At 70.3% G+C, this 112,587-nt stretch carries 106 protein-coding genes, 1 tRNA gene and 1 pseudogene (1 of these 108 only partly in view); 40 read left to right on the top strand and 68 right to left on the bottom strand.

The window, feature by feature from the left end; genetic code table 11:
• The 12 genes from VNR19_RS14080 to VNR19_RS14025 all read right to left on the bottom strand — a co-directional run.
• Nucleotides 1-723: the 5' portion of an MFS transporter gene (locus VNR19_RS14080; RefSeq protein ID WP_325727791.1), read on the bottom strand. Its footprint begins 555 nt before the window's first position; the window shows 723 of its 1,278 coding nt (coding positions 1-723); the start codon lies at nt 721-723; its stop codon lies beyond the left edge, outside the window.
• Nucleotides 720-1,988 (bottom strand): 2-hydroxyacyl-CoA dehydratase family protein, encoded by a 1,269-nt coding sequence (locus VNR19_RS14075; protein WP_325727789.1) that lies wholly within the window; start codon nt 1,986-1,988, stop codon nt 720-722. Before VNR19_RS14075 ends, VNR19_RS14080 begins: the two co-directional genes overlap by 4 nt.
• Nucleotides 1,985-3,022 (bottom strand): 2-hydroxyacyl-CoA dehydratase family protein, encoded by a 1,038-nt coding sequence (locus tag VNR19_RS14070; RefSeq protein WP_325727787.1) that lies wholly within the window; start codon nt 3,020-3,022, stop codon nt 1,985-1,987. Before VNR19_RS14070 ends, VNR19_RS14075 begins: the two co-directional genes overlap by 4 nt.
• Nucleotides 3,019-4,275 (bottom strand): CaiB/BaiF CoA transferase family protein, encoded by a 1,257-nt coding sequence (locus tag VNR19_RS14065; RefSeq protein WP_325727785.1) that lies wholly within the window; start codon nt 4,273-4,275, stop codon nt 3,019-3,021. Before VNR19_RS14065 ends, VNR19_RS14070 begins: the two co-directional genes overlap by 4 nt.
• Nucleotides 4,272-5,399, bottom strand: coding sequence for a CapA family protein (locus tag VNR19_RS14060; RefSeq protein WP_325727783.1), 1,128 nt, complete (start codon nt 5,397-5,399; stop codon nt 4,272-4,274). The genes VNR19_RS14065 and VNR19_RS14060 overlap by 4 nt, the downstream gene beginning before the upstream one ends.
• On the bottom strand, nt 5,396-6,238 hold the full coding sequence (locus VNR19_RS14055; protein WP_325727781.1) for an amino acid ABC transporter ATP-binding protein: 843 nt from the start codon (nt 6,236-6,238) through the stop codon (nt 5,396-5,398). The genes VNR19_RS14060 and VNR19_RS14055 overlap by 4 nt, the downstream gene beginning before the upstream one ends.
• Nucleotides 6,235-7,158: an amino acid ABC transporter permease gene (locus VNR19_RS14050; RefSeq protein ID WP_325727780.1), complete on the bottom strand. Its 924-nt coding sequence runs from the start codon at nt 7,156-7,158 to the stop codon at nt 6,235-6,237. Before VNR19_RS14050 ends, VNR19_RS14055 begins: the two co-directional genes overlap by 4 nt.
• Nucleotides 7,159-7,165: 7 nt before the next feature.
• A complete protein-coding gene (locus tag VNR19_RS14045; protein ID WP_325727778.1) occupies nt 7,166-8,068 on the bottom strand; it encodes a transporter substrate-binding domain-containing protein in 903 nt (300 codons plus the stop codon).
• A 187-nt stretch (nt 8,069-8,255) separates the two neighbouring features.
• Nucleotides 8,256-10,874 carry an alpha/beta fold hydrolase gene (locus VNR19_RS14040; RefSeq protein ID WP_325727776.1) on the bottom strand — a complete coding sequence of 873 codons (2,619 nt, stop codon included), beginning with the start codon at nt 10,872-10,874 and terminating at the stop codon, nt 8,256-8,258.
• A gap of 144 nt (nt 10,875-11,018) precedes the next feature.
• Nucleotides 11,019-11,960 (bottom strand): serine hydrolase, encoded by a 942-nt coding sequence (locus tag VNR19_RS14035; protein ID WP_325727829.1) that lies wholly within the window; start codon nt 11,958-11,960, stop codon nt 11,019-11,021.
• A gap of 228 nt (nt 11,961-12,188) precedes the next feature.
• Nucleotides 12,189-14,165: a M13 family metallopeptidase gene (locus VNR19_RS14030; protein ID WP_325727775.1), complete on the bottom strand. Its 1,977-nt coding sequence runs from the start codon at nt 14,163-14,165 to the stop codon at nt 12,189-12,191.
• A 43-nt stretch (nt 14,166-14,208) separates the two neighbouring features.
• A complete protein-coding gene (locus tag VNR19_RS14025) occupies nt 14,209-16,011 on the bottom strand; it encodes a lipase family protein (RefSeq protein ID WP_325727774.1) in 1,803 nt (600 codons plus the stop codon).
• Nucleotides 16,012-16,137: 126 nt separating this feature from the next.
• On the opposite strand from VNR19_RS14025, the gene VNR19_RS14020 reads away from it, so the two are divergent.
• Nucleotides 16,138-17,463 carry an MATE family efflux transporter gene (locus VNR19_RS14020; RefSeq protein WP_325727772.1) on the top strand — a complete coding sequence of 442 codons (1,326 nt, stop codon included), beginning with the start codon at nt 16,138-16,140 and terminating at the stop codon, nt 17,461-17,463.
• Between the two features lie 21 nt (nt 17,464-17,484).
• On the opposite strand, the gene VNR19_RS14015 is transcribed toward VNR19_RS14020, so the two are convergent.
• Nucleotides 17,485-18,162, bottom strand: coding sequence for a TrmH family RNA methyltransferase (locus VNR19_RS14015; RefSeq protein ID WP_325727770.1), 678 nt, complete (start codon nt 18,160-18,162; stop codon nt 17,485-17,487).
• Nucleotides 18,163-18,306: 144 nt separating this feature from the next.
• On the opposite strand from VNR19_RS14015, the gene VNR19_RS14010 reads away from it, so the two are divergent.
• Entirely contained in the window at nt 18,307-19,683 is a 1,377-nt protein-coding gene (locus VNR19_RS14010; protein ID WP_325727768.1) for an Nramp family divalent metal transporter, read from the top strand.
• 33 nt (nt 19,684-19,716) lie between these two features.
• Complete coding sequence (locus VNR19_RS14005) at nt 19,717-20,352, top strand: metal-dependent transcriptional regulator (RefSeq protein ID WP_325727766.1); 636 nt, start codon at nt 19,717-19,719, stop codon at nt 20,350-20,352.
• Nucleotides 20,353-20,383: 31 nt separating this feature from the next.
• Here VNR19_RS14005 and VNR19_RS14000 read toward each other — a convergent pair whose 3' ends face one another.
• A complete protein-coding gene (locus tag VNR19_RS14000; RefSeq protein ID WP_325727764.1) occupies nt 20,384-21,349 on the bottom strand; it encodes an SDR family NAD(P)-dependent oxidoreductase in 966 nt (321 codons plus the stop codon).
• A gap of 73 nt (nt 21,350-21,422) precedes the next feature.
• On the opposite strand from VNR19_RS14000, the gene VNR19_RS13995 reads away from it, so the two are divergent.
• Genes VNR19_RS13995 through VNR19_RS13985 form a run of 3 tightly spaced genes read left to right on the top strand, consistent with a single transcriptional unit; the run spans nt 21,423 to nt 22,980 of the window.
• The gene (locus tag VNR19_RS13995; RefSeq protein ID WP_325727762.1) at nt 21,423-22,232 is read left to right on the top strand and encodes an HAD-IIA family hydrolase; all 810 of its coding nucleotides are present in this window, start codon (nt 21,423-21,425) and stop codon (nt 22,230-22,232) included.
• Between the two features lie 38 nt (nt 22,233-22,270).
• Nucleotides 22,271-22,843, top strand: coding sequence for a YdeI/OmpD-associated family protein (locus VNR19_RS13990; protein ID WP_325727760.1), 573 nt, complete (start codon nt 22,271-22,273; stop codon nt 22,841-22,843).
• Nucleotides 22,840-22,980 (top strand): hypothetical protein, encoded by a 141-nt coding sequence (locus tag VNR19_RS13985; RefSeq protein ID WP_325727758.1) that lies wholly within the window; start codon nt 22,840-22,842, stop codon nt 22,978-22,980. Before VNR19_RS13990 ends, VNR19_RS13985 begins: the two co-directional genes overlap by 4 nt.
• 81 nt (nt 22,981-23,061) lie before the next feature.
• On the opposite strand, the gene VNR19_RS13980 is transcribed toward VNR19_RS13985, so the two are convergent.
• The 6 genes from VNR19_RS13980 to VNR19_RS13955 all read right to left on the bottom strand — a co-directional run bounded on the left by VNR19_RS13980 (nt 23,062) and on the right by VNR19_RS13955 (nt 31,366).
• Nucleotides 23,062-23,943 carry an ABC transporter ATP-binding protein gene (locus tag VNR19_RS13980; protein ID WP_325727756.1) on the bottom strand — a complete coding sequence of 294 codons (882 nt, stop codon included), beginning with the start codon at nt 23,941-23,943 and terminating at the stop codon, nt 23,062-23,064.
• Nucleotides 23,940-25,736, bottom strand: a complete 1,797-nt coding sequence (locus VNR19_RS13975) for a dipeptide/oligopeptide/nickel ABC transporter permease/ATP-binding protein (protein WP_325727754.1) — start codon at nt 25,734-25,736, stop codon at nt 23,940-23,942. The genes VNR19_RS13980 and VNR19_RS13975 overlap by 4 nt, the downstream gene beginning before the upstream one ends.
• Nucleotides 25,733-26,677: an ABC transporter permease gene (locus tag VNR19_RS13970; RefSeq protein ID WP_325727752.1), complete on the bottom strand. Its 945-nt coding sequence runs from the start codon at nt 26,675-26,677 to the stop codon at nt 25,733-25,735. The genes VNR19_RS13975 and VNR19_RS13970 overlap by 4 nt, the downstream gene beginning before the upstream one ends.
• Complete coding sequence (locus VNR19_RS13965; protein ID WP_325727750.1) at nt 26,674-28,221, bottom strand: ABC transporter substrate-binding protein; 1,548 nt, start codon at nt 28,219-28,221, stop codon at nt 26,674-26,676. Before VNR19_RS13965 ends, VNR19_RS13970 begins: the two co-directional genes overlap by 4 nt.
• Nucleotides 28,222-28,358: 137 nt before the next feature.
• Complete coding sequence (locus tag VNR19_RS13960) at nt 28,359-30,326, bottom strand: nuclear transport factor 2 family protein (RefSeq protein ID WP_325727748.1); 1,968 nt, start codon at nt 30,324-30,326, stop codon at nt 28,359-28,361.
• Nucleotides 30,327-30,334: 8 nt separating this feature from the next.
• Complete coding sequence (locus tag VNR19_RS13955) at nt 30,335-31,366, bottom strand: cyclase family protein (protein WP_325727746.1); 1,032 nt, start codon at nt 31,364-31,366, stop codon at nt 30,335-30,337.
• A 139-nt stretch (nt 31,367-31,505) separates the two neighbouring features.
• Here VNR19_RS13955 and VNR19_RS13950 point away from each other — a divergent pair, with 139 nt between their 5' ends.
• From VNR19_RS13950 to VNR19_RS13940, 3 genes are all read left to right on the top strand, one after another.
• Nucleotides 31,506-32,273 carry an SDR family NAD(P)-dependent oxidoreductase gene (locus tag VNR19_RS13950; RefSeq protein ID WP_325727744.1) on the top strand — a complete coding sequence of 256 codons (768 nt, stop codon included), beginning with the start codon at nt 31,506-31,508 and terminating at the stop codon, nt 32,271-32,273.
• 71 nt (nt 32,274-32,344) lie between these two features.
• Nucleotides 32,345-33,124: an IclR family transcriptional regulator gene (locus tag VNR19_RS13945; RefSeq protein ID WP_325727742.1), complete on the top strand. Its 780-nt coding sequence runs from the start codon at nt 32,345-32,347 to the stop codon at nt 33,122-33,124.
• A gap of 1 nt (nt 33,125) precedes the next feature.
• A complete protein-coding gene (locus VNR19_RS13940) occupies nt 33,126-35,009 on the top strand; it encodes a nuclear transport factor 2 family protein (protein ID WP_325727740.1) in 1,884 nt (627 codons plus the stop codon).
• Nucleotides 35,010-35,025: 16 nt separating this feature from the next.
• Here VNR19_RS13940 and VNR19_RS13935 read toward each other — a convergent pair whose 3' ends face one another.
• The 12 genes from VNR19_RS13935 to VNR19_RS13880 all read right to left on the bottom strand — a co-directional run bounded on the left by VNR19_RS13935 (nt 35,026) and on the right by VNR19_RS13880 (nt 48,881).
• Nucleotides 35,026-35,799, bottom strand: coding sequence for an SDR family oxidoreductase (locus VNR19_RS13935; protein ID WP_325727738.1), 774 nt, complete (start codon nt 35,797-35,799; stop codon nt 35,026-35,028).
• The gene (locus VNR19_RS13930; RefSeq protein ID WP_325727736.1) at nt 35,796-37,694 is read right to left on the bottom strand and encodes a nuclear transport factor 2 family protein; all 1,899 of its coding nucleotides are present in this window, start codon (nt 37,692-37,694) and stop codon (nt 35,796-35,798) included. The genes VNR19_RS13935 and VNR19_RS13930 overlap by 4 nt, the downstream gene beginning before the upstream one ends.
• A complete protein-coding gene (locus VNR19_RS13925) occupies nt 37,691-38,854 on the bottom strand; it encodes a sialidase family protein (RefSeq protein WP_325727734.1) in 1,164 nt (387 codons plus the stop codon). The genes VNR19_RS13930 and VNR19_RS13925 overlap by 4 nt, the downstream gene beginning before the upstream one ends.
• A 4-nt stretch (nt 38,855-38,858) precedes the next feature.
• Nucleotides 38,859-40,448, bottom strand: a complete 1,590-nt coding sequence (locus VNR19_RS13920; protein ID WP_325727732.1) for an ABC transporter substrate-binding protein — start codon at nt 40,446-40,448, stop codon at nt 38,859-38,861.
• 59 nt (nt 40,449-40,507) lie between these two features.
• Nucleotides 40,508-41,653, bottom strand: coding sequence for a sialidase family protein (locus tag VNR19_RS13915; RefSeq protein ID WP_325727730.1), 1,146 nt, complete (start codon nt 41,651-41,653; stop codon nt 40,508-40,510).
• A 7-nt stretch (nt 41,654-41,660) separates the two neighbouring features.
• Entirely contained in the window at nt 41,661-42,584 is a 924-nt protein-coding gene (locus VNR19_RS13910) for an amidohydrolase family protein (RefSeq protein ID WP_325727728.1), read from the bottom strand.
• A gap of 42 nt (nt 42,585-42,626) precedes the next feature.
• Entirely contained in the window at nt 42,627-44,216 is a 1,590-nt protein-coding gene (locus tag VNR19_RS13905; protein ID WP_325727726.1) for an ABC transporter substrate-binding protein, read from the bottom strand.
• A gap of 56 nt (nt 44,217-44,272) precedes the next feature.
• On the bottom strand, nt 44,273-45,043 hold the full coding sequence (locus tag VNR19_RS13900) for an ABC transporter ATP-binding protein (protein WP_325727724.1): 771 nt from the start codon (nt 45,041-45,043) through the stop codon (nt 44,273-44,275).
• A complete protein-coding gene (locus VNR19_RS13895; protein ID WP_325727722.1) occupies nt 45,036-45,911 on the bottom strand; it encodes an ABC transporter ATP-binding protein in 876 nt (291 codons plus the stop codon). Before VNR19_RS13895 ends, VNR19_RS13900 begins: the two co-directional genes overlap by 8 nt.
• Nucleotides 45,908-46,834 (bottom strand): ABC transporter permease, encoded by a 927-nt coding sequence (locus VNR19_RS13890; protein WP_325727720.1) that lies wholly within the window; start codon nt 46,832-46,834, stop codon nt 45,908-45,910. Before VNR19_RS13890 ends, VNR19_RS13895 begins: the two co-directional genes overlap by 4 nt.
• A complete protein-coding gene (locus VNR19_RS13885; protein WP_325727718.1) occupies nt 46,831-47,817 on the bottom strand; it encodes an ABC transporter permease in 987 nt (328 codons plus the stop codon). The genes VNR19_RS13890 and VNR19_RS13885 overlap by 4 nt, the downstream gene beginning before the upstream one ends.
• Nucleotides 47,818-48,113: 296 nt before the next feature.
• Nucleotides 48,114-48,881, bottom strand: a complete 768-nt coding sequence (locus VNR19_RS13880) for an IclR family transcriptional regulator (protein ID WP_325727716.1) — start codon at nt 48,879-48,881, stop codon at nt 48,114-48,116.
• A gap of 129 nt (nt 48,882-49,010) precedes the next feature.
• Between VNR19_RS13880 and VNR19_RS13875 the strand changes: the two genes are divergently transcribed.
• The 6 genes from VNR19_RS13875 to VNR19_RS13850 are packed head-to-tail and all read left to right on the top strand — an operon-like array spanning nt 49,011 to nt 55,194.
• A complete protein-coding gene (locus VNR19_RS13875) occupies nt 49,011-49,934 on the top strand; it encodes a DUF6282 family protein (RefSeq protein ID WP_325727714.1) in 924 nt (307 codons plus the stop codon).
• On the top strand, nt 49,934-50,872 hold the full coding sequence (gene kce, locus VNR19_RS13870; RefSeq protein WP_325727712.1) for a 3,5-dioxohexanoate:acetyl-CoA acetone transferase: 939 nt from the start codon (nt 49,934-49,936) through the stop codon (nt 50,870-50,872). The genes VNR19_RS13875 and kce overlap by 1 nt, the downstream gene beginning before the upstream one ends.
• Nucleotides 50,869-51,780, top strand: a complete 912-nt coding sequence (locus VNR19_RS13865; protein WP_325727710.1) for a cupin domain-containing protein — start codon at nt 50,869-50,871, stop codon at nt 51,778-51,780. The genes kce and VNR19_RS13865 overlap by 4 nt, the downstream gene beginning before the upstream one ends.
• Nucleotides 51,777-52,553, top strand: coding sequence for an HpcH/HpaI aldolase family protein (locus tag VNR19_RS13860; RefSeq protein WP_325727708.1), 777 nt, complete (start codon nt 51,777-51,779; stop codon nt 52,551-52,553). Before VNR19_RS13865 ends, VNR19_RS13860 begins: the two co-directional genes overlap by 4 nt.
• A complete protein-coding gene (locus VNR19_RS13855) occupies nt 52,550-53,770 on the top strand; it encodes an iron-containing alcohol dehydrogenase (protein WP_325727706.1) in 1,221 nt (406 codons plus the stop codon). The genes VNR19_RS13860 and VNR19_RS13855 overlap by 4 nt, the downstream gene beginning before the upstream one ends.
• Nucleotides 53,767-55,194 carry an NAD-dependent succinate-semialdehyde dehydrogenase gene (locus VNR19_RS13850; protein ID WP_325727704.1) on the top strand — a complete coding sequence of 476 codons (1,428 nt, stop codon included), beginning with the start codon at nt 53,767-53,769 and terminating at the stop codon, nt 55,192-55,194. The genes VNR19_RS13855 and VNR19_RS13850 overlap by 4 nt, the downstream gene beginning before the upstream one ends.
• A 66-nt stretch (nt 55,195-55,260) precedes the next feature.
• Here the strand turns inward: VNR19_RS13850 and VNR19_RS13845 are convergent, their stop codons facing one another.
• Genes VNR19_RS13845 through pyrE form a run of 3 tightly spaced genes read right to left on the bottom strand, consistent with a single transcriptional unit; the run spans nt 55,261 to nt 57,406 of the window.
• A complete protein-coding gene (locus tag VNR19_RS13845) occupies nt 55,261-56,148 on the bottom strand; it encodes an RNA polymerase sigma-70 factor (protein WP_325727702.1) in 888 nt (295 codons plus the stop codon).
• Nucleotides 56,149-56,158: 10 nt separating this feature from the next.
• Nucleotides 56,159-56,770, bottom strand: a complete 612-nt coding sequence (locus VNR19_RS13840) for a carboxymuconolactone decarboxylase family protein (protein ID WP_325727700.1) — start codon at nt 56,768-56,770, stop codon at nt 56,159-56,161.
• A gap of 57 nt (nt 56,771-56,827) precedes the next feature.
• Nucleotides 56,828-57,406: an orotate phosphoribosyltransferase gene (gene pyrE, locus VNR19_RS13835; protein WP_325727698.1), complete on the bottom strand. Its 579-nt coding sequence runs from the start codon at nt 57,404-57,406 to the stop codon at nt 56,828-56,830.
• Between the two features lie 102 nt (nt 57,407-57,508).
• Here pyrE and VNR19_RS13830 point away from each other — a divergent pair, with 102 nt between their 5' ends.
• The gene (locus VNR19_RS13830) at nt 57,509-58,348 is read left to right on the top strand and encodes an exodeoxyribonuclease III (RefSeq protein WP_325727697.1); all 840 of its coding nucleotides are present in this window, start codon (nt 57,509-57,511) and stop codon (nt 58,346-58,348) included.
• Nucleotides 58,349-58,387: 39 nt separating this feature from the next.
• Here the strand turns inward: VNR19_RS13830 and VNR19_RS13825 are convergent, their stop codons facing one another.
• From VNR19_RS13825 to VNR19_RS13810, 4 genes are all read right to left on the bottom strand, one after another.
• Nucleotides 58,388-58,948: a hypothetical protein gene (locus tag VNR19_RS13825; RefSeq protein WP_325727695.1), complete on the bottom strand. Its 561-nt coding sequence runs from the start codon at nt 58,946-58,948 to the stop codon at nt 58,388-58,390.
• Nucleotides 58,949-59,028: 80 nt separating this feature from the next.
• Entirely contained in the window at nt 59,029-59,667 is a 639-nt protein-coding gene (locus tag VNR19_RS13820; protein ID WP_325727694.1) for a dihydrofolate reductase family protein, read from the bottom strand.
• 32 nt (nt 59,668-59,699) lie between these two features.
• Nucleotides 59,700-60,398, bottom strand: a complete 699-nt coding sequence (locus VNR19_RS13815; protein WP_325727692.1) for a winged helix-turn-helix transcriptional regulator — start codon at nt 60,396-60,398, stop codon at nt 59,700-59,702.
• Nucleotides 60,399-60,839, bottom strand: coding sequence for a VOC family protein (locus VNR19_RS13810; protein ID WP_325727690.1), 441 nt, complete (start codon nt 60,837-60,839; stop codon nt 60,399-60,401).
• A 281-nt stretch (nt 60,840-61,120) separates the two neighbouring features.
• Between VNR19_RS13810 and VNR19_RS13805 the strand changes: the two genes are divergently transcribed.
• On the top strand, nt 61,121-62,407 hold the full coding sequence (locus VNR19_RS13805) for a sensor histidine kinase (RefSeq protein WP_325727688.1): 1,287 nt from the start codon (nt 61,121-61,123) through the stop codon (nt 62,405-62,407).
• Nucleotides 62,404-63,144 (top strand): response regulator transcription factor, encoded by a 741-nt coding sequence (locus VNR19_RS13800; protein WP_325727686.1) that lies wholly within the window; start codon nt 62,404-62,406, stop codon nt 63,142-63,144. The genes VNR19_RS13805 and VNR19_RS13800 overlap by 4 nt, the downstream gene beginning before the upstream one ends.
• A gap of 116 nt (nt 63,145-63,260) precedes the next feature.
• Here the strand turns inward: VNR19_RS13800 and VNR19_RS13795 are convergent, their stop codons facing one another.
• Nucleotides 63,261-63,839 carry an NADPH-dependent FMN reductase gene (locus tag VNR19_RS13795; RefSeq protein ID WP_325727684.1) on the bottom strand — a complete coding sequence of 193 codons (579 nt, stop codon included), beginning with the start codon at nt 63,837-63,839 and terminating at the stop codon, nt 63,261-63,263.
• Between the two features lie 238 nt (nt 63,840-64,077).
• Here VNR19_RS13795 and VNR19_RS13790 point away from each other — a divergent pair, with 238 nt between their 5' ends.
• The gene (locus VNR19_RS13790; protein ID WP_325727682.1) at nt 64,078-64,962 is read left to right on the top strand and encodes an ABC transporter ATP-binding protein; all 885 of its coding nucleotides are present in this window, start codon (nt 64,078-64,080) and stop codon (nt 64,960-64,962) included.
• On the top strand, nt 64,959-66,065 hold the full coding sequence (locus tag VNR19_RS13785; RefSeq protein ID WP_325727680.1) for an ABC transporter permease: 1,107 nt from the start codon (nt 64,959-64,961) through the stop codon (nt 66,063-66,065). The genes VNR19_RS13790 and VNR19_RS13785 overlap by 4 nt, the downstream gene beginning before the upstream one ends.
• Nucleotides 66,066-66,122: 57 nt before the next feature.
• Here VNR19_RS13785 and VNR19_RS13780 read toward each other — a convergent pair whose 3' ends face one another.
• Both VNR19_RS13780 and VNR19_RS13775 read right to left on the bottom strand, forming a co-directional pair.
• Nucleotides 66,123-66,533, bottom strand: coding sequence for a VOC family protein (locus VNR19_RS13780; protein WP_325727678.1), 411 nt, complete (start codon nt 66,531-66,533; stop codon nt 66,123-66,125).
• Between the two features lie 76 nt (nt 66,534-66,609).
• On the bottom strand, nt 66,610-67,149 hold the full coding sequence (locus tag VNR19_RS13775; RefSeq protein ID WP_325727676.1) for a winged helix-turn-helix domain-containing protein: 540 nt from the start codon (nt 67,147-67,149) through the stop codon (nt 66,610-66,612).
• A 57-nt stretch (nt 67,150-67,206) separates the two neighbouring features.
• Between VNR19_RS13775 and VNR19_RS13770 the strand changes: the two genes are divergently transcribed.
• From VNR19_RS13770 to VNR19_RS13750, 6 genes and pseudogenes are all read left to right on the top strand, one after another.
• Nucleotides 67,207-68,664 (top strand): MFS transporter, encoded by a 1,458-nt coding sequence (locus VNR19_RS13770; protein WP_325727674.1) that lies wholly within the window; start codon nt 67,207-67,209, stop codon nt 68,662-68,664.
• A 7-nt stretch (nt 68,665-68,671) separates the two neighbouring features.
• Nucleotides 68,672-69,439: pseudogene (locus VNR19_RS17315) on the top strand (alpha/beta fold hydrolase); the annotation flags it as partial.
• Between the two features lie 31 nt (nt 69,440-69,470).
• Entirely contained in the window at nt 69,471-69,773 is a 303-nt protein-coding gene (locus VNR19_RS13765) for an alpha/beta fold hydrolase (protein WP_325727672.1), read from the top strand.
• Nucleotides 69,774-69,867: 94 nt separating this feature from the next.
• The gene (locus VNR19_RS13760) at nt 69,868-71,040 is read left to right on the top strand and encodes a type III polyketide synthase (RefSeq protein ID WP_325727670.1); all 1,173 of its coding nucleotides are present in this window, start codon (nt 69,868-69,870) and stop codon (nt 71,038-71,040) included.
• A complete protein-coding gene (locus VNR19_RS13755; RefSeq protein WP_325727668.1) occupies nt 71,037-71,750 on the top strand; it encodes a methyltransferase domain-containing protein in 714 nt (237 codons plus the stop codon). The genes VNR19_RS13760 and VNR19_RS13755 overlap by 4 nt, the downstream gene beginning before the upstream one ends.
• Entirely contained in the window at nt 71,743-72,885 is a 1,143-nt protein-coding gene (locus tag VNR19_RS13750) for an FAD-dependent oxidoreductase (protein ID WP_325727666.1), read from the top strand. The genes VNR19_RS13755 and VNR19_RS13750 overlap by 8 nt, the downstream gene beginning before the upstream one ends.
• A 123-nt stretch (nt 72,886-73,008) precedes the next feature.
• Here the strand turns inward: VNR19_RS13750 and VNR19_RS13745 are convergent, their stop codons facing one another.
• A complete protein-coding gene (locus VNR19_RS13745) occupies nt 73,009-73,851 on the bottom strand; it encodes a UbiA family prenyltransferase (RefSeq protein ID WP_325727664.1) in 843 nt (280 codons plus the stop codon).
• A gap of 94 nt (nt 73,852-73,945) precedes the next feature.
• Between VNR19_RS13745 and VNR19_RS13740 the strand changes: the two genes are divergently transcribed.
• Both VNR19_RS13740 and sigJ read left to right on the top strand, forming a co-directional pair.
• Nucleotides 73,946-74,530, top strand: a complete 585-nt coding sequence (locus VNR19_RS13740; protein WP_325727662.1) for a carboxymuconolactone decarboxylase family protein — start codon at nt 73,946-73,948, stop codon at nt 74,528-74,530.
• Nucleotides 74,523-75,413, top strand: coding sequence for an RNA polymerase sigma factor SigJ (gene sigJ / locus VNR19_RS13735; RefSeq protein WP_325727660.1), 891 nt, complete (start codon nt 74,523-74,525; stop codon nt 75,411-75,413). The genes VNR19_RS13740 and sigJ overlap by 8 nt, the downstream gene beginning before the upstream one ends.
• A 19-nt stretch (nt 75,414-75,432) precedes the next feature.
• Here sigJ and VNR19_RS13730 read toward each other — a convergent pair whose 3' ends face one another.
• From VNR19_RS13730 to VNR19_RS13710, 5 genes are all read right to left on the bottom strand, one after another.
• Entirely contained in the window at nt 75,433-76,572 is a 1,140-nt protein-coding gene (locus VNR19_RS13730; RefSeq protein ID WP_325727659.1) for an epoxide hydrolase family protein, read from the bottom strand.
• A 139-nt stretch (nt 76,573-76,711) separates the two neighbouring features.
• The gene (locus VNR19_RS13725) at nt 76,712-78,928 is read right to left on the bottom strand and encodes an ATP-dependent Clp protease ATP-binding subunit (protein ID WP_325727658.1); all 2,217 of its coding nucleotides are present in this window, start codon (nt 78,926-78,928) and stop codon (nt 76,712-76,714) included.
• A 183-nt stretch (nt 78,929-79,111) separates the two neighbouring features.
• Entirely contained in the window at nt 79,112-80,131 is a 1,020-nt protein-coding gene (locus VNR19_RS13720) for a GlxA family transcriptional regulator (RefSeq protein WP_325727656.1), read from the bottom strand.
• A 237-nt stretch (nt 80,132-80,368) separates the two neighbouring features.
• Entirely contained in the window at nt 80,369-81,604 is a 1,236-nt protein-coding gene (locus VNR19_RS13715) for a glycosyltransferase (protein ID WP_325727654.1), read from the bottom strand.
• 4 nt (nt 81,605-81,608) lie between these two features.
• A complete protein-coding gene (locus VNR19_RS13710) occupies nt 81,609-82,853 on the bottom strand; it encodes a glycosyltransferase (RefSeq protein ID WP_414684185.1) in 1,245 nt (414 codons plus the stop codon).
• Between the two features lie 108 nt (nt 82,854-82,961).
• Here VNR19_RS13710 and VNR19_RS13705 point away from each other — a divergent pair, with 108 nt between their 5' ends.
• The 4 genes from VNR19_RS13705 to VNR19_RS13690 all read left to right on the top strand — a co-directional run bounded on the left by VNR19_RS13705 (nt 82,962) and on the right by VNR19_RS13690 (nt 85,429).
• On the top strand, nt 82,962-83,552 hold the full coding sequence (locus VNR19_RS13705) for a hypothetical protein (RefSeq protein ID WP_325727652.1): 591 nt from the start codon (nt 82,962-82,964) through the stop codon (nt 83,550-83,552).
• A 14-nt stretch (nt 83,553-83,566) separates the two neighbouring features.
• Nucleotides 83,567-84,457, top strand: a complete 891-nt coding sequence (locus VNR19_RS13700) for an LLM class F420-dependent oxidoreductase (protein ID WP_325727650.1) — start codon at nt 83,567-83,569, stop codon at nt 84,455-84,457.
• Between the two features lie 149 nt (nt 84,458-84,606).
• A complete protein-coding gene (locus VNR19_RS13695; RefSeq protein ID WP_325727648.1) occupies nt 84,607-85,083 on the top strand; it encodes a DUF6325 family protein in 477 nt (158 codons plus the stop codon).
• 13 nt (nt 85,084-85,096) lie between these two features.
• Nucleotides 85,097-85,429, top strand: a complete 333-nt coding sequence (locus tag VNR19_RS13690) for an SHOCT domain-containing protein (RefSeq protein ID WP_325727646.1) — start codon at nt 85,097-85,099, stop codon at nt 85,427-85,429.
• Between the two features lie 28 nt (nt 85,430-85,457).
• On the opposite strand, the gene VNR19_RS13685 is transcribed toward VNR19_RS13690, so the two are convergent.
• Complete coding sequence (locus VNR19_RS13685) at nt 85,458-86,546, bottom strand: AI-2E family transporter (RefSeq protein WP_325727644.1); 1,089 nt, start codon at nt 86,544-86,546, stop codon at nt 85,458-85,460.
• A 142-nt stretch (nt 86,547-86,688) separates the two neighbouring features.
• Between VNR19_RS13685 and VNR19_RS13680 the strand changes: the two genes are divergently transcribed.
• On the top strand, nt 86,689-88,035 hold the full coding sequence (locus tag VNR19_RS13680; protein ID WP_325727642.1) for a DUF2252 domain-containing protein: 1,347 nt from the start codon (nt 86,689-86,691) through the stop codon (nt 88,033-88,035).
• A 22-nt stretch (nt 88,036-88,057) separates the two neighbouring features.
• Here the strand turns inward: VNR19_RS13680 and VNR19_RS13675 are convergent, their stop codons facing one another.
• The 6 genes from VNR19_RS13675 to dnaK form a co-directional block, all read right to left on the bottom strand.
• Entirely contained in the window at nt 88,058-88,474 is a 417-nt protein-coding gene (locus tag VNR19_RS13675) for an MmcQ/YjbR family DNA-binding protein (RefSeq protein WP_325727640.1), read from the bottom strand.
• Nucleotides 88,475-88,514: 40 nt separating this feature from the next.
• Nucleotides 88,515-89,798, bottom strand: a complete 1,284-nt coding sequence (locus tag VNR19_RS13670; RefSeq protein ID WP_325727638.1) for an ion channel protein — start codon at nt 89,796-89,798, stop codon at nt 88,515-88,517.
• Between the two features lie 183 nt (nt 89,799-89,981).
• Nucleotides 89,982-90,434, bottom strand: a complete 453-nt coding sequence (locus tag VNR19_RS13665) for a heat shock protein transcriptional repressor HspR (RefSeq protein ID WP_325727636.1) — start codon at nt 90,432-90,434, stop codon at nt 89,982-89,984.
• A 26-nt stretch (nt 90,435-90,460) separates the two neighbouring features.
• Nucleotides 90,461-91,450, bottom strand: coding sequence for a DnaJ C-terminal domain-containing protein (locus VNR19_RS13660; protein WP_325032854.1), 990 nt, complete (start codon nt 91,448-91,450; stop codon nt 90,461-90,463).
• Nucleotides 91,451-91,453: 3 nt separating this feature from the next.
• Nucleotides 91,454-92,119 carry a nucleotide exchange factor GrpE gene (locus tag VNR19_RS13655; RefSeq protein WP_325727633.1) on the bottom strand — a complete coding sequence of 222 codons (666 nt, stop codon included), beginning with the start codon at nt 92,117-92,119 and terminating at the stop codon, nt 91,454-91,456.
• Nucleotides 92,120-92,121: 2 nt separating this feature from the next.
• Nucleotides 92,122-93,993 carry a molecular chaperone DnaK gene (dnaK, locus tag VNR19_RS13650; RefSeq protein ID WP_325727631.1) on the bottom strand — a complete coding sequence of 624 codons (1,872 nt, stop codon included), beginning with the start codon at nt 93,991-93,993 and terminating at the stop codon, nt 92,122-92,124.
• 338 nt (nt 93,994-94,331) lie between these two features.
• On the opposite strand from dnaK, the gene VNR19_RS13645 reads away from it, so the two are divergent.
• Nucleotides 94,332-95,789, top strand: coding sequence for an MFS transporter (locus VNR19_RS13645; protein ID WP_325727825.1), 1,458 nt, complete (start codon nt 94,332-94,334; stop codon nt 95,787-95,789).
• Nucleotide 95,790: 1 nt separating this feature from the next.
• Here the strand turns inward: VNR19_RS13645 and VNR19_RS13640 are convergent, their stop codons facing one another.
• Nucleotides 95,791-96,213, bottom strand: a complete 423-nt coding sequence (locus VNR19_RS13640; RefSeq protein ID WP_325727629.1) for a MarR family winged helix-turn-helix transcriptional regulator — start codon at nt 96,211-96,213, stop codon at nt 95,791-95,793.
• Nucleotides 96,214-96,490: 277 nt separating this feature from the next.
• Between VNR19_RS13640 and VNR19_RS13635 the strand changes: the two genes are divergently transcribed.
• Both VNR19_RS13635 and VNR19_RS13630 read left to right on the top strand, forming a co-directional pair.
• A complete protein-coding gene (locus VNR19_RS13635) occupies nt 96,491-97,246 on the top strand; it encodes a MarR family winged helix-turn-helix transcriptional regulator (protein WP_325727627.1) in 756 nt (251 codons plus the stop codon).
• Between the two features lie 267 nt (nt 97,247-97,513).
• Nucleotides 97,514-99,403: a vWA domain-containing protein gene (locus VNR19_RS13630; protein ID WP_325727625.1), complete on the top strand. Its 1,890-nt coding sequence runs from the start codon at nt 97,514-97,516 to the stop codon at nt 99,401-99,403.
• 12 nt (nt 99,404-99,415) lie between these two features.
• Here the strand turns inward: VNR19_RS13630 and dcd are convergent, their stop codons facing one another.
• Complete coding sequence (gene dcd / locus VNR19_RS13625) at nt 99,416-100,021, bottom strand: dCTP deaminase (protein WP_325032848.1); 606 nt, start codon at nt 100,019-100,021, stop codon at nt 99,416-99,418.
• A gap of 226 nt (nt 100,022-100,247) precedes the next feature.
• Between dcd and VNR19_RS13620 the strand changes: the two genes are divergently transcribed.
• Nucleotides 100,248-100,321: transfer RNA gene (locus tag VNR19_RS13620), tRNA-Gly, on the top strand.
• A 111-nt stretch (nt 100,322-100,432) separates the two neighbouring features.
• Here VNR19_RS13620 and VNR19_RS13615 read toward each other — a convergent pair.
• The 5 genes from VNR19_RS13615 to VNR19_RS13595 all read right to left on the bottom strand — a co-directional run bounded on the left by VNR19_RS13615 (nt 100,433) and on the right by VNR19_RS13595 (nt 103,987).
• Complete coding sequence (locus tag VNR19_RS13615) at nt 100,433-100,705, bottom strand: DUF4190 domain-containing protein (RefSeq protein ID WP_325727623.1); 273 nt, start codon at nt 100,703-100,705, stop codon at nt 100,433-100,435.
• A gap of 132 nt (nt 100,706-100,837) precedes the next feature.
• The gene (locus VNR19_RS13610; protein ID WP_325727621.1) at nt 100,838-101,293 is read right to left on the bottom strand and encodes a hypothetical protein; all 456 of its coding nucleotides are present in this window, start codon (nt 101,291-101,293) and stop codon (nt 100,838-100,840) included.
• Nucleotides 101,294-101,379: 86 nt separating this feature from the next.
• A complete protein-coding gene (locus VNR19_RS13605) occupies nt 101,380-101,733 on the bottom strand; it encodes a UBP-type zinc finger domain-containing protein (protein ID WP_325727619.1) in 354 nt (117 codons plus the stop codon).
• An 86-nt stretch (nt 101,734-101,819) separates the two neighbouring features.
• Nucleotides 101,820-102,692, bottom strand: coding sequence for an EamA family transporter (locus tag VNR19_RS13600; RefSeq protein WP_325727617.1), 873 nt, complete (start codon nt 102,690-102,692; stop codon nt 101,820-101,822).
• Nucleotides 102,689-103,987: a serine hydrolase domain-containing protein gene (locus tag VNR19_RS13595; protein ID WP_325727823.1), complete on the bottom strand. Its 1,299-nt coding sequence runs from the start codon at nt 103,985-103,987 to the stop codon at nt 102,689-102,691. Before VNR19_RS13595 ends, VNR19_RS13600 begins: the two co-directional genes overlap by 4 nt.
• A gap of 77 nt (nt 103,988-104,064) precedes the next feature.
• Between VNR19_RS13595 and VNR19_RS13590 the strand changes: the two genes are divergently transcribed.
• Nucleotides 104,065-104,376: a DUF2470 domain-containing protein gene (locus VNR19_RS13590; RefSeq protein ID WP_325727615.1), complete on the top strand. Its 312-nt coding sequence runs from the start codon at nt 104,065-104,067 to the stop codon at nt 104,374-104,376.
• 66 nt (nt 104,377-104,442) lie between these two features.
• The gene (locus VNR19_RS13585) at nt 104,443-105,108 is read left to right on the top strand and encodes a biliverdin-producing heme oxygenase (protein ID WP_325727613.1); all 666 of its coding nucleotides are present in this window, start codon (nt 104,443-104,445) and stop codon (nt 105,106-105,108) included.
• Nucleotides 105,109-105,129: 21 nt separating this feature from the next.
• Here the strand turns inward: VNR19_RS13585 and VNR19_RS13580 are convergent, their stop codons facing one another.
• The gene (locus tag VNR19_RS13580) at nt 105,130-106,551 is read right to left on the bottom strand and encodes an ATP-dependent DNA helicase (RefSeq protein WP_325727611.1); all 1,422 of its coding nucleotides are present in this window, start codon (nt 106,549-106,551) and stop codon (nt 105,130-105,132) included.
• A 231-nt stretch (nt 106,552-106,782) separates the two neighbouring features.
• Here VNR19_RS13580 and VNR19_RS13575 point away from each other — a divergent pair, with 231 nt between their 5' ends.
• Entirely contained in the window at nt 106,783-107,868 is a 1,086-nt protein-coding gene (locus VNR19_RS13575) for a hypothetical protein (protein ID WP_325727609.1), read from the top strand.
• 241 nt (nt 107,869-108,109) lie between these two features.
• Here VNR19_RS13575 and VNR19_RS13570 read toward each other — a convergent pair whose 3' ends face one another.
• The 5 genes from VNR19_RS13570 to rpmG all read right to left on the bottom strand — a co-directional run bounded on the left by VNR19_RS13570 (nt 108,110) and on the right by rpmG (nt 112,577).
• Nucleotides 108,110-110,125 carry a bifunctional copper resistance protein CopD/cytochrome c oxidase assembly protein gene (locus VNR19_RS13570; protein WP_325727607.1) on the bottom strand — a complete coding sequence of 672 codons (2,016 nt, stop codon included), beginning with the start codon at nt 110,123-110,125 and terminating at the stop codon, nt 108,110-108,112.
• A 107-nt stretch (nt 110,126-110,232) separates the two neighbouring features.
• Nucleotides 110,233-110,520: an HU family DNA-binding protein gene (locus VNR19_RS13565; RefSeq protein ID WP_179487083.1), complete on the bottom strand. Its 288-nt coding sequence runs from the start codon at nt 110,518-110,520 to the stop codon at nt 110,233-110,235.
• A 254-nt stretch (nt 110,521-110,774) separates the two neighbouring features.
• On the bottom strand, nt 110,775-111,875 hold the full coding sequence (locus VNR19_RS13560; protein ID WP_325727605.1) for an alpha/beta hydrolase: 1,101 nt from the start codon (nt 111,873-111,875) through the stop codon (nt 110,775-110,777).
• A 223-nt stretch (nt 111,876-112,098) separates the two neighbouring features.
• Nucleotides 112,099-112,404, bottom strand: a complete 306-nt coding sequence (gene rpsN, locus VNR19_RS13555; RefSeq protein ID WP_325727603.1) for a 30S ribosomal protein S14 — start codon at nt 112,402-112,404, stop codon at nt 112,099-112,101.
• Nucleotides 112,405-112,406: 2 nt separating this feature from the next.
• Nucleotides 112,407-112,577 carry a 50S ribosomal protein L33 gene (rpmG, locus tag VNR19_RS13550; protein ID WP_167036468.1) on the bottom strand — a complete coding sequence of 57 codons (171 nt, stop codon included), beginning with the start codon at nt 112,575-112,577 and terminating at the stop codon, nt 112,407-112,409.
• Between the last annotated feature and the right edge of the window lie 10 nt (nt 112,578-112,587).

The following is a 112,587-nucleotide window of genomic DNA, read 5'->3' as shown; positions in this document are numbered from 1 at the left end:
CACGAGTCCCAGGTTCATCGCGAGCAGCGCGACGACGGTGTTCACCACGAAGAGCGTGACGAGCGGCCTGCTGGGGCGCCGCGGCGGCGGGGCATCGGTGCGGGCGCGGCGGACACGCGGATGCAGCCGCGAGGGGCGGATCAGCAGCACCGACACGAACACGATCAGGAACGAGGCCGCGTTGACGAGCATGCACGCCGTCGCACCCAGGCTCTGGAACGCGATGCCGGCCAGCCCGGGACCCACAGATCGCGCGGAGGCGACCGCGATCGTGCTGAGCGATGCGGCGCGGGTGAGCGCGGCGGGGCCGACGATCTCGAAGATGATCGCCTGCGCGGCGACGCGTTCGAAGGTGTTCACGCAGCCGAGGACCGCGACGAGCGCGTAGACGACACCCAGCTGCGGCGTGTCGTCGAGGGTCGCGACGGCGATCCCGCCCACGACGGCCGCCGAGAGGAGGGATGTGACGAGCAGGATCGTGCGCGGCCGGACCCGGTCCGCGATCCGCCCGGCGGGCACGCTCAGCACGAGCAGCGGCAGGAACTGCGCGATCGTCACGCCGCTGAGCGACTGCGCGCTTCCGGTCGCGTCGAGCACGACGAGCGAGAGCGCGATGTTCTGGAACCACGCCCCCGTGTTCGAGAGGGCCTGACCCGTGAAGTACAGCGAGAAGCCGCGGTTGGCGAAGGGCTCGAAGACGCGCGGCCGCGCGGTGATCGTCATCGCCCGTCGGCGCGTGCCGGCACACGGTCGCGCAGGAAACCGGCGATCCTCTCGCGCAGGTCGCCGGTCGCGCGCGGATCGGCGTTGCTGCCCCGGATCTCGAGCACGGGGATACCGCGGCGCTCGAGCTCCGCCGTGATGAGCGCGCTTCCGGGAGTGTCGTCCGCCACGAGGTGCACGACCCCGTCGACGCCGTGCTCCACAGCCTCCTTCGCGTACCACGACGACGACATCGGCGGAACGTAGAGCAGGTCGGTGATGCCGACGAACCGGGCCGCGAGCGTGCGCAGCGGGTCGTCGCCGTAGCGCACGTACCCGTCGGCCGCGATCGCGAGGTACATCGACCACACGAACACCGCACCGAACTCCTCCTGGAAGGCGCGGTACAGCTCGAGGTCGCCCCACACACCGCGTCCGATCCACATGAGTCGCCGCCGCTCGTCGGGACAGACCGCCGCACGTGCTTCGATCCGCGCGGCCACCTCGTCGTGCAGGCCGCGCGCGGCATCGACCGCCCACTGCGTGCCGCGATGCCACTGCGGCACCATGACGGCCGGGATGATGTCGGTCACCTCGACCGGAAGCGGACGAGCCGTGGCGAGCAGATCGCGCGTCCGGCGGTTCCATTCCGCCTGCTCGTTCGCGAGCGCCATGATCCGGGCCAGCTCCGCACGGTCGAGCTCGCTTCCGGTGCGCTCCTCGAGCCACGCGACGAGCTCCGCGATCTCGTCGCGCAGGAAGTCGATCCGCTCCGCGCCGAACACCTCCTCCCACCGGGTCGGCACGAGGTCCCACCACCCCTCGGGCGCCGGGACGGCCGCCGTGCGCGACAGCAGGAACGTCTCCGTCCCCTCGCGGCGGCCCCACCGTTCGAAGATCTTGTGGGTCACGTCGCCGCTGCGCTCCGCGATCGCGAACCGGGGCGCGGGCAGGCCGCCCCACGGCGCGCGCTCCGCCGGAAGCTCGAGGGCGCCGAGCGGCAGCACGTCGTACTGACGGCTGTCGTCGGGCAGGCCCGTCGCCGCGACGGCCGCGAGGCTCGCGTCGGCGGCACCCTTCGCGGCGATGATCGACGACCACCACTGGTTGACGACGTACGGGAGGCCGATCGCCCGCATGATCTCGTGCGGCGCGTCGGCGTTCGCCAGCACGTACGGCTCGCCGGCCCGCGCCCGCTCGGCGATCCCGTGGAACCACTCCTTCTGGTGGCGGGTCGCCCGCGTCGCACTCGCGAGCCGCTCGCGCACGGCCGCCGGTTTCGTCATGCGGCCACCGCCTCTCGCAGCTCCTCGGCGAGCTCGGCGGCCGCGTCGACCGCGTCGCCGCCCCTCACGCGGGATCGGACGACGAGACGGATGCCGCGTGCCGCCAGCCCCTCGGACTGGTCGGCGAGATCCCACAGGGGCGCCTCGTCGAGGTCGCGGATGAGGGCGGCCACGGCATCCGCCCCGTCTTCCTGGCTCGTGGCGACGGTCAGCGCCGCGCGGGCAGCCGCGAACTCGGTCGATGAAGCGCCTGTGCGGGCGAAGTGCGCGTCGAGGAGTCCGTCGATCACCGTGTCGAGGTCGCCCGAATCCACCGCGACGCCGAGCCATGCCCCGTCGCCCGTGTCGTGGTCTTCACCCGTGACGACGCAGCCGCGCGCCTCGAGCGCGCGGTAGATCGAGGCATCCGGGTGGTTCGATCCGGTCATGTGCACGCGCACGGCATCCTCCGCTGTCGTCGATCGCGCGGCGTCGACGACCGCGAGCGCGGCAGCGGGATCGAGGCGCGACGCCGCGAGGTATGCGGCCAGCGCGTCGGCGCCCGTGCACCGGGGCGGATCCGCGCGGCGGCGCGCGCGCAGCGCGTCCAGGGCCTGCCCCAGCCGCTGCTCGGCGGCGGCGGCCTCCCGCAGCGCGTCGGTCCCGGGCCGCCTGCCCGTCACCCCCGCGCAGAAGTCCACGAGGCTCTCGAGCTGGAACCGGCCGAACCGGCGCGCGGGGACCGAGTCCTCGCGCGGAAGGTCGAGCAGGTGCACAGGCAGGCTCGCGCCGGTCGCCCGCAGTGCGTAGAAGAGCCGCACGTGCGCCTGCGAGTCGCCGCACACGACGACCCCGGCGAAGCCGTGCGCGTCGCGACGCAGCTCGGCGAGGATGTGGGAGGCCGCAGCATCCGTCGCGCCCAGAAGCTCCTGGGCCTCAGCGTCCGGGGCGTCCCATGCCCCGGTCAACCGGTGCGGGCGCGCTCCCGCGGCGAGCACGAGCTGGCGCGGCACGTCGTTCCCGACGACCGCGATGAGGGGGATGACGGCGGTCACAGCGCTCCGGCGTTCCGAAGGGTCGAAACGCGCTCGTCGTCGTAGCCGAGCAGGTCGTGGAGCACTTGTTCGGTGTGCTCGCCGAGCGCGGGGGCGGGCTTCGACAGGTCGGCGCTGCTGCGCGAGAACACGACCGGCAGGCCGCTGCCGTAGAGCCCGTCGAGGTGGCCGAAACGCGGATGCACGAGCGGAACGACCTCGCCGCGGCTCGTCACGACGTCGTCGCGCACGGCCGTCGCGGTGTCGCGCACGGGCGCCGCCGGGACGCCGTGATGCTCGAAGGCCGACAGCACCTCGGCCGACGACCGCGTGCGCGCCCACTCCGCGATGAGCGCGTGCAGCTCGTCGGCGTGCGCGACGCGGGCGTCGCGGCTGGCGAACCGGGGGTCCTCGATGAGGTCGGAACGGCCCATCGCGGCGAGAGTGCCCTCCGCGAACGAGTCGGTCGGCGCGCAGATCGCGAACCAGCCGTCCGCAGTCTGGAACGTGCCGAACGGCGCGAGGCGGGGGACGACGCTCCCCGTCCGCAGCGGGAAGCCCACGGACTCGAGCGCGTCGAAGGGCTCGCACGCGACGAGCGAGGTGAGAGAGCCGAGCATCGAGACGTCGACGTGCTGGCCCTCGCCCGTGGCATCCGCGTGCATGACCGCCCCGAGCGTGCCGATCACCGCGAACAGCGGGGCGACCAGGTCGCCGATCGGAAGACCGAACCGCACCGGAGCGTCGCCCGGCTCGCCCGCCGTCATCATCACGCCGCTGAGCGCCTGGATGATCGTGTCCATCGCCTTGCCGTCGCCGGGCACGCCCTGCGCGCCGAATCCGCTGATCGACGTGTAGACGATGCGCGGGTTGACCTGCTGCACCGCCGCGAAGTCGATGCCGAGGCGCCGCGTCACACCCGCGCTGTAGTTCTCGACGATGATGTCGGCGTGCCGCGCGAGGTCGAAGAACACCTCACGGCTCTCCGCCTTCTTCAGGTTGAGGGTGATGCTCTCCTTGCCGCGGCCGCGGGCCATCATCGAGACCGACATGTCGTCGGGACCCGTCCGCCGCAGCTGGAGTCCCTCCGCCGTCACGTAGGGGGAGTTGTTGCGCGACGAGTCGCCGCCGCGCTCGGGGTTCTCGATCTTGATGACGCGCGCGCCGAGGCTCGCGAGCAGAAGCGTCGCATACGGACCGGCGAGCGCGGTCGTGAGGTCCAGCACGGTCTTGCCGTGGAGCGGTCCGGGCGTCGGCGAGGATGTCGGGGTCATGTCAGCTCCAGCTCGCGGACGACGAGCCGATCGCCGTCCCAAGCGAGGTCGGTGGCGAAACCGGCTTCGGTCGTGATTGTTCGGAGGTAGTCGGCGACGCCGTCACCACGCTGCCCGCGCGATACGGGAACGGGTCGCGCATCGTCGTCGATCCAGCACGGGATGAGCGCCGCCTCGACCCCGCCGTCGGAGAACTCGAGCACCGCGATCGCGGTGTTGCGGCTCTCGGGATGGAACGGGTAGTCCGGCATCGCCGGATCGGGATCGAAGCCGAACACACGGCGACGTTCGCGCGCCCACGCACGACGCTCGGGCGAGTCCTCGTCATGGCCGGCCAGCGCACGGGTGACCGTCGCGAAGTTGCCGAGGCCGTGGAAGATCGGATGCCCTCGGTACAGCTCCACGCCCTTGAAGATGTGCGCGTGGTGCGCGATCACGGCGTGCGCGCCCGCGTCGATGACGGCGTGCGCCACCTCGCGCTCGTACGCGGCGATCTCGATCGGAACGTGCACGAGCCCCTTGTGGAGCGCCACGATGACGAGGTCCGCCTCGGATGCGGCGCGCCCGACGGCATCGCACACGCGACGCAGGCTCGCAGGCTCCGCGAACGTGTGGATACGCGGCGGCCCGCCGGGGTTCGCGCCCCGCGGCTCGTAGTGCGTCACGACGTCGACGTACGCGGCGCCCGGCTTGAGCGAGGTCGCCCACGACTCGCGGGGCCCGACGCAGTTGACACTCAGCACCGCGACGGAGCGCCCGTCGACGTGCGCGATCGCCGGCGCGAGCGCGTCATCGAGCGTCTCGCCTGTGCCGGCTGTGCGCATCCCGCGCCGCTCGCAGTGCTCGCGGGTCGCGCGGATGCCCTCCGGACCGAAGTCGTACACGTGGTTGCCCGCGAGCGTCAGGATGTCGAACCCGGCCCCGGCCAGCGCGTCGAGCGCGGACGGAGGGCCGGGAATCGCCGGCACATCGGTGGACTGCACGACGCCGCCCTCGAGATGCGGGATCTCGAGGTGGCCGATCACGAGATCGGCGCCGCGCAGAACCGCCCGCGCGGGCTCGAGCAGTGCGTGCGAGTCCTCCCGTTCGAGCACGAGGTCGCCGACGGCATGGACGGTGATCATGCATCGACCCCGCTTGCGGCACGCTTCTCCACCAGCGCGCCGGCGCCGTCCTGGTGCTCGGCGGTGGTCCGCGTGAGGAATGCGCGCAGGCGGCTCGACCTCGGGTCGGCGAAGAAGTCCTTGGACGGACGATCCTCGATGACCTTGCCCTCGGCCATGAACACGCAGCGGTCGGCGACGTTCCGGGCGAACTCGAGTTCGTGCGTGACCACGACCATCGTCATTCCGGACTCCGCGAGTCCCTTCATGACCTGGAGCACCTCGTCGACCAGCTCGGGGTCGAGCGAGCTCGTGGGCTCGTCGAAGAGCACGATCCGTGGCCGGGCCGCCACGGCGCGCGCGATCGCCACGCGCTGCTGCTGCCCCCCGGAGAGCTGACGCGGATGCGCGTCCGCTTTGTCGGCGAGACCGACGCGCGTCAGCAGCTCCATCGCGCGCTCGCGCGCCTCGGCGGGTGCCATGCCGTGGACCTTGATCGGCGCCTCGGTGATGTTGCGCAGAACGGTCCAGTGCGGGAACAGGTTGAACTGCTGGAACACCATTCCCATACGGCGACGCTGGCGCTGCACCTCGCTGTCGCGCAGCGGACGGATCGAGCCGTTGTGCACCTCGTAGCCGAGCAGCTCGCCGTCGAGGTACATCGCGCCGCCCTGGATCGTCTCGAGCTGGTCGATGCATCGCACGAGCGTCGACTTGCCGGAGCCGGAGGGGCCGAGCACGGCCACGACTTCCTGGGCGTGCACCTCGAAGTCGACGCCGTCGAGGGCGACCTGGTCGCCGTAGGTCTTGCGCAGTCCGACGACCTGCAGCACCGGCGTCGTGTCGATGGGCGCGCTCATGCCGGGACCTCCGTCCGTGCCGCGACGCGACGGACGACCGCGTCGCGCGTCATTCCCTTGCTGAAGTGCCGCTCGACGCGGCGCTGCACGAGGGTGAGCGCCGTCACGACGACGAGGTACCAGATCACGGCCACGATGAGCATCGGAACGACCTCGTACGTGCGGTTGTAGATCACCTGCACCGAGTGGAGCAGGTCGCCCATCGCGATGACGCTCACGAGCGAGGTTCCCTTCAGGAGTGCGATGACCTGGGAGCCCGTCGGCGGGATGATCACGCGCATCGCCTGCGGCAGGACCACGCGCGTGAACGAATGCCACCGGCTGAAGCCCATGGCCGCCGCCGCGTCGCGCTGGCCCTGATCGACGGACAGGATGCCCGCGCGGACGATCTCGGCCATGTACGCGGCCTCGTGCAGCGAGAGGCCGATGATGGCCGCCGTGAGCGGGGTGATCAAGTCGTTCGTCGACCAGCTGAACAGCTCCGGACCGAACGGCACCCCGACCGTGATGCGCGGCAGCAGGTACGCGAGGTTGTACCAGAAGATCAGCTGCACGAGCGGCGGGACGCCGCGGAACACCCCGACGAACACGATGCACGCCCAGCGCAGCGGAGCGAAGTCGCTCAGTTGCCCCGCGGCGAGCGCGGTGCCCAGGATCGAACCCAGCACCATGCCGATCACGGTGAGCATGATCGACATGCCCAGGCCCATGAGCACGCTCGGGTTGAAGAGGTATTCCGCGACGACCGGCCAGTCGAACCGCTCGTTCGTTGCGAAGAAGACGACGATCTGAACCGTCACCAGCGCGAGCAGCACACCTGTCACCACGCGCCAGGGGTGGATCCGCCGGCGCGCGTCGGCGACGTCGATCGATCGATCGGCGTGCGGGTTGCGTACGGGCTGGGTGGTCAGGTCGGTCATCGTGGGCTCACTTGGAGGTGTCGGGGTTCAGAGCGGGAGCGTCGACGGCGGCGTTCTCGATGCCCCACTCCGACATGATCCGGTCGTATTCGCCGTTCTCGAAGATCGCCTCGAAGGCCGCGAGCATCGGCTCTGCGAGACCGTTGCCCTTCGGCATGAAGATCGCGAGCTGGTCGATGCCGGCGCCCTGCTCGTCCGACTGGGTGAGGTAGCCGTACCGTCCCGGGTCGCTCGCCTGCAGGTCGATCGCGGCCGACTGGGTCGTGCCGGCGAAATCGGCGCGGTCTGAGTTGACGGCGAGGAAGGTCGCGTTGCTGTCCTCGAGGCCGATGAACTCCGCGGGCTCGAGGCCCTCCGCCTCGCACCACTCGTTGTAGCGCGCGAGCTGGCTCTCGGTGACCGAGCCTGTGACGCCCGCCACGCGCGCACCGCACACGGCCTCGGGGTCGTCGAGCTCGTCGGCGCGCTCTTCGAGGAACACGTACGACGTGCGCGTGGTCATCCACACGACGGCGTCGAAGTCCTCCAGGCGCTCGGGGGTCACGCGCACGGGCCCGTTGAACGCGTCGAAGCGGCCGGACAGCATGCCGGTGAGCATCGCGTCGAGGCCCGACGCGGTGATGATCTCGAAGGGCACGCCGAGCTGCTCCGACAGCGCCTCCTGCAGGTCGGGGTCGATGCCGGTGATCTCACCGCCCTCTTCGATCGTGCGGTAGGGCGGGTGGGTGTCGCCGGCGATCTTGATGACGCCGGCCTCCTTGATGGCGTCGGGAAGCTGGTCGTAGAGGGGGGCGTCGGTCGCCGCATCCGTCTCTTCGGGCTCTGCTCCCGGCGCGGCCGACGAGCAGCCGGCGAGCAGGCCGAGAGCGAGGACAGCGGCGAGGGGGGTGGCGCTGGTTCGGATACGCATGAGAACTCCACATCTTCGTGCAGATCAGGCGGTGTCGGTCGAGCACCGCAATAACATCATAAAAGTTGATGTTTGAGAATTTCAACTATTTCCTCGGATGCTACGCCGACAAGTCCCGGACGACGAAAGGCGGGGTGCGTGCGAACCCGTCGCGCACACCCCGCCCCGCCGTCAGGACGACCCTCGATCAGGGCATCGGCGATGCCTCGCCGAAGGTGCGCGGGAAGTCGGGAACCTCGCCCGGCTCGACGAACGCCGCCCCGCCGAGGTCGATCGATGTCGCGGCCTGCAGCGCCGCCGCTCGCTGATTGAGCTTCCCCGGCTTCGCGATCGCGCCCCACGTCGGCCGGTCGATCCGCTCGAGCAGAGCGTCGACCGCAGCCGCATACTCACCCGCGGTGAAGGCGCAGTGCCCCGAGCGCTCGACGACGACCTGGCGCAGGCGGTCGGTGCTTCCCGCCGCCGCGACCACGTCGCGATACGCGTTCATCTCGCTGAGGGCCGCCCGGGGGTCCGATCCCGTGTACATGTCGAGCACCGGGATCGGCAGCTCGCCGCTGTAGACGCCGTTCTCGTGGGTCCAGGCGACTGCCGCAGCATCCTCCTCGACCCGCGGAGCGGTCTCGAGAGCCTCGAGGTCACTCGCGAGGTCGAGACCCGCGGCGTCGTACAGCGCGAGCACGATATCGGTCTGACCCGACTGCTCGAGCTGCGCGCGGTAGTCGACGCCGACGTTCCACGAGATGTTCCCACCCGCGGTCGCCTCGAGCACCGACCGTCGCAGCAGCATGATCGAGATGCTGTCGGCGATCGTGTCGAGCTGCGTGGCGTAGTCGTCGGCCGCGGGCCGCTCCGCACCGGCGGGCCAACCCGAGACGTGACCGATCGCGCCGGCGAGGGCGACGCGCGCGCGACCCTCGGGCGTGCTCATCGCCTCGTCGACGAGGGCCGCGAGCGCGGCATCCGCCGCCGTCTGGTCGGTGATGTCGACCAACTCGATCGGCTCGTCGCCGACCAGCACATCGAGCACCCACGTGGCATCGAGGCGGTGGTTCCACATGCCCACGAGGCCCGCTCCGCCGCCGCACATCGGGATGGCGCCGTCGAACTCCGCCCCATATGTGTCGACGGTCTCGCGCGTGACGAGTCCCCCGAGCGAACCTCCCGCGACGATCGTCGTCGTGGGCGCACGACCGACCGTCGCGACGAACGTGCCCTTCAGCTCCACGAGGTCGGATGCACCGGCGCCCACCGCCCAGTCCGTGATGTCGCGCGAGCGCGTCGCCGCGGCGTAGCCCTGCTCCATCAGCCAGCGCACGCGCGGATCGTTCGCCTGGCGCAGATCGGCGTCCATCACGAGGATGCCGCTCCAATCGCTCGGCAGGTGGATGTTGTAGGCGGTGCCGTTCGCGAGCTGCCCGACCCACGTCTCGACCGTCGGCTCGAGCGAGGCCGTGTACGGGCGGTTGAACGTGTCAGGAGAGAACGGGATGAAGCGCGCGTCGCCGAGCCCGAGCGCGCGGGCCGCGTCGTTCATGCGCTGGTGGTTCTCGCGCCCCTGCCACTTGCCGGTGTCGAGGCGATGCAGCAACAGCTCGGCGGCGGCGACGCGCTCGGCCGCCGTGAACGCGCAGTGCCCGGCCGAGTCGACGTACGTCTGCCGCAGCAGGTCGGCGTTGCCCGCCTTCTTGACGACGCGCTCGTACTCCTCCTGCTGCGCGACCGTCGAGATCTGGTCGCCGATGTTGACCAGCGTGACGACGGGCACCTCGAGATTCCCGTCGAACTCGATGCCCTTCTCGAAGCGCTCGACCGCCGCGGGATCGGCCTCGATCCTCGGCGCGGCGTCGACCTGGGCGAGGTCGTCGGCGAGCGACAGTCCTGCGTCTTTGTACAGCTTCTCGACGACGCGGCGCGCGTCGGGAGCGAGCTTTCGGAACTGGTCGGCGTACACGATTCCGGTGTTCCACGACGGGTTGCCGCCGACGAGCGCCTCGATGCTGCGGCGACTGCTCATCGCCTGCCCGATGTACGGCAGTCCGTCACCCGAGAGGGCGCCGTACCAACCCGCCTGGTACGCCTCGACGTCACGCGGCTCGGGCCGAGGCGCCGACGACGAGTACGCGGGGAGTTGACCGATCGCCGCCGCGAGCGCGATGCGTGCACGCCCTTCGGGGGTGGCCTGCGCCTCGGCGAGCCGCGCGCGCCAGGCGTCGACCGATCCGTTCACGTCGGCGGGGATGTCGACAACGGGGAGAGAGCCCTCGGGGTCGAGCAGGTTCGAGAGCACGAAGACGGTGTCGAGCTTCTGGTTCCACTGCGAGACCGAGCCCGACAGACCACCGCACATCGAGACGACGCCGTCGATCAGCGACGGGTAGCGCTGCGCGACACCGGCCGCGACGAATCCGCCCATGGACGCACCCATCGTGATCGCACGCTCGGGCGTGCCGACCTCTCCGGCGAAGCGCCGCAGCGCCTCGATCTGATTGTCGATCGCCGATGCGATGTCCCAGCCGGTGACCGAGCGGGTGGTCCCGCCGTACGCGGCGCCGTCGTCCAGGAGGTGCTGCACGTGGGGTGCGATCGGACCCGAGGGGCCGAAGTCCAGGTCGACGAAGACCGTCCCGTTCCAGTCATCCGGGACGATGAACCGGAACGGCGTCGAGTCCTGGAGCGAGCCCGTGATCACGCGTTCATCCTCTGCCGCCGCAGGCGCCGATCCCGCGAGCACCACCGCCACCGCGACCGCTGCGACGGTCGCCGTCGCGACGCCGGAGCGCCTCCTTCTGAATGGATTCGTCATACCCAAGACCTCCGCGTCTCGCTCTCCGAAACCCTGACCGTCGACGTCGACGATCAGTAATATCAATGTGATTGATATTATTGGGGGGCGAATGTAACGGAGGCAGCGGAGGCGGTCAATCCCCCGTCGGGTCGCGACGAAGCGTCAGAAGACGTATTCCATGAGCTCGGTGCCGAGGATCCGGAACGCCTCGTGCACGCGCAGCCGGTGCATGATCGACAGGTCGTCGAAGCACACGATCAGGGCGTACGAGACCCCGGCGCGCGGCCCGGCGAGTACGCCGGCCTCGACGCGGATGCCGTTGTCGCGACCGGTCTTGTTGATGAAGAGCAGGCCGTGCTCGTCATTCTCGTGCGAGAACGGATCGAGGCCCGTTGCGGACGCCACGAGCGACAGGTCGTGGTTGAGGCTCAGCCACTCCGCGACCTGCGCACTCACGCCGGGCGAGACGGCCTGCGAGTTGACGAGCGCCGCGAACACCTCGGACAGCTCGCGCGACGAGCCCAGCGCGAAGTGCGGCGCGTCGTCGGGGCCGCGCTCGTCGCGGAACCGATCGAGCAGCGCGGAGCGCGAGAGCCCCAGCAGCTCGATGCGCCGCCGCACGGCGGGAAGGCCGACGCGCGCGAGCAGCGCGTTCGCCGCGAGCGCGTCGCCCGTCGACGCGGTGAGCACCGCGAGGTCGGACAGCGGCAGCGCGGGCGCCATCAGGTGCTGCCACACTCCCCCCACGGCGACGCGCTCGACCGTCGAACGGTCGATGATCTCGAGCGGATCGAGCGTGCCCGCCTCGAAGGCGGCCGCCACCTCGATCAGCAGCGGGACGACGCCGAGCCCGGCGACGGGGAGGGTGACGAAGTCGTCGCCCGACAGTACGGCGGTGCCGCGGTCGAGATCGGTGATGCGCACCGAGATGCGCGCACCGTGTGCGGCGAGGTCATCGAGCGCCTTCAACGTCGACGCGAACGCGGGTTTGCGGGCCGCCGCGCGGCGCGGGAGCCGGCGGCTGTTGCTGCTGCTTCGTTGCGAGCTGCGCAGCGATCCGGTGTCTCTGGGCGGGTCGTCCGTGTCGAAGGGCTCAGGGGGCATGCCCATGAGCGGGGTTCCTTCCGGGGTTCTTCGGATGTCGGCTCGGCGCGCGGGGGCACGCCGAGGTACAGCGGGGCGATGTTCGGTTGCGGGGGTGTTCGGTTACGGGGCGATATTCAGTTTGAGGTCGGGCCGGATCCGGGGGGCGGATCGAGTCTCGGGTCGGGTTCGGGCGGGGGTCCAGGTCTACGCCGCGGCGTGCCGGCCCTCGGGTCGGCACGCCGTCCGTCACCAGATCGTGACGCGCTCGCTCTCGTCGAGCCACAGGGCGTCTCCGGGCTTGACGTCGAACGCCTCGTAGAAGGCATCGACGTTGCGCACGATCTGGTTGCAGCGGAACTCGTTCGGCGAGTGGGGGTCGATCGTCAGCAGCCGGATCGTCTCGGCGTCGCGGCCCTTCTGCTGCCAGATCTGGCCCCAGCTCAGAAGCAGCCGCTGGATCCCGGTGTACCCGTCGATGACGGGGCCGCCGGGGTCTTCGCCGTTCTTCGCCAGGTGCAGGCGGTACGCCTTGATCGCGATGCTCAGGCCGCCGAGGTCGCCGATGTTCTCGCCGATCGTGAGCGCGCCGTTGACCTTGTACTCGTCGGACAGACCCGCTGGCGTGAGCCCGTCGTACTGCGCGATGAGCGACTTCGTGCGCTCCTCGAAAGCGGCGCGGTCGGCATCCGTCCACCAGTCGCGCAATGAGCCGTCGCCGTCGTACCGGCTCCCCTGGTCGTCGAAGCCGTGACCGATCTCGTGGCCGATGACCGCGCCGATGCCGCCGTAGTTCGCCGCCGCGTCGCGCTCCGCGTCGAAGAACGGGTATTGCAGGATCGCCGCGGGGAAGACGATCTCATTCATGAGCGGGTTGTAGTAGGCGTTGACCGTCTGCGGCGTCATGAACCACTCATCGCGGTCGATCGGCTTGCCGACCTTGTCGAGCTGGCGGTCGTGCTCGAAGATGTGCGCGCGGCGCACGTTGCCGATGAGGTCGGTCGCGTCGATCTCGAGCGTCGAGTAGTCGCGCCACTTGACCGGGTAGCCGATCTTCGGCGTGAACGCGTCGAGCTTCGCCAGAGCGCGTTCGCGCGTCTCGGGGCTCATCCACTCGAGCGTCGAGATGCTCTCGCGGTAAGCCTCGACGAGGTTGCCGACGAGCTCATCCATCGCCGCCTTCGCGGCGGGCGGGAAGTGCCGCTCGACGTACACCTTGCCGACGGCCTCGCCCATCGCCGCCTCGACGAGGCTCACGCCGCGCTTCCAACGCTCGCGGTTGACGGGCACCCCGGTGAGCTGCGTGCCGTAGAACGAGAAGTTCTCGTCGACGAACTCGTCCGAGAGGAACGCGGCCGCCGCATGCACGATGCTGAACCGCAGCCACGCCTTCCAGTCCTCCAGGCGCTCCTCGACGAGGACCGTCCCGAGCCCTTCGAGGAAGCTCGGCTGATACACGACGACCTCGGCGAACGCGTCGCGATGCCCGGGCGCCATGCCCTCGAGCCACGGCTCCAGGTCGACGGCGGCGAGCGCCTTGACCTCGTCCCACGTCTTGAGGTTGTAGGTCGCGACGGCGTCTCGGCTGCGCACGTTGTCCCAATGGTGGGTCGCGAGCTCGGTCTCGAGCGCCGTGATGCGGTCGGCGGCGGCCGAGGCATCCGTGATCCCCGCCAGCTCGAGCAGGCGCTCGACGTGCGCGCGGAACGCGATGCGCGTCTCGCCGAAGTTCTCGAGGCGGTAATAGCTCTCGTCGGGCAGCGACAGGCCGCCCTGGATGAGGAACGGCAGGTACCGCTGCGGGTTGCCCGGGTCGGGCTCGACGTACAGGTGCGCGAATCCGCTCACGCCGTCCCGCTCGAGCTCACCGAGCGTGCGCAGGAACGACGGGATGTCGGTGATCTCGTCGACGCGGGCGAGCTGGTCGGCGATCGGCGTCGCGCCGAGCTCGGCGATGCGCTCGGTGTCCATGAAGCTCGTGTACAGGTCGCCGATCTTGCGCGTCTCGGTGCCGGGCTCGGCCGAGCTCGCCTCCTCGATGATCGCGTGCACGTCCTTCTCGGCCTGCTCGGCGATGAGATGGAACGATCCCCAGCGAGCCTTGTCGTCGGGGATCTCGGTGCGCTCGATCCAGGCGCCGTTGACGTGGCGGAAGAGGTCGTCCTGCGGACGGATGTCGGCGCTCAGCTCTTCGAGAGCGAGACCTGATCGGGCAGCGTCGGTCATCCGTCCAGGATATGCCCCGTCGGTGTGGACGGATGCCGCGCGCTCACGGTCCGCTGCGCACGCAGCCGTCGGCGACGGGGTCGCCCGCGAAGCGCGACTGCGTCCAGACGAGCAGCTCGGGGATCAGTGGCGAGTCCCGCTGCACGAGAGGCACGTGATCGCGGCCCTCGTAGACCCGGTAGTCGACCCGGACCCCCGACTCGCACAGGCCCTCGACGTAGGCGTCCTGCGTCTCGGGGAGGATGAGCCCGTCCGCGGCGCCCTGCCCGATCAGCAGCGGTGCGGTGATCTCGGCCGGCGGGGTGTTGTCGACGAGGCGCGTCCCGAGCGGTCCGCCCGTGGGATCCGCGGCGAGGATGTCGGGGTCGTTCGAGAGCCCCATCAGATCCAGCACCGAGACAGCGGTCGCGGGATCGGCGAAGCAGCGCGTGGCCATCTCGCGCACGGTCGCCTCGGCGCCCGGGCGGACGTACTCGCGGTAGGTGATGTCGTCGAAGACGTGCGCGTACGCGTCGATCACGAACGACATGATGAGGCTTCCGCCGGTCAGGTGCGGGAGGTCGTTCGCGAGACCCCTGAGGTCGGCGGCCGGCGCGAGCGCAGCCACCCCGTCGAGGGGCACGTCCGGCGCGTACTCGTCGCCGAGCACCCCCGTCCAGAGGGCCGCGCCGCCGCCCTGCGAGTGGCCCCACACGACCGTCTGGTCGCCGAGGCGCGCTTCGTCGAGCTGCCGCGCGGCGCGCACGGCGTCGAGCACGGCGTGGCCGGTCGGCTCGCCGACGAGATACGGATGCGGCCCCTCGGTGCCCAGCCCGATGTAGTCCGTCGCCACGAGCGCCCACCCGTTCGCGATCACGTCGGGCAGCACGAACAGCGCGCCCGACTCGAACGGCTGCGGCGACAGGGACGGCGCGCAGTGCTGCGCGACGCCGGTCGTCCCGTGCGCCCAGTCGATCACCGGCCAGTCGCCCTCGCCCTCGCGAGGAACGACGACGATGCCGCTCGAGATCGCGGAGCGACCGTCCTGGTTCGTCGTCGTGTAGAGCATCCGCCACGCGAGCGCGTCCTGCGGCACGCCGCGCGTGAAGGGCTCGGCGCGGATGAGCTGTCCCGGCTCGTCGGGCACCGTGCGCGGCGCCGCATAGAAGTCGTCGACGACGGGACTCCCCGCGCGAATCGACAGACTGACGGATGCGGCCGCCCCCGCCAGCACGAGGGCGAGTACCGCAGCGACCGTGCGGACCCACCGTCGCAGCACGCTCGGGCGGGCATCCGGCTCGCCCGCCCCCGTCTGGTGGCGAGGACGATGCCGAACGGTGAGCCATACCTCGGCCACGCCCGACATGATGAGGCGCGCGCCGAACACGATCGCGACGACCAGAAGCGTGATGTCGGGCCACGCGAGCGCGAGCACGCCGAAGCCGAGCCCCGCGAGGCCGAAGGCCCCGGACGCCACGCGGGCATCGGGCGTCACGCCCCTGCGGAACGCGGCGAGCAGCGACGCGACGCCGTTCACGATCAGCGCGATCCCGACGACGAGCGCGAGCACCCGCACCGTCAGCCCGGGCCACGCGAGCACGAAGACGCCCGCGATGATCCACATCGCCGCGAGCAGACCACGCCAGCGCGACGGCGACCCCGTCGGCTCCGCCTCGCCGCCTCCCGTCAACGTGAGCACGCCCGCGAGGACGAGGCCCGCACCGATGAGCAGCGCGAGCACGCCGAGCGATGTCGTGGGGCGCAGCACGATGACGGCGCCGAGCGCGACGGCCACGATCCCGACGGCCACCCGCACCCATGCGGGCAATCGCTCGAACCATCGGCGCAGGCGTGCGGTCAGATCCATCTCTTCCCCCGGGCGAGACTCAGGCGAGCACGGACTCTTCGAACCTATCGACCGGCGCCCCGGGATGCCTCGAAGGCTCGCGCGGCGGCGAGCCGCGGCGTCCCCGGCCCGCTCTAGGCTCGACGCGTGACGACCCGACCCGCGACGCTGAACCGCGCGATCCTGCACCTCGCGGTGCCCGCGCTCGGGTCGCTCGTGGCCGAGCCGCTCTTCCTCATCGTCGACTCGGCGCTCGTCGGCCACCTCGGCGTCGTGCCGCTCGCGGCGCTCGGCATCGCATCCGCGGTGCTGCAGACGATCGTCGGGCTCATGGTGTTCCTCGCGTACTCGACCACGCCGGCCGTCGCGCGCCGGTTCGGCGCCGGCGATCCGTCGCGCGCCGTGTCGGTCGGCATCGACGGGCTGTGGCTCGCGCTCGGTCTCGGCGCACTCCTCGCGATCGCCGGCTACCTCGCGACCCCGCTGCTCATCGGGCTGTTCCAGGCGGGCCCCGAGGTCGCCGCCGACGCCGTCACATACCTCGGAATCTCGATGTGGGGCCTGCCGGCCATGCTCATCGTGTTCGCCGCGACGGGGCTCCTGCGCGGCATGCAGGACACCGTGACACCCCTGTGGATCGCGGGCATCGGCTTCGCGGCGAACGCGCTCCTCAATTGGCTCTTCATCTACGGGCTCGGATGGGGCATCGCGGGTTCGGCGTTCGGCACCGTCCTCGCGCAGTGGGGCATGGTGGCCGCGTACGCGGTCGTGATCGGGCGACTCGCACGGGAGCACGAGGCATCCGTCCTGCCCCAGCGTGACGGCGTCCGCGGATCGGCGCGATCCGGCGGCTGGCTCTTCCTGCGCACGTTCTCGCTGCGGCTCGCCCTGCTCGCGACGGTCGCCGTCGCCACGATGCTCGGCACCGAGGAGCTCGCGGGCTGGCAGGTCGCGTTCACGATCTTCTCGACGGCGGCGTTCGCGCTCGACGCCCTCGCCATCGCCGCGCAGGCGCTCATCGGCAAGGGGCTGGGTGCGCAGGACGAGCCGTTCGTGCGCCGAGTGCTCGGCCGCACGGTCGCGTGGGGCGCGTGGTTCGGCGTGCTCGTCGGCGCGCTCATCGGCGGCTTCTCGGGGCTCATCGGCCTCGTGTTCACGGGCGACCCGGCCGTGGCCGCCCTCGTACAGCCCGCGCTCATCGTGCTCGCCGTCGCGCAGCCGGTGTGCGGCATCGTGTTCGTGCTCGACGGCGTGCTCATCGGCGCCGGCGACGCCCGCTACCTCGCGATCGCGGGGGCGCTGAACCTCGTGCCGTTCCTCCCGGCGCTCGTGGGGCTCGCGCTCCTGCACCCGACGGGTGCGGCGGGACTCGCGTGGCTCGCGGTCGCCTTCTTCGGCGTGTACATGCTCGCGCGCCTCGCGACGCTCGGCTGGCGCGTGCTGCGGCCGGAGTGGATGACCGCCGCCGGCTGATCACGCGGGCGGCGTCGCGGTTCAGTGCGCCCAGCGGCGGCACCACTCGTACATGACGACCGCCGCGGCCGCGCTCGCGTTGATCGACCGCGTCGAGCCGTATTGCGTGATCTCGACGACGGACGCCGCAGCCTCGAGCGCCTCCGGCGACAGCCCCGGCCCCTCCTGCCCGAAGAGGAACGCGCACCGCTCCGGGAGCTCGGCGCGGTCGACGGGCACCGATCCCTCCACATTGTCGACGGCGATGATGGGGATGGATGCGGCATCCGCCCACTTCTTGAACGACGCGACGTCCTCGTGGTGCCGCACGTGCTGGTATCGGTCGGTGACCATCGCACCGCGGCGATTCCAGCGGCGGCGCCCGATGATGTGCACCTCGGCCGCGAGGAACGCGTTCGCGCTGCGGACGATCGAGCCGATGTTCATGTCGTGCTGCCAGTTCTCGATCGCGACGTGGAACGCGTGGCGCCGCTCGTCGAGGTCGGCGACGATCGCGTCGACCGTCCAGTAGCGGTAGCGGTCGATGACGTTGCGGCGGTCGCCGTGCGCCAGCAGGTCGCGATCGTAACGGGGGTCGTCGGGCCACGCCGCCGGACCGCCCGGCCATGGTCCGACGCCGACCGGGAGGACGGGTTCGGGTTCGGGTTCGGGTTCCGATTCGGATTCGGCCGCGGTGGCGTGTTCGGGCGAGGCGGTCACCGGGCCAGATTACGCGCGGATGTGAAAGCGCCGGGGCTAATCGGCACTTCTCCGCCCGGGCGCCCGCGGGTTGTGCGATCCAGCCCGACGGTTTGACGGCCCAACCTCTTTTCGGCATGCCGAAAAGTCGGATATGGTTTCGGCATGCCGAAAACCGCCGCCTCCGACTCCCCGCGGCCGACACGCGCGCGACGAGGCGCGGTCGACGTCGGCGTGAGGCGGAGCCCGACGATCCCCCGCCTCGCTTGGCTCATCGGGCCGGCTCTGGTTGCAGGAGTGGCTTACCTCGATCCGGGCAACGTCGCGAGCAACATGACCGCGGGCGCCCGGTACGGCTACCTGCTCGTGTGGGTCGTCGTGCTCGGCAACGTCATGGCGTGGCTCATCCAGTACCTTTCGGCGAAGCTCGGGATCGTGACGGGGCGCAGCCTCCCCGAGACGCTCGGACGGCGTCTGCGCAACAAGTGGGGGCGGCGCGCATACTGGCTGCAGGCGGAGCTCGTCGCGATGGCCACCGACATCGCCGAGGTGATCGGCGGCGCGGTCGCGCTCTACCTCCTTTTCGGCGTGCCCCTGCTGTGGGGCGGCCTCATCACCGGCGCGGTCTCGATCGGGCTGCTGCTCGTGCAGTCGCACAAGGGTGCGAAGCCGTTCGAGTTCGTGGTGATCGGGCTCGTGCTCGTCATCGCGTTCGGCTTCACGTACGGCGTGTTCGTCGCCCCGCCCGATCCGGTCGGCATCGTCGGAGGCCTCGTGCCGAGGTTCGAGGGCACCGGCTCGGTGCTGCTCGCCGCGTCGATCCTGGGTGCGACGATCATGCCGCACGCGATCTATGCGCACAGCGCGCTCGCGCGCGACCGGTTCGCGCCGGCCGACCCCGACCCACTCGCTTCGCCGACGTCCGCCCGCCGAGCGGCGACCGATGCGCCGGCGCGAGGCGTGCCGCTGGAGGACCTGCGCGGCATCTCCACCACGCGGCTCCTCCGCGCGACGAAGTGGGATGTCACGATCGCGATGGCTATCGCGGGCTCGGTGAACCTGTGCATCCTGCTGCTCGCCGCCGCCAACCTCGACGGCGTGCCCGGCACCGACACCCTCGAAGGCGCCTATGCGGCCCTGGCCGGCGGCATCGGCCCCGCGGTCGCGACGTTGTTCGCAGTGGGCCTGCTCGCAAGCGGCCTCGCGAGCGCGTCGGTCGGCGCGTACGCGGGAGCGGAGATCATGCACGGCCTGCTTCACATCCGGGTGCCTCTCCTCGCGAGGCGCCTCGTGACGCTGATCCCGGCGCTGGCCATCCTCGCATTCGGCGTCGATCCGACCCTCGCACTCGTGCTGAGCCAGGTCGTGCTTTCGTTCGGGATCCCGTTCGCGCTCATCCCGCTCGTCGCCCTGACGGCGAAGCTCGACGTGCTGGGCCGCTTCCGCAACCGCGTCGTCACGACGGTCGCGGGTATCGCGGCATCCGTGTTCCTCATTGTGCTCAACGGATTGCTGCTGTGGCTCGTGCTCACCGGGTCATGATTCCGGCCGTGCCGCGACGGGTAGCCTGAGTCCGTGCCGTCCCCCGCCATCGACGACTACCTCAAGACGATCTACCACCACACCGAGTGGCAGGACGATCGCATCACGCCGTCGCAGCTCGCGGCGGTGCTGGGGCTCGCTCCGTCGAGCGTGACCGAGATGGTGCAGAAGCTCGCGGCCCAGGGGCTCGTGACGCATCGCCCGTACGGCCCGGTGTCGCTTTCACCGGCGGGCGAGCGGCGCGCGGCGAGTGTGATCCGACGGCATCGCCTCATCGAGACGTGGCTCGTGCGCGAGTTCGGCTACACATGGGACGAGGTGCACGACGAGGCCGAGATCCTCGAGCACTCGATCAGCGACCGGCTGCTGGAGCGCATCGACGAACGGCTGGGGCATCCGCGGTTCGACCCGCACGGCGACGCGATTCCGGATGCCTCGGGCGTCGTCCACCGCGAGCCCTTCGTGCTCCTCTCGCAGGCGCCGGCCGGCCACGAGGGCCGGGTGCTGCGGGTGAGCGACCGCGACCCGGCGCTGCTTCGTGCCCTCGAGGACGCGGGCGTCGTCGTTGGGGCGATCATCACGGTGACGGATGCGACGGCCATCCGCATCGACGACACCGACGTCTCCCTCCCCGCCGACGCCGCCGACGCGGTGTGGCTCACGGCCTGACCGGCACCACACGCGGGGCGGCTCCGGAGTGTCAGCGCTTCCGCACGCGCGCGGCGCGGTCGAACGGCCAGCGCACGCCGGTGGCGTCCTCGCACGCGCTCCACAGACGCTCGGCGATCTCGCGGTTGCGCGTGAGGCGCGACGCCTTCGCGCGACGCGGCTCGCCGTGCGTGATGTACCGCGGACCCCAGAACTCACCGCCCTGGATCGACGCATCGACGAGGGCGCGCACGAGCGACCACGCGCCGTGCTCCTTCGACTGGGCGATCGCGGCCTGGAGGTTGTCGACGAAGCGCTTCACCCGGCTCGGCTCGTTGACCCCGATGATCCCCGGCGTGCGACCGCTCGTCGAGTAGCCCGGATGCGCGACGACGCTCGCGACGGGAACGCCCGCGTCGCGCAGACGCCGGTCCGCCTCGAGGCCGAGCGCCGTGGTCGCCGTCTTCGACTGCACGTACGCGCGCCACGCGGAGTAGTCGTCGACGAGCTCGGGATCGACGGGGTCGTACGGCGTGAGCGACGTCGACATGCTTCCGACCCACACCATGCGCCCCGACGACGCGGCGAGCGTCGTGAGCAGCTCGCCCGCGAGCGCGAAATGCCCGAGCGCGTTCGTCGCGAAGACGAGCTCGTGCCCGTCGAGCGTCGTCTGCCGCTCCTTCGGCGTGTGGACGATCCCGGCATTGAGCAGCAGGCCGTCGAGGTGCTTGCGCGAGCGCACCGTCGCGGCGGCGGCGCGCACCGAACCGAGGTTGCTCGTGTCGAGGATCATCGTGTCGACCGCGGCGCGGGCCGCGGCATCCGGAACCCTTCGATACACGGCCGCGCGCGCCGCCGCGAGCCGGTTCGGATTGCGTCCGGTCATGATCACGCGGGCACCCGCGCGGGCGAGCTGCTCGGATGCGAAGTAGCCCAATCCGGCGTTCGAGCCGGTCACGAGATACGTGTGGTCGGCGAGGTCGGGAAGCTCCCTGGGGTTCCACTCGTCGCGACTCACGAGTGAAGACTACGGCCCATTGCGAGGGCGGAGATACGGATGCCCCACCATTCGGCATCGCTAGGCTATGCGCATGCGGACCCGGGCCGATATCGAGTGCTGGCTGACCGACATGGACGGCGTTCTCGTGCACGAGAATCGTCCGATCCTCGGGGCGGCGGAGCTGCTCGCGCAGTGGCGCGACACGGGCACGCCGTTCCTCGTCCTGACGAACAATCCGATCTTCACGCCGCGCGACCTGAGCGCACGGCTCGCGCGTTCGGGGCTCGACGTTCCGGAGGACCGCATCTGGACGTCCGCCCTCGCGACGGCCGAGTTCCTCCGGTCGCAGATGCCCGGCGGCACCGCGTACGTGATCGGCGAGGCGGGCTTGACGACGGCGCTGCACGAGGCCGGCTACATCATGACCGAGACGCAGCCCGACTACGTCGTCGTCGGCGAGACGCGGCAGTACTCGTTCGAGGCGATCACGAAGGCGATCCGCTTCATCAATGCGGGTGCGCGGTTCATCATCACGAATCCGGATGCGACGGGCCCCACGCCGTACGGAGTCGTGCCCGCGACCGGGTCGTTCGCGGCGCTCATCACGAAGGCGACCGGCAAGGAGCCGTACGTCGTCGGCAAGCCGAACCCGATGATGTTCCGTTCGGCGCTGAACCGCATCGGCGCGCACTCCGAGACGACGGGCATGATCGGCGACCGCATGGACACCGACGTCGTCGCGGGCATCGAGGCGGGGCTCCACACCGTGCTCGTGCTCACGGGCATCAGCGATCGCGCCGAGATCGAGAAGTACCCGTTCCGTCCCGACGAGGTGGTCGACTCGGTCGCCGATCTCGTCGTGGGCGAGCCGATCGAGAGCGATCTTCCCGAGGGCATCTGACCGGCCCCGGTGTCGGCGGCCCGCGCTATCGTCGGGGCATGGGAGCACTTGACGACGGCGAACGCGTCGAGGCTCCGGATGCGGCGACCTGGCGCGCGTGGCTCGAAGAGAACCACACCACGTCTAAGGGCGCATGGCTCGTGCGCGCGCGGCCCGGCTCCGGCCTGACGTTCGTCGAGTACGAAGACGCGATCCTGCAGGCACTGTGCTTCGGCTGGATCGACGGCCCCGTGCGCACGTTCGACGAGCAGCGCGGCGGTCTGTGGTTCGCGCCGCGGCGCCCCCTGAGCGGCTGGGCGGCGTCGAACAAGGGGCGCGTCGCGAAGCTGGAAGCAGCCGGGCTGCTGGCGCCGGCCGGCATCCGTGCGATCGAGATCGCGAAGCGGAACGGCATGTGGACGGTCTACGACAATGCCGAGGCCCTGCGGGAGCCCGACGACTTCGCGGCGGCACTCGACGCGGATCCCGCCGCGCGCGCCGAGTGGGACTCCTTCCCTCCGTCGGCACGCAAGCAGGGCATCGCCGCCGTCGACATGGCCCGCAGGCCCGAGACGCGCGCGGCGCGCATCGCGAAGATCGTGGCGGATGCCGCGGAGGGCAGGCGCCCGTGATCAGTCAGTTCGACCAGGCTCTCCTCTACGGCGTGACGGTGGTGATCCTCGCGGGCACGCTCGTGGTGTGGATCGTCTCGTACGTGCGCCGGTACGGGAAGAAGCGGGATCGCGACGACGACAGCCTCGGCGACTGACGCTTCGTCCCGCCGTCGGCCCGCTCGGCGACCGGGTGCGCGAGGACCATCTCCCCGATCGTCGAGCGAGACGGAACACGGTCAGCCGCCGGGCGTGGTGACGGGTGGGAGCTCGCGCAACGCCGCGCGTCGCCGCGCCTGCTCGTCGGGGTCGCTGACCGGTGACGACATGAACAGACGGCGCACGTAGTCGTCGCGCGGATTCTCCGTCACCTCGCGAACGCTGCCGGATTCGACGGTCCGTCCGCGCAGCAGCACCATGACGTCGTGGCTGATGTGGCGGATCACGCTGAGGTCGTGCGACACGAACAGGAACGCGACGCCGGTGCGCTGCTGCAGCTCGATGAGCAGGTCGAGCACGCGCGCCTGCGTCTTGAGGTCGAGCCCCGACACCGGTTCGTCGCACACGATGAGCCGCGGGTCCGTCGCGAGGCTCCGCGCGATCGCGACCCGCTGCCGCTGGCCGCCCGAGAACTCGCTCGGAACGCGACGCGCGGCATCCGAGGGCAGGTGGACCGCGTCGAGCAGACTCCGCACATGAGCGCGCGCATCGCGCAGCGAGCGCCCCTGTGCGATGAGCGGTTCGGCGAGGATGTCCTGGATCTGCATCGCCGGGTTGAGCGACGAGTACGGGTCCTGGAAGATCACCTGGATCTCGCGCGCGAGCGGGCGGCGCTGTCGGCGCGACAGGCCGGAGATCTCGCGTCCGGCGAACCGGATCGACCCGCTCTGCGGCTGCACGAGGCCGAGGATGGCGCGTCCGATCGTCGACTTGCCCGAGCCGGACTCGCCCACGAGGCCGAGTGTGCGCCCCTCGGAGACGTCGAAGCTCACGTCGTGGACGACGGGAGTGAGGGTGCGACGCGGCCCCGACGGGTAGCCGACTGAGAGGTCCGTCACGCGCAGCAGGGGCTCGTCGGCGACGGCGGTCGTCGACGCGGTGGGAGCTGTCAAGGTCGTCACGTCAGAACCTCCTTCCCGCGCGCGTCGAGGTCGTCGCGCACGACAGACTCGCTCAGCATCGCGTCCAGGAGCGAGCGCGTGTAATCGTGCCGCGGGTCGCCGAGAACCGATCGCACGTCACCTGTCTCGACGATCTCGCCCTGGCACATCACCGCGACGCGGTCGCAGATGTCGGCGACGACTCCGAAGTTGTGCGTCACCATGAGCATCGCCATGCCCGTCTCGCGCTGCAGTCCGCGCAGCACGTCGAGCACTTCGGCCTGGACGGTGACGTCGAGCGCCGTCGTGGGCTCATCCGCGATGAGGAGGCGCGGACTGCACGACACCGCTCCCGCAATGAGCACGCGCTGCGCCATTCCGCCCGACAGCTGGAACGAGTACGACGAGAAGACGCGCTCAGGGTCGACGATGCCGACCTGTCGGAGCAGCTCGAGCGCGCGCTCGCGCGCCTCGGCTCGCGACAGCCCGAGCTTCTTCCGCATCGGGACGACGAGCTGGCTGCCGATCGTGAACGTCGGGTCGAGGTTCGTGATGGGCTCCTGTGGGACGTAGGCGATCTCCGAGCCGCGGAGCCGCTCGTACGTCCTCTCGCCGGCATCCGTCAGCTCGATCCCGTCGAACCGGATCGAGCCGGCCGTGACGCGGCCGCCCTCGGGCAGCAGACCGAGCGTCGCGAGCGCTGTCTGGGACTTGCCCGAGCCCGACTCGCCCACCAGCCCCATCACCTCGCCGGCACGGATGTCGAGCGAGATGCCGTGCACGACCTCGATGTCGCCCGTCCGGTAGCCGTAGGCGATCCGCAGGTCCGAGATGCCGAGCAGCGGTGCAGGCTCCCCGGCGTGCCGCGGTGCGCCGGCCGGCGACCGCTCCACCACCTGTGCGGGCGCGCGGCCGTCCGCGGCCTTCGCGGGGCGTCGTCGCGGTCGCCGCGTGCGCGCGACGACCGTCCGCTCCTCCAGCGCGTCGCGCAGCGCGTTCGCGAAGAGCACGAAAGCCATGCTGACGATTCCGATCGCGAGGCTCGGCCACACGATCAGCAGCGGGGTGTCGTAGATGCGGCGGAAGCCCTCGTTGAGCATCCCGCCCCAGGACGGCACGCTCACGTCGCCGATGCCGAGGAACTCGAGGCCGGCCTGGATCGCGATGGCGATGACCGCGAGCCGCGCGCCCTGGATGAGCAGCGGCGCGCGCACGACCGCGACGACGTGGCGCGACAGGATGCGGGCATCCGACAGTCCGGCGACGACGGCTGCGTCGACGTAGAGCTCGCCGCGGACCGCGAGCACCGAAGCGCGCACGATGCGGAAGTACGCGGGCGCGAGCATCACGCCGAAGATGGCCATCGCGGTCCAGATCGAGGGGCCGATGACGGCGCTCACCGCGAGGAGGACGATGATGCCCGGCAGCGCCATCACGAGGTCGTTGATCCACCCCGCGGCGGAGTCGACCCAGCCGCGGTAGTAGCCCGCGGCGATGCCGAGCGGCACGCCGAGCACCAGTGCCACGAACACCGCGAGCGCCGCACCGAGCAGGTTGACGCGCGCGCCCCAGATCAGGCGACTGAGGATGTCGCGCCCGGTGGTGTCCGTCCCGAGCCAGTGCTCGGGCCCGGGGCCCTGCATCGCGCTCGAGAGGTCGCCGGCGTTCGGCGACGGCAGCGGCAGCAGCGGGGCGATCACGGCGATGAGCACGATCAGTCCGATCGCGACGGCGGATCCCGCTCCGAACGGGTTGGCGAACAGCCGCCGAACGACGCCGGTGCGCGGGATCGCGACGTTCTCCTGCACGGTCATGCGCGCAGCCTCACCTTCGGATTGACCCAGGCGATCAGGAGGTCGACGAGGAGGTTCACGACCACCACGACGACGACGTAGACCATGAGCACGCCCAGGATCATGGGGATGTCGGACCGGAGGGCCGCCTGCACGGCCAGCGAGCCGAGGCCGGGAAGGGCGAACACGACCTCGATGACGACGGATGCCCCGAGCAGGCCGACGACCTGCACCGCGAGCGCCGCCATGCCCGGCGTCGCGGAGTTGCGGAGCACCGTCGTCACGAGCAGGTAGCCGTTGGAGAGACCGCGGCTGCGCCGCGTGCGGAAGTAGTCGCTGCGCAGGACGGTGATGGCCGACGACCGAACGAGCTGCGACACGCCCACGACGCCCGACACCGTCATGGCGGCCACCGGCAGCACGAGCGACGCCGCCCACCCGATCGGCGACTCCCACAGCGGCACGTAGCCGGTCGCGGGGAACCACTTGAGCTGCACGGCGAACACCGTCGCGAGCAGCATCGCGATGACGAAGGCGGGGAGCGCGTCGGCGACGACGACCAGCACCTGCAGCATCCGGTCGACCCACCCCCGATTCACCGCGGCGACGATACCGAGCGCGAACGCGATCAGGCCGGTCAGCGCGGTCACGAGGATCACGAGCGACAGCGTCACCGGCAGCCGCGACGCGATGGCGTCCGCCACCGACTGGGTCGTGTAGTACGACGAGCCGAGGTCGCCCTGCAGAGCGCTCGTGAGCCAGTCGAAGTACCGCACGAAGAACGGCCGGTCGAGGCCGAGCTCGTGGGCCTTCTGCGCGACCTGCTGCTCGCTCGCGAGCTCTCCGAGGACGTTGCGCGCGATGTTGTCGATGCCCGGGAGCACGAGCAGCTGCGCGAGGAACGAGATCACGAGGACCAGGACGATCCCCGAGATCGCGCGCCTGAGGAGTACGACGCTCACTTCGCCGGCTGGAAGGCCCAGATGGGCGGCTGGATGTAGCCCGGCAGGACCGTGAGGTCCACGTCGGACACCGTCAGGTAGAACAGCGCGGGGCGGTACAGCGGCGCGTACCAGAAGTTCTCGACGAGGTACTCGTTGACGGCCTGAGCAGCCTCCGCAGACTCCTCGTCGGACGCTGTCTGCAGGGCCGCGATGAGCTCGTCGAGCTCGGGTGTCTGCGAGTGGAACGGGTTGTACTGCGAGTTCGGCGCGACCGACAGCTGGATGACCGACCACGTGTCGAGCAGCTCCAGGTTCGAGAAGTACACGAGCCCGTAGTCGCCCGCCATGATCGACTGCGACGCCTCGCCGGGCGCCCACTGCACGTCCTGCGTCGTGACTCCGATCTCGCTCCAGTACTGCGAGATCGCGGTGTAGATCTCGGGCAGGATCGAGCCGGTCCGCGGCCACGGGATCGTGAAGCCGTCGGGGTATCCGGCCTCGGCCAGCAGCTGCTTCGCACGCTCGGGGTCGTACTCGTACGCGTGGTCGTACGCCTCGACGTAGGCGTCCATCGTCGGCGAGAAGATCTGGTTCGTCGCCTCACCGTAGCCGCCGCGGATGGCCTCGATCATCGCGTCCGCGTCGATGGCGATCGCGAGGGCCTCGCGCACGCGGGGGTCGGCGAGCTCGGGCTGCAGCACGCCGTCGCGATCGAAGAAGAAGAGACCCTCCCACGTGACCGACGTCTCCTGCATCTCGGAGCCGGCGACGGCGCGAGTCGTGTCGATCGCGGCCGACGCGGTCGTCGTATGCGCGTAGTCGATCTGGCCGGCCTTGAACGCGTTGAGCCTCGCGACCTCATCGGGGAACAGCGTGTAGGTGACGGTCGAGTAGGGGTACTCCTGGTCCCAGTAATCGTCGTTGCGCTGGAAGGTGTACTGCGAGCCGACGACGGTGCGCTCGGTGTCGAGCTCGTAGGGCCCGGTGCCGTCGGGCTCCTTGGCGATCTCGTCGGTGCCGAGCGTGTTCGGGTTGCCCATGAGACCGGCGGCCTGAGTGAGCGAGAAGAGCAGGCCGGGGTCGGGCTGCGACAGGTGCAGCACGACGGTCGCGTCGTCGACGATCTCGACTTCCGCCACGTTCTGCAGCAGCGGCCCCGCGGGGGTGGCGTAGCCCTGGAAGTGCTCGACGTTCGCCTTCACGGCCGCCGCGTCGAAGGGGGTGCCGTCGTCGAACGTGACACCCTCCTGGAGCGTCAGCGTCAGCTGCGTCTTGTCGTCGCTGTACTCGTAGCCGGTGGCGAGCTTGGGGGCCACCTCGCCGTTCTCGTCGAGCACGAACAGCGAGTCGTACACCGCGAGCGCGTACGGCAGGTAGGGGCTCTCACCGAAGGACGCGGGATCCCAGCTCGAGGGTTCGATGAACGAGTAGAGGGCGAGCGTTCCGGCATCGCCATCGGCGGTGGGTCCGGATTCACCGGATGCCGGCGCGCACGCCGACAGCATTCCGAGGCTCAGAGCGGTCGCGGCCGCCGCTCCCACGAGGCGCCATGTTCGGGACATGTGACTTCCTTGTCGTCTACGAGAGCGGGGGCTCTCGCTTGTACCGGGATTGTGAGAGAGGCGAGTTTCAGGGTCACTGCCTCAGAGGTCACGCTAATAGCGAAGTTCACATTTCGCAATACTTGTCCACAATCCGATCATTCGGATCCTTCGCGACGCATCGATGCGAGCGGAACGCCGTCTACCTCGGGGCCGTCCGGCGGGGCCTGGAACCCGTGCGCGGTCATGCGGGTCTGCGGCGCGACTTCGCACGGGACGCAGTCCGGCCAGAAGAGCTCCGGCTCGCGACCGCTGACCGGATTGCGATAGTGGAACCACATCGGAAGGATCTCCGGCCACTCCTTGAGCGGTCCCGGGCCGCCGCGGAACCCCGTCTCGCGCGGCTCGATGTCGGACAGGAGGATCTCGGGCGGGTACTCGTCGAGCACGATGCTCCGGCGCGGCTGCTCACCCGCCGGCCGCGGTTCGACGCCCGCCCATCCCCCGCGCCAGTTCTGCATGGCGTAGTAGTGCTCGTCGACGGCGAGGCTCCACAGCCGCCACGTGCCGTCCTCGAACACGGCCTGATCATTCGGGTACATCCCCGAGTGGAGCCCGCCCATGTAGAAGTCCTTGGGCGTCGCATCCGGTTCGATCGCGGTGCGCGGCTGGAACAGGCGCGTTCGCAGGTTCGCAGACCGCGCGTCGTGCGACACATGGATCACCGGCTGCGTGCGCCAGTGGAAGCTCACCATCGCGCGCGCCGACTTCGTGGGCCCGTAGCACGCGACCGCCGTGCCGAGGATCGCATCGTGGCCGATCGCGTAGCCCGCGAACGCGGACTGCTTGTGCCCGCGGCGCGCGAAGATCGCGGCCATGTCGGCCCACCGGAAATCGTCGAGGAAGTAGCCGTACGCTCCCGACACGTTCTCGACGCCGTCGTAGGCGAGCGACCGCCTGAGCCGCCGATCGAGATCGGAATCGACGGATGCGCCGCCCGACGCGCGCGGCGAAGCCGAGCGCCAGTGCGCATCGAGCACTCCCGCGACCGTGGGCGCCCTTGGCGCGAGTCCGCCCGCACCCCACCCTTCGGCGTACGCGGCTCGGCACAGGGTGTCGCACTCGATCGCCGCGATGCGCCACAGCCCGTCGTCGCCCTTGGCCGCGCGCACCGACAGCACCGCGAACTCCCAGAACGCCTCGCGGGACCGCACGTCGCCGAGGATGCCGAGCTGGATGCCGCGCGCGACCGCGGTGCGCGCATCCGGCTCGATCCGCACGACGACATCGAAAAGGGGATGCTCGTTCGTCTCGCCGTACCGCAGCCCCTCGGGGCCCATGCACTCGAACACGGCGCGCGCGGCGCTCCGTCCTCGCGGAGCCGAGTCGGACGCGTACGCGTCGAAGCGCACGATCGCGTCGTCGACGAGGAGGTCCACGACATCCGTCCACATCCTCCGGTCGACGTAGTAGCCGTACGCGTGCACGAGGTTGCGGACGGCATCCTCGTCGTTGAGGCGCGCGATGCGGGCGGCGATCTCGGCGCGATCGGCCGCCTCCGGCGCATCGCCCACGGGCGCCATGAGCGGCGTGCCGGCATCCGATGGCCCGAAGTGCGTCGGCACGACGGGGAGCGGAGCGCCGTCGACGTTCGTCCAGCCCTCCTCGTACGGCCCGTCGAACTGCGGATGGAAGCGCAGCGCCGAGATGAGCCACCGCCCGCCCGACAGGCGGTACTCGTTCTCATACACGCCGCCTTCGACACGCGCGGCGCCCCGGCCGTCGCCGGTGAACGCCATGGCCGACCAGCGACCGTACGCGATCGTCCCCTTCGGCGAAAGGTGCATCACGGGTTCGTCGATGATCTCGGTGTACAGCCCGCCCGCGCGACGTGCGTTCGCGGAGCGCTCGTCGAGCCAGTCGCGGATCGCGTCGGGCCCCCGCACGGACTTCTCGCCCCAGACGACCTCGGCGTCGGGGGCGAACAGCTCCGCGGCCTCCGTCGCGCGGCCGAGCTGCAGGAGGTGCGCGTACGCGCGCTGCACATCCTTCGCGGTGCGAAGCGATTCGAGGCGCGTCACCGCGCGGGCGATCTCGGCCGGCGTCGGCGCGTCGATCGAGCCCACGTCGTGCCTCACTTGATCGCGAGGGCGTTCGCCGGCGAGCCGGCGCCGCCCGGGAGGTGCAGCGGCTTGGCCGTCAGCAGGAACTCGTAGACGCCGTCCCGCGCGCAGTCAGCGGCGAGGTCTTCGAGCGCCCACATCTCGCCGAGCGCGAAGCCAAGCATCGTGAGCAGAGGGCGATGGATGCCGCCGTTGTGGTCGATGCCGCGCTCCGGCGCGGGGAGGCCGGGCACGACGAGGTCGTTCCCTGCGGTGTACGGGAAGCACTCGACGCCGAGGTTGTCGACCGCGACGAGCGAGAAGTGGTGGTCCCACAGCCACGCGACGACCGCCTTCGTCGTGGCGAGCCCCGGCACCCGGATCTGCTTCGCGAACGCGGCGCGCGCGGCCGCGTCCATCTCGACCCGGCAGTATTCGGCCCACCCGGTGCGGACGAGGAGGATGTCGCCGTCCTCGAACCGGACGCCCTGACGTTCCGCGGTCGCCTCGAGGTCTTCGACGCCGATCTCGTAAGACGTGCTCTGATCGATCGGGCGCCCTTCGGCGGCGAGATGACGCTCGACGTCGAGGAGCACACCGCGCCCGACGATGCCCGCCTCGGCGTAGGTCTGGATGCCGAGCGTCGTCGTCTGCTCCGAGATGTCCTCGCGCACGCGGCCGCCGTAGAAGCCGTGCTCGGGGTGTCCGATGTGCCGCAGCGCGTCGATCTGCGTCGTCGCCTGCAGGTAGAAGGAGTCGAGCCAGTCGTCGAAATGCCACGGATTGTTACTGAACATCGTGTGCTTCGCCTCGGGCCGGGTTCCCGTCGGGAACGGGTCGAACGCACCGATGGGGTAGTCGAGGTTGAAGGTGCGTCCCGTCCTCACGAGGCTCGCCGCGCGGCGCCGCACGTCGTCCGTGAGGAAGTTGATCGTGCCGAGCTCGTCATCCGGACCGAACAGCGACCACGACGACTCGGGCGGGTCGGCGGTCTCGAGTTCGCGGAACGACGGCCAGCGGGATCCGCCGATCCGATCCTCGAGTGAGGCTGTCTTCGACTGCATCGTCAGACTCCGTTCTCGCGGCTGCGCACACCGCTGCGGGGGGCCGTCGCTTGCGCATTGGTCACAATACAGTCAGATTGTTCGGTATGCGGATAACGTTACCGATCATGACCGCCAGCGGCACCGCGAAGGAGGCACGATGACCGAGGCGAACCACGGCCTACTGGAAGGCAAGGCGGTACTCGTGGTGGGCGCGAGCACCGGGATCGGGGCCGACGCCGCCCGCCTCTTCGCGCGGGAGGGCGCATCCGTCATGCTCGCCGCGCGCAGCGAGTCGCTTCTCGCCGACATCGTCGACGAGCTCGCACGGGAGGGACACGAAGCGGATGCGGTGACGTGCGACGTCACCTCGGCGAGCCAGGTCGACGCGATGGTCGAATCGACGATCGCGCGGTTCGGGCGCATCGACGCGGCGCTGAACAACGCCGCCATGACGCAGGCCGGCACACTCGAGGACCTCACCGAGGACGAGTTCGACCGCATCATGGCCGTCAACGTGAAGGGCGTCTGGCTGTGCCTGCGGAGCGAGCTCGCGCGTATGAGGGTGGCGGGGCGCGGCGCGATCGTGAACGTCACGAGCGTCGGAGCGATGAAGGCGAGCAGCGGACTGGGCGCCTATCAGGCGACGAAGCACGCGGTGTTGGGCCTCACCCTCACGGCGGCCCACGATGCGGGCCCTGCGGGCGTGCGGGTCAACGCGATCGCACCGGGGCCGACCGAGACCCCGATGCTCGACGCGACGCGGCGTGCGATCCCCGGCGGGGTCGAGGCGCGCGTCGCCGCGACACCGCTGCGCAAGACAGCGCTCACCTCCGACGTGGCCGAGGCCGCCGCGTGGCTTCTGAGCGATCGGGCGGGCCACATCAGCGGGGTTCACCTGCCTGTCGACGGTGGCTATCGTGCATGATCGGCATATGAACTAGAAATCTGTAATATGAACAATATGCGCTTCAGGCTCGATCACATCGGCGAACCCACATGACGACGCCGACGCGTGGCCGCGCCGCACGGAGCTCGCAGAACGGCTCCGCCACACGTGACGAGCGCGGGCCGATCCAGTCGATCGACCGAGCCGCCGATGTTCTCGCGCTGTTCGACGCGCACACGCGCGCCCTGACCCCCAACCTCGTGTCCGAGCGCCTCGGCCTCAATCGCACGACGGCGCATCGCTATCTCCTCGCACTGCAGGGCGCGGGCTTCCTCACGCCCGCGTACACGCCCGGCCCACTGCTCGACCAGCTCGCCGGGTTCGTGTCGACCCGCCAGCAGGTGCTCACCCTCGCGCCGGCCGTCATGGCGCATCTGTCGGCGAAGACCGACCTCACCGTCGTGCTGTCGTTCCTCGGGCGGTCGGGCGCCGTCGTGACGCTCGTCGAAGAGGCCCGTGCCGGCACGATCGTGCTCACGGTGCGCGTCGGCACGATGCTCGAGCTCAAGGCGGCGCAGTCGCGTGTGCTGTTCGCGTTCCAGTCCGACCCCGCCGTCGTCTCCCGCGCGCTCGAGGAGCTCTCGCCCGCCGAGCAGCTGCGCGAGCAGGCGGAGCTCGCGAAGGTGCGCAAGGAGCGCATCGCGTGGGCCGACCTGCAGCGCACGGGCCTGGCGTCGGTCGCGGCGCCCATCTTCCGAGGCGACGAGGTGCAGGCGGCGATGGCCCTGCTCGGCACGACGCCGCTGCTGACCGAGGGCGAGCGGGCGGCCTGGCGTGTCGAGCAGCTGCGCGAGTCCGCCGAGTACATCAGCTCGCTGGTGTCCGACTGACATGGCCGATCCCCTCGCCGAGCTCGCCCGCGACGTCGCGGCAGTCGAGTCGCTGCGCGCGATCAAGGATCTCGAGCGCGCCTACGCGCACCACAGGCAGCTCGCACGCCACGACGACCTCGCGGCACTGTTCACGACGGATGCCGCCATCACCGTCGACGGTGCGCCGGCGGGCCCGCCCGCGGCATCCGCCTTCGTCACCGAGTTCATCGACGAGCCGGTGGTGACCCTCCTCGACGGCGGGGATCGTGCACGCGGGCGATGGATGTCGCTCACCTTCGAGGGCGACGGCGAAGGGCGCGCGCGCATCTCGGGCGGGCTTTACGAGAACGAGTACCGTCGCGAGGGCGGCGCGTGGCTCATCAGCGGACACCACTACTTCCCCCAGTTCGAGGGCGATTACGCGAACGGCTGGACGAACGTCGGAGGCGCCGACCTGCCGGTCATCCCCTACCACTTCACCGCCGCCGACGCGGGCGCTCCGGTCCGGCCGTCCGCGCGTCGGGCCGACATCGACGCGGCACCGCTGGACGAGCTCGCGACGCGCATCGGGCGTCTCAACGACGAGGACGCCGTGCGCAACCTCGTCCACGCCTACGGGTACTACGTCGATCGCCGCATGTGGGACGACGTGGTCGACCTCTTCGCACCGGGCGGGGCGATGGCGATCACCGGTGCGGGAGTGTTCCGCGGAGCGGACGGCATCCGCACCGCCCTCGAGACCATGGGGCCCGCCGGACTCGACACCGGCGACCTCAACGACCGTCCCCTCTTCGACACCGTCGTCGCGGTCTCTCCCGACGGCAGCGAGGCGGTCACCCGCAGCATCGAGCTCGGCATGCTCGCGCGAGACGGCGTCGGCGCGTGGGAGGTCAACGTCGTGCGCACGCGGTGCGTCCGCGACGGCGTCCTGTTCAAGCTCGCCGAGGTGCGCATCGACGCGGTCATGCGCGCGGGCTACGCCGACGGGTGGGGCGACGCGAAGACGCCCGCGACCATCCCTCCGCTGGGCTCGCCCACCGGCCCCGGACTCTCGCGGGCATCCGGCACTCCGAGATCGACGGGGGCGGATGATGCCGCCACCCTCCGCCGACGGCTCGCGCGGTCGCTCGCGTACGACGCCACCGAGAACGTGTCGTCGGCGTACGGCTACTACATCGACGACTTCCGCTGGGACGACATGGCCGATCTGCACGCCGAGAAGGGCAACAAGCAGTCGCCGTTCGCGGGCTACTACCTCGGCAAGGAGCGCATCCACCGGGCGGTCACCGAGCTGTGGGGCGCACCGCCCGACACGCGCCCGGGAATCTCGTACCACTGGCGCACCCAGCCCGTCATCCACGTCTCCGCCGACGGGAGGTCGGCTCACCTGCGCACGCGCCTCTTCCAGCCGCGCACGCACAAGGAGCATCTGCCCGAGGGTGCGTTCTACGCCGCCGGATTCCACGCGGGCATGTACCCCAACGACCAGACCGTGCTCGAGCCCGACGGCGTGTGGCGACTGTGGAGCCTCACGATCGACGAGCCGTACTTCACGTCGCCGACGTGGAAGGGCGGCTGGGCTGCGGTTGGCCCGCGCGACGAGGACGCCCCGGCGCCGCGCCCCAACCCGCTGCTCGAACGATTCCCGCCCGACGTGCTCCTGACCGATCTCGGTCGTCGCGAGGAGCACTTCCGCGGCGGAACGGGCGACGTGATCGAGTGGCCGGGAATCCTCCCGATGTGGTTCCACTACCGCAACCCCGTGAGCGGGCGCGTGCCGGAGCACTACTGGCCGGACTGCGTGCCCTCGCAGGTGCGGCCCGACACCCGCATGACGGCTCACGGGTACCAGCATCCGCCCAACGGGCCCGAGGTCGACGGCGTCGAGCTCGACCCGCTGTGACGGATGCCTCGCGGCGCTACAGCGCCGCCATGTACCCGCCGTCGAGGGGGATCGTGATGCCGTTGATGTACGCGCCCGCGCGCGAGCTCAGGAACACCACGACACCCTGCACGTCCTTCTCCTCGCCCGCGCGCTCGAGCGGGATGTAGGTCTGCACGTTCTTGCGGACCGTCTCGGCCGCGGTGTCGGTCATGCTCGTCGGGAAGGGGCCCGGTGCGATCGCGTTCGCGGTGATCCCCTCGCGGCCGAGCTTCTTGGCGAGCGACCGCGTGAGGTGGTGGAGCGCGGCCTTCGACGCGCCGTAGGCGTGGGCCTCCCAGTTCGGGATGTGCAGTCCGCCGATCGATCCGATGTTGATGATGCGCGCCGGATCGTCGGGGCGCACACCCGCGCGCAGCTGCGGCACGAGGTGCTGCACGAGTTGGAACGGCGCGCGCACATTCACCTCCATGATGCGGTCCCATGAATCCGTCGTGCTCTCGGCGAGCGAGTCCGGGCCGAGAGCTCCCGCGTTGTTCACGAGGATGTGGAGGGCGTCCTCACGCTCGGCGAACGCCGCGGCGAGTGCTGCCACGCCCTCCGGCTCGGCGAGGTCGCCCACGAGCGGGATGCACTCGCCGAGCTTCGAGATCTCGTCGGCGACGGATGCCGCCTTCTGCGCGTCGCGGCCGGCGATGTACGTGCGCACGCCGCGGCTGGCGAGCCCGCGCGCGATCATGCCGCCGATTCCGCCGGTGCCGCCCGTGACGAGGGCCACCTTGCCGGTCACATCGAAGAGCTCGTCGATCATGTGGAGGCTTTTCCTGTCATGTCGGATGCCGGCGCGGGGCCGGGCTCGAAGAACGTGGACGAATCGAAGCGGCCGTCCGACCACTCCCAACGGATCGCCGGCTCACGCCCGCTGACGGGGTTCGCGAAGTGGAAGCCGAGCGGGCCGATGTCGGGGAAGGGCGCGAACGCGAGGCCGCGCAGCGGCGCATCCGGGGCCGGATCGAACGCCTCGATCGCCTCGGGCGTCGGGGCGAAGATGCGTCCGAGGTCTCGTGTGACACCCGGCAGACCGCCCGACCACTCCGCGACGACGATGTACTCGAGGTCCATGCCGTGGATGCGCCACACGCCGTCCTCGCGCACGATCTGCTCCTCGTAGACGCCCGACACGAAGCTGGCCTCGGTGTCCCAGCCGCTGTTGACCTGGAGCATCTTGAGACGGATGCGTGCCCGCCCATCCGGCTCGACCGTCACGAACGGCTGCGTCTTCTGGTGGATCGGGAGGAACGTCGGGCGGCGGGGACGACGGCCGTAGCGAGCGACGAGCGAGTCGCGGATGCGCTCCCGCCCGATGTAGGTGCCGACGAACGACAGCTCCTTCCAGCCGTCGCGCGCGAAGAGGTCGGCGCTCTCGTCCCAGTGCGATTCGTCGAGGAAGTAGCCGTAGGCGCAAGCGACGTTCTCGGCGCCGTCGAACGCCTCCGCGACAGAGATCATCTTCTCGAGGTCGTCGAGCGACGCGTCCGCGTCGGAAGCGGCATCCGGCGCGTCCCGTTGATCCCGCACCGGGTGCGCGAACGCGATCGCCGGTCCGCGCGACTCCGGGTACGCCGTGCCGATCTCCGGACGCGGCGGCAGGCCGTGCGCCCACCCGTGCGCGTGGTCGGCGAGCAGGCGCGGCGAGTAGCGCAGCGCGGCGATGCGCCACCCCGCATCCGTGCGCACGAACTCGCCGTCGCACACCCGTACGCCCCACCAGCCGCGGCCGCCGTGGGTTCCGATGATCTGCAGTTCGAGCGCGCGCACACGCGCCGCGCTCCGGTCGGCGGAGACCTCGACGATCGGCATGAGCTGCAGATGGTCGAAGAACTCGCCGTCGGCGAGGCCGGCCGTCGAGCGGGACTCGAGACCCAGTCGGATGCCGGCGCGCCCCTCCCACTCGTCGTCACCCCACCTCAGCACGCCGTCGTCGGCGAAGAGGTCGCCCACGTCATCCCACAGCTTGCGGTCGACGTAGAACCCGTACGCCGACAGCAGGTTCTGAACCTCGCTCTCGTCGATGAGTCGCCGCGCGCGGGCGGCGAGCCCGGGGAGTGCGGCGGGATCCGCGTCCGCCTCGAGGCGCGGCGGAACGGGCGTGCCCGCTTGGTCGGGCGTGAAGTGGAACGGCACGAGCGGTACGGCGTCGGAGACGTTGCGCCACCCGTCCTCGTGCGCGCCGGCGAACTGCGGGTGGTGGCGGAGCACGGAGATGCGCCACACCCCGTCGACGAGCACGTACTCGTTCTCATGGATGCCGCCGGACCACTCCGCGCGTTCGCCGTGCCTTCCCGAGAGCGTGAGTTCGTGCCAGCGGCCTCGACCCGATCGGCCGTCGTCCGCGATGGTCACGACGGGACTGAGCTGAAGACGCACATCGAGTCGATCGGGCGCGGGCGACGCGTCTCCCCCTCCCATCGTCTCGACGAGCAGCGCGAGGATCTCTTCGCGACCGCGGGCCTCGCGCGGGGGAAGCACGAGACGCCCGTCGGGCGCGAAGAGGTCGGCCATCGCGGCGTAGTCCCCCGCCTCGGCGTACTGGCCCCACGCGTGCTGCAGTCGCTTGATCGCGCGCACGCCCTCGACGCCCGCGAGGCGGCCCGCGAGCCCGCGCACGCGCGCCGGCGTCGGCGCATCCGTCTTCTGTTCGATCATGGCCGGAACCTCGTGCACGCGATGTGTCGCACGCCGCCCTCGGGACCCGCACCCGGTTCGGCGAGGTTCATCCAGTAGTGCGTCAGCACGACGCCCGGCTCGACCTCGATGGCGCGCGGGTACCCCAGATCCCACGTGGCTCCGTCGTCGCGGAGGATCACCTCACGCCCCCACGTGCGGCCCTGGTCCTCGCTGACGCGATAGCGGATGCCGCGGCGCGGCGCGAGACGGTAGCCGTAGATGCAGAGCACACGGCCGTCCTGCAGCGGCACGAGGTCACCCGGAGCGCCCCAGTCGTTGACGCGACTGAGCCAGTGCCACGTGCGACCGCCGTCGAGGCTCTCGTGGATCTCGGTCCAGAAGAGGCCGCGCGGGTCTCGCTCGTAGCGGACGGACGCGAGCGCGCGCCCGTCGGGCAGCACGATGATGCGCGGGTAGATGTGCTTCGCGGAGGCGAACCTGCCACCCGGCCAGTATGGCGAGCGGGGCGACTCGGGCACGATGTTCCCGAGGTAGCGGAAGTCGGAGCCGTCCTCGCTCGCGTAGACGATCGGCAGCGGGTTCTGGCCGTCTGGAGCCCAGGCGTGCACGCCGAAGAGCATCACGCCGTCCTCGCGCACGGAGTACATCGAGGAGCCCGGCATCGAGATGCCCGGGAAATCCCAGTTCGGCAGCAGGCGGTGAGGTCGCCATGTGCGCCCTCCGTCCGACGACGCGCGCACCCACGCACGCGCGCCGTCGGACGTCATGAGGCGGGGGATCCCGCCCCCCATCACGAGCGTGTCGCGGCTGGTGAAGTCCAGCGGCGGGAGCGATGCCCAATCGTCGCTCGCTCCGCCGGGCAGTTCACCTTCGCTCGTGATCGACATGTCGTGCACGGGCACGACGGAGTCGTCGTCCCATGTCCGACCGCCGTCTCGTGAGCGGATCACCACGATCTCGCCCGGCTTCGTGACGAGGTTGTAGTGATCGATGTCGCGGTAGTCGGTGGGCACCCGCTTGAAGCCCGCCACGACGCTTCCGTCGCCGGTCAGCCACAGGCCGCAGTAGAAGGGCCACGCGGCGAACTCGTCGTCGCGCCGATAGACGATGTGGTGCTCCGCGTCGTCGGCCGTGACGGGCGGCCAGCCGGTGCTCACGAGCTGCTGGGTGGACGTCACTCTCTCAGCTCCCGTCCGCCGGCCGCATCGTCAGCCACGGGCGCCGCTCCGCGTGGATCTGCGGCTCGTCGTCGCGCTCCCAGCGCGTCGTGTTCGCGGTCGGGAACGCGCCGTCGTACCACGCGATGGGCGCGTAGAACATCAGCTCGGCGGCGCGGGACTGCAGGTCGCGCAGCGCCTCGCCCCGCTGCTCGCGGTCGCTCGTGTCGAGGGCCGCAGAGGCGGCCGCGTCGATCTCGGGGTCGCACATCCCGGTGGGGTTGCGCCCTGACTGCCGCTCCTCGTTGCACGCGTACCAGTTGACGATGCCGAGGCTCGGGTCCGCGCCGACGGGCGTGCGCACGAAGGCGAGGTCGTAGTCTCCCTGCGTATAGACGCGGTCGACGTACGCGGCGCCGCCGACGCCGTCGAGCGTCACGTCCACACCCACATCGGCGAGCATGGACGCGACCATCTCCACCGTCGAGACGACCTCGTGGAGCGCGTTGATGTAGAGGACGCTGAGGCTGAACCGCGTGCCGTCGGCACCACGGGGATAGCCGGCCTCGTCGAGCGCCGCGTTGATCGCGTCGACGTCGTAGACGAAGTCGCGGTCGAAGTCGACGTCCTGGTTGACGGCCCAGTCGAGCGACTCGGGGATGAACCCCTTCGCGGGCACACCCACGCCCGCGAGAGCGGTGTCGGCGATCGCCGCGCGGTCGATCGCGGCGAACAGCGCCCTGCGGACCGCGGGGTCGGTGAGCGGCTCGCGCTCGGTGTTCTGGATCATCACGATCGACTCGGGGAACATGCCGTGCTTCAGCAGCTTCGTCTGCTCGGTGTCGGCGACGCGTCCCTGTTGCGACGGATGCAGCACCGCCTCATCGACCTCGCCCGCGAAGAGGGCTTCGCCGCGCGCGCTGATGTCGGGGATCACGGTGAAGACGGCGCGTTCGACCTGCACCTCGCCGCCCCAGAAGTCGGGGTTCTTCACGAGGCTCACTTCGGAGCCCTCGACATACGAGTCGTACATCATCGGCCCCGTGCCGATGGGCGCGTTGTTGGCGGGGTTGGTCACGTAGTCGGTGCCCTCGTAGACGTGCTTGGGGAGCATGTACTGCTGCGACACGTTCTCGAGCAGCGGACCGTACGGACGGCTGAGGTGCACCTCGACGGTGTCGTCGTCCACGACCTCCACGTCGCTGATGCGCTCGGCGAGTTCGCTGCCGTACGCCTGCAGGGGCACGATCTCCTCGAAGTTGAACTCCACGTCCTCTGCCGTGAACGGCTCGCCGTCGTGCCACTCGACACCGGAGCGCAGGTGGAGCGTGAGCGTGAGCCCGTCGTCGCTGACCTCCCAGTCCTCCGCGAGGGCCGGCGACAGCTCGAAGTCGTCCGACATGTAGATGAGCGGATCCAGGATCTGCGCGCTGAACAGGCGCGGCGCCGACCCGACGGCGAGCTGCGCGTTCAGTCCGAAGTTCATCGGGTCGCCGCCGACGACCCCGACCCAGATGCGCTCCTCGTCGCCCGCAGATCCGCTGCATCCGCCGAGGGCGAGGGCGCCGGCCGTCAGGGCGGCGAGCACGGTCGCCGTGCGTGTTCTCCTTCTCATGCTCACTTCTGCCTTCCTCATCGTTGTGGTGGTGGCCGGCACCGGTGCCGGCTTTCGGGCTACGGGGTGAAGATGCTGCGTGCGATGTGGCGGACGCCGCCGTTCGCCTGCACGCGGTCGTCGCGGCTGTTGAAGTAGTAGACGGTCCCGACCCGGCCCGGCTCGACCTCGAACGCCGTCGGGTAGCCGAGGTCCCAGCTGCCGCCGTCGTCGCGGACGATCGTCTCGGGGCCCCACGTGCGCCCCTCGTCCTCGCTGACGACCGCGCGGATGCCGTACGGCGGCAGGCGGTAGCCGTAGACCACGACCAGGCGCCCGTCCGACAGCACCACGAGGCTCCCGGGCGCGCCGAAGTCGTTGACGCGCGACAGGAACGACCACGTGCGGCCGCCGTCGTCGCTCGCGTACAGCTCGGTCCACATGACGCCGGTGGGGTCGCGCTGACTGCGCAGCGTGCACAGGATCCGCCCGCTCGGGAGCATGACGCCGCGCGGATAGAACCAGCGGTGGCCGCCGAAGCGATACGTGCTCTTCCAGTCGCCGTCCGCCGCGGCGTACGGATCGCGCTCAGGCGTGATGAACGACAGGAAGTGGAAGCCGGTGCCGTCGTCCGTGCTCGCGTACACGAGCGGCCGGCGGTTCCAGCCGTCCGGGCTCACGAGCGTGAGGAACAGCAGGCACCGTCCATCCGGTCGCACCAGCGCGGAGTTGATGGCCGACAGCGAGTGCAGCCCGTCGAGGGGCAGCTCGGCCGACGGGGTCCACGAGCGGCCGGCATCCGTCGACACGCGCACGTACGAGCGGCTCTCGGGCTTGCCGAACTGCGTGCTCACGTTCCCGACCAGCACTTCGGGACGTGTGAAGTCGAACGGCCCCCACGCCGACAGGTCCGCCGCCGTGTCGGCGTTCACTCCCACGCGGGGGTAGACGTCGAACTCGGGCTCGCTCCACGTGCGGCCGCGGTCGCTCGACCGCACGGTGACCATGCGGCTGCCGCGACCGAACCGCTCGCCCAGCTGATCGTGGCTGATGTGCGCCGGATCGGAGTAGTCGGCGTCGAGGGCCATGAAGTTCTGCACGAGCTCGGTCTCACCGACCTCCCAGAAGCCCATCGTGTACGGCCACGCGCAGAACTGCGCCTCGTCCCGGTAGACGACGGCGTGCTCCGCATCCGTCGCCTGTCTCGGCCTCGCGTATTCGATCACCATCGGCTCATCGCCCGCCGAGGTAGACGCGCGCGGCGTTGTCGTGCAGGAAGGCCCGGGCCTCCTCCTCGGTGAGGAAATCGGCCGCGGCGCGGGCCATCTGCGCCTTCTGCTCGTAGGTCCACAGCATGCTCTGGCCGACGTCCGAGCCCCACACGAGACGATGCGGGCCGAACTCGTCGACCATGCGCCGCACGACGTGCGCCGCGCGCACGCCTTCAGCCTCGAACCGCTCCATGTTGATCTCGGTGATCTTGAAGTGCACGTTCGGGGTGTCGGCGAGCTGCGCGATCGTCGTGTCGATGCCGAAGTGCGGCGGTCCCGGCAGCTCGACCGGCTCCCCCGCCTCGCGTGCGAGGCCGACTTCGTACTGCGTCATGCCGAACGGCATGCCGCCGTGGTCGAGCAGGATCGGCAGGTCGGGGAACTGCTTCGCGATGATGCGGATGAGCGGCAGCAGGTACGGCAGCTGCTTCATGAACAGGATGAGGGTCATCGGCGTGCCGAGGTCGGCACACGTCTTCCACACCTCCATCGCCTGCGGCGAGCTCATCCACGCGGTGTCGAGGATCCACGGACGCAGGTGCGCCATGCGGAACCCGCGCACATTGTCGTTCTCGACCATCGCGCGGTAGCGGGCCGGTGTCTCGGGATCCTGCGGGTCGAGGATGACGACCGGGTGGAGACGATCCGGATGCTTGCGCGCCGAGTCCAGGATGTAGCTGTTGTCGTACCCGTAAAGGTGTCCGCGCTGCACGAGGCACGCGTCGGTCACGCCGTTGGCGTCCATCATCTCGATGAGCGCGTCGACCGTCACCGTGTAGTCCGGCTTCTTCGGCGTCGGCAGGTCGGGTCGGAGCGCCTGCGGGCGGTACGTGTCCCAATCGTCCGAGATGAGGTGCGCATGGGTGTCGAAGAGGGGGAGGGTCATTCGTCTGCTTTCGTCAGGGTCTTCGGATGCGTCGGCGCCGGGTCAGTCCCCGACGTAGGTCATGGTCTGCCAGGGGATGCGCTCGGCCATGAGGTCGCGCTTCTCCTGCCCCTCCCACCGGGAGGAGTTGATCACCGGGAACGCGCCGTTGAACCACGCGATCGGCGCGTTGAACATGAGCTCGGCCGCGCGCGCCTGCAGCGCCTTGAGCGCGTCGCCGCGCGCCTCGAGGTCGGAGGTGTCGAGCGCGGCCGCAGCCGCCGCGTCGAGCTGGTCGTCGCAGATCCCCGACGGGTTGAAGCCGGTCATGCGCTCGGGGTTGCACTGGTACCAGCGCACGATGCCCAGGCTCGGGTCGGCACCCACCGACGTGCGCACGATCGCGATGTCGTAGTCCGCCTGCTTGTAGAGCAGCTCGACATACTGGGCCCCGCCGACCGCGGTGAGCTCGAGGTCGATGCCGAGGTCCTCGTACATCGACTCGACCATCTCGACGGTCGAGGCGACCTCGGTCAGGGTCATGATGTACAGCAGGTTCAGCGTGAACCGCTTGCCGTCGGGCCCTCTCGGGAAGCCGGCGTCGTCGAGGGCCTTGTTCGCGGCATCCGTGTCGAACGGGAAGAGCTCGTCGAAGTCGACGTCCCCGTTCATCGCCCAGTCGAGCGTCTCGGGGAGGAATGTGGTCGCGGGGACCCCGACGCCCGACATCGCCGTCTCGGCGAGTGCGTCGCGATCGAGCGCGGAGAACAGAGCCTTGCGCACCGCCGCGTCCTTGAGCTCCTCGCTCTGCGTGTTGAAGATCATGACGACCTCCTGCGGGAACTCGCCGTCGGTGAGCAGCTGGGTGTTCGGATCCGCTTCCACCTCGTCCATCTGCGACGGGTCGAGCGTCGACTGGTCGACCTCGCCCGCGAACAGCGCCTGGGCGCGGCTGTTCGGGTCGGCGATCGTCGTGAAGACCGCGCGATCGACGTTGCTCACCCCGCCCCAGTAGTCGGGGTTCTTCACGAGCACGACGTCCTTGCCCGCGGTGTACGACTCGTACATCATCGGGCCGGTGCCGATGAGCTCGCGATTCGCGTCGTTGGTGAGGTACTCGGTGCCCTCGTAGACGTGCTTGGGCAGCATGTACTGCTGCGAGATCGTCTCGATGAGCGGGCCGAACGGCTCGGACAGGTGCAGCACCACGGTGTCGTCTCCGACGATCTCGGCCGACTCCAGACGCTCGGCGAGCACGGACCCGGCCACGTTGAGCGGCACGAGCTCGTCGAACGCGAACTTCACGTCCTCGACGGTGAACGGCTCGCCGTCATGCCACGTCACGCCCTCGCGGATCTTCATCGTGAACTCGAGCCCGTCCTCGCTGAGCTCCCACTCGGTCGCGAGCCCCGGGCTCACCTCGTAGTCGCCGTTCATGAAGATGAGCGGATCGAGGATCTGCGCGCTGAACAGACTCGGGATCGTGCCCGGCGTGAACTGGGCGTTCAGCCCCACCGTCATGGGATCGCCGTTGACCGTCTTCACCCAGACGCGCTCCTGGTCGCCTCCGTCGGCGCCGCCTCCGGCGCATCCGCCGAGCACCAGCGCACCGGCGGCGAGGAGCGCGAGGGCGCCCGATCGTATGAATCTCATGCTGTGTCTCCTCCTCGCGGGCCCGGAGCCCGCCATCGAGTCGTCGAGGGTCGTCCTCACGCGAGGACGGGGGCGGATGCCAGCAGCATCCGGGTGTAGGGATGCTCGGGATGCTCGAAGACGGCGTCCTTCTCGCCCTCCTCGACGACCTTCCCGTTGCGCATGACGTAGACGTAATCGGCGACCTTCTGGACCACCGGCAGGTCATGGGTGATGAACACGAACCCGACCCCGAGGCGGTCCTTGAGGTCGACCATGACGCGCAGCACGCCTGCCTTCACGGATGCGTCGAGTGCCGAGACCGCCTCGTCGGCGATGATGATGCGCGGGTCGAGCGCGAGCGCCCGCGCGATGAGCACGCGCTGGCGCTGTCCCCCGCTGAGTTCGTGCGGGAAGCGGTCGAGATACCGGTCCGCGGGCGAGAGCCCCACGAGCTCGAGCACCTCCACGGTCTTGTCGCGCACGCCGCGGCCCGACGCCATGCCGTGCAGCCGGATGACCTCGCCGATCGTGCGGTCCACGCGCTTGCGCGGGTTGAGGGAGCCTGCGGGGTCCTGCAGCACCGCCTGCACCGCCCGCCGGTAGGCGCGCCGGGCCGCGGCATCCATGGTCTTCAGGTCGGCGCCGTCGAGCTCGACACGTCCCGACGAGATGGGGATGAGATCGAGCAGGATGCGGGCGAGCGTGCTCTTTCCGCTCCCGCTCTCACCGACGATCGCGACGAACTGCCCGGGCCGTGCCCGCACCGTCACGTCATCGACCGCGACGACGGGCGCGGTCGAGTGGCGGCCGCGGAACACCTTCGTCACTTCGAGGGCTTCAAGCATCGGTCATCGCCTCCGCCAGCTCGCGCCGCAGCTGCGGCGAGATGGAGTACAGCTCGACACCGGGCGCGGTGAGGCTGCGGACGCTGCGCAGCAGCGCTTTCGTGTACGGATGCTGCGGATCCTGCAGCACCTGCTCGGTCGGCCCCTCCTCGACGATCCGGCCCGAGTACATGACGTACAGGCGGTCGGTCATGCCCGCGACGACGGCGAGGTCGTGCGAGATGAGCACGAGCGACGTCTTGAGCTGCGAGACCGTCTCGTCGAGCGTCTTCAGCACGCGGGCCTGCACCGTCGCATCGAGTGCGGTCGTCGGCTCGTCCGCGATCACGAGCGAGGGCAGCTTCGCGATCGCGATCGCGATGAGCGCGCGCTGTCGCATGCCGCCGCTGAGCTCGTGCGGGAAGCTCGCGGCGACCCGCGGGGCGTCCTCGAGCCCCGCCTGCCGCAGGAAGCCGTGCACCGCCTGGGTGCGGTCGCCCTCCCGCGAGCGCGGAATGGACTCGGCCACCTGGTCGCCCACCCGCATCGTCGGGTTGAGGAACGTCAGCGGGTCCTGGAAGATCATGCCGACGTGCGACCGGCGCACCTCGTCCCACGCCTCGCGCGGCGCGCCGACCATCTCGCGACCCGCGATGCGGATCGAGCCCGAGACGCGCACGCGCGGCGACGTCGGCAGGAGACCCGCGATCGCCCGCCCCGTGACCGACTTGCCCGAGCCGGACTCGCCCACGAGCCCGACGCGCTCGCCGTCGCGCACGACGAGGTCGACCCGGTGCACGGCCTCGATCTCGCTCTTGTCGCCGGTCGGCAGGAAGACGCGCAGGTTCTCGACTTCGATGAACGGGGCGGATGCGGCATCCGTGTTCATTTGACCCTCCCCACCGTCGGGTTGAACGCATCGTTGAGCGCGTCGCCGAGCATGTTCACGGCGAGCACGACGAGGAAGATGCACGCGCCGGGGAAGACCGCGAGCCACCACGCCTCGTTCATGTACGACTGCGCGGAGTTCAGGAGCGCACCCCAGCTCGGCGTGCTCGGATCGCCGACGCCGAGGTAGGCGAGGCCCGACTCGATGAGGATCGCGCGGCCGACCGTCATGCTCGTGGCGACGAGCACGGGCGGCATGAGGTTCGGTATCACGTCGGAGCGCAGGATGTGCACGCCTCCGAAGCCGGCCGCGCGAGCGGACTCGACGTAGCCGAGCTGCGAGATGCGCATCGCCTCGCCGCGGACGATCCTCGCCACCCCCGGCCACATCGTGACCGCCAGGATCGCCACGATGATCCAGATGCTCGATCCGAGGAGCGCCGCGGCCACCAGCGTCAGCACGATGCCCGGGAGCACCTGGAAGAACTCCGCCACCTTGACCATCACCAGGTCCATCGCCTTGCCGTAGTACCCGGCGAGGCCGCCGACGATGAGGCCGATCGTCATGCACAGGAGCGCGACGCTGAATCCGACCAGCAGCGAGACCTGCCCGCCGTAGACGACGCGCGCCAGGTAGTCGCGTCCGAGCATGTCGGTTCCGAGCCAGTGCTCGGGACTCGGCGGCAGCAGCTTCGGGTAGATCGTCGAGACGGGGTTGTCGACGAAGAAGGGGCCGATCGCCGACACGAGGGCGAAGAACACCAGCAGCGGGATGAACACGAGCGCAGCCGGCTTGCGGAAGAACGCGCGCCATGCAGCGCGGGCGCCGCCCGTCTGCCGGGGCGCTGCGACATCGGAGTCCGGCGTGGGCGTCGGCGGGGTCTCCACGATGCTCTCGACGGCATCGAACTGCGACACGGTCACGCGGCCACCTCCCGGCGCTGGGGCATGAGTCGCGCCCGCAGACGCGGGTCGACGAGTCCGTACACGAGGTCGGTGAGGATGTTGACGACGATGATCGTGACAGTGAGCACGATCACGATCCCGAGGACCACCATGTTGTTCTTGCGCTCGATCGCGTCGAAGAAGAGCAGGCCCATACCCGGCCAGCCGAAGACGCGCTCGATGAGGATCGAGCCGGCGAGGATGAAGCCGAGGCTGTAGCCGGCCACCGAGATCATCGGGAGAAGGGCGTTCGGCATCGCGTGCCGCCACAGCACGCGCGAGGAGGAGAGCCCTTTGGATCGCGCGGTGTCGATGAAGTCCTGGCCGAGCGATTCGATCATCGAAGACCGCATGATGCGCGTCTTGTAGGCGAGTTCGGTGGTCGCCATCGTGATGACGGGGAGCACGAGGTACTGCGGCTGGATTCCGGACTGCCCGTACGGGGCCATGCCGCCGGTCGGAAGCCAGTCGAGCCAGATCGCGAAGACGATGATCAGGAGCATGCCGAGCCAGAAGTTCGGCACCGAGAAGAGGGCGACGGACGTCCCCGAGATGCCGCTGTCGAGCCACCGCCTGCGGGTGCGCGCCGCGATCGAGCCGAGCACGATGCCGCCGACGAGGGACAGGACGAACGCCGGAACCGCGAGCGCGAGCGTGTTTCCCGCGCGGCCGAGGATGATGTCGAGCACCGGCTGCGAGTTCGTCGCGTAGGAGTAGCCGAGGTCGCCCCTCAGGACGTTGCCGAGGTAGGTGAAGTACCGCACGATGGCGGGCTGGTCGAGTCCGTACGCCGCGATGATCTGCTCCCGCACGGCGTCCGAGATCGGCACGTCGCCGACGAGGGACTGCACCGGGTCGCCGGGGGCGAGTTCGAGCAGGAAGAACAGCACCGTCACGACGGCGAGGAAGAGCAGGAACGACGAGACGAGCAGCTTGCCGATGTGAATCGCCCACGCCTTCATCGGCGATCCCTCCGTCGCCCTGGGCGGGTCCGCGGAGTGTGCATCCGACAACCTCCTTGTGTTCGGAATGCGATCTGATTGTGCGTATTACGGAACTTGCGTGTAACTGTCTACCACGACGACGCGCGAATGCAAAGACGTGTTCTCCGGGCGGAGGGCATCTGTTCACACGCGTGTTCGGCGCACGGCGTCACGCGGCGCGAGGAGGAGCGGCGGATGCGCCGGCGCCGGTCGAGTGCCGGAAGGCGGCGTTCACCGACCCGCCGCGGCCGCGCGGCGGGTCGAGGTGGGAGGGGTCAGGCCGAGCGCACTCCGACCGGAGCGCCGAGTTCCTCGCTCAGCTGGTCCGCGGTCGCGCGCAGAGCCCGCAGGGCGGCGGAGGACTCGGAGAGATCGGTGAGCTGCTGCGCGCCCAGGATCGCGACCGTCGCGCAGATGCCGTTCTCGTCGAAGATCGGCGCAGCGGCCCCGAACATCCCGCCGTCGTAACTGGCCAGGGCATACCCCTGCCGGCGGGCGAGGTCGACGTCGGCGATGAGCTTCGCCGCGGCCTCCGCGTCGAGTCCCTGCAGCGCAGCGGCCATCGCGTCGCCGTCGGCGTGCGCCAGGTAGATGTGCGTCTGCGCCGCGTTCTCATCCAGACGCGTACCGGCGCGGACCGTGATCATGATCGACCGGCTCGCGTCCTCCTCGACGAGAGCCACGACGGGACGGCCTGCCGCCCACAGGCTCAAGACCGCCGTGAGGCGCACGTTCTCGCGCAGGCGGCGCAGGTGCGCGGGCGCGATGTCGACCACCCGACGGCGATTGAGGGCGCGGATCCCGACCTGCAGCATGAGCCCGCCGAGCGCGAAGGTGCCTCGCCGCGAACCTCGCTCGAGGATGCCGGCGGCGACCATCGACGAGCAGTAGCGATACGCCGTCGTGCGGTTGAGCCCGGTCAGCTCGGCGACATCCGCCGCCGTGAGCTCGTTCGAGCCGAACAGTCCGCAGATCTCGGCGACGCGGGCGACCGCCTGGATGTCGGACGTGGTCGACGCCTCCTTGCGCTCGCTCATTGCCATGACGAAATCGTAGTTCACATGCCGATCATCGACGGGGATCCGGCCCTCGCGAGAGCCGTGTCGGTTTACACCGATCCGATCATGTGCATAATATGAACGTCCGTTGCGTATATCGAACAAAGGATTCCTGTGGCGTTCGTCGACGAAGCTCCGATCACCCCTTCCCCGGCCGTACTCAAGGTGCTCGACGGTGCGGTCGACCTCCATTGCCACTCGGGCCCCAGTCCGTTCCCCCGGCGGATCGACCACGTCGACGCGGCGCGCGACGCGGCGCGCATCAACATGCGGGCGATCCTCGTGAAGTCCCACCACCACAACACCGCCATGGACGTGCTGGCGATGCGCAAGCTCCTGGATGACGCGCCCACACCCGTCTACGGGGGTGTCGCGCTCAACACCGAGGTGGGCGGGGTGAACCCCTCCGCCGTCGCGCTCGCGATCGGAATGGGCGGGCGCTGCGTGTGGGGACCCACGGTCTCCGCGGCGCAGCACATCGCCGCGCACAGTCACGACGACGGCTTCCCGAACGCCGGCGGCGATCTCCACGAGAAGGTCGAGACGGTTCTCGGCCCCGACGGAGACGTCTCGGAGGCGGCCGACACCGTCACGCGACTCGCCGCCGAAGCCGGCATCCTGCTGACCGGCGGTCACATGGACGGCGAGCAGATCCGCGCCTACTTCCACGCCGCGCATCGCAACGGCGTGAAGCGCCTGCTGCTCCACCACCCCGACTTCATCGTGAACACCCCGGACTCCGTGCTCGAGGAGCTCGTCGGACTGGGGGCGTTCGTGGAGCACGAGATCGCGATGTACCACCCGGGCGTCTCGGCGCCGCGGTGGCCGATCCAGCGCCTCGTCGACTGGATCGAGCGCATCGGCCCCGAGCACACCGTGATCGACTCCGACCTCGGTCAGGAGGGCAACCCGCTGCCGGTCGACGGCTACATCTACATCGTCGAGCAGCTGCTCGACCACGGCGTCTCGGAGCGCGACCTGCGACAGATGATCTGCAGGAACACCGCCTACCTGCTCGGTCTCGAGGAGAGCCGCTGATGCGTCCCGCCGAGAAGGTCATCATCACGACGGCCGTGACCGGCTCGGTCAACGTGCCGTCGCAGAGCCCCTACCTGCCGCTGTCGGCGGAGCAGGTCCTGGCGGCTTCGCTGGAGGCGATCGACGCCGGATCGGCGATCGTGCACCTGCACGCGCGGCATCCGGACGGTCGTCCCGCCTTCGAGCCCGAGGTTTTCGAGCAGATCGTCCCGGTGATCGAGGCCGAGACGGATGCCGTCATCAACATCACGACCGGCGGCTCCAGCGCCATGACGATGGACGAGCGCCTCGCCGCCGCGACGCGGTTCCGGCCCGAATTGGCCTCACTCAACATGGGATCGATGAACTTCGTGTACTCGGGCATCGCCGAGAAGGTCACCGAGTGGCGGTACGAGTGGGAGAAGCCGTACGTGCTCAACACGTACTCGCATCCGTTCATCAACACGTTCGACCGCATCGAGCACACGATCCGAACACTCGGCGACCTCGGCACACGGTTCGAGTACGAGTGCTACGACATCGGGCACTTGTACTCCCTCGCCCACTTCGTCGACAAAGGCCTCGCGAAGCCCCCGCTGCTCATCCAGGGGGTGTTCGGCATCCTCGGCGGCATCGGCGCGCACCACGAGAACCTCGAGCACATGGTTCGCATCGCCGACAAGCTGTTCGGCTCCGATTACTCCTTCTCCGCCTTCGCGGCGGGGCGCGACCAGATGCAGTTCGCGACCCACAGCGCGTGGCTCGGCGGCCATGTGCGCGTCGGACTGGAAGACAGCCTGTGGATCGGGAAGGGCCGCCTCGCGGAGTCGAACGCGCAGCAGGTCCGCAAGATCCGCGGCGTGATCGAAGACCTCGGAAAGCAGATCGCGACACCGGACGAGGCGCGCGAGATCCTCGCGCTGCGCGGCCGGGTCCGGAAAGGAGGCGTCACCGCATGACCCCGTACGCCACAGACGACATCCGCTCCACCCTCGCCACCGCGGAGCCCGCCCGCGCGGTCGATCCCTCGACGCCGATCAAGCCGGCGCAGTGGATCGAGTTCTTCGCGCACGAGCCCACCGAGACGACCCCGCTCGGCGGTCGCACGTGGGTCGCACGCGCCGCGAACGCCGTCATCGCCTACTCGCTCGCGAAGAAGGGCGACGTGCTGTCCCGCCGCGGCCAGCCGGACGAGTACACCGTCCTGCTGTACTCCGAGAGCGCGCCGGTCGCCGTGACCGCCGGGAGCGAGGAGGCGCAGGTCTCCGAGGAGGCGCTCATCGTCGTGCCGCCGGGCGACAGCGACATCCGCGTCGAAGCCGACGGCGTCGTCATCCGGCTCTTCTCGGCCGTCGCCGACGACCTCCGCGAGAGTGCGCTGAACGCGGCGGCGTACGCCGAGCCCGACCTGCGCGCCGCTCCGCTCGTGCCGTGGCCCGACCCGGTCGGCGGCTTCCGGCTGCGGGTTTACCGCCTCGCGGACACTCCGATCGCCGAGGGCCGGTTCGGCCGCATCTTCCGCACCACCAACCTCATGGTGAACTTCCTCGCGGAGGAGCCCGAGCCGCGGAATCCGCGGAAGCTCTCGCCGCACCACCACGACGACTTCGAGCAGATCTCGCTCGCCGTGAAGGGTCGGTTCGTGCACCACATCCGCTACCCGTGGGGGCCCGACTCGACCCGCTGGCGCCCCGACGAGAACCGCGAGATCGCGACGCCGTCGATCTGCATCATCCCGCCCCCGACCGTCCACACCACCCAGGGGGTCGGGCCGCACCAGCAGCTCATCGACATCTTCTCGCCGCCGCGCGAGGACTTCTCGGAGGCGGGATGGGTGCTGAACGCCGACGACTACCCGGCGCGATGACGCGGCGCAGTCTGTTCCGCGCGGCGCTGCAGGGCGACGCTCCGGCACTCGGCACGTGGGTGAAGCTGCCCACGATCGCCAGCATGGAGCTCATCGCGCTCGCCGGATTCGACTTCGCGGTGATCGACCTCGAGCACTCGCCCATCGACCTCGAGACGACGTACGACCTCATCGGGGTCGGCCTGCTGTCGGGTGTCTCGCCCATCGTGCGCATCCCCGCGCTCGAGCCCGGCATCGTGCAGCGCGTCCTCGACGCGGGAGCCGACGGGATCATGGTCCCGCACGTCGACACCGCGCATCAGGCACGGGCCGCGGCCTCGTACGTGCGCTTTCCGCCGCTCGGTGTGCGCGGCGTCGGCGCCACGAGCCGCGCCGGCGCATGGGGCGCGCTGCCGCGCGAGGAGTACGTGCGGTTCGGCCAGGAGGAGGCCGTGCTCATCGCCCAGCTCGAAAGCGCCGAGGCGATCCGCAACTCCGGGGCGATCGCCCGCGTGCCGGGCGTCGACGCCGTGCTGGTGGGGGCCGCCGACCTGTCGATGACCGAAGGCATCCAGGAATCGGACCCGCGCGTGCGGACGATGATGACGGATGCCGTCGCCCAGGCCACGGCTGAGGGCGTGCCCGTCGGCGGGGCCGGCGGAGCGGGCGCCGATGCCGTTCGCGCCGCGATCGACGTCGGATTCCGGTTCGTGCTCATGGGAAACGACGCCGGCCTGCTGGGCGCGGCGGCCCGCGAGGCGGTCCGGGCGGGAAGGTCGGTGAGCACCTCATGACCGACTCCTCCACGGCGGGAACCCTTCGGCTGCCGCCGCGTGTGCACGTGGGGTTCGGTGCACGCGCGCAGCTGCTGCACACACTGCCCGACGGCACGCAGCGCGTGCTCGCGGTGATCGACCCGTTCCTGACGAGCTCGCCGCTGTGGATCGAGCTGCAGACATCCCTCGAGGCTCACGGCGTCCGCGTGCACGTGTACTCCGATATCAGGCCGGAGCTCCCGGTGGACTCGCTCACCGCTGCGGCCGACACCGCGGCGACGCTCGGCGTGCAGGCGATCATCGCGGCCGGCGGGGGGAGCGCCCTCGACGCGGCGAAGCTCGTCGCGCTCCTCGTCACGCACGGAGGACCGCTCTCGCGCTTCTACGGCGAGAACCTCGTGCCCGGCGCCGTGCTGCCGGTGGTCGCGCTGCCGACCACCGCGGGGACCGGCTCGGAGGTGACTCCCGTCGCCGTCGTGTCGGACCCGCGGCGGCACATGAAGGTCGGCATCTCCAGCCCGCACCTGATCCCGGCGGCCGCGCTCGTGGATCCCGAGCTGACGCTCGCGGCACCCGCCTCGGTCACCGCCTTCGCGGGAGTGGACGCGCTCGTGCACGCCGTCGAGTCGTTCACCACCGCCGACCTCCGGTCCGCGTGGAGCGACGAGCTGCCGGTGTTCACGGGCCGCAACGCGCTGACGTCCGCGCTCGCCCTCGAGGCGGCGGGCCGCATCCGTGCATGGCTGCCGACAGCGGTCCGCGAGCCCGGGAATCGTCGGGCTCGTGAGGAGATGGCGATCGGATCCCTGCAGGCGGGAATCGCCTTCGGCCCCACGGGCACCCACCTCTCACACGCCCTGCAGTACCCGATCGGCGCCGCGACCGGCACGCCCCACGGGCTCGGCACCGGCCTGCTGCTCCCGTACGTGGTCGATGCGGTGCGCGACGATGCGGCGACGGCCGAACGCATCGGCGACCTGGGCGACGCGATGGGCGTCGGCGCCGATCCGGATGCGGTCATCGCCGCGCTGAGCGACCTGAACGACGCGATCGGAATCCCGCCGAGCCTGTGCGACCTGGGTATCGAGCGGGAGCAGCTGCCCCAGATCGCGGAGCTCGCACTCGAGTCGCGTCGCCTGGTCGGCATCGCACCCGTCCCCGCCGAGGCGGAGCTGCTGCAGGAGATCCTCGAGTCGGCCTTCGCCGGAACGCTCGCCCTGAGGAGGACGGCATGACCTACCGCAGCGATCTGTTCATCGACGGAGAGTGGCGCCCCGGTGCATCCGGTGAGCGCTTCGACGTCGTCGATCCCGCTGACCTCTCGACCGTCGCGCGCTTCGCCGTCGCCACCGCGGAGGACTGTGACGCCGCAGTCGACGCCGCGGCGTCCGCGCAACCGGGCTGGGGCGCCACCCCGCCCCGCGAGCGCGGTGAGCTGCTGCGAGCGGTCTTCGAGTCGCTCCGGAGCGACGCCGAGGAGCTCGCCTCTGTCATCGTGGCCGAGAACGGCAAGTCGTGGGCGGATGCCGTCGCCGAGACCTCCTACGCGATCGAGTTCTTCCGCTGGTTCTCCGAGGAGGCGGTGCGCATCGCCGGCGACTACCGCCTGTCACCCGACGGCGGGAAGCGCATCGTCGTGGACCGCGCGCCCATCGGCGTCTCGCTGTTGATCACGCCGTGGAACTTCCCGGCCGCGATGGCGACCCGCAAGCTCGCGCCGGCCCTCGCGGCCGGCTGCACGACCGTGCTCAAGCCGGCACGCGAGACGCCCCTGACGGCGGCGTACATCGTCGACGCGCTCCACCGTGCGGGCGCCCCGCACGGTGTCGTGAACCTCGTGACACCGGTTCCGACCGGTCCCCTCGTGAAGCGGATGATCGACCGGCCCGAGGTGCGCAAGCTCTCCTTCACGGGGTCGACCGAAGTCGGCCGAGACCTCCTCCACGCGTGTGCCGACACCGTCGTGAGCGCCTCGATGGAGCTCGGCGGCAACGCGCCGGTCATCGTGCTGCCGGGCGCGGACCTCGATGTCGCCGTCGAGGGCGCGCTGCTCGCGAAGATGCGCAACGGCGGTTCGGCGTGCACCGCGGCCAACCGCTTCTACGTGCATGCCTCGCTGCACGACGCGTTCGTCGAACGACTGCGCGTCGCCCTCGACCGCATCAGCGTCGGCCCCGGCCGGGACCGCGCGCATGAATTGGGCGCGCAGGTCTCCGTCGCCGAGCGCGACAAGATCGCGTCCCTCGTCGAGGTCGCTCTCGATGAGGGAGCACGGCTCGTCTGCGGAGGGACGCCGCTCGGCGAGGGCGCCTTCTACGCGCCGACGCTGCTCACCGGCGTCAGCCACGGCGACACCATCACGACCACCGAGATCTTCGGGCCGGTGACCGCGATCGTCCGGTACGAGTCGGTGGACGACGCCGTCCGGATGGCGAACGACACCATCTACGGACTCATGGCCTACGTGTTCGGGCCTGAACGTGAAGCCGTCGGCGTGGGCCGCCGGCTCGAGGCCGGAATGGTCGCCGTCAACCGCGGCGTCGTGAGCGATCCGGCCGCGCCATTCGGCGGCGTCAAGCAGAGCGGGATCGGCCGCGAGGGCGGGTTCGAGGGCATCCACGAGTTCCTCGAGGAGAAGTACATCGCCCTCACGGCGTGAGCCGGCGCGCGCAGCATTCTCGTCTCGCTTCGCTCGCTCGGTGACCGGGTGCGGACGTCCTTCGGGTCACCGCCCGACCGCCGCCTCCTCGTCGACACGGCGGAGCTTGTCGGGGTTCGCGATCGAGAAGATGCGGGTGACGAGGCCGTCCTCGATCGTGAGGCTCACGACACCGGCGAGGTGACCGTCGACGTCGACGCGGATGCCCGGGAGTCCGTTGACCCACGTCGGCTTCGCGTCGATCGTCCCCGGGAACTTCGCGAGGCCGCCCGCGAGGTACCGCACGATGTTGTCGGCACCGTGCAGCGGGCGCCGTGCCGCGCCCTTGACCTTGCCGCCGCTGTCGGCCACGGAGACGACATCGGGGGCGAGCACGTCCATGAGCCCCTGCACGTTGCCCGTGTTGAACGCGACGACGAAGCGCTCCACGACGGCCTCGTGCTCCGCAGGCGCGACCTTCATGCGCGGTCGACGTGCGGCGACGTGGTCTTTGGCTCGGTGGGCGATCTGCCTCACGGCGGCCGGAGTCTTGCCCACGGCATCCGCGATCTCGTCGTACGGGACGTCGAAGACCTCGCGCAGCACGAACACCGCACGTTCTGCCGGGCTCAAGGTCTCGAGCACGGTGAGGGTCGCGATCGACAGGCTCTCGGCGAGCTCGACGTCGTCGGCGACATCCGGACTCGTCAGCAGCGGCTCGGGCAGCCACTCGCCGATGTAGTCCTCGCGGCGTCGCGACAGCGTGCGCAGGTGGTTGAGCGCCTGACGCGTCACGATGCGCACCAGGTAGGCGCGCGGCTCGCGCACGCTGTCGCGGTCGACGTCCGACCACCGCAGCCATGACTCCTGGAGGACGTCTTCGGCGTCGGCGGCCGAGCCGAGCAGCTCGTACGCGACCGTGAACAGGAGTCCGCGGTGCGTGACGAACGGGTCCTCCTCGTCGACGGTGCCCATCGGCCCGAGCCTACGCGGCGTCGCCGACGGGCGTGCGGTCGGCGAGGGCCGGCATGCCGCACGCATCCGCGAAGTGCTCGGAACGGATGCCGAGTGCGATGTTCATGCGGGCCGACATGTTCATGAACGCGACGCGCGCCGCGAGCTCGACGAGCGCGGGAGCGCCGAGCTGCTCGAGCAGCGTGTTCGACAGCTCGTCGGTGACCGCCGGAGGCGTCTGGCTCGCCAGCTCGGCGTACTCCATGACCTGGCGCTCGAGCGGGCTGAAGACGTCGGACGAGCGCCAGCGCGGCACCTCGCGCACCTTCATCACGTCGAGGCCGCGGTTCCGCGACAGGAAGTAGTTGAAGTCGAGGCAGAAGCTGCACCCGACGGTCGCGGCCGCCGCCATCGCGGCGTAGGTCGCGAGCTCGTGGTCGAGCTGGTCCCACTTCTCGACCTTCTGGCCGATGCCCATCGCGTCCTTCATGACGCGCTGGTTCTGCCACAGGATGCCGACCGAGTCGGGCACGCGGCCCATCATCTTCTTCGCGAACGCCTTCACCAGCGCGCCGTAGACTCCGGAGACCTCAGCGGCGGGGATGCGCGTGTCGGTGGTCATGTCGTCCTCCATGTCGTTCATGTCGTGCTCGTGAACATGGAGACACCGGCCGGTGCCGGCGTGTGACAGGTCCCCGGATTACTGCGGCTCGAGCCCCAGATCGTCGAGGTCGATCGCGGCGAGCCACTGGAGCCCCTCGGCCTCGACCGCGGCCTGTGCGCCCGTCTTGCGGTCGACGATCACAGCGACCGCGACGGGCTCGGCGCCCTCGCGCCGCAGGGCTTCGACGGCCTTGAGCGCGGACTGCCCGGTGGTGGAGGTGTCCTCTACGACGACGACGCGCTTGCCCGCGACATCCGCCCCTTCGATCTGTCGACCGCGCCCGTGGTCCTTCGGCTCCTTTCGCACCACGAACGCATCGAGCGGGCGGGGCGTGCGGGCCGACTCGTGCATGATCGCGTTCGCGATGGGGTCGGCGCCGAGCGTGAGCCCGCCGACGGCGACGATGTCGGGGACGTCGCGGATGAGGTCGAGCATGATGCGCCCGATCGACGGCGCCGCGCGGTGGTCGAGCGTGAGCTTGCGCATATCGACGTAATAGGTCGCCTTCTTGCCGCTCGAGAGCGTGAAGTCACCGTGGAACACCGCCTCGTCCTGGATGAGGGCGATGAGGTACTGGCGGTCGGCTTCGAGCTCGGGCGTGGAGGCGACGGTCATGCGCACGAGTCTAGGCGGCGACGGATGCCGCGACCGCGGCCCCGGCGTAGACGAGGGGCCGAAGCGAACGCGGCGTCCGACGCCCGGAATAGGCTTGAGCCCATGCGTCTGGCCACCTGGAACGTGAACTCGATCCGCGCCCGTGTCGACCGCATCCTCGGCTTCGCGGTGCGCGAGCACATCGACGTGCTCGCGATGCAGGAGATCAAGTGCAAGGTCGAGCAGTTCCCGTACGAGCTCTTCGAAGAGGCCGGCTATCACGTCGAGGCGCACGGCTTCTCGCAGTGGAACGGCGTCGCGATCGCGAGCCGCGCGCCCATCGAGAACGTGCGCACGGCGTTCCCGGGCATGCCCGGCTTCGCGAAGGGCCACAATGGGCCGGATGCCCCGCAGGAGGCGCGTGCGATGGGCGCCACGATCGAGGGCGTCGAGGTCTGGAGCCTCTACGTGCCGAACGGCCGCACCCTGCAGGACCCGCACTACTTCTACAAGCTGGACTGGCTCGCCGCGCTCACCGGCTACACGCGCGAGACCCTCGAGGCGAACCCCGACCTGCCTCTCGCGCTCGTGGGCGACTTCAACATCGCTCCGACGGATGCCGACAACGGCGACCCCGCTGTCGTGCCCGGCTTCTCGACCCACGTCTCGCCGCCCGAGCGCGAGGCGTTCGCGGCACTCGAAGCCGCCGGCGTCTCCGACGTCGTGCGCCCGCTCGTGCCGACCGGCTACACGTACTGGGACTACAAGCAGCTGCGCTTCCCGCGCAACCAGGGCATGCGCATCGACTTCATCCTCGGCTCGAAGGCTCTCGCCGACGCGGTCGCAGGCGCGCAGATCTATCGCGACGAGCGCAAAGGCGAGGCTCCGAGCGACCACGTGCCGGTCGTCGTCGACCTCGACTTCGGCGGACCCGATGACGACGATCGCCCGATGATCTTCTGACCTGACGGATGGCGCGGCGCGGCATCCGTCTCGGCCCGATCAGCCGGTCGGGGCGGGTGTGCAGTGCGGCGGAGCGGACTTGCCGCTGATCGCGAAGTCCTCGCACGTGAGGAAGTGCTCCTGGTTGAGGCCGAGCAGGTACGACGCCGCGCAGATGCCGAGGATCACGAGGGCGATGAGCCACTTCGTGCTCGTTCGCGTCTCGTGCGCGAAGTCCGGCCACACGATGCCGATGAGCACCCACAGCGTGAACGGGATGCCCGCGAGCACCGCGAGCAGCGCGACGATGTCGACGATGAGGATCGCGATGTCGGTCGACTCGTCGGCGACGGCGAAGTTGAGCACGAGCCATACCGTCGGAAGCAGCAGGAGGAAGGCCCGCGCGAGCCGCGCGCCGACCGGTCGCTTCTCGACGAGCACGAACACGAACGCCGCCGTCGACGCCGCCCACAGCGCGAGCACGTCGTCGAAGAAGATCTCGCCCCATACGCCGAGCGTGAAGGCGGGCCACCACGCGATGGCGGCGATGCCCACCATCACCACGCCGACGGGGACGTCCCGTCGGCGCTTCTCGTCGGTGGACGACGCATCCGCGTGCACATCGGCACGCTATCGCCTCGCCGCGCGGGCGCCGCGGATCCACGCCCGGGGCCGGGCGATCCGGGTCCGTGGCGGCCGGGTCACGCCCCGTCTTCGGGGAGGGACATGTCGCCCGTGCGCACGGGGCCGGCCGGACCGTAGCGCAACAGCACGGCGCCGGTGTCGCCGACGAGCGGCGGCGCGAGCAGCTCGAGCGTCGCGGGCTTCGCGCCGTCGGGGAACACCTTCTTGCCCTGCCCGAGGACGACCGGATGCACCCACAGCAGAAGCTCGTCGTACGCCTCCGCGGCGAGCAGCGTCTGCACGAAGTCGACGCTTCCGATGACGTGGATGTTCTCGTGCCGGTCGCGCAGCGCGGCGACCTCGGCGGCGGCATCCGGTCCGAGCAGAGTCGAGCGCTGCCACTCGAGGTTCGGGCGTCCACGCGACGCGACGTACTTGGGGATCGCGTCGAACTTGCGCCCGATGCGGCCCTCGGCATCGCCCTCGGTGTGGTTCGGCCAGTACGCGGCGAAGATGTCGTAGGTGCGGCGGCCGAGCACGAGCGCGTCCATCGCGTCGATGCCCGCGCCGATCTGCTGCCCGAGCACGCGGTCGGGGAACGGCGCCTGCCACCCGCCGTAGGGGAATCCGTTCGATGTGTCCTCCTCCGGTCCGCCCGGCGCCTGGGCGACGCCGTCGAGGGTCGTGAAGAGGTCTATCGTGATGCGTCCGGTCATTGGTCGGTTTCCTTGTGGTTTCTTCGGTGGGCTCACGCTACGAGCGCGACACCCGGGTCGATGTGGAACGTCGCGGCGAACCGCTCGAGGAGCGAGCCGTCGCCGCTGACGACGGCGAGCACGTCCTGGTCGATCGCGTCGGCGGGCGTCAGCTCGCCCGAGATGACGCGACGGATGCCGGGACCCGCGGCGAAGACGAGCTCGGGCTCGCCCTCGGGCAGCCGTCCGCCGATCGGCGGTGCCGGAGGAGCGAGCTGCGTGATGCGCAGGTCGCGTCCGTCGACCTGCACGCGCAGCGTGACGTCGCCCACGTGCAGCTCGTAGTCAGCCGCGGGGAGGGCCCCAGCGGCATCCGGTTGGAACGCCGTGCGCAGCGCCATCGTGAGCGAGTCGGCCGTCACGACGTCGCCCGGCTCGGGCTCGCCCATCTGCTGGAACCCCCACCGGCCGAGCGCCAGCACGACCGGCTCGAGCTCGCGCCCATACGGCGTCAGCTCGTACACGAGCCCGCAGTTCACGAGCGGCACGCGGCGCACGACACCGCCCTCCTGCAGCTCCTTGAGTCGCGTGGAGAGGATGTTCGTGGGGATCTTGGGCAGCCCCTGCTTGAGGTCGGTGTACCGGCGGGGCCCGACGAGCAGATCGCGCACGATGAGCAGGGCCCAGCGCTCGCCGATCAGCTCGACGGCCTTCGTGACCCCGCAGTACTGCCCGTAGCTGCGGGAGGCCACTTACGCGTTCTGTCCCTGCTGCGCGAGGAACGCCTCCGGCCCCTGCTCGGCCGCCTGCGGCTCCATGTAGATGAAGGCGAGGCTGTTGCCGTCGGGGTCGTCGAGGTCGCGGCTGTACATGAAGACGTAGTCCTGCGCCGGTCGCGGTTCGGAGCCGCCGTTCGCGAGCCCCGCTTCGAGTGCGCGGTCGACCGCCTCGCGCGACTCCCGGCTGAGTCCGATCTGCACCTGGGCGGTCGTCTTGGGGTCGGCGATCGGCTTGTCGGTGAACGTCGCGAAGTAGTCGCGGTGCAGCACCATCATGAAGACGTTGTCGTCCCACACGATGCACGCCGCGTTCTCGTCGGTGAACAGCGGATTGATCGTCGCGCCGAGCGACGTGTAGAACGCCTTCGCGCGCTCGACGTCGTCGGTGGGGACGTTGACGAAGATGTGCGTCATTGCCTGCTCCTTGTCGATTCGGATGCGGCAACCGCCGCCCTGGGGTGATACTTGCAAAAAGCAAGCATGCTTGTCAATAGCAAGGTGCACGCTGTCTGCGGCTGTGCGCGACGTCGCGCGTGAAAGCGCCGGGCTCAAACGGAGGTTTCACTCGACACATCACGCCCACCGGCCGATCCAGCCCGACGGTTTCACCGCGACGGCGCGAGAAGCGGTGAGGCTGGGCGCGTCTCCCCCGCGCGACGGATGTCCGGACCGCGCCTCCCCCGTACCGTGGAGGCATGTCCGACTCGACCGCGGCGCCCACGCGCCGCATTCCCGCGACCGCGCGCGAGCACCGGAGCGACATCTGGCTCGCCGCCGGGCTCTTCGTCGCCGCGGTGCTCAGCACGGCGCTCGGCGCCGCCGCCGGCGTCTTCGGCGAGGACACCCCGGGAATGGAGTGGGGGCTCGTGTACGCCGCCGCCCTCACAGCCCCGCTCGCGGTGCGCCGCCGGTACCCCGAGATCGCCGCGATCCTCGTCGCGCTCGCGTTCTTCGTCGCCGGCTCGTTCCGCCTGCCCGAGCTCTACGTCGGCAACATCGCCCTGTTCATCGCGATGTACACGGTCGGCGCGTGGGTCGACGACCGTCGCCGCGCGACGATCGTCCGCGTCGTGATCATCGTGGGCATGTTCGCGTGGCTGCTGGTGACCATGTTCCAGGCCGCGACGGCGCCGGCCGACGAGGTCGGCTTCTCCCGCTCGGGCGCCTTCTCGCCGTTCGTGGCATTCATGCTCATGCAGCTGCTCGTGAATGTCGCGTTCTTCGGCGGCGCGTACTACATGGGCGACCGCGCCTACGCGGCGGCGCTCCAGCGTGCGGCGCTCCAGCACCGCACCGCCGAGCTCGAGCACGAGCGCGAGGTCACGGCGGCGCAGGCGGTCGCGCTCGACCGCGTGCGCATCGCGCGGGAGCTGCACGACGTCGTCGCCCACCACGTGTCGGCGATGGGCGTGCAGGCGGGCGCGGCGCGGGCGGTGCTGGAGCGCGATCCGGATGCCGCGCGGGAAGCACTGCTCGGGGTCGAGGCATCCGCCCGCTCGGCCCTCGACGAACTGCACCAGCTGCTCGAGACCCTGCGCACGCCGGCGGGCGAGACTCCGGATGCCTCGACCGTGCGCCTCGCCGACATCGAGCAGCTCGTCGAGCACGCGCGCGAGAACGGGCTCCCCACCACGTACACGGTGGTCGGCGATCCCATCGAGGTGCCCCCCGTCGTGCAGGTGAACATGTACCGCGTCGCGCAGGAGGCCCTCACGAACGCACGCCGACACGGCGGACCGGATGCCACGGCCGACGTCCGCGTGCGCTACGAGCCCGACGCTGTCGAGCTCGAGGTCGCCAACACGGGTCGCTCGAGCGCGCCCGTGCGGGCCGGCCTGGGCATCGTCGGCATGCGCGAGCGCGCCGCCGTCTCGGGCGGCACGATCGAGGTGGGCCCGCGCTCGCGGGGCGGTTACCTCGTCCGTTTGCGCGTGCCCGTCGAGCAGTCGGCACCGGCGGAGACCGCGGGGGTCTCGGCGTGACGGGCTCTCCGATCCGCGTGCTCCTCGTCGACGACCACGCGGTGATGCGAGCGGGGTTCCGCATGATCCTCGAGGCCCAGGACGGCATCACGGTCGTCGGCGAGGCCGCGACCGGCGCGGAGGCGGTGGCCGCGGCATCCGCTTCTCACCCCGACGTCGTGTGCATGGACGTGCAGATGCCTGACATGGACGGCATCGAGGCGACGCGCCGCATCGTCGCCGACCCTTCGGTCGACGCGGCGGTGGTCATCGTGACGACGTTCGACCGCGATGACTACCTGTTCTCGGCGCTGTCGGCCGGCGCATCCGGATTCCTGCTGAAGAACGCCGGTCCCGAGGAGCTGGTGTCGGCCGTGCGCGTCGCGGCGGCGGGCGACGCGCTGCTCGCGCCCGAGGTCACGCGCCGTGTGATCGAGCGTTTCGCGGCGACGGGGGTGCGGAACTCCGGAGAATCCTCGCCCGACGGCGCCGGAAGTCCGCCTGTCGCACCCGCGCGGCCGGAAGCTCCGGAGTTGCGCACCCCCGTCGCGGGCACCCCGATCCAGATCGAGCTCACCGAGCGCGAGCACGAAGTCCTGCGGCTCGTGGCCGCGGCCCTCAGCAACGCCGAGATCGCGGCGCGCCTGCACATCGGCGAGGCCACCGTGAAGACGCACGTCTCGAACGTGCTGCAGAAACTCGGCGTGCGCGACCGCGTCGCTGCGGTGGTCTACGCCCACCGCCACGGCCTCGCCTGACCCGGTCCGGGTAGCCCGACGTGGGGCACGAAGGGTTTGGCTCGACGACACGACGGATGCCCCGACCCACGCGCCGCGAAGGGCGCCGGGCGGGGGCATCCGGGAGGCTTGCGTGCTTACGCAGCGACCGCGGACTCGCGCGCGGGTGCGTAGCGGTCGACGAGGGCGAGGAACGCCTCGAGGTACGCGGTGAGGAACTCGACGGTCTGCTCGTTGGTGACCTCGCCGTCCTCGGTGAACAGGCCGGGGGTCGTCTGAACGTAGCCCTCCGGCTGACCGAGCGTGGGAGCGTTGAGGTGGCTGAGGATGGCCTTGAGGTGCTGCTGCGCCGCTGCGGTGGCGATGCCGCCGCCAGAGGTGCCGATGACGGCGGTCGGCTTGCCGTTGAACGAGCCCTGGCCCCACGGGCGGGCGGCCCAGTCGAGCGCGTTCTTGAGTACGCCGGGGATCGAGCGGCTGTACTCGGGAGTCACGATGATGACTCCGTCGACGTCGGCGAGGGCCCGCTTGAAGTCGCGGGCGACCTGCGGAAAGTCGGCGTCGTAGTCGGGAGAGTAGAACGGAAGGTCCTTGATCGGGATCTCGACGAGCGTCGTCCCCTCGGGGGCCAGGCGCTCCAGGGCCTTCGCGAGGCGACGGTTGATCGAGGTGGACGAGATGCTCCCGACGATGTAGCCGATGGTCCGGTCGGTCATGGTTCCTCTTTCAGCTCAGGGCGACCCCCGACGGGGATCCGCCGTGGATTTCCATTCGCGTGAACGTATTCCGAGCTTATGTATTCCCCGCATGAACCACGGCCCGTGTCCCACGGGATGGCGGAGACCGCTCATCCGGAGGGCGGAGGCCGCAAGATCCGCCCTGCGGGGGAGGTTCGCGGGCGGCGTCATCCGTAGCGTCGAAGGCGACACAGATGCACGCGAAAGGAAGACGCGGATGCTCGAACTTCGAGGCATAACCAAGAGCTACGGCGGACGGCGGGTGCTCGACGACGTCTCGTTCGACGTGCGCCCTGGCCGGCTGACCGGCTTCGTCGGCGGAAACGGCGCCGGCAAGACCACCACGATGCGGATCGTGCTCGGGGTGCTCGCGAAGGACGCCGGCACGGTGACGCTCGACGGCGCCGAGGTCACCGCCTCCCACCGCCGCTACTTCGGGTACATGCCCGAGGAGCGTGGGCTCTATCCGAAGATGAAGGTGCTCGAGCACATCGTGTACCTCGCGCGCCTGCATGGATTCAGCAAGGCGGATGCCACGGCCCGCGCCACCGATCTGCTCGAGCAGCTCGGACTCGGCGAGCGCCTGAACGACAACGTCGAGACGCTCTCGCTCGGAAACCAGCAGCGCGCCCAGATCGCCGCGGCTCTCGTGCACGACCCGTCGGTGCTCATCCTCGACGAGCCGTTCTCGGGGCTCGACCCGCTCGCGGTCGACGTCGTCGCGGGAGTGCTGCAGCAGCGCGCGGCGCAGGGCGCGGCGGTCCTCTTCTCGTCGCACCAGCTCGACGTGGTCGAGCGCCTGTGCGACGACCTCGTCATCATCGCCAACGGCACCATCCGCGCCGCGGGCGCCCGCGACCGTCTGCGCGACGAGCACTCGAGCCGCCGGTTCGAGCTCGTCTCGGCGGGCGACGCGGGCTGGCTGCGCGACGAGCCGGGCGTCGAGGTGCTCGAGTTCGACGGCGGCTACGCGGTGTTCGACGCCGACAGCGACGAGACGGCCCAGCGCGTGCTGCGCCGGGCGGTCGCGCAGGGTGATGTCGCGAGCTTCGCGCCGCGGCATCCGACCCTCGCCCAGATCTTCAAGGAGGTCATCCAGTGAGCACGATCACTCCCACACCCACGAACGGTCTGAGCGCCGCGCAGGGCGTCTGGCTCGTCGCCGAGCGAGAGATCGGCTCGAAGCTGCGCAGCAAGGCGTTCGTCATCTCGACGGCGATCCTGTTCATCGGGGCGCTCGCGCTCGTGATCTGGGGCGGTTTCCAGGCCGCGTCGTCGTCGGGCACGCCGGTGGCGGTGACGACGGATGCGACTCGGTACGTCGCCGACGCGGAGGGTCTCGACGTGACCGAGGTCGCGGACCGCTCGGCCGCCGAGTCGCTCGTCGAGGCGGGTGACGTCGACGCGGCGATCGTCGCGGACCCGTCGTCGCCGCTCGGCTTCACCGTCATCGCGGACTCGTCTCCCCCGACGCAGCTGCTCCTGACGCTCGCACAGGTACCGCCCGTCGAGCTGCTCGATCCCGACGCGGTCAACGATGCGCTCGGCTACATCGCCGCGATCGGCTTCGGCATCGTGTTCCTGCTGGCCGCGTCCCTGTTCGGCGGCACGATCGCGCAGAGCGTCGTCGAGGAGAAGCAGACGCGCGTCGTGGAGCTGCTCATCTCGGCCATCCCGGTGCGCGTGCTCCTGGCCGGCAAGGTCATCGGCAACACGATCCTCGCGATGGCGCAGATCCTCATCCTCGCGGCGATCGCGATCATCGGGCTCACGATCACCGGCCAGACCGAGCTCCTCCAGGGTCTCGGCGTGCCGATCGCGTGGTTCGCGGTGTTCTTCCTGTTCGGCTTCATCCTGCTCGCGTCGCTGTTCGCGGCCGCGGCCTCGATGGTGTCGCGCCAGGAGGACATCGGCTCGACCACGACGCCGCTCACGATGCTCATCATGGCGCCGTACTTCCTGGTGATCTTCTTCAACGACAACCCGGTCGTGCTCGGCGTCATGTCGTACGTGCCGTTCTCGGCGCCGGTCGGCATGCCCATGCGGCTGTTCCTCGGCGAGGCGCAGTGGTGGGAGCCGCTCGTGTCGCTCGTGATCCTCGTCGCCACGTGCGTCGCGGCGATCCTCGTGGGCGCCCGCATCTACCAGAACTCGCTGCTGCGGATGGGTGCGCGCGTCAAGCTGACCGAGGCGCTCAACGGCTGATCCGACTCGGCCGACCCGGATGCCTCGCCCCGCGTGACTCGGGGCGAGGCATCCGTCTCATTCGCCCGTCATGTCAGGAGACATGCGCCCGACTGCGATGACGTTGCCCGCCGGGTCGCGGAACCATGCGATGTCGGGGCCGCCCTCGAACCCGCGCGAGATGCCCTTCTCATCGGTGCCGTAGTCGGGGTCGGTGTAGATCTTCGTCACGACGCCGCGCCCGTTCAGGTCGTCGACCGCCGCCTCGACGTCGCCGACGTCGAAGTTGAGGATCGTGAACACGGCCGGCTCGTGGTCCTCCTTCGGGTAGACGAGGATGTGGCCGCCCTGCGGCAGCGCGATCGTGAAGCCGCCGCCCATCTCCTCGTAGACGCTGACGGTCATCCCGAGCGTGTCGCGGTAAAACCTGACCGCGGCGTCGACATCGGGAACCGCGAAGCTCGAGAACGGCTTGTCGGGAGTGAACATGGTGGCCTCCGTCGGGTTTGGCCTCCCCCGTCGGAAACGATCCTCCGTTCGGCCGCCGTTGTCGAGGGTGCTCTTCCTACGACCTTCCGGACGGCGGGTTGAGGTCGGGGTGCAGCGCCGTGAAGAGCGAGTACGGCCGGCCGTCGGGATCGGGGCCGCGCTCCTTGAACTCCTGCACGAGGTCGTACAGCCGCTGCTCGAGCTCGGCCTTGTGCTCTTCGTTGAGCTTGAGCCCCAGCCACGTGATGTCGAGATCGTCGGGCTGCAGCCCCTCGATCTGCTGCAGGAAGACCTCGACGAGGGTGTTCGACCCTTCGGGCATCGACGTGCGCCACGACAGGCCGGTCGCGCGATAGGGCACCTCGCGCGCACCCTGCGCCCCTGTGCGCTCGGGTTCGGGCGCGAGGTAGCCCGTCTGCACGAGCGTGCGCACATGGTGGAGCATCGTGCCCGGATTCACGCCGAGCAGCTCGGCCAGCTCCTTGTTGGTACGCGACTCGAACGCGCACAGACGCAGCACCCGCAGCCGCAGCGGCGAACTGAGTGCGCGCATGCGCGCTTCGGCTTCGGCATCCCCCGGATGCAGCTCCACCCGCTCCTCGCGATATCGCACCACACGGCCAGCCTAGAGTGGTGATTGACTTTTCTCAATCAGACGCGCAGACTGATTGACATGTCTCAACCGGCCGATCCCCAGCGCGCCGCTCGCGCCGACGGAGCCGCACACGCCGAGAGCATCGCACTCGACGAGGGCGTGCTCGCCGAAGCGCGGGCCGAGGCATCCGTGCCCACGTCTCGTGCCGGTGCCGACGAGGCGGTGCTCGCCGATCGAGAAGCCGCGCAGCCGAGCGCACCGGCCGCACGCAAGCCCTCTCTGTGGCACGACGGCAACTTCCTGACGATGTGGACGGGTCAGGCGCTCAGCCAGTTCGGTGCGCAGATCACCGAGCTCGCGATCCCGGTGCTCGCGGTGCTGCTGCTGAACGCGACCGAATGGCAGGTCGGCGTATTGGGCGCCGCCCAAGTCGCCGCGTTCCTCGTCGTCGGCCTTCCGGCCGGCGCGTGGATCGACCGGATGCGCAAGCGGCACGTCATGATCATGGCCGACCTCGTACGCGCGGTCGCCCTCGCGATGATCCCCCTGCTCGCGGTGCTCGGCATGCTCGAGATGTGGCACCTCTACGTCGTGATGCTCGTGATGGGCATCGCGACCGTGTTCTTCGACGTGTCGAACCAGAGCATCGTGCCGTCGCTCGTGCGGTCCGACCAGATCGCCGAAGCGAACGGCAAGCTCCAGTCGACCGAGCAGCTCGCGGGGCTCGCCGGGCCGGCCGCAGGCGGATGGCTCGTGGGCGTGCTCGCGGCGCCCCTCGCGATCCTCTTCACGGTCGGCACCTACATCGCGTCGTTCTTCGCCCTCCTGTCCACGCGCGACCACGAGCGTCTGCGCAAGCCCGAAGACCACGGGCCCCTGCTCAAGGAGATCGGCGAGGGACTGGGCTGGGTCTTCGGCAATCCGCTTCTGCGCCGCATCGTGCTGACGACGGGGACGGCGAACTTCTTCGGCACGATCGCGATGACGCTGTACCCGATCTTCGTGCTGCGCGAGCTGGGGCTCACGCCGCAGGCGCTGGGCATCGTGTTCTCCCTGTCGGCGGTGGGCGGGCTCCTCGGCGCGATCGCCACGCCGCGCATCGTCGCGCGCATCGGCGAGGCGCGCGCGATCCCCGTCAGCGGCATCGTCTTCTCGATCGCGCCATTCCTGCTGCCGATGGTGTCGCTGTTCCCCGCGATCGTGTTCCCGCTGCTGGTCGTCCAGATGTTCCTGATGAGCTTCACGGTCCTGCTCTACAACATCACCCAGGTGACGTTCCGCCAGCGCATCACGCCGCCGCGTCTGCTCGGCCGCATGAACGCGTCGGTGCGGTTCGTCGTGTGGGGAGTCATGCCGATCGCGGCGCTCATCGCGGGCGGTCTCGGCACGTGGCTGGGTACGGTCCCGACGATCTGGATCGCGGCCGTCGGCGAGCTGCTCGCCGGCCTGTTCGTCGTGATCGGACCCTTCTGGACGATGCGCGACCTCCCCGACGCGCACGCCGAGCACACGGAGGGCGACGAGGCCAAGCGCTAGCCGACGGATGCCCTGCCCCGCCTTTCCTGTGCGGCGGAGCGGGGCATCCGTTCGCCCGTGCCGTTTGCCTGGCTCGGATCCGCGACCGTACCTTGGGCTTGTGACCTGGTTCTGGTGGGTCGCCGGCACCGTCGCGGCGATCGGGTTGCTCTGGCTTCTTCTGTGGGCGTGGTACCGGCGTTGGCTGAAGGCCGTGACCGAGCGCGCGTCGCGCGACAGTTGGATCGTCTCGACCCCGCTCGGTCGCGTCGAGTACGGCCAGCGCGGCGATGGGCCGGTCGTGCTCCACTTCCACGGCGGAAGCGTCGGGCACAACGGATGGTTCTTCCTCGAGCACCTCGTGCGGGCCGGCTACCGCGTGCTGACCCCCGACCGCCCCGGGTACCTGGGCACCCCGATCAAGAACGGCGGCTCGCCCGAACAGCAGGCCGACGTGGCGGCGGCCCTGCTGGATGTGCTGCGCATCGATCGCGTCGCGGTCGTGGGTGTGTCGGCGGGCGGGCCCGCGGCGGTCCAGTTCGCGGCGCGGCATCCGGAGCGCACGACTGCTCTCGTCCTGCTGTCGGCGGTCTCGCAGCGCACCGAGCTCTCGGAAGACCAGCTCAGCAGTCCGCTCGCGCGCCTTGTGATGACGCGGCGGTTCCAGAACGTCGCCTACTTCGTCATCAACCGCACGATGCATCTGATGCCCGCGCTCAGCATGCGCGAATGGGTGAAGACCGCGACGACCTACGACCCCGAGACCGGCAAGAAAGCTCATCGACGAGGTGCTGCGCGACCCCGCACAGAAGCGAGAGGTGCTCGCGATGAGCGACGCGATGGTGCCGGCGCTCCCGCGGTTCGACGGGTTGATGAACGACGTGCGCGTCCAGCAGGAGCTCGGCGAGCTGCCGTTCTCGCGCGTCAGGGCACCCGCGCTCATCGTGGGCAGCCGCAACGACGGCGACATCGGGTTCGCGAACTCGGTGAACGCCGAGGAGAAGCTGCCGCGCTCGGAGCTCATCGCGGTCGACCAGTTCGGCCACCTCATCTGGTGGGGCGACCCCGCGGTGCGACGGGACTTCGAGGCGCGCATCGAGTCGTTCCTCGCTGAGCGCCACCGGCGCTGACCCGGGGGCACGGATGCGCGACGGCTCCTACGCTCCGCGTGCGAATCTCGCAAGCCACCCCCCACGAACCCGCGTGAAATGGTTGTGTAGGCGCATGGCCCCTCGCATCGTCTCGGTCGGAACGGCCGTCCCCGCGACGCGCGTGACGCAGGAACAGGTGCGCGAGCTCTTCGCGGCGCAGCCCGGCGCCGACCGCCTCGCGCAGCGGCGCATCCGCGCGGCGTTCGACGCGGCCGCGATCGAGACGCGTCACACGGTGATCGCCGAGCTGGGCGGGGGCGTCCCCGGCGGGGCCGGGCCGCGATTCCTCGGACCGGACGGTGTGCTGCGGATGCCGACCACCGGCGCGCGCAACGCCGCGTACGTCGAGCTCGCGCCGCCGCTGTACGCCGAAGCGGCGAAGGCGGCGATGACGGATGCCTCGGCCGACGCATCCGCGGTCACCCATGTCGTCACGGTGTCGTGCACCGGATTCTTCGCCCCCGGCCCCGACTACCGCCTCGTGCGCGACCTGGGGCTCCCGCCGACCGTCGAGCGCTATCACCTCGGGTTCATCGGATGCGCGGCGGCGCTGCCGGCGCTTCGCCTCGCGGCGCGCATCTGCACGGCGCAGCCGGACGCCGTCGTGCTCGTCGTGTGCGCCGAGCTGTGCTCGCTGCACCTCACGACGTCCACCGACCCGCAGCAGATCGTCGCGGCATCCGTCTTCGCCGACGGAGCCGCCGCGGCGATCGTGACCGCGGTGGACGACATCGGAGACGGCGGCGGACTCGTACTCGAGGAGTTCGCGACGGCGCTGACATCCGAGGGCGAAGACGACATGGTGTGGCGGATCGGCGACCACGGCTTCGAGATGGTGCTGTCGGCCGAGGTGCCGCGCATCATCGGACGCGAGATCCGGGGCGCGGTCGACCGGTTCCTCGCGGGCAGCCCCGCGCCCGACGCGTGGGCGGTGCATCCGGGCGGACGCAGCGTGCTGGATCGCGTCGAGGCGGGGCTCGAGCTCGACCCCTCGTCCCTTGCGGCGTCGCGCGCCGTGCTGCGCGACTACGGGAACATGTCGAGCGCGACGGTCCTGTTCATCCTGCGCGAGCTGCTGCGCGACAACGAGGCGGTGGGCGACGGAGCGACCGTTGCGGGGCTCGCGTTCGGTCCGGGGCTCACCGTCGAGTCGGCGATCATGACGAGGCGAATGCCGCGAACGGCCGACGTCGACCTCGACGTCGAGGACTTCGCGGCGGTGGCCGCGCCGGGAGTGTCGGCATGACGCTCGCCGTGCGCGCGGTCGAGCTCGAGGAGCTCATGGACGACCCCGCGTGCGACCCGGAGCGACTCCGAGCGACGCTGCGGCGCTTCGAGACCATCAACCGTCTCGTGTCGGGGTGGGGCGTCGTGTACCGCACCCGGCTCGCGCCGCGCCTTGCGGCGCTCGCGCGTCCGGCGCGTGTGCTCGACCTGGGCTCGGGCGGCGGAGACCTGCTCGTGCGCCTCGCCCGGCTCGCGGAGCGCGACGGACTCGCCGTGGACTGGGTCGGCGTCGAACCCGACCAGCGCGGGCACGAGGTCGCGGTGGCCCGAGACGCACCGGCGAACGTCTCGTTCGAGTGCGCCGACGCCGACGCCCTGCTCGATCGCGGTGAGGTGTTCGACGCCGTGATCTCGAACCACGTGCTGCATCACATCGGGGCGGATGCCACGGCCTTCCTCGCGCGGACGCGCGCGCTCTCGCGGGGAATCGTCCTCCACTCCGACATCGCGCGGAGCCGCCGCGCGTATGCGCTCTACGCGATCGGCATCACGCCGTTCGCGCCAGGCACCTTCCTGCGCATCGACGGGCTCCGCTCGATCCGCCGCAGCTTCACTCGCGACGAGCTGCGGAACGCACTCGACCGCGCGGAGCCCGCGACGTGGCGCATCGAGGCGCCGGTCGCGTTCCGGCTGCTCGCGGTCGCCGACGGGAGCGCCCGCGATGGCTGACGTGCTCGTCGTCGGCGCGGGGCCCGTGGGCATGCTGCTCGCGAGCGATCTCGCGCGGCGCGGCGTCGACGTCGAGGTCTACGAACGGCGTCCGACGGCGGGCGCGGGTTCGCGCGCGATCGGCGTGCACTCGCCCGTGCTCGCGGCGCTCGAGCCGTCGGGCGTCACGGAGCGGCTGCTCGCGCACGCGGTGCGCGTCACTCGCGGCGAGGCTCGCTCGAACGGTCGCGTGCTCGGCGTCGTGCGCTTCGACGAGCTCTCGCGCCGGTTCCCCTTCGTCGCGACGCTGCCGCAGGCGAAGACCGAGGAGGTGCTTGCGGACGGCGCGCCCGAGCCGCTGCGCAGCGCCCGCGTCTTCTCGCTCGTACCGCGTGACGGCGGCGTGCGCGTGCGTGCGGCCGTCGGCGGTCGCCCGATCGAGCTCACCGCACGGATCGTCGTCGTCGCGACGGGCTCGTCGGGCCGCGATCTCGCGTTTCGCCCGGGTGCGGTGCCGACCCGCGAGTACCGCGATCGATACCTCATGACGGATGCCGCGACCGGCCCCCACCCCGACGACGGAGTCGCCGTCGTGCACGTCGACGGCCGCGGGGTGCTCGAGTCGTTCCCGCTGCCCGACGGCGCCCGCCGCTTCGTGGCGTGGGACCACCCCGATGCCCCGGACGACCCCGGCGCGCAGCTCGCGCGCCTTCGCACGGCGATGATCGCGCGAGGCGAAGGTGCGGCTGCGGAGCGCGTCGAGCACGCGACCGCGTTCGGGGTGCGACGGGCGATCGCGCCGCGCGTGCGCAACGGGCGCATCCTCGTGATCGGCGACGCCGCCCACGAAGTGAGTCCGATCGGCGGACAGGGTCTCAACCTCGGACTGCTCGACGCCGCGACCCTCGCGCCGCTCCTCGAGACGTGGGTGCGCTCGGGCGGCGCCCCCGACGCGGAGCTTCGCCGGTGGGAGCGCGAGCGCGTGGCATCCGCCCGCACCGCGGCCGCGCTCGCGACGATGAACACCTCCCTCGGGCGACCGCTCCCCGCCGCTCTCGATCGCGCGCGCACGCTCGCGCTCCGCGCGATGCTCTCCCGGGGCCCGGCCCGCCTGTTCGCGCACGCCTACGCGATGGGCTTCGACCGCTCGGCGTAGCCCGCCCCGCTGCTGCTCCGTCCCCGCTTCCCCGCCGAGCGCACGGGTTGCCGTCGAATGCACGACCCCGCGACGCGGAGAAGCCGTGCACTCGACGGCAAGTCGTGCACTCGGCGCCAGGAGCTACCCCGCGAGGGCCCCGCCCGCCGCGACGAGCTGCACCGTGAGCAGCAGCGATGAGCCCATGACGAGCCGGAACAGCCCTCGACCCGGATGCCCCGCAAGCGCCCACACGACCGTCGCGACCGCACACAGCGCCACGACCGCGAAGAACATCCACGAGAGCACCGACACGGCACCGAGGTCTGCGCCGACCGGCCCGAGCAGCACCGCGAGCGCGCCGCACACGACCGCGAGCCCCGCGATGACCGCCGACGCGCGGGCGCCGAGGCGATGCGGGAGTCCGCGCACCCCGGTCACCCGATCGTCCTCGAGGTCGGGCAGCACGTTGGTGAGGTGCACGGCGACGCCGAGGGCGGCCCCCGCGATCCACGCCCACCCCGCGGCGAAGGCCGGATCGGGCGCCGACAGCGGGGCGAACGACGGGAAGAGTCCGAAGCTCACGATGAACGGCACGATCGAGAAGGGCGTCGACTTCAGCCCGGCGTTGTACGCCCCGGCCGATCCGAGCGCGAGGGCGTGGGCGGCCAGCATCCGCCACCCCAACGCTGCCGACAGGGCGAGCGAGACGATGAGCAGGCCGGATGCCGCCACCCACGCCGCCGTCGCCGTCGCCTCCCCGCGTGCGAGGGGCTTGTCGGTGCGCCCCACGGCGCGGTCGCGCGCGAGGTCGAGCGCGTCGTTCGAGATGCCGACCGCGAGCTGCCCCGCGAACACCGCGAGCACGAGCAGGACGAGGCGCCACGGCGCGAGGCCGACCGCGATGCCGAGAGCGACCGACAGCGCGGTCACGACGAGCGTCGGCCCCGGATGCGACGATCCCCACAGAGCCTGGACGGTGCGCACGCTCGATGCTCTCACAGCGCTCGACCCGTCGCCCTTGTCACGAATCGCGATGCGGCGGGTGTCTTCCCGGTGAGACCGCATCTGAGGAGGAATCATGGCCCGCATCCCGCTCGACCACGGCCGCAGCCTGCACGCTCGCGCACTCCGCGCGATGAGCCGCCGGCGTTTGGGCACGGTGATCGACCCCGGCCTCGTCGCCGCGCACCACCCGGGCGTCCTGTACACGATGTATGCCACCGAGCTCGGTGCGGGCCGCTGGCGCAAGGCCGATCCGACGCTGCAGGCGCTCGCCGTCATGCGGACGGCCGCCGTGATCGGATGCACGTGGTGCATGGACTTCGGGTACTGGGAGTACCACCACCGCGGCGTCGACCCCGCGAAGCTCCGCGCTGTGCCCGACTGGGAGACGAGCACCGTCTTCACCCCACTCGAGCGAGCCGTGCTGGAATACGCTGACGCCATGACCGCGACGCCTCCGACCGTCACCGACGAGCTCGTGGAGCGCCTTCGCGCGGAGCTCACCGACGCCCAGGTCGTCGAGCTGACCGCCCTCATCTCGCTCGAGAACCAGCGTTCGCGCACGAACGCCGCGATGGGGCTCACGAGCCAGGGCTTCAAGGATCAGTGCGAACTCCCCGCCGCCATGGCCACGGATGCCGTCGGAGCCGCCCGTGGCTGACGACGAGCACGCCCGCCTGTTCGCAGAGCATCGCCGGGCGATGACCGGCGCGGCCTACCGGATCCTCGGGAGCCTCGCCGCCGCGGAGGACGCCGTGCAGGAGACGTGGCTGCGCTGGGCGGAGGTCGACCTCGCGACCGTGCGCAACCCCCGCGCGTACCTGCTGCGCGCCGCCAGTCGGCAGGCGCTGAACGCGGCACGTCACCAAGCGCGGCTGCGCGAGGACTACGTCGGACCGTGGCTCCCGGAGCCCGTCGGCGACGTGACGGTGCTCGGCTCGCGCGCGACCGGCGACCCGGCGGATGCGGCGGATCTCGCGGAGTCGGTCTCGCTCGCCATGCTCGTCGTGCTCGAGTCCCTGTCACCGCCCGAGCGGGCAGCGTTCGTGCTCCGCGAGGTGTTCGGCCTCCCCTTCGACGAGGTCGCGACCGCGCTCGGTCGCACGCCCGAAGCCGCTCGGCAGCTCGTGCACCGGGCACGTGAGCATGTGCGGGAGCGGGCGCCGCGGCATCCGGTCGATCGCTCGACCCACCGCGAGGTGACCGAGCGGTTCCTCGCCGCGGCCGCCGGTGGATCGATCGAAGACGTCGTGCGGCTGCTGTCGCCGGACGTCGTGCTCGTGACCGACGGCGGCGGCAAGCGGCGCGCGGCCCTCAGGCCGATCCACGGCGTCGAGAAGGTGCTGCGCTTCGCGCGCGGCGTGATGGAGCGCCCCGACGCGCCGGTGAGCCTGAGGCTCGGGGACGTCAACGGCGAGGCCGCGATCCTCATGGCGCGCACCGACGGGCTCGACGGCACGGTGACCCTCGTGGTCGACGACGGGCTCATCACGGCGATCTACCTCGTGCGCAACCCCGACAAGCTCGCGCACGTGCTCGCGTGACGGCACGCGCGCGAGCGGGTCACCGCGGCAGCGACCCGAAGAACTCCGCGACATCGGCCGCGTAGAGGTCGGGCTGCTCGAGAGCCGCGAAGTGCCCGCCGCGCGGCGGCTCGGAGTAGTGCACGAGCCGGTGGTGCGGCTCGACCCACCGACGCGAGACGGGGTTGATCTCGCCCGGGAACGCCGCGACGCCGGTCGGAACGTCGGGCATCGGGTGCACGCGACCTTCGGGGTCGAGGCGCGACTCGAAGTAGATCATCGCCGACGACGCCGCCGAGCGCGGCGCCCAGTAGAACATGAGGTTCGTGAGCAGGTCGTCGGCGTGGAACACGCCGAGCCCGCCGTCGCTCCACGCCTCGAACTTCTCGAGTACCCACGCGGCGAGCCCTGCGGGCGAGTCGGTCTGGCCGACCGTGAGGGATTGGGGCTTCGTCGACTGGATCATCGCGTACGCGCGACCCGTCGCATCCATCGCGTTCCAGCGGTCGAGGGCGGCGCGTTCGCGCTCGGTCGGGTCGTCCTCCCACCACGACTGGCGGTGGTTGCTCAGCAGGGGAAGGTGCGTGTGGAACCCGATGACGGATGCCGCGTGCAGCTGCGCGAGGCGCGAGCCCACGATCGCACCCCAGTCGCCTCCGGCCACGCCGTACCGCTCGTAGCCGAGCTCTTCGGTCATGAGCGTGTGGAGCGCGTTCGCGATGCGCGTTGGCCCCCACCCCGGCTCGGCCGGCTTGCTGCCGAACCCGAACCCAGGGAGTGTCGGCATGACGAGGTCGAAGGCAGGGCGCCCCGGAACCGGGTCGACGAGCGGCTCGATGACGTACCGGAACTCGGCCACCGACCCCGGCCACCCGTGCGTGAGCAGCAGCGGGATGGCGCCCTCGCGTCCCGACCAGGCGCGGAACACATGCAACTCGACCCCGTCGACGGGGATCAGCACCGGATCCAGCGCGTTGAGCCGCCCCTCGTGCTGCCGCCAGTCGTAGTCGTCGGCCCACACGCGGCACAGCTCGCGCAGCACCGCGAGGTCGACGCCCGCCTCCCACGGCTCCGCCGGCAGCGGATCGGGCCACCGCGTGCGGTGCAGACGCTCGCGCAGATCCGCCAGGTCGGCGTCGGGCACGTGGATGGGGGCGGGACGGTGGAGATCCTCGGCCATGCCCCGATTATGACGACCCGGCGGCCGCGCGTCAGGACTCGAGGCGAGGGGATCCCTCGAAACGAGGGAGATCGACAGGATTCCGCCCTCGTTCGGCGGGATCCCCTCACCCCGGTCGTTCAGCGACCGGGGCAGAGGATCAGTCCTCGAGCAGCTCCGCCTCGATCACCTCGTCGTCGTCGCTGACGGGCGGCTCGGATGCGGTCGCCGGCCCCTCGCTCGTGAGCACGAGCTGCGAGCCGTCGGCCGCGACGTCCACCCGCACGACGTCGCCGTCGCGCACGCCACCCGACAGGAGCGCCATCGCGAGGCGGTCCTGGATCTCGGACTGGATGAGGCGGCGGAGCGGACGGGCGCCGAACACGGGGTCGTAGCCGCGCTCGGCGAGCCAGGCCCGCGCATCCGGCGTCACCGCGAGTGTCAGGCGACGGTCCTTCAGACGACGCTGCAGGTTGTCGACCGCGAGCTCCACGATCTGGGCGAGGTCGTCCTGCGTGAGCGCCTGGAAGATGACGATGTCGTCGAGGCGGTTCACGAACTCCGGCTTGAACGCCTGGCGCACGAGGCCCTGCACCTGCTCGCGCTTCTCGTCGAACGAGAGCGTCGGGTCGATGAGGATCGGCGAGCCGAGGTTCGACGTGAGGATCAGGATCACGTTCTTGAAGTCGACCGTGCGGCCCTGACCGTCGGTGAGGCGCCCGTCGTCCATCACCTGCAGCAGCACGTCGAAGACCTCGGGGTGGGCCTTCTCGACCTCGTCGAGCAGCACGACGCTGTACGGCCGCCGGCGCACGGCCTCGGTCAGCTGACCGCCCTGCTCGTAGCCGATGTAGCCCGGAGGGGCGCCGACGAGCCGCGAGACGGTGTGCTTCTCGCCGTACTCCGACATGTCGATGCGCACCATGGCGTGCTCGTCGTCGAACAGGAACTCGGCGAGCGCCTTCGCGAGCTCGGTCTTGCCCACACCGGTCGGACCGAGGAACAGGAACGAACCCGTCGGGCGGTTGGGGTCGCTGATGCCCGCGCGGCTGCGGCGCACGGCATCCGACACGGCCTTCACGGCCTCCTTCTGACCGATCAGACGCTTGCCCAGCTCGGCCTCGAGGTGCAGCAGCTTCTCGGTCTCGCCCTGCATGAGCCGGCCGACCGGGATGCCGGTCCACGCCGAGATGACCGCGGCGATGTCCTCCTCGGTCACCTGGTCGTTGACCATTCGCTCACCGGTGTCGCCCTCGCCGCGCTCGGCCTCCATGAGCTGGCGCTCCAGCGCCGGGATCTCGGCGTACAGCAGTCGCGACGCCTTCTCGAGGTCGCCCTCGCGCTGCGCACGCTCGGCCTCGATGCGCGCGGCGTCGAGCGCCGTCTTGAGGTCGCCGACCCGGTTGAGGTTCGCGCGCTCGCGCTCCCACCGTGCCTGCAGCTCGTCGAGACGCTTCTGCTCTTGGGCGAGCTGCTCGCGCAGTGCGGCGAGCCGCTCCTTCGAGGCGTCGTCCTTCTCCTTCTTGAGGGCGAGCTCCTCGAGCTTCAGGCGGTCGACGTACCGGCGCAGCTCGTCGATCTCGAGCGGCGCCGAGTCGATCTCCATGCGCAGGCGCGACGCGGCCTCGTCGATGAGGTCGATCGCCTTGTCGGGCAGCTGGCGGCTCGGGATGTAGCGGTGCGACAGCGACGCCGCTGCGACGAGCGCGCCGTCGGCGATGGCGACCTTGTGGTGCGCCTCGTACCGCTCCTTGAGTCCGCGCAGGATCGCGATCGTGTCTTCGACGCTCGGCTCGCCGACGTAGACCTGCTGGAACCGGCGCTCGAGGGCGGCGTCCTTCTCGATGAACTCGCGGTACTCGTTGAGCGTCGTCGCGCCGATCATGCGCAGCTCACCGCGTGCGAGCATCGGCTTGAGCATGTTGGACGCCGCGACGGAGCCCTCGCCGCCGCCCGCGCCCATGAGCACGTGCAGCTCGTCGATGAACGTGATGATGCGCCCCTCGGACTCGGTGATCTCTTTGAGGACGCTCTTGAGGCGCTCCTCGAACTGACCGCGGTACATCGCACCGGCGACGAGCGCGGAGATGTCGAGTGCGACGAGCTCCTTGTCTTTGAGGCTCTCGGCGACGTCGCCCGCGACGATGCGCTGCGCGAGGCCCTCGACGACGGCGGTCTTGCCGACGCCGGGCTCGCCGATCAGCACGGGGTTGTTCTTCGTGCGCCGGGTGAGCACCTGGCTGACACGGCGGATCTCGGCGTCGCGGCCGATCACCGGGTCGAGCTTGCCCTGTCGGGCGCGGTCGGTGAGGTTGATCCCGAACTGCTCGAGGGCGCTCTGCGACTCCTCCTGCCCGGGCATCTGGGTGGCGTTCATGTGGCTCCTGAAATCTGTGGGACTCTAAACTTGAGTCGATCTGGCTCAAGTTTACCAGCCGCCCCCGCTCAGATCAACGCCGCTCGCGGAGTCTCCACTGGGTTCAGGGCGCGAAACCGACCTTGGGCGGCAGAAATGCGCCCCAAGGTCGGTAAGCCGCCCCCAAGAGCCCGGAGACGGCCGTCAGGCGACGGGCTCGAGCTGCTTCTGCGCGGCGGATGCCTCGGCCCCGGCATCCGTCTTCGTGTCGTCACGCGTGCAGCAGAAACGCGCGCGATACGCGGTCGGAGTGATGCCGAGCACCCGCGAGAAGTTCTGGCGGAGCACCGCCGCCGAGCCGAAGCCGCTCTCGTATGCGATGCGGTCGAGCCCCAGGTCGGTCTGCTCGAGCAGGCGCTGCGCGTGGATGATGCGCTGGCGCGCGAGCCACGCGGCGGGAGTCGCGCCGTAGTCCGCCTTGAACCGCCGGGCGAACGTGCGCGGCGACATGTGCGCCTTCGCGGCGAGCTGGTCGACGGTGAGGTCGAGGCGCAGGTTCTCGAGCATCCAGTCGGTCACCGGGGCGAGCGACAGCGACTGCACCTCGGGCAGCGGCTTCACGATGAACTGCGCCTGCCCGCCGTCGCGCTGCGGCGGCACGACCATGCGGCGCGCGATGCGGTTCGTCATCTCGGCCCCGAGCTCCTGGCGCAGCAGGTGGAGACATGCGTCGAGCCCCGCGGCGGTGCCGGCGCTCGTGATGATGTGCCCGTCCTGCACGTACAGCACGTCGGGGTCGACTTCGATCTTCGGGTACATCTCGGCCATCGCCTCGGCGTACATCCAGTGCGTCGTGGCGCGCCGGCCGTCGAGCACGCCGGCGGCGGCGAGCACGAACGAGCCGCTGCAGACGCTCAGCACCCACGCGTCGCGTGCGACCGCGTCGCGCACGACGTCGAGCACGCGCTCGTCGATGCGGTCCCAGTACTGGCGGGGCGTCGGCGACACCACCACGAGGTCGGCCTCGTACGCGAACGACAGGTCGTTCTCGACGTTGATCGAGAAGCCCATCTTCGACGAGACGGCACCGGGGTCGGGCGTCACGATGCGGAAGTCGAAGTTCGGGATGCCGTCGTCAGACCGGTCGAGACCGAAGGCCTCGCACGCGACGCCGAACTCGAACGGCGCGAAACCCTCGGTGACGATGCAGGCGACCGTCTTCATGAGTACCTCCGGTGCTGACGTGGCAGGATTCGTGCGAACGGTGTCCATCCTGCCACTCGTGGCAGAAAGATTGCAAGCGTAGCGTTTCTGCCATGTTCATCCTCATCGCATTCGGTGCCCTCGCCGTCGCCGGGCTGGTCGCGACATTCGCGCGGCTCTCGAGCGACGACTTCCGCCCGGTCCCCCTCGACCGGACTCGCCTGGTCTGATCCGCTCGCGCGCGGCGACGGCGGTGCGTCAGGACCGCACGCGGTCGTAGACGTCCACCATCGCCGCCGTGCGCGACGACTGGCGGAACCGCTCGCGGATCGCCGCATCCGGCTCCGGCGCGGTTCCTGCCTCGACGTCGGCCGCGGCGCGGCGCAGAGCCTCCGCCAGCGCGGCGACGTCTGCCGCGGCATCCGCGTCGTCCGCCACCTGCCACAGTCCCGAACCGAGCTCGCGCGCCAGATCGGGGTCGCTCACGATCGACGGCGTCCCGAGAGACGCCGCCTCGAAGATCGTCATCCCCTGCGTCTCGAAGCCGATCGAGGTCTGCACGACCGCATCGGCTCGTCGGATCGTGCGCAGCGTCTCGGGGTAGCTCAAACGGCCGACGAAAGAGACGGATGCCGCGGGCTTGCGCTCCTCGACGATCCGCTGCGCCGCGCGCAGCTGCTGGCCTCCCCCGACGACGACCACATCGGCGACGACCCCCGACTCCGCGACCGCTTCGAGGAACGGGAGCAGCCGTTTCTCGGGGCTCATGCGCCCGAGCCACACGAAGCGCGGCGGGCCGGGTTCGCGCTCGTCCTCCGCGGTCGCGAGCACTTCGTCGAGTATGTCGTCGTCGATGCCGTTCCACACGACGTCGACGCTCCGTCTCGCGGCGCGCTTGCCGCCGGGGAGCACGCCGTTCTCTTCGAGGCGCCGCGCGAAGTGCGAGGAGGGGGCGGTGACCGCATCCGCCAGTTCGGCGAATCGACGCAGGTACGTCCATCCGTCCCGGCCCGGCATGCGGAGCGGACCCGCGGCCGCGCGCTGCTGCCACCAGTTGAGCGCGCCGAGCACGAGCTTCGGGAAAGGCGTCGTCGCCTCGATCCCGACGTCGACGCGGTTGTGCATCGTGTGCACGACCGGCAGCCCGTGGCGGGCGGCGAACCGGTGGCCGATGAACGCGCCCCAGAAGTCGCCCTGCACGTGAACGATGTCGACGGGTGGGCGCTTCGCCAGCGCGGCGTCGACGAACCGGTCGGCGCGGCGTCCCGGCCACGTGAGCGCGTACTCGCGGTCGGGCGTGATGGGAATCGACGGCAGGTCCACAAAGGCGTCGACGCCGCCGATCAGTCGCTGCCGCGCGCGACCGTGAAGCGCGGGCGCCACCACGGTGACCGTATGCCCGGCCCTCTCGAGGAACTGCTGCTGAAGCCGCATCGAGACCTGCGCCCCGCCCATCGTCGCGAGGTGCTGGTCGCCGAACATCACGACGTGCACGTCGTCACTCCGGCAGCGGCTCGCCGCGGTACAGCGCCTCGAAGGTCTCGAGCGTGCGGGTCATGTCGTGCACCTTGACGCCCTCGAGCGAGGCCTTCTGCATGCGCAGGCGCTCCTCGGGCGTCTGCGTGAGCACTTTCGTGATGAGCTCGGCGAGCTGGTCGACGTTTCCCGGCTCGAAGAGGTAGCCGTTCTCGCCGTCGTGCACGAGGTGAGGCAAGGCGACCGCGTTCGCGGCGATGACCGGCAGACCCGAGGCCATCGCCTCCATCGTCGCGATCGACTGGAGCTCCGCGATCGACGCGATCACGAAAGCGCTCGCACGTGTGAGGAGCGCGCGCAGATCCTCGTCGCTCGTGTAGCCGTGGAAGGTCACGCGCTCCGCGAGCCCGAGCCTCGCGGTGAGCTGCTCCAGGTTGCGGCGCTGGTCTCCGTTGCCGACGATGTCGAACGTCACGTCGAGAGCAGGGTCGAGCTTGGCCATCGCGTGCAGGATCACGTCGATCTGCTTCTCGGTCGTGAGACGGCCGACGAAGATCAGGCGGTTGGCATCGCGCGGCGTGAGATCGGCCTGGTAGTTCGACGCCTCGATGCCGCAGCTGATCGGGATCACGCCCTTGATGTCGATCGTCGACTCGAGGAAGTCCGCGGCGCGTCGGGTCGGCGTCGTGACGGCGCGCGTCATCTTGAACGTGCGCTCGGCATCCTTCCACGCGAGCCGCACGACGAGGTTGTCGAGGACCGGCGGCAGGGTCGTGAAGTCGACGATGTTCTCGGCCATCACATGATTGGTCGCGATGATCGGGATGCCCCGCTTGCGCGCCTCTCGGGCGAGCCCACGCCCGATCACGATGTGCGACTGGATGTGCACGACGTCGGGCTTGACCTCGTCGAGCACCTTGCGCGCGTAGTGCTTCGACATCCACGGCAGCACGAAGGTGAGCCAGTCGTGCGGGTACCAGCGCCACGACGGCAGCCGGTGTACGGTCATCTGCCGGCCCTCGATCGTCTCGACGAAGGTGCCGTGGTTGCGGTGGCCGGCGCTGGGCGCCGAGACGTGCACGTCGTGCCCGCGCGCGACGAGTCCCGCCGCGAGGCGCTCGGCGAAGCGTGCGGCGCCGTTGACGTGCGGGAGGAACGTGTCGGCGCCGATGAGGACGGTCAGCGGGCGCGGCGTGGCGGCCTCTCGGTCGGATCGAGGGGGCACGGCGTCGGCGCGGGAGTCGTCGGGCGTCGCGGGATCGGTCACGGGTGAGGGCTGCCAATCTGCTGAGGCCGGCGGGGGCACTGCGGCCAATCAACTGTACCCGAGGGGTCCTGCGGACCCGGGGTGCGCCAGGCCATCTACCCTGGATGGATGCCCCGACTGCAGGCCGACGCACCCGCCGACCGCTGGGTTCCCGTGACCGGATCGCTGGGTTTCCGCGGGAGGCGGCACCGCAAGGCCGCGATACGGATGCTGCTCACCCAGGCCAACCGCGCGATGGGCGCCGCCGAGCGACCGGCCAGCGGCGCGATGGCGTGGGTCATGAGCCAGGCGGCGCCGTTCCTCATCCGCCGCGCGGGCGGACGAGTGCTCGTGTGGGTGTGGCGCAGCGACCCCGACCTGCTCGTCGCGATGGCTCAGGTGCAGGAGGCGACGCCGCAGCTGCGCGCCGCGCGCGCGATGATGCCCATCGAGTACGACGACACCGAGGACTTCGGCAATCCGCACCTCGGCACGGGCGAACGCCTCGTTATGCCGCTGCCGAGCGACGGCCGCACGCCTCCGTTCGCGACGTACACGTGGGACACGGGCACCCATTTCGTGACGCTGACCGCCGTGTGCAGCGACCGCGAGCGCTTCGGCACGGTCATCGGCCCGGTCGACGACCTCGCCCGCACGCTGCGCGTCGTCGACGACCTCACGATCGGCGAGGCGCCGACCGTGCTGCGCATCGAACCCTGACCGAGACGGATGCCATGACCCGCACCAGCACGAGCACCGACGTTCCTCCGACCGCCGACCCTGCCGCCGGCACGGTGCATCCGGCATCCGGTCGCCCCGTGCGCATCGGCGTGCAGCTCTCCCCCCAGCATGCGACGATCGGGCAGTTCCGCGACGCGGTGCTGCGGGCCGAGGACATCGGTGTGGACGCGATCTTCAACTGGGACCACTTCTTTCCGCTGACGCCGCCGTACGACGGTGAGCACTTCGAGTCGTGGACGGTGCTCGCGGCGATGGCTGAGATGACCGAGCGCGTGGAGTTCGGCCCGCTCGTGAACTGCAGCTCGTACCGCAACCCCGACCTGCAGGCCGACATGGCGCGCACGGTCGACCACCTGAGCGCACGGGCGACGGGCACCGGCCGTCTCATCTTCGGCACGGGCTCGGGCTGGGCGCAGCGCGACTACGACGAGTACGGATACGAGTTCGGCACCGTCGGCTCGCGCCTCGACGACCTCGCCGAGGATCTGCCGCGCATCCTTCGGCGGTGGGATGCGCTGAACCCGCCGCCCACCCGGAGGATCCCGGTGCTCATCGGCGGGCAGGGCGAACGCAAGACGCTGCGGCTCGTCGCGCGGTACGCCGACATCTGGCACACCTTCACGCGGCTCGACGACCTGCCGCGCAAGATCGGCGTGCTGCACGACTGGTGCGCGCGCGAGGGCCGCGACCCCGCGGAGATCGAACTGTCGACGGGCTACACCGTGCGCGGCTTCGGTCCGCTGCTCGACGGCCGGCTCGACCGTCTGCACGAGCTCGGGTTCCGCTTCCTCATCCCGGCGATCGACGGGCCCGACTACGACCTCGCTCAGCTGGAGCCGCTCCTCCGGTGGCGCGATCGCGTGAACGAGAGCGTCGCCGGCTGACGGCCGGCCCCGCGCGCCGGATGCACGGGCGCTCTGGCGCACTCGTGCCCACGCCGCGATACTGAACACCAAACGGCGACGGGGCGCCGACGACGGTGCCCTGACCAGGTGCCGACGGTGTCGTCGGGCTTGGCGAGGAAGGGGCGAGTATGGCCGAGTTCAGGTACGGACCCGTGGAGCTGTTCCTCATCGGGTTCGAGGGCGAGCGCCCGGATCCGAGTGTGATGTCCGGGCTCTTCGACCTCGTCGAGAGCGGACTCGTGCGGCTCCTCGACTTCGTCATCGTGAGCAAGTCCGAGAGCGGTGACGTGGACGTCATCGAGATCGAGGAGGAGCTCGACGAGTACGGGCTGCGGGACTATGAGCTCGCGGCCCTCGGCATCACCGGCGAGGAGGACATCGTCGGGTTCGCGGAGCACGTGCCGCCCGGCAGTTCGGCGGCCGTCGTCGCGATCGAGCTCGCTTTCGTGCGCGAGCTCGCGAGCCGCCTGGCCGCGTCCGGAGGGGTCGTGCTCACATCGGAGCGCATCCCCGCGCCCGTCGTGAATGCCGTCGCCGACCTGGCCGACGCGGAAGTCGAAGCGGAGCTCGAGGCGGTCGTGGCAGAAGCCGACGCCGCGGACTGAGGAAGGAACCGAGATGCTCGTACGCAGAGTGGGACGCCCCGGGCTCGTGGGCCTCGCCGCACGCACCGCCGTCGTCGCGGGCACCGCGACCGCCGTGAGCGGAAGCATGCAGGCGAAGCAGCAGAAGAAGGCGCAGGAGCAGCAGCAGCAGTACGAAGCCGCGCAGCAGCAGGCGCAGGCCGCGCAGCAGCAGGCTGCGCCTGCCGCACCTGCGGCTCAGGCGCCCGCGCCGCCCGCCGGCGGTGTCGACGTCGTGGCCGAGCTGCAGAAGCTCGCATCGCTCAAGGAGGCGGGCGTGCTCAGCGACGAGGAGTTCGCAGCCGCGAAGGCGAAGCTGCTCGGCTGAGACCCGCCGGCGCCCGACCTCCGCGGCGTCACGTCGCGGTCGGTCGCGGTGGGCGCGCGGCATCCGCATCGCCCGACAGCCAGCGCAGCCAGCGCGCGTCGGGATCACCCTCGAGCACGAGCGCGCGCACGAGGAGCGTGAGCGGGATCGAGAGGATCGCGCCGAGGGGCCCGATCACGAAGGTCCAGAAGATCACCGAGAAGAAGCTCAGCGTGAGGCTCAGGCTCACCGCGTCGCTCACGAACTTCGGCTGCACGAGCACCTGCAGCACGACGTTCACGACGATGTAGATCGCGATCACGACGAGCATGAGCGGCCACCCGCCGACGACGAGCGCGAGCACGGCGGGCGGGATGAGCCCGAGCACGAAGCCGATGTTCGGGATGAAGTTCGTCACGAACGCGAGGATCGCCCACACCACCGGCGCGGGCACCCCGACCGCCCACAGCGCGAGACCGTCGATGATCGCGACGATCGCTCCGAACGACGCGTTCACGACGTAGTACCGGCGCACGCCCGAGCTGTACCGCTGGAAGCGTGTCAGCGCCGGGCGCGCCGTCACCCCGAACGACGACTCGGCACGCGAGTACCGCGCGGCATCCGCGGCCATGAAGATCACGTAGGCGAGCACGAAGAACAGCGCCGTGAGCACGCCGACGACCGTCCCGCTGAGCGACGTGACGAACGCGATGACGTTGGACGGGCGAAGGACGGATGCCGTGGCATCCGCCGCCTGTTCATCGAGCCCGACCGAATGCAGCCATTCCACGACCGACGCGGCGAAGTCCTGCAGCTCGTCCTGGAAGTCGATCACGAGGCGCGTGAACTCGACGCCCGCCCAGAAGAGCATGAGCGCGAGCGCCGCCACCACGAGGTAGGCGACCACGATGACGGCGGTCGTCGCCGCCCAGCGCGGCCACCCCGAGCGCTCGAGCGGATGCCGCACCGGGTGGCAGATGATCACGAGCACGGCCCCGAGCACGAGCGGCCCCACCACCTCGCGTGCGAAGAAGAGCCCCGCGAGCGCGATGACCGCGGCTGCGAGTCCGATGAGCACCCGCAGCGTCGGAGAGAGGACGGGGGCGGATGCCGCGGCGGCCGGATCGCTGCGCTTCACGAGGCCCAGGCTAGGCCGCACCCTCCCCGCCGCGTGCACGGCGCGCGGCGTGCGCCACGCGACCGCCTCGCCGCCGCGGGGCTGCGGCAATACAGTGATCGCAGATCAGCCACCCGCGCTGCGGACGCGTGAGGAGCATGCGATGTCGGCGACCCCGCTTCTTCCCGACCACGGTGCGCGCGAGGCCGAGGGCCGCGAGCGCCGACGCGACGTGCCGCGCAGCCGGCTCTCGCGGCTGGGCGACGGCCGGCGCGACCCGATCGGCATCATCCAGGCGCAGAACGCGACGCGTGTGCCCGACCTCGTGCCGCTGCGCGTCGAGCGCATGGCGGCGAGCCCGTTCGCGTTCTACCGGGGGACGGCCGCGATCATGGCGGCGGACCTCGCGGCCGGTCCGAGCACGGGCATCCTCGTCCCGTCGTGCGGCGACGCGCACGTCGCGAACTTCGGGTTCTACGCGTCGCCCCAGCGCACGCTCGTGTTCGACCTCAACGACTTCGACGAGGGCGCATGGGCGCCGTGGGAGTGGGACGTGAAGCGGCTGGTCACGAGCATCGTCATCTCGGGCCAGGCGGTGAACCGCAATCAGCGCGTGGTCGAGGAGGCGGCGCTGTCGGCAGTGCGCACGTATGCGCGCCAGCTGGCGGCGGTCGCGGCGACCAGCCCCACGGATCGCTACTACCTGCACTTCGACCCGAAGGCCGTCTTCGGCGAGCTCGACGCCGAGACGCGCAGCACGATGCGCAAGGCGATGCGCGAGGCGAAGCACCGCACGGGCGAGCGCGCCGCGCGCAAGCTCACCGAGCGCGGCGAGGACGGCCGCCTGCGGTTCGTCGAGGCGCCGCCGACGATGACGCACGTCGACGAGGTCGTCGAGGAGAACATCCTCGAGGCGATCCGGCGGTACACGGAGTCGGTCCACGTCGACATCCGCCTGCTCATGCGGCACTACGTGATGACCGACATCGTTCGGCGCGTCGTGGGCGTCGGCAGCGTCGGCACGCAATGCGCGCTGGTGCTGCTGCAGGACGGCGACGGCAACGCGCTGCTGCTGCAGGCGAAGGAGGCCGGCCGGAGCGTGCTCATCGAGCACGGCGGGATCCAGCAGCCGGCCGAGGTCACCGCCTACATCGAGGAGCACGGCGAGGGCGGCCGCGTCGTCGCGTTGCAGCGCATCCTGCAGGCGCTGTCCGACCCCATGCTGGGGCATCTCCGCGCGGCGCGGGGCGTCGACTTCTATGTGCGCCAGTTCCGCGACATGAAGGGCGGCGTCGACACCGAGCTGCTCGACGACGTGCCGTTCCGGCATTACGCGGATGCGTGCGCGGCGGTGCTCGCGCGCGCCCACGCGCAGGCGGTCGTCGCGCCCGCGGTCGTCGGCTACATCGGCAACGGCCGGGTCGTGGGCGAGGCGATCCTCGAGTGGGCCTACGCGTATGCCGAGCTGTCGCGGCGCGACTACGAGCTCTTCGTCGACACCGCCATCTAGACGCACCGGCTTGTCGAGCCGGTCAGTCGGCGTCGAGACCCTGCTCGGCGAGCCACTGCTTCGCGACCGTGCGAGAGACCTTCACGAGCCACGCATCCGCCACGATCTCACGCAGGTGATCGACGTCGATCGCGTCCAGGCGGACGAGCACCGCGGGGTACCCGTCGAAGTGCGGGATCGTGAAGAAGATGTCGGGGAAGCTCGCGAGGAGGGCCTCCTTGGCGGCGAGCCCGTCGGTGCGGACGCCGATCACGGGGCCCGGCGGCCACTCGCGACCGAGATTCGCGAGCTTCGCGAGGTCCGCCTTGCTCGGACCGCGCTCCCATGCGAAGAGGCCCTTGTCGGTGCGCCAGCCCGCACCGCCCCGATGCCCGTCCACCTTCTCGAACGTGCCGGGAAGCGCCAACGCGATCTCGCGCACGTCCTGCAGCGTCGCCATGCCCTCAGTGTGCCGCACACCTCGGACGCCCGGGGCCCTGTCAGGCCCACTCGGGCCGCGGATCACCCACCCGGCGCGTGATGAGCAGCTTGGGCGCCCGCGTCACGACGAGCCACGTGGGGAGGATCGTGAGGCACAGGATCGGCAGCACGTGCACGTCGCCCACGATCGCGACGGCCACGAACATCGCTATCCACCCGTCGCGCGTCGCCGCGAGCGCCATGCCCATGGCCGCGCTCGCGACCGCGAGCGCGATCGGCACCCCGGGGAAGAGCGCGCTCACGAGCAGCCCGAATGCGACCGAGATGAAGATGACGGGGAAGATGCGGCCGCCGCGGAACCCGGCCGCGGCCGCGACGACGAGCGCCAGCACCTTGATCACCACGAAGAGCGTGAGCTGCTGCGGAGAGTAGTTCCCGGGGTCGGTCAGCAGTTCGGCCACTTGGTCGAGCCCCTTGAACATGGTGATCGGCGTTCCGATGGCGCCCAGGACGCCGAGCACGAGTCCGCCGAGCGTCGTGAAGATCACCGGATGCCGCAAGGCGTGGAACGCGCGATGCATGACCTGGAGGAGGACGGCGGCCAGGATGATCACGACCGCGGCGACGACCGCGACGACGGCGCTCCAGAGGAGGAAGACGGGCTCGACGTCGCCCATCGGCTCGAGCTCGAACGCGATCGGATTGCCGCCCAGCAGCAGCATCGTCACCGCTCCTGTTCCGCCCGCGACGAGCGGGAGGAAGAGCTTGTCCCAGAGGCTGCCGCCGCCCACGACGGCGGCGACCATGCCGGGGAGCACGAGCGCACCCGCAACCGGCGTGCCGAACAGCGCCCCGATCGTCGCGGCCGTCGCGAGCAGCGCCACGAGCCGCGCGGGGATCTTCGACGTCAGCCGCCCGATGATCGTCACCGCGAGTGCCGCGTTGATCGCGATGATGGGGTTCTCCGGGCCCAGGCTCACGCCGCCCGCGAGGCCGAGGAACGCGACGAGGAGGATCGACGGCACCGCGATGATCTTCGGCGGCGGCGCCACCAGTTCCGTCGTCGCGGAGTCCGCCCCGGCATGACCGGGTACGAACTGCACGACCAGCCCGACGCTGAGGCCCACGAGCGTGAGGACCGCGATGATCCACCACGGCGTGGCGCCGGTCGCACCGAACACCTGCGGCAGGGTGTCCCAGAGCACCGCCGACAGCCAGCCCGCCGTGATGTCGAGGACCCACAGGACGACCGCGGATGCCACGCCGATCACGACCGCGGGGATCGACAGCAGGATCAGCGTGCGCACGTTGAGGGATTCGGTCGACACGCCCGACTGACTCATGCACGCCCCCCTTCGACGACCTCGCTGAGCGTGCCCCCAGTGTGCCGGAAGCCGCCGCCGTCGCGCACGGGTCGCCGGCCCAAGCGCCGAGCGCACGACTTGCCGTCGAGTGCACGACCCGGATGCGTCGCGACGTCGTCCGTTCGACGCGAGGCCGTGCACTCGCGATCCGACTCCGGGCCCCTACTGTCCTTCGGGAGTGCTGAGGTCGGGGCGCGGACGCCACAGCACGATGTCGGTCGCGCGGCGCACGCGGGTCCCGTGGCGCAGCCGCACGACCGACCCCGTCGGTCCCGCGGCGAACACGCGTGCGCCCGGGCGGTTCTCGAGCTCGGCGCGCACGCGCTGCTCGAGCTCGCTCACCTGGCGGTGGAGCACGCGAACGCGCTCCTCGAGTTCGAGGATGCGTGCGATCGCGGGGAGGCTCATGCCGTCGGCCGAGAGGCGCGCTACCTCTCGCAACTGCTCGACGTGACGCAGCGAGTACCGGCGGGAGCCGCCCTGCGTGCGAGCGGGGACGACGAGGCCCAGCCGGTCGTACTGCCGGAGGGTCTGCGGATGCAGCCCCGACAGCTCAGCGGCGACGGCGATGGAGAGGATCGGCGCCTCTTCATCGATCTCGTCGTTCTGGCCCATCGCTCCTCACCGCCCTTCGCACAACGTCAACTCCGCGCTTTCGCCAACAGGTCGGCGCGCGGGTTCTCCTTCGGCTCGAGCTCGCGGAAGCGCTCGAGCGCTTCGCGCGCCCTCTCGTCGAGGTGGGACGGCACGACCACCTGCACCTCGGCGAGGAGATCGCCCGTGCCCTTCTGCGTCTTCACCCCACGGCCCTTCACCCGCAGCACGCGACCTGACGGCGTGCCGGGTGCGACGCGGAGCTTCACGGGGTCGCCGCCGAGCGTCGGCACCTCGATCGTCGCGCCGAGCGCGGCTTCGGTGAACGTGACCGGCACGGTCACGCGCAGGTTGAGGCCGTCGCGCGTGAACACCGGATGCGGCCGCACGTTCACGAGCACGACGATGTCGCCGTTCTCGCCGCCGTCGGGCGAAGGACGCCCGCGCCCGCGCAGGCGGATGCGCTGACCGTCGGCGACGCCCGCCGGGATCTTCACCTTGAACGGCTTGCCGTCCTCGCCTTGGAGCGTGATCGTCTCGCCCTTGGTCGCGGTGACGAAGTCGATCGTCGTACGCGCCGTGACGTCGGCGCCGCGCGTCGGTCCGCCGTATCCGCGGAAGCCGCCGCTCGGCTGGCCGAAGCGCCCCGAACCGAAGCCGCCGGTGGGCTGCTGGTTGAACATCGAGAAGATGTCGTCGAAGTCCGCGCCCTGGTAGCGCGCACCACGGCCCTGCGTGAACACCGAGAAGACGTCCTCGAAACCGCCGGCGCCCTGGCCGCTCGCCGTGAACCGCGCGCCGGATCCCATCGCGCGGATCTGGTCGTACTCCGCACGCTGCTCGGGATCGGAGAGCACCGAGTACGCCTCGCTGATCTCCTTGAACTTCGTCTCGGCGGCGGCGTCACCCTGATTGCTGTCGGGGTGGTACTTGCGCGCGAGCTTGCGATAGGTCTTCTTCAGATCCGCGTCGGACACATCCTTGGATACGCCGAGGATCTTGTAGAAGTCCTTGTCGAACCAGTCCTGGCTGGCCATGGGCTACGCCTGGCCCCCCGAGCCCGCCTCAGGTTCCGCCGGCACCGCGACGACGACCTTCGCCGGTCGCAGCTCGACCTCACCGAGGCGGTACCCCACCTCGACGACCTCGAGAACGGTGGGCTCGGTCGTTCCGGGCGTCGGCGCCTGAAGGATCGCCTCGTGGTGCTGCGGGTCGAACGGCTCGCCCGCCTCGCCGTAGGCGACCATGCCCAGACGCTCGGCCACGCCGCGCACCTTCTCGGCGATCACGGCGAAGGCGGAGCCCTCTTCGAGGTCGCCGTGCTTCTCGGCGCGGTCGAGGTCGTCGAGCACGGGCAGCAGCCCCTTCGCGACGGAGCCCTTCGCGCGCTCGATCTCGATCTCGCGCTGCTCCTCGGTGCGGCGCCGGTAGTTGGCGTACTCCGCCTGCAGACGCTTGAGATCGTCGAGCAGCTGCGACTCGAGGTCGGCGATCACGGCGTCCTCAGCCGCGGCATCCGCGTTCTGGGGCGCACCCAGGATGTCGTCGACCGTGAGCTCCTCTTCGCCCTCGGCTGCAGCCTCTTTCGCTCCGTCCTGCGGGACGGGGCCGGAGGCCTGAGCCTCCGACCCCTCCTCGTCCGGACGGACCTCTTCGCCTTCGGGCCCCTCGGGCCCCGGATTCGCGTTTCGGTCCTTGTCAGCCATCGTTACTTCTTCTCGTCCTCGTCGTCGACGACCTCAGCGTCGATCACGTCCTCCTCGGGGTTCGGCACGTTGCCGCCACCGGGCTCGTTCGCCGCCGGGTCGGGGTTCTGGCCGGCCGCCTGACCGGCCTGATAGATCGCCTCGCCGAGCTGCGACTGGGACTGCGACAGCTTGTCGTACGCGGCCTTCACCGCGTCGTCGTCGTCGCCGGCGAGCGCCGTCTTGAGCGCGTCGACGTCGCCCTGCACCGAGTTCTTGACCTCCTCGGGGAGCTTGTCCTCGTTCTCCTTGATCAGCTTCTCGATCGAGTAGGTGAGGGTCTCGGCCTGGTTGCGCGTCTCGGCGGACTCGCGGCGCTTCTTGTCCTCGGCCGCGTGCTCCTCCGCCTCGCGGATCATCCGGTCGATGTCCTCCTTGGGCAGCGACGAGCCGCCGGTGATCGTCATCGACTGCTCCTTGCCCGTGCCCTTGTCCTTCGCGGACACGTGCACGATGCCGTTCGCGTCGATGTCGAACGTGACCTCGATCTGCGGGATGCCACGCGGCGCCGGCGCGATGCCGGTCAGCTCGAACGTGCCGAGCGGCTTGTTGTCGCGAGTGAACTCGCGCTCGCCCTGGAAGACCTGGATCGCGACGGACGGCTGGTTGTCGTCGGCCGTCGTGAAGGTCTCGCTGCGCTTTGTCGGGATGGCGGTGTTGCGCTCGATGAGCTTCGTCATGATGCCGCCCTTGGTCTCGATGCCCAGGCTCAGCGGGGTGACGTCGATCAGCAGCACGTCCTTGCGCTCGCCCTTGAGGACACCGGCCTGCAGGGCGGCGCCCACGGCGACGACCTCATCGGGGTTCACGCCCTTGTTGGGCTCCTTGCCGCCGGTCTCCTGCTTCACCAGCTCGCTCACGGCGGGCATACGGGTCGAACCGCCGACGAGCACGACGTGGTCGATGTCGGACACCTTGATGCCGGCCTCGCGGATGACGTCCTCGAACGGCTTCTTGGTGCGGTCGAGGAGGTCCTTCGTGAGGTCTTCGAACTTGGCGCGCGTGATGGTCTCGCTCAGCGAGACCGGGCCCGACTCCGTCAGCGACAGGTACGGGAGGTTGATGCTCGTCGAGGTCGAGCTCGACAGCTCCTTCTTCGCCTGCTCGGCGGCCTCCTTGAGGCGCTGCAGCGCGATGCGGTCGTTCGAGACGTCGACGCCCGTCGTGTCCTTGAACTGCTTGATCAGATAGTCCACGAGGCGCTGGTCCCAGTCGTCGCCGCCGAGGCGGTTGTCACCGGCGGTGGCGCGCACCTGGATCGTGGAGAAGTCGTCGTCCTTGCCCACCTCGAGCAGCGAGACGTCGAAGGTTCCGCCACCGAGGTCGAAGACGAGGATGAGCTCGTCCTCCTTGCCCTTGTCGAGGCCGTACGCGAGAGCGGCGGCGGTGGGCTCGTTGATGATGCGCAGAACGTTGAGGCCCGCGATCTCGCCGGCCTCCTTCGTGGCCTGACGCTCGGCGTCGTTGAAGTACGCGGGGACGGTGATGACTGCATCCGTCACGGAGTCGCCGAGGTACTGCTCGGCGTCGCGCTTCAGCTTCTGGAGGATGCGGGCGGAGATCTCCTGCGGCGTGTAGGTCTTGCCGTCGATCGGCTGGGTCTTCCAGTCGGTGCCCATGTGGCGCTTGACGGAGGTGATGGTGCGGTCGACGTTCGTCACCGCCTGGCGCTTCGCGGTCTCGCCGACGAGCACCTCGCCGTCTTTCGTGAAGGCCACGACGGACGGAGTCGTGCGAAAGCCCTCGGCGTTCGTGATGACCTTGGGCTCACCGCCTTCGAGCACGGCGACGACGGAGTTCGTCGTTCCGAGGTCGATTCCAACAGCTCGTGCCATGTGTTTCTTCTCTCTTTCATGGCGGGTCCGTCGAAGAGGGCGGACCCGGCTTGGTTCTGCGTGGAAGTCTTGTGGGGTCGGATGCCCGATCCCGCGTCATATCGGATCTTGAGCCGACCTGACTCAAGCGTAACCCCTGCGAAACTCGCTGTCAAGAAAGTTGAGTCGGCACGGCTCAAGTTTGCTCCCAAACGCCGCGGGGCGTGCCTCTCGTGGCTCCAGAGCACGGTCACCCCGTAGCCTGAGCGAGCGGCGCAACGACGCGCCCGCGGCATCCGTCTCGCCACCCGCCGAGTCGGTGCACCCGCCGTTCACCGAAGGACCATAGCGTGACGCACATGGAACCCGACCCGTCCGCCTCCCAGCCCGACTCGCAGCGCCCCGCCGACCTTCCGGCGACGGCGAACACGCTCGCCCTCCCCGCCTACGGCGAGGTCTTCGAGAACGCGGGCTCCGAGAAGCCCGTGCCGCGCAAGCAGGTCATCTCGTGGGCGCTGTGGGACTGGGCGGCGCAGCCCTTCAACTCGGTGCTCCTGACGTTCGTGTTCGCGTCGCTGTACCTCGTGTCGGCGAGCTTCCTCTCGCCCGAGCTCGCCGCGCTCGCCGACGACGACCCCGCGAAGGAGCGGGCGCTCGCCGACCTGTCGAGCGGCTACGGCCTCGTGACGACGCTCGCCGGCATCGTGATCCTGCTGCTTGCGCCCGTGCTCGGTCAGACCGCCGACCGGTCGGGGCGCAAGAAGCGCTGGCTCATCGTGTTCACGGTGCTGCTCGCGCTCGTGCAGTTCGCGCTCTTCTTCGCGCAGGCCGACCCCGCGTACTTCTGGTACGGCGCGATCGTGCTCGCGCTCGGCGCCGTCGTGTCCGAGATCGCGGGCGTCAACTACAACGCGATGCTCGTGCAGGTCTCGACGCCCAAGACGATCGGGCGCGTGAGCGGTCTCGGCTGGGGCCTCGGCTACATCGGCGGCATCGTCGCGCTCACGCTCGTCGTCGTGCTCACCCAGCTCGAGTGGTTCGGCATGGACACGTCGAACGGCATGGCGTACCGCGTCATCGCGGTCGGTTGCGCCGTGTGGACGATCGTGTTCGCGCTGCCCCTCTTCTTCAACGTCCCCGAGGTGCCGCCCGCGATCAGGGGACCGAAGGTCGGCTTCTTCCGGTCGTACGTCGTGCTCGTGAAGGACATCGCGGCGCTGTTCCGCGTGCACCGGCCGACGTTCTGGTTCCTGCTCGCGAGCGCGGTGTACCGCGACGGGCTCGCGGGTGTCTTCGCGTTCGGCGGCATCCTCGCGGCGATCTCCTTTCGCTTCACAAGCAACGAGGTGCTCATCTTCGCCATCGCGGCGAACGTCGTGGCCGGCGTCTCGACGATCTTCGCGGGGCGGGCGGACGACCGCTTCGGCGCCCGCAACGTGATCGTCTTCGCACTCACGGGGCTCATCGCGATGGCGATTCTCCTGTTCCTCCTCCACGACACCGGCAAGCTCGTGTTCTGGATCGGCGGCCTCGTGCTGTCGGCGTTCGTCGGGCCCGCGCAGGCCGCGAGCCGGTCGCTCCTCGCGCGCGTCACCCCGGAGGGCATGCAGGGTGAGATCTTCGGTCTCTACGCGACGACCGGTCGTGTCGCGAGCTTCCTCGCGCCGGCGATGTGGACCCTGTTCATCGCGGCGTTCGGCGCGACGATCTGGGGCGTGCTGGGCATCGCGATCGTGCTCGCGATCGGCCTCGTGCTGCTGCTGCTCGTGCGGTTCCCGTCGCACGCTTCGCCGCAGCGCAGCGGCACCGCGAGCTAGATCAGCGCGGCCACGCGGCGGCGAGCTTCGTCAGGAGGCGCGCGAGCTCGGCGCGCTCGGCCTCGGTGAAGTCCGCGAGCGCGGCGTCGATCGCTTCGCGCCGCTCGCCGCGGAAGCCTCGCACGAGCTGACGCCCGGCATCGGTCAGCGCCACCTGCGTGCGCCGAGCGTCGTCCGGATCCGCCTCCCGACGCACGACGCCGAGCTCGACCCCCTGCTGCACGAGACGCGACGCGCGGGGCTGGTCCACACCGATCGCGTCCGCGATCTCGCTGACGGACAGGGGGGCGGATGCCGCGTCCAGCGCCTCGAGCAGGCGCAGCCGCGCGGGACCGCCGACGCGGGCGCCCCACACCCACGGCGGTCCGCCGAATCCGTGGGGCCCGCCGTGGGGGCCGCCGCGCCCGTGCGGGCCACCGTGCATCCACGGAGGACCGTGTCGACCGCGGTGTCCGTGGTGCGAGTCGTGGTCATGGGACTCGTGGCGGGGCATCCGTCGACCCCGCAGAGTCGCCAGAGCGGCGGCGATCGCATCGACGGGGTCTGGAGCAGGATTCGGCACCATCCCAATTTACATGCACCTTGACATGTACTGCGATGCATGTCACACTACATGCACTTGTCACTTGACATGCATCCTCCCCGGCCGGTCCGCGCCGGATTCCATCGCCGCTCTCGCGGCACACGAAAGGACCGCACCTATGCACTCCGACGACTTCGAGAACCATGACCACGCCGACTCGCCCGACGAGGCGAACGGCATCCCCACCCAGCGACGACCGTTCGGCTACTGGCTGCGCGTCGTCGACGACCTGCTCACGCGGCAGTTCGCCGAGGCCTTCGAGAAGGAAGGCGTCACGCGGCGCGACTGGATGACGCTCAACGCGCTGTCCGGCGACGTCGACGCCCCCGGACTCGCCGACCGCCTCGCCCGCAAGGGCAAGCACCTCCGCCGCCTCGAGGAGCGCGGCTGGATCGAGGAGCAGGGCGACGGCACGTGGACCCTCACCGACGAAGGCCGCGCCGCCAAGCAGCGTCTCGGCGCGATCGCCGACGAGCTTCGCGCACGCGTATCGGGCGCCGTCCCTCCCAAGGACTTCGCCACGACGATGGCCTCGCTCGAGGCGATCGCCCGCGAGCTCGGCTGGGACGAGCAGACCTGGGCCGAGCGAGGCGGCGGCTTCGGCCGCGGGCGCCGCGGGCGCCGCCCACGCTTCGGCGGATTCGGTCCCGGCTACGGCCGCGGATTCGGCCCCGGATTCCGTCACGGGTTCCCCCCGGCCTTCGGCCCCGGGCACGCACACGGGTGGCACGAGCACGGATGCCACGGCCCCCACGCCCACGCCCACGAGCACGGCGCCCACGCCCACCGGCACGGCTCGCACGACGCCGAACACGCGTACGAGCGCGGCTTCGACGCCGGGTACGCGCGTGGCCGCGAGGAGCGGATCGGCTGAGCATCCGTCACAGCATTCTTCGCACGAGGGGCACCGGTGTCGTCCGGTGCCCCTTCTTCTCGCCGCGAACCCCCGGCGCTAGGCTTGCCGCAACGCCGGCCCCGACCGGCTCAGGCGCCCCCCGACCTGAGGTGTTCCGCCCATGCCCGGAGACATCCGCAGCGGCCTCTGCGCCGCGCATGCCCTCTCCCGGTGCGCGCGCGGGTCGACACCTCCGGAGCCGTCGCGGTGAGCGGCCGGACCCCCTCGGCGATCGAGGAGCGGCGCGTGCGACGCCGCCGTCGCCGCCGGGTCGCGGTGTCGTCGACGGTGGTCGGCGTCGTCGTGCTCTTGGCGGTTGCCGGAGCCGTCTCGACGATGATCGTCTCGGCGATCGCCGCTCCCGCGGAGGACGCGGCGTCGACGCCCCAGCCCACACCGACGCCGACGCCGACGCCGACGCGGGAACTGCTCGTCTTCCCCGACGATGAGCCGGCCGTCACGGCGGGCTCCGAGCCGTGCACGATCGTCCGGGTGCTGTCTTCGGTCGAGAACGCCCACCTGATCGACAATCTCGCCGGCGCCTACAACAGGCTGCCCCGCAACGTGGCCGGGTCGTGCGTCGCCGTCGAGGCGAGCAGCGACGTGTCGGGGCGCGCCGCGGATGCCGTGGCATCCGGCTTCGCCTCGCTCGCAGACGACCACAAGCCCACCGTGTGGCTGCCCGATTCGTCCACGTGGGTCGACGTCGCAGTGGCGAAGGGTGCGACCGTGCTGCACGCCGAGGGCACGAGCATCGCGTACTCGCACATCGTGCTCGCGATGCCGCAGCCGCTCGCGGAGGCCGCCGAGTGGGTCGATGACCCCCCGACGTGGACCGAGGTCTTCGAGGCGGCGGGCGACCCCGACCTGTGGAGCCGCCTCGGTCACCCCGAGTGGGGCACGTTCACGCTCGGCAAGACGAGTCCGCTGGTGGCCACGTCCGGTGAGGCTGCGATGTTCGCGTCGTTCGGCGCCGCGGCGGGCTCCCTCGAGGGGTTCACGGCCGCGCAGGTCGCGGATGTCGCGATCAAGGCCGCCGTGCACGAGACCGAACTCGCGACGAGCCATTACATGGCCACACCGGAGCACTTCTTGTGGCACGCGCGACAGGCCGAGGCATCCGGTACCGCCGGCGACTTCGTGTCGGCCATGATCGTCGACGAGAAGGCCGTGTGGGATCACAACCGAGGCGTCACAAGCCGCGACGGCGCGACGACCGTGCAGGTCGAAGCGCCCGCGGAAGAGCTGCAGCTCACCGCGATCTACCCGCGCGACGGGTACTACACGGCTGACAACCCCGCGATGCGTTTGGTCGGGCCGTGGATCGATCCGGTGGAGGCCGAGGCGGCGGCGGACTTCATCCGCTTCACGCTCACCAAGCAGGGCCAGGAGGCGGTGCGCGCCTCGGGGTACCGGGACCTCAACCACGCTCTTTCGGCCGAGGTGGCCCGCATCGGGAATCTCGCCGTCGACCGCGACGGAACCCTCGCGTTCCCGGGTGCCGATGTCGTGACCGCCGTGCAAGCAGCATTTCCCGAGGTGCGCAAGCGCGCGAACGTACTGTTCCTGCTCGACGTGTCGGGCTCGATGGACGATCCGGCTTCAGACGCCGACACGGAGCTCGCGCAGGCGGCCGCGGCCATCGAGGCGGCGCTCGACCACTTCACCGCCGGCGACGACGTCGGGCTCGCCGCGTTCGCGCAGGCACCCAACGGGTCGCTGGTGCCCGGGATGCTGGTGGCGCCCGCCGACATCGCGGCGTCGCGCGACGCGCTGGTCGCGGCGCTGGACGGTGTTCGCTCGATGGGCGACACTCCCCTCTATCAAGCGGTCGACAGGTTCACCGCGCAGCATGCCGAGTCGTGGTCGCGCGACCGCGTCAACGCGGTCGTGCTGCTGAGCGACGGCGAGAACGACACGCCGAACGCCCGGACGATCGGTCTCGACGAGATGCTCGCGAACCTCGCCGAGATGCACCGCTCGACACCGGTGCTCGTGTTCACGCTCGGATACGGAGCGGATGCCGACGTGCAGACCCTGCAGTCGATCTCACGTGCCACGGGCGCGCACTACTACGACGCATCCGACCCTTCGAAGCTGCAGTCGGTGCTGGCCGACCTCGTGACGAGCTTCTGAGCGTGCGGCGTCTCAGGCTCCGCGCGAGCCGGAGTCGCTGACACCGACGTCGGTCACGTGGAAGTTCTGGAACGACCGCGACGCCGTCGGGCCGCGCTGCCCCTGGTAACGGTTGCCGTAGGGACCCGAGCCGTAAGGTGATTCGGTCGGCGACGACAAGCGGAAGAAGCACAATTGTCCGATCTTCATGCCCGGCCAGAGCTTGATCGGCAGGGTCGCGACGTTCGACAGCTCGAGCGTCACGTGACCCGAGAACCCCGGGTCGATGAACCCCGCGGTCGAGTGCGTGAGCAGCCCCAGGCGTCCGAGCGACGACTTGCCCTCGAGGCGTGCTGCGATGTCATCGGGCAGCGTCACCTGCTCGAACGTCGACCCGAGCGCGAACTCCCCCGGATGCAGGATGAACGGCTCGCTCGGATCGACCTCGATGAGGTGCGTGAGATCGGGTTGATCGAGCGCGGGGTCGATGAACGGGTACTTGTGGTTGTCGAACAGCCGGAAGTAGCGGTCGAGGCGCACGTCGACGCTCGACGGCTGCACCATCTCGGGGTTCCAGGGGTCCAGCCCGATGCGGCCGGCGCCGATCTCGAGGCGGATGTCACGGTCGCTGAGCAGCACGTTGACCAGACTAGAACGGATGCCGCGGCATCCGCTTCGCTGTGTCGCGGTGGGTGGGCCGGACCGGTTGCCGGCGTGCGGTACCGCGAGCGGAGGAGATGACGCGAGACGAGGACGGATGCCGCCACGGTGTCCTCGTTTGGAGAGAAGCCCTCGGCTCGCGAGGCCGGTATCCGTGGGATCGAGGCGCATCGCGGTCGCCTGTTATGCTGGCCGAGCACTACCCGGGGATGTAGTTCAATGGCAGAACATCAGCTTCCCAAGCTGAGAGCGCGGGTTCGATTCCCGTCATCCCCTCCAATTGTCGAGTCCAGAGCTGGTCGAACCTCGGCGCGCGTCGCGTCGACCGCGGTCACGCCTCCTCCGATTCAGGCTCTGATTCAAGAGGGCCGCCGCGGCGTGGGCGTCGCGTCAGCCGATCGCGCTGACCCTGGCCGCCGCGAACACCGAGATCGAGACGATCAGGATGACGAAGAGCACGATGGAGATCACGCCGATCCAGATCGCCGCGAGCGCGAAGCCACGCCCGCGCTCGCCGGTCTTCTTGACCTGCGAGAGGCCGATCGCGCCGAGGATGATCGCGATCACGTTGAAGCCGAGCAGGGAGAGCACGAACGCGACGACTGAGAGGACGTTCGTGGGGGCCTGAGCTGCCGGGGATGTAGCGGGGACGTTCGCTGTCACTGCATTCTCCGTTCCATTGTCGACCGGCCCGTCCGATCGTTGACGGATCCAGACCTTAGCGATCACTCGTCGCCGAACCGGCGCGACATGCCCGAGAGGGCATGCGTCGTCGCGGCTGCGCCGAGCATGTGCTCACCCGACCGACGACTGCGCACGCTCGTCGGGATGGTTCGGCGTCCAGCCGAACCAACCGTGCTCCGACGGAACGACGCTCCACTCGCCGCAGGCGTACACGGTGTCGATCCTGTAGACGTCCGGTGCACCGTCGATCCCATAGCTGGGACCCGACTTCCTGTCGACCTCGGTGCACACGTCCGGGTCCAGCGACGAGGAGCTCGTCAGGAGCATGGCGGCGTTGGCGGCATCCGGCCGGGTCGATTCCGTGATGCGGATGCTGCGCGCATCGTCCGGAACCCACGCGGCGTGCGCCGGGGAGGACTCAGGTGTTGCGGCGAGATCCTCGTAGCTCGACGACCTCTGGTGATAGGCGAGCTCGTCGATGACGGCACAGCCCGACAGGGCGAAGGCGGCGGCGCCCGCAAGGGCGAGGGCGGAGATGCGAGTGGAGATGGAAAGGCGCTTCGGCATGACTTCAGCCTCGCCACCGCGCGGACGGCGCGAATCGGCCGCGCGATGTATCCCGCTGCACCCGGCGGATGATCCTGCCCGCGCGCTCAACCGGGAAACGAGTACCGGCGCCAGTCCTCGGGCACGCGCCCCTCAGGTCCGGGTGAAGGCTGCGACTCGGGTCGGCTCAGCGGCGGGACGAGCTCGGGCGCGTCTTCGACATACGCCTCATCCGCGTAGTCCCAGAACCACGACTCACCCGGCTCGAAGCTGCGCACGACGCGGTGCCCGGTGCTGTGGAAGTGCGCCGTCGCGTGCTTGCCTGGCGATTGGTCGCAGCATCCGACATGTCCGCACACCGCGCAGCGTCGAAGGTGGAACCACCAGCCGCCGACGAGCTCGCACTCCGCGCACCCCGTGCCCGACGGCGGAACCGACGGATCGATCTCGCTGATGCTCATGGTTGTCCTGGGTCGTGTCGGTGCATGGCGTCGACGCCGTAGCGTTCCGCCAGCCTATGAGAGCGAGCCGGATGCCGCGACCGCCGTCACCCGATCGGCTCCGCCGTCTCACGCGCTGCGCGCGCCGACGACCGCACCGCGCCGACGCTCGCCGCGATCACGAGGGCGATGCCCGCGATCTCGAGCCATGTGAGGTTCTGGCCGAGCAGGAGGAAGCCCGCGAGCGAAGCGGTCGCGGGCGCAAGGCTCATGAGGATCGCGAAGGCGGCCGCCGGAAGCCGCCGCAGCGCGATGAGCTCGAACGCGTACGGGATCGTGGAAGACAGAAGCGCGACGCACGCGCCGAGCCCCAGCAGCTCGGGCCGCAGCAGGGCGGAGCCCGCCGAGGCGATCCCGAACGGAAGGGAGATGATCGCACCCACGGTCATCGCGAGGGCGAGGCCGTCGAGCTTCGGGAATTCCCGCCCCACGCGGGCCGACGCGAGGATGTAGAACGCCCAGCTCGCGGCAGCGCCGGCCGCGAAGACGACGCCCACGGGATCGAGACGATCCCAGCCGCCTCCGCCGAGCGCGACGACTCCCGCGAGCGCGAGCGCCGCCCACAGCCACGCCGAGGCGCGGCGGCTTGCGACGATCGACAGCACGAGTGGCCCGAGCACCTCGATCGTGACGGTGACGCCCAGCGCGAGTCGTTCGAGCGCGAGGTAGAAGAGGGCGTTCATCGCGGCGAGCACGAGACCGAAGAGGGCGACCGACGTCCAGCCGCGCCGCGAATGACCGCGCAGCGACGGCCGCGCGATCAGCATGAGCACGAGCGCCGAGAACACGAGCCGGAGCATGACCATGCCGATCGGCCCGACGTCGTCGAAGAGCAGCACCGCGAGCGATGCGCCGACCTCTTGGCACGCGAGCCCCGCGATGACCAGGAGGATCGCCGGGGACGCCCCGGGGCGGCTCACTGCTGGGGCTCAGCCGAAGGGAGCGGGCAGACCGCGAGCTTCGCGACGGTGTCGTGCTGCTGCTGAGCTGTCCAGGGCAGACCCGCTTCGGGCAGCGACTCACCAGACGCCGGCGCAGCCTTTGACGCGATCGCGGCGAGCTCCCACGCCAGATAGGCGGCGATGTTGCCGCCGGTCACGGAGTTGTTGAGGACCACCGCGACGGTGAGTCCGCTGTTCGAATCCGACCACGCCGACACCGCGTATCCGGGCACAGAGCCGAACTGGCCGACGAGCGGCCCGGCGAGCACAGCGCCGCCGTCGGCCGTGTACCACGTCGGGGCGCCGTTGTAGACGGGCTTCGGGTCGTCGAAGCGGTCGAGTCCCTCGGGATCGAGGGCGCCTGTCGCGAGCGCCTGCACGTAGCGGCCGAGGTCGTCGATGTCGGAGACGACTCCTGCGTCTGCGTAGCCGACGCTCGGCGAGAGCTCGGTGATGTCGAGTGGCTCGGTGCAGTTGAGCTCGCCGCCCTCGCCGGGCAGCGAGTGGTGGCCGCGCAGCACGGGCGCGTCCTCCGCGACGGCGGTGTTCGACGCCGCCGGCAGCATCGTCGCCTCGAGCCCGAGCGGGTCCGTGACGTGCTCTTCGATGAGGTTCGACAGCGAGTTGTCGGTGGCGCGCTCGAGGGCGAGCCCCAGCAGCACGTAGCCCGCATCCGAGCTGACGTACGCAGTGCCCGGCTGGACCTCCTGCGACTGGCCGACCCCGTAGCTCGCGAGCTCGCGCGGATCCCAACGACGTGTCGGATTGGTCAGCCACAACGGGGTCAAGGTGCCACCGTACGAGCCGATTCCCGACGTGCCGTCGCACAGCTGGCGGAGCGTGACATCGGACAGATCGGGGAACCCGGGCACATAGTCCGACACGCTGTCGTCGAGCGACACGGTGCCGGCCGCCGCGACGTCGTACAGCACGTCGCACACCATCGGCCGCGTGATGCGAGCGGCCCGGAAGCGCATCTCGGCCGTGACCTCGGCGCTGTCGGTCGGCGATTGCGTGCCGAGACCTGTGACCCAGCTGCCGCTCCACGGCGCCCAGACGCCGACGACGGCTCCGGACGCGCCGGCCGCCGCCATCGCGTGCTCGACCGCGGCCTGCAGTTGCTGCACCGTCTCATCGGGAAGCGCACGATCGACCTGGGGCGGCAGCTCGACGGTGACATGCTCGGGGATCGCACACCCGGCGAGGCCGATCGCGAGCGCGACAGCGGCCGCGACGGCGGCGACGGCACGGTGCCGTCGGTGACCTCGGCGCATTCTCACCCCCCGATGATCGTCACTCATTCAAACACAGCCCGCGCCGCCTGGCCGAAGCCGATCCGTAGGCTTGACACATGACGCACCGATTCGACGACGCGGCGCTCGCCGGAGTGCTCGGCCACATGAACGGCGACCACGCCGACGACAACGCTCTGATCGCCCGGGCGTTCGCCGACGGGCGGAACGTCGTGTCGGCGGAGATGACCGGTTTCGACGGCGCGGGCGGCGACTGGAGGGCGACACTCGCCGACGGAACGACTCTCGACGTGCGCGTCCCGTGGCCGGGCGGCGAGATCACCGAAAGACGCGAAGTGCGTCGAGAGATCGTGGCGCTCTACGACGAATCGTGCCGGCGCCTCGGCATCGAGCCTCGCCCGCACGACTGAGGTCCTCGCCCCACGATCGCGAAACGAGGGTAGGTAAGGCTCGCCTTACTGCCCTACAATGACGCCATGCCCGACGTCATCCCGTTCTCCGTCGCCCTGCGCGAGCGGTCCAGCGAAGCGCACTCGTCGAGTGAAGGCGCCGACTTCATGTCAGATCTCATGAAGGGCGAAGGCACGCGCGACGACTACATCGCGCTCGTCGCCCAGCACTGGTTCATCTACGACGCCCTCGAGCGCGCGGCGGAGCGGATGCGGCGCGACCCCGTGGCATCCGTCTTCATCACCGACAAGCTGACGCGCCTTCCCGCGCTCGAGGCCGACCTCGAGTTCCTCGTCGGACCGGACTGGCGTGATGAGATCGAGCCCCTGCCGACGACGCGCCGCTACGTCGAGCGCATCGAGAAGGTCGGCTCCACGTGGGCGGGCGGCTTCGTCGCCCACCACTACACGCGCTACCTCGGCGACCTTTCGGGCGGCCAGTTCATCGGCAAGCTCATGGCCCGCCGCTTCGGGTTCGAGACGAACGGGATCGGGTTCTACATCTTCCACGACATCGCCGACCCGAAGGCCTTCAAGGACGTGTACCGCGAGCAGCTCGACGCCGCACCGTGGGACGCGGCCGAGAAAGAGCGCGTGATCGAAGAGGTGCTGCTCGCCTACCGCTTCAACACCGAGCTGTTCGAAGACCTCGCGGCCGCGAAGGCCGGGCGGCGCGCCGTCGCGGTCGCCTGAACGACTCGTCGGCAGACGGGTTCACGCGCGCGTCGCCTCGCGCGCCTGGTTCATCCAGCGGACGACATCGGGGTCGACACGGATGTCGCTGGGCCGCAGCGGGCGCGTCAGATACAGCCCTTCGAGAGAAGTGAGGCGCGAAAGCGCGACGTACGTCTGCCCGGGGGCGAACGCACCCGAGCCGAGGTCGATGACCGCGCGGTCGTACGTCTTGCCCTGCGATTTGTGGATCGTGACCGCCCACGCGAGCCGCAGCGGGAACTGCGTGAACTCGGCGACGACCTCGCGCGTGAGCGACCGCGAGTTCGGGTCGTACGCGTAGCGGAACTTCTCCCACACCGCCGGCTCGACGTCGAACTCCTCGTGGTCGACCTGCACACGCACGGTGCCGCCGGCGATGCGCGTGACGGTGCCGATCGTTCCGTTGACCCACCGCGGCGGCTCGCCGAAGGCTCCGATGTCGTTGCGGAGGAACATGACCTGCGCGCCGACCTTGAGCTTGAGCTCGGGATCGGCCGGGTAGGCGTCGCCGCGGCCGAAGTCACCGTGGATCTCGGCGGTGGCCGTCTGCTCGCGGCCGACGAGCTCGTTCAGGTGGCGCCGGTTGATGTTGTTGACGATGTCGTTGCGCGTCGCGAGTGTGATGATCGGGTGCTCGCCGTCGGCCGGGTCTGGCGGCTTTCGCGCACCGGTGTCGTTCAGGATCTGTGCGATGTCGGCCGTCACGCGCCCGTGCCGCACCGCGTTGAGCATCGCCTTGAACCCGGGATCGGACTGCCGGTGGATCTCGGTCAGCTCGCGCACGTTCAGGTGCGCCCCGAACGGGCCGAGGTCGGCGAAGCCGTCGATAGCCCCTCCGGTCCCTGAGCCCACCCCTCCGGTCCCTGAGCCTGTCGAAGGGCCGGCGATCTGCGGCGGACCGCCCGTCCACACGTGCGCGTCGAAGAACCAGAACGAGCGATAGTGATCGCGCACGTACCGCAGCTCGTCGCCTCGGGGCGGCACCGGCGCGAGCTGGTACGGGTCGCCGAACATGACGACCTGCACACCGCCGAACGGTTCGGCGCGGCGACCGCGCGCCCGGCGCAGCGACCGGTCGATCGCGTCCATGAGGTCGGCGTTGACCATCGACACCTCGTCGATGACGAGCGTGTCGATCGCGTTGAGGATGCGGCGCGTCGCATCCGTCTGCGGCTCCTCGCTCTGTCCGATGATGCCCAGCGGCAGCTTGAACAGGGAGTGGATCGTCTGCCCCTCGACGTTGAGCGCCGCCACGCCCGTGGGCGCGCACACCGCGATCTGCTTGGACGTGTTCCAAGCGAGGTGCTGCAGGAGGGTCGACTTGCCCGTGCCCGCGCGACCGGTGACGAACACGTGCTCGCGTGTGTCTTCGATCAGGCGGAACAGCGCCTCCTGCTCGGCGGAGAGGGGCGGCGTGGTCACCGATTCATGGTAGTCAGAGCGGATGCCGCGGGGCGCCGTGCACGCCGGTCATGTCGTCCGGTGTCCGCCTCTGCCCGGTGTGGAGGAGCCCTTTCCTAGACTGGGACCGTGGACCAGGGGGCGGCCGGCACCGCACCCGGGCGCGCTCAGACGCCCCCGGGCGACCGGGCGACCCCGCCGGGCCCGCCTCTCACCCCTACAGCGCCGCCCGGCGGCGCTCCTACGACCGTGATGACGGATGCCGCGCCCGCAGGTTCGGGCGAGGTATCCGTCTCTCGTTCTCGGCGTTCCCGCCTGCGCACCGACCTGATCCTCCTCGCCGTCATCGGCGTGCTCCTGATCGCGGCGATCGCCGCCGGCGCCGCGGCGATGTACCGCATCTTCTACAGTCCTTCCGCGTTCGTCGAGCGCTACGTCGGCATGCTCGCGGACGGCCGCGCGACCGAGGCGCTCGCCGTGCCGGGCGTCGCGGTGGACTCGGCCGAGCTCGACGCCGCCGGCCTCTCGCCCGATGCATCCGACGCGCTGCTGCGCCGAGCCGCACTGGGCGAGCTCACCGACGTGCGGGTCGTGTCGGAGCAGGCGCGCGACGGCGTCTTCGACGTGACGGTCACCTACCTGGCGGGCGGATACGAGGGCACGACGACGTTCGAGGTCGAGCGCGAGGGCACGGTCGGACTCGCCCCGACATGGCGGTTCGCCGAGAGCCCGCTCGCGCTCATCGAACTCGAGGTGAGCGGGTCGATGGTGTTCGAGGTGAACGGGTTCTCGATCGACAAGCGGCAGGTGTCGCCTGACGGCGTCGACGCCGACCCGCGGGCGCCGGTGCCGCTGCTGGTGTTCTCGCCCGGGATCTACTCCGTCTCGGTCGACACCGCGATCTCATCGACACCGGGGGTCGCCGTCCTCTCCGACAGTCCACTCACGCGCATCCCGGTGTCGATCATCGCGCAGCCGACGGACCAGTTCCTCGAGGTCGTGCAGCAGCGCATGGAGGAGTTCCTCACGCAGTGCGCGACCCAGCAGGTGCTGCAGCCGACCGCGTGCCCGTTCGGCTACCCCGTCGAGGATCGCATCACGTCGCTGCCGGTGTGGTCGATCGTGGATCAGCCCGCCGTGACCGTGGAGTCCGACGGGGCCGGCTGGCGCATCCTGCCCGCTGAGGCGGTCGCGCACATCGAGGTCGACATCCAGTCGCTCTTCGACGGCTCGATCACCCACGTGAGCGAGGATGTGCCGTTCATCGTGACGGGCCGGATCACTGTGCTCCCCGACGGGACGGCGTCGATCGTCGTGACGGGGCCCGATACGCAGTAAGAGCGGATGCGGCATCCGTCGCTCCTGCGCGCACTTTGTGGCGACTCGCCGAAAGGGCCTGCCGCAACGTGCACTTTCTGGCGACTCGCCGAAGTGCGATGCGTCGGCGCTTTTTGGCGAGTCGCCAGAGAATGCTCGCCCGCCCTGCACTTCGTGGCGACTCGCCAAAGAGTGCGACTTTCGAGAGACGGATGCCGCGGCCCGTCGAGAGACGGATGCCGCGGCCCGTTGCCGACGCGTGTCAGCGCCCCGCGCGGGCCTCGCGCTCGTCGCGCGCGGCGAGCTGCGCGAGGTGCGCGTTGTAGGCCTCGAGCTCGGCGTCGCCCGTGCGGTCGGCGTGGCGGTCGCGGCGCTTCTGGGCGCGGTCGTCGCTGCGACTCCACTGGATCGCGACGGTGATCGCGAGGATGAGCGTCGGGATCTCGCCGATCGACCACGCGACACCGCCGCCGATGTACTGATCCTCGAGCGGCGTCGGACCCCACGTGCGACCCATGGCGCCGAACCACTCCGAGACCATGAGCCCCGACTGCATCATGATCGCGATGCCGAAGAACGCGTGCATGGCCATGACGGCGATGAGCAGCACGAGCCGGAACGGGTACGGCAGGCGGTACGGCACCGGATCGATGCCGATGAGCGACAGCACGAAGAGGTAGCCCGAGATGAGGAAGTGCGCGACCATCCACTCGTGCCCGATGTGGTCGTACAGCGACCAGCGGAACAGGTCGGTGAAGTAGAACGCCCACAGAGATCCGATGAAGATCGCCGCCGCGACGAACGGGTTCGTCACGACGCGGGCGAACGGCGTGTGCACCGCCCACAGGATCCACTCGCGACCGCCGCGCGTGCCGTCGTCGCGCTTGCGGATCGCGCGCGCCGCGAGGGTCACCGGCGCGCCCGCGACGAGCAGCAGCGGGATCGCCATCGTCAGCAGCATGTGCCCGATCATGTGCACGCTGAACAGGTAGTCCTGGTAGGCGTTGACGGCGCCGCACGTGACCCACGCCAGCAGGATCATGCCGGCGACCCACATGATCGCGCGGTAGACCGGCCATGCGTCGCCGCGCCGACGCAGCCGCCACACGCCGGCGAGGTAGAAGAAGATGCCGAAGCCCGCGACGGTCGCCCACAGCGGGTCGATCTCCCACGCGGTGATCCAGCGGATCGGGGTCAGCTCGGGCGGCAGCGGGGCGCCCGTGAGGATTTCGGCGGGCGTGCGCACCTCGGGCACATTCGCCGTCGTCGGCGGCGCCGTGCGCGAGAGCGCCACCGCGACACCGCTGGCGAGTCCCATGAACCCGAGCTCGAGGGCGACGAGCCCCCAGAAACGGGTCGACGATCCGGATGCGCCGGCCTGCTGCATCCGGTTGATCAAGCGGACCCGGTAGGCCGCCCCCAGGAAGCCGAGCGCGACGAGGGCCGCGATCTTGACGAGCAGGAGCGCGCCGTACGGCGTGGCGAGGGCGTCCCACGCGCCCACGGCGATCACCCCGCGGACGAGCCCCGACGTGGCGACGACGATGAACGCGGCGAGCGCGATGCTCGAGTATCGCAGCAGGGCGGCGGTCATGTCCTTCGCGGACAAGAGCGGGCGCACGACGACCATCAGCAGGAGTCCGCCCAGCCAGACCGCCGCGGCGATCGTGTGGAGCACGATCGACATGACCGCCGTCGTATGGTTGGCCTCCTCGCCCGAGTGTCCGAGCGTCGCCATGGGCACGAGCGACGCGACCGCGAGGATCGCGACGAGCAGCGTCGCCGTCCACGAGCGCACCGCGAACGTGAGCACGGTGAGCACGGCGCCGGCGATGACGGTCATGAGCCACGCGCGGCCGGGCTCGGTCTCGGCGAGGAAGCGTCCGAGCTGTGCGCCGAACTGCGGACCGATGTCGAGCGCGGGGTTGAACGCGTCGATGAACGTGAGGAATCCGGTGACGCCGGCCGCGACCGTGAAGACCGCCGCCGAGATCGAGGCGGTGTCGAGCGCGGTGTCGAACTCGGTCGGCTTGCCGTCGTCACGCATGACGCCCGCGCGCAGGGTGAACAGCGCGGTCACGAGGCATCCGACCATGCCCGCCGCAGCGAGGTTGACGAACAGCTTCGCGATCGGAAGACCCCAGCGCGCCACCGGCCCCGGATCGCCGATCACGAGCGGCGCGGCGCCTCCACCGTACGCGAGCCCCGCGACGACCGCGGCGAGCGCGACCACGACGAGGATCGCGGGCCCGGTGGCCCGCAGCGCGCGCGGGTTCATTGTTCCAGCCTACGTCGGCGGGCGGCGGCTCCCGGCCTCGTCGCCGGGCATGCGAGAGGGGGTGCCGCGCGAACGCGGCACCCCCTCCTCAAGCGTGCTTCGCTGGGTTACTTGACCGCAGCCTTGAGCTTCGAGCCCGCGGTGACCTTCACGCGCTTGCCGGCGGGGATCTTGATCTCCTCACCGGTCTGCGGGTTGCGGCCCGTGCGTGCGGACGTGGCGACCTGCTCGAACGCGATCCAGCCGGGGATCGAGACCTTGCTGCCCTTGGCGACCGCCTCCGAGACGGTGGAGAAGAGGGAGTCGAGCACGCTCGACACGGCGGACTGGCTCTGCCCGGTCGCGCTCGCGATGCTCGCGACGAGTTCGGTCTTGGTGATGGACTTGTCAGCCATGTGGTTGTCCTCCACGGCGGCTCGTCGCCACCGTTTCATTGCGCGGACCGAGAGACTGCTTGCCCCCCGGCTTGGTCGATCGACCGCGACCGAATATACCCACGTTCCGCGTAATCACGCGGATTTCCGGCACCCGCCACGGATTACGGAGGAGATTCCTTGGTGCGGATGTGACTGGTGTGACAGATGTGACGAACGCACAGTCGCTCAGGCGAAACGGATGCGGAAACCCGCCCATCCCTTGCGGTTTCACGTCACTCGTGCAAGCGGCGCAGGGCCGCGACGACGTCGGCGTGCCAGCGTCGCGCCGCCGGCAGCACGGCGGTGAAGATCGCGGTGTCGTGGGTGCCCCCGAGGTACCGCACCGCGCTCGCGTCGACGCCTGCGCGGCGCAGTGCGGCCGCGTATGCCTCGCCGTCGCCGCGCAGCGGGTCGTACTCCGCGGTGAGGATGACGGCAGGCGGAAGGTCCTCGTGCGATCCGGCGAGAAGTGGCGACGCATACGGGTCGCGGGCGGCGCGACTGTCGGGCAGATAGGTGCGCGCGACCGAGCGCAGCTCGCGCAGTGCGATGAGCGTCGGAATGCCGAGCGCCCGCGTCGCACGCAGGTCGAGGTGCTTGCCCGTGAGGTCTACGACCGGCACCTCGAGCACCTGAAGCCGGATCGGCCGTCGAGCGCGGTCGCGGTTCATGAGCGTCACGGCCGCGGCGAGATTCGCGCCTGCGGACGCCCCGGCGATCCCGATCCGCTCCGGATCGACGCCGAGCCGCCCGGCGTTCTCGAACAGCCACTCCAGTGCGGCGTGCCCCTGGAGAACCTGGGTCGGGTACATGTGCTCGGGTGCCAGCGCGTAGTCGACCGCCACGACGACCACGTCGGCGTCGACCGCGCGGCGACGGTTCGCGGCATCCGTCGTCGGGTAGTCGATCCCCCCGATGCGGAATGCGCCGCCGAAGAACGTGAGGACGGCGGGCAGGGGCTCGGGGCGGTCGCCCTCGCGTGGGTCGTACACGCGGACGCGCACCGCGGGCCCGTCGGGCACATCGATCGTGTGCTCCGTGATGCGGAGGTCGGGGCCGGGCGTGCCCACGGTCTCGAGTTCCTTGCGGTCCCACGCGAGCGCCGCGCGGCGGTGCTTCGCGCGGGCACGGGCGCGGGGCCCGAGGGCGGCGGATGCGGCATCCGTCTTCTTCGCCTTCTTCGGCGACGCGGCTGCGGCGGACGCCGGCGCGATCGGCTCACGGGCGAAGGGCCACATCGCCTTCAGGCGGGCGCGCAGGTCGGCGAGCGCGCGTCCCATGAGGTAGCGACGGTGCACGCGAAGTCGCTCGGCGAAGAACGGGTCCAGCGGCATGCTCCTCATCTTCTCGTCCCGCGTGGCCGTGCGCACCGACCTTGACACCGTCTCACGGGCGGCGAGTGCACGACCTCGCGTCGAGTGCACGACTTCGCGACGTCGGGAGGTCGTGCATTCGGCGGGACGTCGTGCACTCGGCGAAGGAAGGGAGGGGGTTCCCCGGGCATGCGAAAGGCCCGGAGCTCCGAGGAGCTCCGGGCCTTCGACGCTGATGCGGCGCTTACCAGCTCGACTTGGTCACGCCGGGCAGCTCGCCACGGTGTGCCATGTCGCGGAAGCGGACACGCGAGATGCCGAACTTCGACAGGTGGCCGCGCGGGCGACCGTCGATGACGTCGCGGTTGCGCAGGCGCACGGGCGAAGCGTCGCGGGGCAGCTTCTGCAGGCCCACGCGAGCGGCCTCGCGCTGCTCGTCGGTCGAGTTCGGGTCGACGAGCTGCTTCTTCAGCTCGGCGCGCTTCGCGGCGTAGCGCTCCACGACCTCCTGGCGCTGCTGGTTGCGCGCGATCTTGCTCTTCTTGGCCATGCTCAGCGCTCCTCTCGGAAGTCGACGTGCTTGCGCACGATGGGGTCGTACTTCTTGAGCACGATGCGGTCGGGGTTGTTGCGGCGGTTCTTGCGCGTCACGTAGGTGTAGCCCGTGCCGGCGGTCGAACGCAGCTTGATGATCGGACGAACGTCCTGAGCCTTCTTCGCCATCAGAGCTTCA

The organism is Microbacterium sp., from assembly GCF_035556355.1.
Classification (GTDB): domain Bacteria; phylum Actinomycetota; class Actinomycetes; order Actinomycetales; family Microbacteriaceae; genus Microbacterium.
This window is presented reverse-complemented; position numbering and strand designations above follow the sequence as displayed.

What these genes read in the sequence shown, in the direction of transcription:
- VNR19_RS14075 (WP_325727789.1), bottom strand. Translation starts at nt 1,988, where the DNA reads ATGACGAAACCGGCGGCCGTGCGCGAGCGGCTCGCGAGTGCGACGCGG.
- VNR19_RS14065 (WP_325727785.1), bottom strand. Translation starts at nt 4,275, where the DNA reads ATGACCCCGACATCCTCGCCGACGCCCGGACCGCTCCACGGCAAGACC.
- VNR19_RS14060 (WP_325727783.1), bottom strand. Translation starts at nt 5,399, where the DNA reads ATGATCACCGTCCATGCCGTCGGCGACCTCGTGCTCGAACGGGAGGAC.
- VNR19_RS14055 (WP_325727781.1), bottom strand. Translation starts at nt 6,238, where the DNA reads ATGAGCGCGCCCATCGACACGACGCCGGTGCTGCAGGTCGTCGGACTG.
- VNR19_RS14050 (WP_325727780.1), bottom strand. Translation starts at nt 7,158, where the DNA reads ATGACCGACCTGACCACCCAGCCCGTACGCAACCCGCACGCCGATCGA.
- VNR19_RS14045 (WP_325727778.1), bottom strand. Translation starts at nt 8,068, where the DNA reads ATGCGTATCCGAACCAGCGCCACCCCCCTCGCCGCTGTCCTCGCTCTC.
- VNR19_RS14040 (WP_325727776.1), bottom strand. Translation starts at nt 10,874, where the DNA reads ATGACGAATCCATTCAGAAGGAGGCGCTCCGGCGTCGCGACGGCGACC.
- VNR19_RS14035 (WP_325727829.1), bottom strand. Translation starts at nt 11,960, where the DNA reads ATGCCCCCTGAGCCCTTCGACACGGACGACCCGCCCAGAGACACCGGA.
- VNR19_RS14030 (WP_325727775.1), bottom strand. Translation starts at nt 14,165, where the DNA reads ATGACCGACGCTGCCCGATCAGGTCTCGCTCTCGAAGAGCTGAGCGCC.
- VNR19_RS14025 (WP_325727774.1), bottom strand. Translation starts at nt 16,011, where the DNA reads ATGGATCTGACCGCACGCCTGCGCCGATGGTTCGAGCGATTGCCCGCA.
- VNR19_RS14010 (WP_325727768.1), top strand. Translation starts at nt 18,307, where the DNA reads ATGCCGAAAACCGCCGCCTCCGACTCCCCGCGGCCGACACGCGCGCGA.
- VNR19_RS13995 (WP_325727762.1), top strand. Translation starts at nt 21,423, where the DNA reads ATGCGGACCCGGGCCGATATCGAGTGCTGGCTGACCGACATGGACGGC.
- VNR19_RS13990 (WP_325727760.1), top strand. Translation starts at nt 22,271, where the DNA reads ATGGGAGCACTTGACGACGGCGAACGCGTCGAGGCTCCGGATGCGGCG.
- VNR19_RS13975 (WP_325727754.1), bottom strand. Translation starts at nt 25,736, where the DNA reads ATGACCGTGCAGGAGAACGTCGCGATCCCGCGCACCGGCGTCGTTCGG.
- VNR19_RS13965 (WP_325727750.1), bottom strand. Translation starts at nt 28,221, where the DNA reads ATGTCCCGAACATGGCGCCTCGTGGGAGCGGCGGCCGCGACCGCTCTG.
- VNR19_RS13955 (WP_325727746.1), bottom strand. Translation starts at nt 31,366, where the DNA reads ATGCAGTCGAAGACAGCCTCACTCGAGGATCGGATCGGCGGATCCCGC.
- VNR19_RS13950 (WP_325727744.1), top strand. Translation starts at nt 31,506, where the DNA reads ATGACCGAGGCGAACCACGGCCTACTGGAAGGCAAGGCGGTACTCGTG.
- VNR19_RS13945 (WP_325727742.1), top strand. Translation starts at nt 32,345, where the DNA reads ATGACGACGCCGACGCGTGGCCGCGCCGCACGGAGCTCGCAGAACGGC.
- VNR19_RS13940 (WP_325727740.1), top strand. Translation starts at nt 33,126, where the DNA reads ATGGCCGATCCCCTCGCCGAGCTCGCCCGCGACGTCGCGGCAGTCGAG.
- VNR19_RS13935 (WP_325727738.1), bottom strand. Translation starts at nt 35,799, where the DNA reads ATGATCGACGAGCTCTTCGATGTGACCGGCAAGGTGGCCCTCGTCACG.
- VNR19_RS13930 (WP_325727736.1), bottom strand. Translation starts at nt 37,694, where the DNA reads ATGATCGAACAGAAGACGGATGCGCCGACGCCGGCGCGCGTGCGCGGG.
- VNR19_RS13920 (WP_325727732.1), bottom strand. Translation starts at nt 40,448, where the DNA reads ATGAGAAGGAGAACACGCACGGCGACCGTGCTCGCCGCCCTGACGGCC.
- VNR19_RS13910 (WP_325727728.1), bottom strand. Translation starts at nt 42,584, where the DNA reads ATGACCCTCCCCCTCTTCGACACCCATGCGCACCTCATCTCGGACGAT.
- VNR19_RS13905 (WP_325727726.1), bottom strand. Translation starts at nt 44,216, where the DNA reads ATGAGATTCATACGATCGGGCGCCCTCGCGCTCCTCGCCGCCGGTGCG.
- VNR19_RS13900 (WP_325727724.1), bottom strand. Translation starts at nt 45,043, where the DNA reads ATGCTTGAAGCCCTCGAAGTGACGAAGGTGTTCCGCGGCCGCCACTCG.
- VNR19_RS13895 (WP_325727722.1), bottom strand. Translation starts at nt 45,911, where the DNA reads ATGAACACGGATGCCGCATCCGCCCCGTTCATCGAAGTCGAGAACCTG.
- VNR19_RS13885 (WP_325727718.1), bottom strand. Translation starts at nt 47,817, where the DNA reads ATGAAGGCGTGGGCGATTCACATCGGCAAGCTGCTCGTCTCGTCGTTC.
- VNR19_RS13880 (WP_325727716.1), bottom strand. Translation starts at nt 48,881, where the DNA reads ATGGCAATGAGCGAGCGCAAGGAGGCGTCGACCACGTCCGACATCCAG.
- kce (WP_325727712.1), top strand. Translation starts at nt 49,934, where the DNA reads ATGCGTCCCGCCGAGAAGGTCATCATCACGACGGCCGTGACCGGCTCG.
- VNR19_RS13865 (WP_325727710.1), top strand. Translation starts at nt 50,869, where the DNA reads ATGACCCCGTACGCCACAGACGACATCCGCTCCACCCTCGCCACCGCG.
- VNR19_RS13860 (WP_325727708.1), top strand. Translation starts at nt 51,777, where the DNA reads ATGACGCGGCGCAGTCTGTTCCGCGCGGCGCTGCAGGGCGACGCTCCG.
- VNR19_RS13855 (WP_325727706.1), top strand. Translation starts at nt 52,550, where the DNA reads ATGACCGACTCCTCCACGGCGGGAACCCTTCGGCTGCCGCCGCGTGTG.
- VNR19_RS13850 (WP_325727704.1), top strand. Translation starts at nt 53,767, where the DNA reads ATGACCTACCGCAGCGATCTGTTCATCGACGGAGAGTGGCGCCCCGGT.
- VNR19_RS13845 (WP_325727702.1), bottom strand. Translation starts at nt 56,148, where the DNA reads ATGGGCACCGTCGACGAGGAGGACCCGTTCGTCACGCACCGCGGACTC.
- VNR19_RS13840 (WP_325727700.1), bottom strand. Translation starts at nt 56,770, where the DNA reads ATGAACGACATGGAGGACGACATGACCACCGACACGCGCATCCCCGCC.
- pyrE (WP_325727698.1), bottom strand. Translation starts at nt 57,406, where the DNA reads ATGACCGTCGCCTCCACGCCCGAGCTCGAAGCCGACCGCCAGTACCTC.
- VNR19_RS13830 (WP_325727697.1), top strand. Translation starts at nt 57,509, where the DNA reads ATGCGTCTGGCCACCTGGAACGTGAACTCGATCCGCGCCCGTGTCGAC.
- VNR19_RS13820 (WP_325727694.1), bottom strand. Translation starts at nt 59,667, where the DNA reads ATGACCGGACGCATCACGATAGACCTCTTCACGACCCTCGACGGCGTC.
- VNR19_RS13810 (WP_325727690.1), bottom strand. Translation starts at nt 60,839, where the DNA reads ATGACGCACATCTTCGTCAACGTCCCCACCGACGACGTCGAGCGCGCG.
- VNR19_RS13805 (WP_325727688.1), top strand. Translation starts at nt 61,121, where the DNA reads ATGTCCGACTCGACCGCGGCGCCCACGCGCCGCATTCCCGCGACCGCG.
- VNR19_RS13795 (WP_325727684.1), bottom strand. Translation starts at nt 63,839, where the DNA reads ATGACCGACCGGACCATCGGCTACATCGTCGGGAGCATCTCGTCCACC.
- VNR19_RS13790 (WP_325727682.1), top strand. Translation starts at nt 64,078, where the DNA reads ATGCTCGAACTTCGAGGCATAACCAAGAGCTACGGCGGACGGCGGGTG.
- VNR19_RS13780 (WP_325727678.1), bottom strand. Translation starts at nt 66,533, where the DNA reads ATGTTCACTCCCGACAAGCCGTTCTCGAGCTTCGCGGTTCCCGATGTC.
- VNR19_RS13770 (WP_325727674.1), top strand. Translation starts at nt 67,207, where the DNA reads ATGTCTCAACCGGCCGATCCCCAGCGCGCCGCTCGCGCCGACGGAGCC.
- VNR19_RS13765 (WP_325727672.1), top strand. Translation starts at nt 69,471, where the DNA reads ATGAGCGACGCGATGGTGCCGGCGCTCCCGCGGTTCGACGGGTTGATG.
- VNR19_RS13760 (WP_325727670.1), top strand. Translation starts at nt 69,868, where the DNA reads ATGGCCCCTCGCATCGTCTCGGTCGGAACGGCCGTCCCCGCGACGCGC.
- VNR19_RS13755 (WP_325727668.1), top strand. Translation starts at nt 71,037, where the DNA reads ATGACGCTCGCCGTGCGCGCGGTCGAGCTCGAGGAGCTCATGGACGAC.
- VNR19_RS13750 (WP_325727666.1), top strand. Translation starts at nt 71,743, where the DNA reads ATGGCTGACGTGCTCGTCGTCGGCGCGGGGCCCGTGGGCATGCTGCTC.
- VNR19_RS13740 (WP_325727662.1), top strand. Translation starts at nt 73,946, where the DNA reads ATGGCCCGCATCCCGCTCGACCACGGCCGCAGCCTGCACGCTCGCGCA.
- VNR19_RS13730 (WP_325727659.1), bottom strand. Translation starts at nt 76,572, where the DNA reads ATGGCCGAGGATCTCCACCGTCCCGCCCCCATCCACGTGCCCGACGCC.
- VNR19_RS13725 (WP_325727658.1), bottom strand. Translation starts at nt 78,928, where the DNA reads ATGAACGCCACCCAGATGCCCGGGCAGGAGGAGTCGCAGAGCGCCCTC.
- VNR19_RS13720 (WP_325727656.1), bottom strand. Translation starts at nt 80,131, where the DNA reads ATGAAGACGGTCGCCTGCATCGTCACCGAGGGTTTCGCGCCGTTCGAG.
- VNR19_RS13705 (WP_325727652.1), top strand. Translation starts at nt 82,962, where the DNA reads ATGCCCCGACTGCAGGCCGACGCACCCGCCGACCGCTGGGTTCCCGTG.
- VNR19_RS13700 (WP_325727650.1), top strand. Translation starts at nt 83,567, where the DNA reads ATGACCCGCACCAGCACGAGCACCGACGTTCCTCCGACCGCCGACCCT.
- VNR19_RS13695 (WP_325727648.1), top strand. Translation starts at nt 84,607, where the DNA reads ATGGCCGAGTTCAGGTACGGACCCGTGGAGCTGTTCCTCATCGGGTTC.
- VNR19_RS13690 (WP_325727646.1), top strand. Translation starts at nt 85,097, where the DNA reads ATGCTCGTACGCAGAGTGGGACGCCCCGGGCTCGTGGGCCTCGCCGCA.
- VNR19_RS13680 (WP_325727642.1), top strand. Translation starts at nt 86,689, where the DNA reads ATGTCGGCGACCCCGCTTCTTCCCGACCACGGTGCGCGCGAGGCCGAG.
- VNR19_RS13675 (WP_325727640.1), bottom strand. Translation starts at nt 88,474, where the DNA reads ATGGCGACGCTGCAGGACGTGCGCGAGATCGCGTTGGCGCTTCCCGGC.
- VNR19_RS13670 (WP_325727638.1), bottom strand. Translation starts at nt 89,798, where the DNA reads ATGAGTCAGTCGGGCGTGTCGACCGAATCCCTCAACGTGCGCACGCTG.
- VNR19_RS13665 (WP_325727636.1), bottom strand. Translation starts at nt 90,434, where the DNA reads ATGGGCCAGAACGACGAGATCGATGAAGAGGCGCCGATCCTCTCCATC.
- VNR19_RS13660 (WP_325032854.1), bottom strand. Translation starts at nt 91,450, where the DNA reads ATGGCCAGCCAGGACTGGTTCGACAAGGACTTCTACAAGATCCTCGGC.
- VNR19_RS13655 (WP_325727633.1), bottom strand. Translation starts at nt 92,119, where the DNA reads ATGGCTGACAAGGACCGAAACGCGAATCCGGGGCCCGAGGGGCCCGAA.
- dnaK (WP_325727631.1), bottom strand. Translation starts at nt 93,993, where the DNA reads ATGGCACGAGCTGTTGGAATCGACCTCGGAACGACGAACTCCGTCGTC.
- VNR19_RS13645 (WP_325727825.1), top strand. Translation starts at nt 94,332, where the DNA reads ATGGAACCCGACCCGTCCGCCTCCCAGCCCGACTCGCAGCGCCCCGCC.
- VNR19_RS13640 (WP_325727629.1), bottom strand. Translation starts at nt 96,213, where the DNA reads ATGCACGGTGGCCCGCACGGGCGCGGCGGCCCCCACGGCGGGCCCCAC.
- VNR19_RS13635 (WP_325727627.1), top strand. Translation starts at nt 96,491, where the DNA reads ATGCACTCCGACGACTTCGAGAACCATGACCACGCCGACTCGCCCGAC.
- VNR19_RS13610 (WP_325727621.1), bottom strand. Translation starts at nt 101,293, where the DNA reads ATGCCGAAGCGCCTTTCCATCTCCACTCGCATCTCCGCCCTCGCCCTT.
- VNR19_RS13605 (WP_325727619.1), bottom strand. Translation starts at nt 101,733, where the DNA reads ATGAGCATCAGCGAGATCGATCCGTCGGTTCCGCCGTCGGGCACGGGG.
- VNR19_RS13595 (WP_325727823.1), bottom strand. Translation starts at nt 103,987, where the DNA reads ATGCGCCGAGGTCACCGACGGCACCGTGCCGTCGCCGCCGTCGCGGCC.
- VNR19_RS13590 (WP_325727615.1), top strand. Translation starts at nt 104,065, where the DNA reads ATGACGCACCGATTCGACGACGCGGCGCTCGCCGGAGTGCTCGGCCAC.
- VNR19_RS13585 (WP_325727613.1), top strand. Translation starts at nt 104,443, where the DNA reads ATGCCCGACGTCATCCCGTTCTCCGTCGCCCTGCGCGAGCGGTCCAGC.
- VNR19_RS13575 (WP_325727609.1), top strand. Translation starts at nt 106,783, where the DNA reads ATGACGGATGCCGCGCCCGCAGGTTCGGGCGAGGTATCCGTCTCTCGT.
- VNR19_RS13570 (WP_325727607.1), bottom strand. Translation starts at nt 110,125, where the DNA reads ATGAACCCGCGCGCGCTGCGGGCCACCGGGCCCGCGATCCTCGTCGTG.
- VNR19_RS13565 (WP_179487083.1), bottom strand. Translation starts at nt 110,520, where the DNA reads ATGGCTGACAAGTCCATCACCAAGACCGAACTCGTCGCGAGCATCGCG.
- VNR19_RS13560 (WP_325727605.1), bottom strand. Translation starts at nt 111,875, where the DNA reads ATGCCGCTGGACCCGTTCTTCGCCGAGCGACTTCGCGTGCACCGTCGC.
- rpsN (WP_325727603.1), bottom strand. Translation starts at nt 112,404, where the DNA reads ATGGCCAAGAAGAGCAAGATCGCGCGCAACCAGCAGCGCCAGGAGGTC.
- rpmG (WP_167036468.1), bottom strand. Translation starts at nt 112,577, where the DNA reads ATGGCGAAGAAGGCTCAGGACGTTCGTCCGATCATCAAGCTGCGTTCG.